The sequence below is a fragment of the Halorubrum gandharaense genome (genome assembly GCF_054654575.1).
Map to the genome: position 1 here is coordinate 1687654 of NZ_BAAIET010000001.1, position 112530 is coordinate 1800183.

At 64.3% G+C, this 112530-nt stretch carries 102 protein-coding genes and 5 tRNA genes (2 of these 107 cut by a window edge); 57 read left to right on the forward strand and 50 right to left on the reverse strand.

Going from position 1 to position 112530, the window contains the following annotated elements:
• Positions 1 to 789, forward strand: partial view of a DNA primase gene (locus ACYQ07_RS08065; RefSeq protein ID WP_459879647.1) — the 3' portion only. It extends 405 nt beyond the left edge of the window; the window shows 789 of its 1194 coding nt (coding positions 406–1194); its start codon lies off the left edge, out of view; it ends in the stop codon at positions 787 to 789.
• A 28-nt stretch (positions 790 to 817) separates the two neighbouring features.
• Here the strand turns inward: ACYQ07_RS08065 and ACYQ07_RS08070 are convergent, their stop codons facing one another.
• Entirely contained in the window at positions 818 to 1033 is a 216-nt protein-coding gene (locus ACYQ07_RS08070) for a DUF7472 family protein (RefSeq protein WP_459879650.1), read from the reverse strand.
• A gap of 368 nt (positions 1034 to 1401) precedes the next feature.
• Here ACYQ07_RS08070 and ACYQ07_RS08075 point away from each other — a divergent pair, with 368 nt between their 5' ends.
• Entirely contained in the window at positions 1402 to 1971 is a 570-nt protein-coding gene (locus tag ACYQ07_RS08075; protein ID WP_459879653.1) for a hypothetical protein, read from the forward strand.
• 423 nt (positions 1972 to 2394) lie between these two features.
• Here ACYQ07_RS08075 and hjc read toward each other — a convergent pair whose 3' ends face one another.
• Together hjc and ACYQ07_RS08085 are read right to left on the reverse strand one after the other, a co-directional pair.
• Positions 2395 to 2979: a Holliday junction resolvase Hjc gene (hjc, locus tag ACYQ07_RS08080; protein ID WP_459879656.1), complete on the reverse strand. Its 585-nt coding sequence runs from the start codon at positions 2977 to 2979 to the stop codon at positions 2395 to 2397.
• Positions 2980 to 3074: 95 nt separating this feature from the next.
• Positions 3075 to 3653: a phosphoribosyltransferase family protein gene (locus ACYQ07_RS08085; RefSeq protein WP_459879659.1), complete on the reverse strand. Its 579-nt coding sequence runs from the start codon at positions 3651 to 3653 to the stop codon at positions 3075 to 3077.
• Positions 3654 to 3733: 80 nt separating this feature from the next.
• Between ACYQ07_RS08085 and nucS the strand changes: the two genes are divergently transcribed.
• The 4 genes from nucS to ACYQ07_RS08105 all read left to right on the forward strand — a co-directional run bounded on the left by nucS (position 3734) and on the right by ACYQ07_RS08105 (position 6956).
• Complete coding sequence (gene nucS / locus ACYQ07_RS08090; protein WP_459879662.1) at positions 3734 to 4588, forward strand: endonuclease NucS; 855 nt, start codon at positions 3734 to 3736, stop codon at positions 4586 to 4588.
• A 140-nt stretch (positions 4589 to 4728) separates the two neighbouring features.
• A complete protein-coding gene (locus ACYQ07_RS08095) occupies positions 4729 to 5259 on the forward strand; it encodes a 50S ribosomal protein L16 (RefSeq protein ID WP_459879665.1) in 531 nt (176 codons plus the stop codon).
• Positions 5260 to 5408: 149 nt separating this feature from the next.
• The gene (locus ACYQ07_RS08100; RefSeq protein WP_459879668.1) at positions 5409 to 6635 is read left to right on the forward strand and encodes a mechanosensitive ion channel family protein; all 1227 of its coding nucleotides are present in this window, start codon (positions 5409 to 5411) and stop codon (positions 6633 to 6635) included.
• Positions 6636 to 6641: 6 nt separating this feature from the next.
• The gene (locus ACYQ07_RS08105; protein ID WP_459879671.1) at positions 6642 to 6956 is read left to right on the forward strand and encodes a DUF5658 family protein; all 315 of its coding nucleotides are present in this window, start codon (positions 6642 to 6644) and stop codon (positions 6954 to 6956) included.
• Positions 6957 to 7118: 162 nt separating this feature from the next.
• Here ACYQ07_RS08105 and ACYQ07_RS08110 read toward each other — a convergent pair.
• Positions 7119 to 7192 (reverse strand) — tRNA-Val (locus ACYQ07_RS08110).
• 62 nt (positions 7193 to 7254) lie between these two features.
• Here ACYQ07_RS08110 and ACYQ07_RS08115 point away from each other — a divergent pair.
• Entirely contained in the window at positions 7255 to 7731 is a 477-nt protein-coding gene (locus ACYQ07_RS08115) for a DUF192 domain-containing protein (protein WP_459879674.1), read from the forward strand.
• Between the two features lie 590 nt (positions 7732 to 8321).
• On the opposite strand, the gene ACYQ07_RS08120 is transcribed toward ACYQ07_RS08115, so the two are convergent.
• The 4 genes from ACYQ07_RS08120 to ACYQ07_RS08135 form a co-directional block, all read right to left on the reverse strand.
• A complete protein-coding gene (locus ACYQ07_RS08120) occupies positions 8322 to 10520 on the reverse strand; it encodes a (Fe-S)-binding protein (RefSeq protein ID WP_459879677.1) in 2199 nt (732 codons plus the stop codon).
• A gap of 105 nt (positions 10521 to 10625) precedes the next feature.
• Positions 10626 to 11348 carry an energy-coupling factor transporter transmembrane component T family protein gene (locus ACYQ07_RS08125; RefSeq protein ID WP_459879680.1) on the reverse strand — a complete coding sequence of 241 codons (723 nt, stop codon included), beginning with the start codon at positions 11346 to 11348 and terminating at the stop codon, positions 10626 to 10628.
• Complete coding sequence (locus tag ACYQ07_RS08130; RefSeq protein WP_459879683.1) at positions 11345 to 12073, reverse strand: energy-coupling factor ABC transporter ATP-binding protein; 729 nt, start codon at positions 12071 to 12073, stop codon at positions 11345 to 11347. The genes ACYQ07_RS08125 and ACYQ07_RS08130 overlap by 4 nt, the downstream gene beginning before the upstream one ends.
• Positions 12074 to 12088: 15 nt before the next feature.
• Complete coding sequence (locus ACYQ07_RS08135) at positions 12089 to 12673, reverse strand: biotin transporter BioY (protein WP_459879686.1); 585 nt, start codon at positions 12671 to 12673, stop codon at positions 12089 to 12091.
• 163 nt (positions 12674 to 12836) lie between these two features.
• Here ACYQ07_RS08135 and ACYQ07_RS08140 point away from each other — a divergent pair, with 163 nt between their 5' ends.
• The gene (locus ACYQ07_RS08140; protein ID WP_459879689.1) at positions 12837 to 13457 is read left to right on the forward strand and encodes a hypothetical protein; all 621 of its coding nucleotides are present in this window, start codon (positions 12837 to 12839) and stop codon (positions 13455 to 13457) included.
• Between the two features lie 54 nt (positions 13458 to 13511).
• The gene (locus ACYQ07_RS08145; RefSeq protein WP_459879692.1) at positions 13512 to 14222 is read left to right on the forward strand and encodes a hypothetical protein; all 711 of its coding nucleotides are present in this window, start codon (positions 13512 to 13514) and stop codon (positions 14220 to 14222) included.
• A gap of 26 nt (positions 14223 to 14248) precedes the next feature.
• Here ACYQ07_RS08145 and ahbB read toward each other — a convergent pair whose 3' ends face one another.
• Positions 14249 to 15340: a siroheme decarboxylase subunit beta gene (ahbB, locus tag ACYQ07_RS08150; protein ID WP_459879695.1), complete on the reverse strand. Its 1092-nt coding sequence runs from the start codon at positions 15338 to 15340 to the stop codon at positions 14249 to 14251.
• Positions 15341 to 15392: 52 nt separating this feature from the next.
• Entirely contained in the window at positions 15393 to 15602 is a 210-nt protein-coding gene (locus ACYQ07_RS08155; RefSeq protein WP_459879699.1) for a DUF7317 family protein, read from the reverse strand.
• Between the two features lie 256 nt (positions 15603 to 15858).
• On the opposite strand from ACYQ07_RS08155, the gene ACYQ07_RS08160 reads away from it, so the two are divergent.
• Positions 15859 to 16947 (forward strand): anthranilate phosphoribosyltransferase, encoded by a 1089-nt coding sequence (locus tag ACYQ07_RS08160; protein ID WP_459879702.1) that lies wholly within the window; start codon positions 15859 to 15861, stop codon positions 16945 to 16947.
• Between the two features lie 42 nt (positions 16948 to 16989).
• Here ACYQ07_RS08160 and ACYQ07_RS08165 read toward each other — a convergent pair whose 3' ends face one another.
• From ACYQ07_RS08165 to ACYQ07_RS08195, 7 genes are all read right to left on the reverse strand, one after another.
• On the reverse strand, positions 16990 to 17820 hold the full coding sequence (locus ACYQ07_RS08165) for an NAD+ synthase (RefSeq protein WP_459879705.1): 831 nt from the start codon (positions 17818 to 17820) through the stop codon (positions 16990 to 16992).
• A 120-nt stretch (positions 17821 to 17940) separates the two neighbouring features.
• Positions 17941 to 19497: an ABC1 kinase family protein gene (locus ACYQ07_RS08170; RefSeq protein ID WP_459879708.1), complete on the reverse strand. Its 1557-nt coding sequence runs from the start codon at positions 19495 to 19497 to the stop codon at positions 17941 to 17943.
• Between the two features lie 91 nt (positions 19498 to 19588).
• Complete coding sequence (locus tag ACYQ07_RS08175) at positions 19589 to 20224, reverse strand: NUDIX hydrolase (RefSeq protein WP_459879711.1); 636 nt, start codon at positions 20222 to 20224, stop codon at positions 19589 to 19591.
• Positions 20221 to 20610 (reverse strand): hypothetical protein, encoded by a 390-nt coding sequence (locus ACYQ07_RS08180; protein WP_459879714.1) that lies wholly within the window; start codon positions 20608 to 20610, stop codon positions 20221 to 20223. Before ACYQ07_RS08180 ends, ACYQ07_RS08175 begins: the two co-directional genes overlap by 4 nt.
• Before the next feature lie 152 nt (positions 20611 to 20762).
• On the reverse strand, positions 20763 to 21986 hold the full coding sequence (locus tag ACYQ07_RS08185) for an ABC transporter substrate-binding protein (protein ID WP_459879717.1): 1224 nt from the start codon (positions 21984 to 21986) through the stop codon (positions 20763 to 20765).
• 145 nt (positions 21987 to 22131) lie between these two features.
• Entirely contained in the window at positions 22132 to 22857 is a 726-nt protein-coding gene (locus tag ACYQ07_RS08190; protein ID WP_459879720.1) for a type 1 glutamine amidotransferase, read from the reverse strand.
• Between the two features lie 118 nt (positions 22858 to 22975).
• On the reverse strand, positions 22976 to 23776 hold the full coding sequence (locus ACYQ07_RS08195) for an alpha/beta fold hydrolase (protein WP_459879722.1): 801 nt from the start codon (positions 23774 to 23776) through the stop codon (positions 22976 to 22978).
• 91 nt (positions 23777 to 23867) lie between these two features.
• On the opposite strand from ACYQ07_RS08195, the gene ACYQ07_RS08200 reads away from it, so the two are divergent.
• Together ACYQ07_RS08200 and ubaA are read left to right on the forward strand one after the other, a co-directional pair.
• The gene (locus ACYQ07_RS08200; RefSeq protein WP_459879725.1) at positions 23868 to 24098 is read left to right on the forward strand and encodes a hypothetical protein; all 231 of its coding nucleotides are present in this window, start codon (positions 23868 to 23870) and stop codon (positions 24096 to 24098) included.
• Between the two features lie 60 nt (positions 24099 to 24158).
• Positions 24159 to 24974 (forward strand): SAMP-activating enzyme E1, encoded by an 816-nt coding sequence (gene ubaA / locus ACYQ07_RS08205; RefSeq protein WP_459879728.1) that lies wholly within the window; start codon positions 24159 to 24161, stop codon positions 24972 to 24974.
• Between the two features lie 45 nt (positions 24975 to 25019).
• Here the strand turns inward: ubaA and ACYQ07_RS08210 are convergent, their stop codons facing one another.
• The gene (locus tag ACYQ07_RS08210) at positions 25020 to 26276 is read right to left on the reverse strand and encodes an acyl-CoA dehydrogenase family protein (RefSeq protein ID WP_459879731.1); all 1257 of its coding nucleotides are present in this window, start codon (positions 26274 to 26276) and stop codon (positions 25020 to 25022) included.
• 155 nt (positions 26277 to 26431) lie between these two features.
• On the opposite strand from ACYQ07_RS08210, the gene ACYQ07_RS08215 reads away from it, so the two are divergent.
• The 11 genes from ACYQ07_RS08215 (at position 26432) to ACYQ07_RS08265 (ending at position 41041) form a co-directional block, all read left to right on the forward strand.
• The gene (locus ACYQ07_RS08215) at positions 26432 to 27631 is read left to right on the forward strand and encodes an MFS transporter (protein ID WP_459879734.1); all 1200 of its coding nucleotides are present in this window, start codon (positions 26432 to 26434) and stop codon (positions 27629 to 27631) included.
• 576 nt (positions 27632 to 28207) lie between these two features.
• Positions 28208 to 28876, forward strand: a complete 669-nt coding sequence (npdG, locus tag ACYQ07_RS08220; protein WP_459879737.1) for an NADPH-dependent F420 reductase — start codon at positions 28208 to 28210, stop codon at positions 28874 to 28876.
• Between the two features lie 271 nt (positions 28877 to 29147).
• On the forward strand, positions 29148 to 30305 hold the full coding sequence (gene ygfZ, locus ACYQ07_RS08225; RefSeq protein ID WP_459879739.1) for a CAF17-like 4Fe-4S cluster assembly/insertion protein YgfZ: 1158 nt from the start codon (positions 29148 to 29150) through the stop codon (positions 30303 to 30305).
• Between the two features lie 123 nt (positions 30306 to 30428).
• Positions 30429 to 31880, forward strand: coding sequence for an ATPase domain-containing protein (locus ACYQ07_RS08230; RefSeq protein WP_459879742.1), 1452 nt, complete (start codon positions 30429 to 30431; stop codon positions 31878 to 31880).
• Between the two features lie 3 nt (positions 31881 to 31883).
• Positions 31884 to 33773, forward strand: a complete 1890-nt coding sequence (locus ACYQ07_RS08235) for a PAS domain-containing protein (RefSeq protein WP_459879745.1) — start codon at positions 31884 to 31886, stop codon at positions 33771 to 33773.
• A gap of 130 nt (positions 33774 to 33903) precedes the next feature.
• A complete protein-coding gene (locus ACYQ07_RS08240) occupies positions 33904 to 34542 on the forward strand; it encodes a protein-L-isoaspartate(D-aspartate) O-methyltransferase (protein WP_459879748.1) in 639 nt (212 codons plus the stop codon).
• Positions 34543 to 34645: 103 nt separating this feature from the next.
• On the forward strand, positions 34646 to 35647 hold the full coding sequence (locus ACYQ07_RS08245; RefSeq protein WP_459879750.1) for a class I SAM-dependent methyltransferase: 1002 nt from the start codon (positions 34646 to 34648) through the stop codon (positions 35645 to 35647).
• A gap of 15 nt (positions 35648 to 35662) precedes the next feature.
• Entirely contained in the window at positions 35663 to 36451 is a 789-nt protein-coding gene (locus ACYQ07_RS08250; protein WP_459879753.1) for a protein-L-isoaspartate O-methyltransferase family protein, read from the forward strand.
• Positions 36452 to 36697: 246 nt separating this feature from the next.
• Positions 36698 to 36770, forward strand: a tRNA-Arg gene (locus tag ACYQ07_RS08255).
• An 895-nt stretch (positions 36771 to 37665) separates the two neighbouring features.
• Entirely contained in the window at positions 37666 to 38757 is a 1092-nt protein-coding gene (locus ACYQ07_RS08260; RefSeq protein ID WP_459879756.1) for a type I restriction enzyme HsdR N-terminal domain-containing protein, read from the forward strand.
• A 259-nt stretch (positions 38758 to 39016) separates the two neighbouring features.
• A complete protein-coding gene (locus ACYQ07_RS08265; RefSeq protein WP_459879759.1) occupies positions 39017 to 41041 on the forward strand; it encodes a restriction endonuclease in 2025 nt (674 codons plus the stop codon).
• A 112-nt stretch (positions 41042 to 41153) separates the two neighbouring features.
• Here ACYQ07_RS08265 and ACYQ07_RS08270 read toward each other — a convergent pair whose 3' ends face one another.
• Positions 41154 to 41645 carry an HNH endonuclease gene (locus ACYQ07_RS08270; RefSeq protein WP_459879762.1) on the reverse strand — a complete coding sequence of 164 codons (492 nt, stop codon included), beginning with the start codon at positions 41643 to 41645 and terminating at the stop codon, positions 41154 to 41156.
• An 819-nt stretch (positions 41646 to 42464) separates the two neighbouring features.
• On the opposite strand from ACYQ07_RS08270, the gene ACYQ07_RS08275 reads away from it, so the two are divergent.
• Complete coding sequence (locus ACYQ07_RS08275) at positions 42465 to 43661, forward strand: HNH endonuclease (protein ID WP_459879765.1); 1197 nt, start codon at positions 42465 to 42467, stop codon at positions 43659 to 43661.
• Positions 43662 to 43729: 68 nt separating this feature from the next.
• On the opposite strand, the gene ACYQ07_RS08280 is transcribed toward ACYQ07_RS08275, so the two are convergent.
• Positions 43730 to 43978 (reverse strand): hypothetical protein, encoded by a 249-nt coding sequence (locus ACYQ07_RS08280; protein ID WP_459879768.1) that lies wholly within the window; start codon positions 43976 to 43978, stop codon positions 43730 to 43732.
• An 85-nt stretch (positions 43979 to 44063) separates the two neighbouring features.
• On the opposite strand from ACYQ07_RS08280, the gene ACYQ07_RS08285 reads away from it, so the two are divergent.
• The 3 genes from ACYQ07_RS08285 (at position 44064) to ACYQ07_RS08295 (ending at position 46894) form a co-directional block, all read left to right on the forward strand.
• Positions 44064 to 45203 carry a CRISPR-associated protein Cas4 gene (locus ACYQ07_RS08285; protein WP_487247239.1) on the forward strand — a complete coding sequence of 380 codons (1140 nt, stop codon included), beginning with the start codon at positions 44064 to 44066 and terminating at the stop codon, positions 45201 to 45203.
• Positions 45200 to 46141 carry a recombinase family protein gene (locus ACYQ07_RS08290; protein WP_459879774.1) on the forward strand — a complete coding sequence of 314 codons (942 nt, stop codon included), beginning with the start codon at positions 45200 to 45202 and terminating at the stop codon, positions 46139 to 46141. The genes ACYQ07_RS08285 and ACYQ07_RS08290 overlap by 4 nt, the downstream gene beginning before the upstream one ends.
• 105 nt (positions 46142 to 46246) lie before the next feature.
• Positions 46247 to 46894 carry a hypothetical protein gene (locus tag ACYQ07_RS08295; RefSeq protein ID WP_459879777.1) on the forward strand — a complete coding sequence of 216 codons (648 nt, stop codon included), beginning with the start codon at positions 46247 to 46249 and terminating at the stop codon, positions 46892 to 46894.
• On the opposite strand, the gene ACYQ07_RS08300 is transcribed toward ACYQ07_RS08295, so the two are convergent.
• From ACYQ07_RS08300 to ACYQ07_RS08310, 3 genes are all read right to left on the reverse strand, one after another.
• A complete protein-coding gene (locus ACYQ07_RS08300; protein ID WP_459879780.1) occupies positions 46881 to 48428 on the reverse strand; it encodes a recombinase family protein in 1548 nt (515 codons plus the stop codon). The two genes, ACYQ07_RS08295 and ACYQ07_RS08300, sit on opposite strands and share 14 nt — an antisense overlap.
• Before the next feature lie 34 nt (positions 48429 to 48462).
• Positions 48463 to 49623 carry a tyrosine-type recombinase/integrase gene (locus ACYQ07_RS08305; RefSeq protein ID WP_459879783.1) on the reverse strand — a complete coding sequence of 387 codons (1161 nt, stop codon included), beginning with the start codon at positions 49621 to 49623 and terminating at the stop codon, positions 48463 to 48465.
• 538 nt (positions 49624 to 50161) lie between these two features.
• Positions 50162 to 50809, reverse strand: coding sequence for an RNA polymerase subunit sigma-70 (locus tag ACYQ07_RS08310; protein ID WP_459879786.1), 648 nt, complete (start codon positions 50807 to 50809; stop codon positions 50162 to 50164).
• A 384-nt stretch (positions 50810 to 51193) separates the two neighbouring features.
• On the opposite strand from ACYQ07_RS08310, the gene ACYQ07_RS08315 reads away from it, so the two are divergent.
• On the forward strand, positions 51194 to 51934 hold the full coding sequence (locus tag ACYQ07_RS08315; protein WP_459879789.1) for a homing endonuclease associated repeat-containing protein: 741 nt from the start codon (positions 51194 to 51196) through the stop codon (positions 51932 to 51934).
• A 171-nt stretch (positions 51935 to 52105) separates the two neighbouring features.
• On the opposite strand, the gene ACYQ07_RS08320 is transcribed toward ACYQ07_RS08315, so the two are convergent.
• The 5 genes from ACYQ07_RS08320 to ACYQ07_RS08340 form a co-directional block, all read right to left on the reverse strand.
• Positions 52106 to 54142, reverse strand: coding sequence for an ATP-dependent DNA helicase (locus ACYQ07_RS08320; RefSeq protein ID WP_459879792.1), 2037 nt, complete (start codon positions 54140 to 54142; stop codon positions 52106 to 52108).
• 247 nt (positions 54143 to 54389) lie between these two features.
• Entirely contained in the window at positions 54390 to 54578 is a 189-nt protein-coding gene (locus tag ACYQ07_RS08325) for a hypothetical protein (protein ID WP_459879795.1), read from the reverse strand.
• Positions 54579 to 54703: 125 nt separating this feature from the next.
• A complete protein-coding gene (locus ACYQ07_RS08330) occupies positions 54704 to 57700 on the reverse strand; it encodes an AAA family ATPase (RefSeq protein WP_459879798.1) in 2997 nt (998 codons plus the stop codon).
• Positions 57697 to 59478: a hypothetical protein gene (locus tag ACYQ07_RS08335; RefSeq protein ID WP_459879801.1), complete on the reverse strand. Its 1782-nt coding sequence runs from the start codon at positions 59476 to 59478 to the stop codon at positions 57697 to 57699. Before ACYQ07_RS08335 ends, ACYQ07_RS08330 begins: the two co-directional genes overlap by 4 nt.
• A 447-nt stretch (positions 59479 to 59925) precedes the next feature.
• The gene (locus ACYQ07_RS08340) at positions 59926 to 60936 is read right to left on the reverse strand and encodes a tyrosine-type recombinase/integrase (RefSeq protein WP_459879803.1); all 1011 of its coding nucleotides are present in this window, start codon (positions 60934 to 60936) and stop codon (positions 59926 to 59928) included.
• A gap of 259 nt (positions 60937 to 61195) precedes the next feature.
• On the opposite strand from ACYQ07_RS08340, the gene ACYQ07_RS08345 reads away from it, so the two are divergent.
• Positions 61196 to 62017 carry an SWIM zinc finger family protein gene (locus tag ACYQ07_RS08345; RefSeq protein WP_459880289.1) on the forward strand — a complete coding sequence of 274 codons (822 nt, stop codon included), beginning with the start codon at positions 61196 to 61198 and terminating at the stop codon, positions 62015 to 62017.
• 173 nt (positions 62018 to 62190) lie between these two features.
• Here ACYQ07_RS08345 and ACYQ07_RS08350 read toward each other — a convergent pair whose 3' ends face one another.
• The 5 genes from ACYQ07_RS08350 to ACYQ07_RS08370 all read right to left on the reverse strand — a co-directional run bounded on the left by ACYQ07_RS08350 (position 62191) and on the right by ACYQ07_RS08370 (position 64638).
• Positions 62191 to 62547 carry a winged helix-turn-helix transcriptional regulator gene (locus ACYQ07_RS08350; RefSeq protein ID WP_459879806.1) on the reverse strand — a complete coding sequence of 119 codons (357 nt, stop codon included), beginning with the start codon at positions 62545 to 62547 and terminating at the stop codon, positions 62191 to 62193.
• 61 nt (positions 62548 to 62608) lie between these two features.
• Positions 62609 to 62812, reverse strand: coding sequence for a hypothetical protein (locus ACYQ07_RS08355; protein ID WP_459879809.1), 204 nt, complete (start codon positions 62810 to 62812; stop codon positions 62609 to 62611).
• Entirely contained in the window at positions 62812 to 63222 is a 411-nt protein-coding gene (locus ACYQ07_RS08360; RefSeq protein WP_459879812.1) for a hypothetical protein, read from the reverse strand. Before ACYQ07_RS08360 ends, ACYQ07_RS08355 begins: the two co-directional genes overlap by 1 nt.
• A 281-nt stretch (positions 63223 to 63503) precedes the next feature.
• Positions 63504 to 63998 carry a hypothetical protein gene (locus tag ACYQ07_RS08365; protein WP_459879815.1) on the reverse strand — a complete coding sequence of 165 codons (495 nt, stop codon included), beginning with the start codon at positions 63996 to 63998 and terminating at the stop codon, positions 63504 to 63506.
• Positions 63999 to 64149: 151 nt separating this feature from the next.
• Positions 64150 to 64638, reverse strand: a complete 489-nt coding sequence (locus ACYQ07_RS08370; RefSeq protein WP_459879818.1) for a redoxin domain-containing protein — start codon at positions 64636 to 64638, stop codon at positions 64150 to 64152.
• Positions 64639 to 64772: 134 nt separating this feature from the next.
• Here ACYQ07_RS08370 and ACYQ07_RS08375 point away from each other — a divergent pair, with 134 nt between their 5' ends.
• Positions 64773 to 65396 (forward strand): cysteine hydrolase family protein, encoded by a 624-nt coding sequence (locus ACYQ07_RS08375; protein ID WP_459879821.1) that lies wholly within the window; start codon positions 64773 to 64775, stop codon positions 65394 to 65396.
• 43 nt (positions 65397 to 65439) lie between these two features.
• Here ACYQ07_RS08375 and ACYQ07_RS08380 read toward each other — a convergent pair whose 3' ends face one another.
• The 3 genes from ACYQ07_RS08380 to ACYQ07_RS08390 all read right to left on the reverse strand — a co-directional run bounded on the left by ACYQ07_RS08380 (position 65440) and on the right by ACYQ07_RS08390 (position 68348).
• A complete protein-coding gene (locus tag ACYQ07_RS08380) occupies positions 65440 to 66225 on the reverse strand; it encodes a TSUP family transporter (RefSeq protein WP_459879824.1) in 786 nt (261 codons plus the stop codon).
• Between the two features lie 207 nt (positions 66226 to 66432).
• A complete protein-coding gene (locus ACYQ07_RS08385; protein WP_459879827.1) occupies positions 66433 to 67428 on the reverse strand; it encodes a Brp/Blh family beta-carotene 15,15'-dioxygenase in 996 nt (331 codons plus the stop codon).
• Between the two features lie 71 nt (positions 67429 to 67499).
• On the reverse strand, positions 67500 to 68348 hold the full coding sequence (locus ACYQ07_RS08390; protein ID WP_459879830.1) for a lycopene cyclase domain-containing protein: 849 nt from the start codon (positions 68346 to 68348) through the stop codon (positions 67500 to 67502).
• A gap of 432 nt (positions 68349 to 68780) precedes the next feature.
• Here ACYQ07_RS08390 and ACYQ07_RS08395 point away from each other — a divergent pair, with 432 nt between their 5' ends.
• The 8 genes from ACYQ07_RS08395 to uvrA all read left to right on the forward strand — a co-directional run bounded on the left by ACYQ07_RS08395 (position 68781) and on the right by uvrA (position 81470).
• On the forward strand, positions 68781 to 71516 hold the full coding sequence (locus ACYQ07_RS08395; protein WP_459879832.1) for a hypothetical protein: 2736 nt from the start codon (positions 68781 to 68783) through the stop codon (positions 71514 to 71516).
• 142 nt (positions 71517 to 71658) lie between these two features.
• Complete coding sequence (locus ACYQ07_RS08400; protein WP_459879835.1) at positions 71659 to 72315, forward strand: DUF4013 domain-containing protein; 657 nt, start codon at positions 71659 to 71661, stop codon at positions 72313 to 72315.
• A 49-nt stretch (positions 72316 to 72364) separates the two neighbouring features.
• A complete protein-coding gene (locus ACYQ07_RS08405; protein ID WP_459879837.1) occupies positions 72365 to 73714 on the forward strand; it encodes an AGE family epimerase/isomerase in 1350 nt (449 codons plus the stop codon).
• A gap of 185 nt (positions 73715 to 73899) precedes the next feature.
• Positions 73900 to 75264 carry an ABC transporter substrate-binding protein gene (locus ACYQ07_RS08410; RefSeq protein ID WP_459879840.1) on the forward strand — a complete coding sequence of 455 codons (1365 nt, stop codon included), beginning with the start codon at positions 73900 to 73902 and terminating at the stop codon, positions 75262 to 75264.
• A 6-nt stretch (positions 75265 to 75270) separates the two neighbouring features.
• Positions 75271 to 76356 (forward strand): carbohydrate ABC transporter permease, encoded by a 1086-nt coding sequence (locus ACYQ07_RS08415; RefSeq protein ID WP_459879842.1) that lies wholly within the window; start codon positions 75271 to 75273, stop codon positions 76354 to 76356.
• Entirely contained in the window at positions 76353 to 77237 is an 885-nt protein-coding gene (locus ACYQ07_RS08420) for a carbohydrate ABC transporter permease (protein ID WP_459879845.1), read from the forward strand. The genes ACYQ07_RS08415 and ACYQ07_RS08420 overlap by 4 nt, the downstream gene beginning before the upstream one ends.
• Positions 77237 to 78382, forward strand: a complete 1146-nt coding sequence (locus ACYQ07_RS08425; protein ID WP_459879848.1) for an ABC transporter ATP-binding protein — start codon at positions 77237 to 77239, stop codon at positions 78380 to 78382. The genes ACYQ07_RS08420 and ACYQ07_RS08425 overlap by 1 nt, the downstream gene beginning before the upstream one ends.
• A gap of 133 nt (positions 78383 to 78515) precedes the next feature.
• Entirely contained in the window at positions 78516 to 81470 is a 2955-nt protein-coding gene (gene uvrA / locus ACYQ07_RS08430; RefSeq protein WP_459879850.1) for an excinuclease ABC subunit UvrA, read from the forward strand.
• 637 nt (positions 81471 to 82107) lie between these two features.
• Here the strand turns inward: uvrA and ACYQ07_RS08435 are convergent.
• Complete coding sequence (locus ACYQ07_RS08435) at positions 82108 to 84165, reverse strand: DEAD/DEAH box helicase (RefSeq protein ID WP_459879852.1); 2058 nt, start codon at positions 84163 to 84165, stop codon at positions 82108 to 82110.
• Between the two features lie 247 nt (positions 84166 to 84412).
• On the opposite strand from ACYQ07_RS08435, the gene ACYQ07_RS08440 reads away from it, so the two are divergent.
• The 5 genes from ACYQ07_RS08440 to ACYQ07_RS08460 all read left to right on the forward strand — a co-directional run bounded on the left by ACYQ07_RS08440 (position 84413) and on the right by ACYQ07_RS08460 (position 92332).
• The gene (locus tag ACYQ07_RS08440; protein WP_459879854.1) at positions 84413 to 90073 is read left to right on the forward strand and encodes an LAGLIDADG family homing endonuclease; all 5661 of its coding nucleotides are present in this window, start codon (positions 84413 to 84415) and stop codon (positions 90071 to 90073) included.
• Complete coding sequence (locus tag ACYQ07_RS08445; protein ID WP_459879858.1) at positions 90074 to 90403, forward strand: DUF7854 family protein; 330 nt, start codon at positions 90074 to 90076, stop codon at positions 90401 to 90403.
• 98 nt (positions 90404 to 90501) lie between these two features.
• The gene (locus ACYQ07_RS08450; RefSeq protein WP_459879861.1) at positions 90502 to 90840 is read left to right on the forward strand and encodes a DUF7855 family protein; all 339 of its coding nucleotides are present in this window, start codon (positions 90502 to 90504) and stop codon (positions 90838 to 90840) included.
• Positions 90837 to 91643 carry a DUF7856 family protein gene (locus ACYQ07_RS08455; protein ID WP_459879864.1) on the forward strand — a complete coding sequence of 269 codons (807 nt, stop codon included), beginning with the start codon at positions 90837 to 90839 and terminating at the stop codon, positions 91641 to 91643. The genes ACYQ07_RS08450 and ACYQ07_RS08455 overlap by 4 nt, the downstream gene beginning before the upstream one ends.
• Before the next feature lie 20 nt (positions 91644 to 91663).
• Positions 91664 to 92332 (forward strand): DUF8080 domain-containing protein, encoded by a 669-nt coding sequence (locus tag ACYQ07_RS08460; protein WP_459879866.1) that lies wholly within the window; start codon positions 91664 to 91666, stop codon positions 92330 to 92332.
• A gap of 483 nt (positions 92333 to 92815) precedes the next feature.
• Here the strand turns inward: ACYQ07_RS08460 and ACYQ07_RS08465 are convergent, their stop codons facing one another.
• A complete protein-coding gene (locus ACYQ07_RS08465) occupies positions 92816 to 93808 on the reverse strand; it encodes a transcription initiation factor IIB (RefSeq protein ID WP_459879868.1) in 993 nt (330 codons plus the stop codon).
• A 162-nt stretch (positions 93809 to 93970) separates the two neighbouring features.
• On the opposite strand from ACYQ07_RS08465, the gene ACYQ07_RS08470 reads away from it, so the two are divergent.
• Complete coding sequence (locus ACYQ07_RS08470; RefSeq protein ID WP_459879871.1) at positions 93971 to 94546, forward strand: DUF7858 family protein; 576 nt, start codon at positions 93971 to 93973, stop codon at positions 94544 to 94546.
• Between the two features lie 390 nt (positions 94547 to 94936).
• Here the strand turns inward: ACYQ07_RS08470 and ACYQ07_RS08475 are convergent, their stop codons facing one another.
• Both ACYQ07_RS08475 and rnz read right to left on the reverse strand, forming a co-directional pair.
• Complete coding sequence (locus tag ACYQ07_RS08475; protein ID WP_459879874.1) at positions 94937 to 95356, reverse strand: HIT family protein; 420 nt, start codon at positions 95354 to 95356, stop codon at positions 94937 to 94939.
• 472 nt (positions 95357 to 95828) lie between these two features.
• Entirely contained in the window at positions 95829 to 96755 is a 927-nt protein-coding gene (gene rnz, locus ACYQ07_RS08480; protein ID WP_459879877.1) for a ribonuclease Z, read from the reverse strand.
• A gap of 136 nt (positions 96756 to 96891) precedes the next feature.
• Between rnz and ACYQ07_RS08485 the strand changes: the two genes are divergently transcribed.
• Positions 96892 to 97314 (forward strand): SHOCT domain-containing protein, encoded by a 423-nt coding sequence (locus ACYQ07_RS08485; protein ID WP_459879880.1) that lies wholly within the window; start codon positions 96892 to 96894, stop codon positions 97312 to 97314.
• A 32-nt stretch (positions 97315 to 97346) separates the two neighbouring features.
• Entirely contained in the window at positions 97347 to 97751 is a 405-nt protein-coding gene (locus ACYQ07_RS08490; RefSeq protein WP_459879882.1) for an SHOCT domain-containing protein, read from the forward strand.
• Between the two features lie 51 nt (positions 97752 to 97802).
• Here the strand turns inward: ACYQ07_RS08490 and ACYQ07_RS08495 are convergent, their stop codons facing one another.
• A complete protein-coding gene (locus ACYQ07_RS08495) occupies positions 97803 to 98516 on the reverse strand; it encodes a DUF1028 domain-containing protein (protein ID WP_459879885.1) in 714 nt (237 codons plus the stop codon).
• A 134-nt stretch (positions 98517 to 98650) separates the two neighbouring features.
• On the opposite strand from ACYQ07_RS08495, the gene ACYQ07_RS08500 reads away from it, so the two are divergent.
• Positions 98651 to 99004, forward strand: coding sequence for a cell division protein SepF (locus tag ACYQ07_RS08500; RefSeq protein ID WP_459879889.1), 354 nt, complete (start codon positions 98651 to 98653; stop codon positions 99002 to 99004).
• A 120-nt stretch (positions 99005 to 99124) separates the two neighbouring features.
• A complete protein-coding gene (azf, locus tag ACYQ07_RS08505; RefSeq protein ID WP_459879892.1) occupies positions 99125 to 99925 on the forward strand; it encodes an NAD-dependent glucose-6-phosphate dehydrogenase Azf in 801 nt (266 codons plus the stop codon).
• Between the two features lie 13 nt (positions 99926 to 99938).
• On the opposite strand, the gene ACYQ07_RS08510 is transcribed toward azf, so the two are convergent.
• Both ACYQ07_RS08510 and ACYQ07_RS08515 read right to left on the reverse strand, forming a co-directional pair.
• Positions 99939 to 100607 carry a DUF309 domain-containing protein gene (locus ACYQ07_RS08510; protein WP_459879895.1) on the reverse strand — a complete coding sequence of 223 codons (669 nt, stop codon included), beginning with the start codon at positions 100605 to 100607 and terminating at the stop codon, positions 99939 to 99941.
• 70 nt (positions 100608 to 100677) lie between these two features.
• Positions 100678 to 100750, reverse strand: a tRNA-Arg gene (locus ACYQ07_RS08515).
• A 288-nt stretch (positions 100751 to 101038) separates the two neighbouring features.
• Here ACYQ07_RS08515 and ACYQ07_RS08520 point away from each other — a divergent pair.
• From ACYQ07_RS08520 to ACYQ07_RS08535, 4 genes are all read left to right on the forward strand, one after another.
• Positions 101039 to 101608, forward strand: a complete 570-nt coding sequence (locus ACYQ07_RS08520; protein ID WP_459879897.1) for a hypothetical protein — start codon at positions 101039 to 101041, stop codon at positions 101606 to 101608.
• 244 nt (positions 101609 to 101852) lie between these two features.
• On the forward strand, positions 101853 to 103337 hold the full coding sequence (locus ACYQ07_RS08525) for a single-stranded DNA binding protein (protein ID WP_459879900.1): 1485 nt from the start codon (positions 101853 to 101855) through the stop codon (positions 103335 to 103337).
• Positions 103338 to 103511: 174 nt separating this feature from the next.
• Positions 103512 to 103943 carry a histone gene (locus ACYQ07_RS08530; protein WP_459879903.1) on the forward strand — a complete coding sequence of 144 codons (432 nt, stop codon included), beginning with the start codon at positions 103512 to 103514 and terminating at the stop codon, positions 103941 to 103943.
• Complete coding sequence (locus ACYQ07_RS08535; RefSeq protein WP_459879906.1) at positions 103944 to 104948, forward strand: histone deacetylase family protein; 1005 nt, start codon at positions 103944 to 103946, stop codon at positions 104946 to 104948.
• A gap of 46 nt (positions 104949 to 104994) precedes the next feature.
• On the opposite strand, the gene cca is transcribed toward ACYQ07_RS08535, so the two are convergent.
• Complete coding sequence (cca, locus tag ACYQ07_RS08540; RefSeq protein ID WP_459879909.1) at positions 104995 to 106440, reverse strand: CCA tRNA nucleotidyltransferase; 1446 nt, start codon at positions 106438 to 106440, stop codon at positions 104995 to 104997.
• A gap of 110 nt (positions 106441 to 106550) precedes the next feature.
• Here cca and ACYQ07_RS08545 point away from each other — a divergent pair.
• From ACYQ07_RS08545 to ACYQ07_RS08555, 3 genes are all read left to right on the forward strand, one after another.
• Positions 106551 to 106623: transfer RNA gene (locus ACYQ07_RS08545), tRNA-Asn, on the forward strand.
• A gap of 48 nt (positions 106624 to 106671) precedes the next feature.
• Positions 106672 to 107445: a homing endonuclease associated repeat-containing protein gene (locus ACYQ07_RS08550; protein ID WP_459879912.1), complete on the forward strand. Its 774-nt coding sequence runs from the start codon at positions 106672 to 106674 to the stop codon at positions 107443 to 107445.
• Between the two features lie 28 nt (positions 107446 to 107473).
• A tRNA-Ile gene (locus ACYQ07_RS08555) sits at positions 107474 to 107548 on the forward strand.
• A 35-nt stretch (positions 107549 to 107583) separates the two neighbouring features.
• Here the strand turns inward: ACYQ07_RS08555 and ACYQ07_RS08560 are convergent.
• Together ACYQ07_RS08560 and ACYQ07_RS08565 are read right to left on the reverse strand one after the other, a co-directional pair.
• A complete protein-coding gene (locus tag ACYQ07_RS08560) occupies positions 107584 to 107982 on the reverse strand; it encodes a VOC family protein (RefSeq protein ID WP_459879915.1) in 399 nt (132 codons plus the stop codon).
• 83 nt (positions 107983 to 108065) lie between these two features.
• Complete coding sequence (locus ACYQ07_RS08565) at positions 108066 to 109313, reverse strand: MFS transporter (protein ID WP_459879917.1); 1248 nt, start codon at positions 109311 to 109313, stop codon at positions 108066 to 108068.
• Positions 109314 to 109495: 182 nt separating this feature from the next.
• Between ACYQ07_RS08565 and ACYQ07_RS08570 the strand changes: the two genes are divergently transcribed.
• A complete protein-coding gene (locus ACYQ07_RS08570) occupies positions 109496 to 109723 on the forward strand; it encodes a hypothetical protein (protein WP_459879920.1) in 228 nt (75 codons plus the stop codon).
• Between the two features lie 28 nt (positions 109724 to 109751).
• Here ACYQ07_RS08570 and ACYQ07_RS08575 read toward each other — a convergent pair whose 3' ends face one another.
• Both ACYQ07_RS08575 and ACYQ07_RS08580 read right to left on the reverse strand, forming a co-directional pair.
• Positions 109752 to 110927 (reverse strand): sensor histidine kinase, encoded by a 1176-nt coding sequence (locus tag ACYQ07_RS08575; RefSeq protein WP_459879923.1) that lies wholly within the window; start codon positions 110925 to 110927, stop codon positions 109752 to 109754.
• A gap of 58 nt (positions 110928 to 110985) precedes the next feature.
• The gene (locus ACYQ07_RS08580; RefSeq protein WP_459879926.1) at positions 110986 to 111546 is read right to left on the reverse strand and encodes a dihydrofolate reductase; all 561 of its coding nucleotides are present in this window, start codon (positions 111544 to 111546) and stop codon (positions 110986 to 110988) included.
• Between the two features lie 158 nt (positions 111547 to 111704).
• On the opposite strand from ACYQ07_RS08580, the gene ACYQ07_RS08585 reads away from it, so the two are divergent.
• The gene (locus ACYQ07_RS08585) at positions 111705 to 111929 is read left to right on the forward strand and encodes a glycine zipper 2TM domain-containing protein (protein WP_459879929.1); all 225 of its coding nucleotides are present in this window, start codon (positions 111705 to 111707) and stop codon (positions 111927 to 111929) included.
• Positions 111930 to 112093: 164 nt separating this feature from the next.
• Here ACYQ07_RS08585 and hisE read toward each other — a convergent pair whose 3' ends face one another.
• A complete protein-coding gene (gene hisE / locus ACYQ07_RS08590) occupies positions 112094 to 112423 on the reverse strand; it encodes a phosphoribosyl-ATP diphosphatase (protein WP_459879932.1) in 330 nt (109 codons plus the stop codon).
• On the reverse strand, positions 112420 to 112530 hold the final stretch of the coding sequence (pdxT, locus tag ACYQ07_RS08595) for a pyridoxal 5'-phosphate synthase glutaminase subunit PdxT (protein ID WP_459879935.1). Its footprint extends 483 nt past the window's final position; only the last 111 of its 594 coding nucleotides appear in the window; its start codon lies off the right edge, out of view — the gene reads right to left on this strand; the stop codon is at positions 112420 to 112422. The genes hisE and pdxT overlap by 4 nt, the downstream gene beginning before the upstream one ends.

A 112530-nucleotide genomic window follows, 5' to 3' on the forward strand; every position in this document is an offset into this window, starting at 1 on the left:
GCGGGCGCCGTCCGCCCGGAGCCGATTTCGGGCTCGCGTGAGCCCACCCACTACCGGATGACCGTCGGCCCGTATCTCCGGCTCACCTCCCCGTCGTGGGGCGAATCGTGGCGACTGGTGAACCGCGAGCTGGACGCCGGCGAGGTGCGGGTCGAACGCGAGGAGCTGCTGCACGCGCTGGAGGCCGCCGTCGAGGAGCGCGTGCTGGAGGGGCTCCCCTTCGAGCTGGAGGCCGGCACGGGGATCGCCGCCGAGCTGGAGTCGCAGGTGGCCGACCTCAAGCGCCTGCTCTCCGAGCGGGCCCACGTCGGCCCCATCGACGTGGTGGCGCCAGAGCTGTTCCCGCCGTGCATGACGAACCTGCTCGACCGCGCCGAGCGTGGCGTCGAGCTCGACGCCCACGAGACGTTCGCGCTGATGGCGTTTCTCACCGGCATCGGAATGGACGACGACGAGATCGTCGCCTTCTGTGCGGACTCCAGTCTCGACGCCGAGGCGATCCGCTATCAGACCCGGTATCTCCGCGACGACCGCGGGACGCAGTACCCGCCGCCGACGTGTGAGACGCTGTCGAACTACGGCATCTGTCACAACGAGGACGAGCACATGCGCGTCGCGGCCGACCCGCTGGCGTACTACGAGACCAAGTTGGAGGAGGCCGACGACGTCACCGACTGGCGGGAGGAGCACGACATCGACTCGTCGGGTGAGGAGAACGGAGCGAAGGAAGACGCAGCCGAAAGCGGGAGCGAAAGCGAAGAACGGGCGGAGAAAACGGCCGAGGAGTAGTCCGGAGCGGCCGCAAGCCGGCCCGTCGTCACTCGTCGTCGTTCGTGCGGATCAGGTACGCGCCGACGAGCGCCTTCAGGAGGATGAAGCCGACGAGTAGTCCGACGAGCGCCAGCGCGCCGTCCTCGCTCAGTCCGGTGGGCTCGCCGAACGTGGTGCCGATAGCGACGAGTCCGGCGACGAAAACGGCGGCCGCCAGCATGGAGACGGTGATCTGCCGACGGAGCTCCGCGTCGATTTCCATGCACGAGGGTACCCAACGCCGCTAAAAAAGGTCTTCGAAGGGTCGCTCGGCTTTTCCGCCGGTGAGGAGGACGGAATTCTGCCCTCCACACGCCGCTCGCGCCCGAAAACCCCAGTTTCGGCCGTGTGCTTAACCGTCCCCATCCCCTCTCTCCACACGAAGCGAGGGGCATCCTCGACCCACCCATCATGTCGAACACCGACGACCCACGCCCGACGCCAGGCGACGACCACCCGACACCGCCCGTTTCACCTGCAGCGGCGCGACCGGGTGTGGGTGAGGGGGATTCCTACGATGGTAATGCCCCAGACGGCCACTCGGACCCCGAACCACCCGAGGACCGGAGCGGACGAGCGCGCGCGGAGCCGATGACGGTGCGACCCCTCCGCGACCGGCGGTACGTGGTGGAGACCGACGGCGGCACCTACGTCGTCGCGCTCGACGCGGGCACCTGTACCTGTCCCGACCATGCGATCAGGGACTCGCGGTGCAAACACCTCCGGCGGGTCGCCATCGAGGTGACCGAGGGCACCGTGCCGGCGCCAGACGAGCGCGTCGGCGTCTGTGCCGTCTGTGGCGTCCGGACGTTCGTCCCGTTCGACGCCGCCGGCCCCCAGCTGTGTCCCCGGCACGGATTCGCGCGCGGCGAGGCCGTCCGCGACCGCGAGACGGACAAGCTCCTCATCGTCACCCGGGTCACCGCCGAGCGCGCCGACGCCTACACCACCGACGAGGGGCGCCCCATCGCGGACTACCCGACCAACGCCCGCTACGGCGCCCACGAGCCGGTCGTCGAGGCCGTCTACGTCGACTCGCTGCGCCCGACGCGGGGCGTCGACGACGCCCGGCGCTACGGCTTTCCGGCCTCGCGGCTGCTCGCCGCCGAGACCGGGTCCGGCGAGAACGAAGGCGAGCCCGCAGACGTGAACGACGACTGAGCGAAGGGACGACGAAATCGCGGGACCGCCCCCGGGAATTCGCAGTTTTCACTTTTCAAGTGGCGCGCCCGCGAGCGCCCTATTAAGGGCGCGAGCCGGAGCGCGAGGGAGGCGGGCGCCCGCCGGCGCTGCGTTGCGGTCCGCCGGCGGGCGCTCCGCCGAGGCTGGGGAGGCGTGAGGTGCGGTTGCGGTGCTGTGCGGGGGCGGGACTCAAAGGGGCAGCCTGCTCCGGGAAGACGGCCGACCGTAGCACCGCAGCGAACGAAGTGAGCGAGGAGCGCACGGAGGCCCTCAACCGGAGCAGGCTGGGGCTTTGCAGGTGTACACCGTCGTTCTCACCACTCAAACCGCTTATAAGGAGCCGACTGGGGCTTTGGCGGTCCCCTTTACCGTGATAGTCGTCGTTCCAACTGCATCAACCACTTATAAGACGTCCAGTGCGTCCTCGACGGGCATGTGGCCGTCGCGGACGTTCTCCAGGATGGCGCGGCGCTCGGCGTCGGCGTCGTCGCCGTCCTCCCCCCCGTCGCCACCCTCACCACCGCCTCCACCAGCACCACCCCCACCGTCGCCGCCCACCTCGTCGAGCGTCACCTTCCGAGTGTCGCCGACGAACTCCGCGAAGTCGGTGCCGTCCGCGAGCGCCGTCTCCTTTTTGACGCGGTAGGAGCCGGCGTCCGTGGTGTAGAGGTCGCCCGGGTGGAAGAAGTACCAGTCCTCGCGGTCGAAGCGCACGGCGATCCGCGCTTTCGCGCCGAAGTTGCGGGCGAAAAACAGCAGCGCCTCGACCTCCTCGCCGGTGAGGTAGATCGGGTCACCACTGCTCGACTTCGCCTCGATCGCGTAGAAGCGCTCGCCGTCGCCCGCGAGCACGTCCGGCAGTTCGCGTTCGGTCGCGGCGCCGCTGGCCGGCGCGCGCATCACGGCGAAACCCGCCTCGTCGAGCGCGTTGACGAGCTCGCGCTCCCGGCGATCCCCCTTGCGGTTAGCGGACATCCGCGTCCTCACCCGATTCGGTCATTGTCACTCCGTAGTCGGGTGGTCCTCAAAAGGACCGCGGACGGCGATTCCGCCGGACGGTCATTCTCGGCTCGCGCTCTCCGTCATCCTCCGCCAGCATCCTCACCGTCATCCTCCGCCAACGCGGGTGGCTCCGGCTCGGTCGGCTCGCCGGTCCACGGGTTGACCGAGTAAACGCCGTACTCGGCGTCGAGCGCGCGAGTCGCCTCCGTCTCGACCGCACAGATGAACGTGAGTCCGCAGACGTCGGCGCCGGCGGCCTCCAGCAGGTCGATCACGACGCCGACCTGCGAGGCGGTCTCGACGTAGTCGTCGACCAGCAGAACTTCGGCGCCCTCGGGCACCGCGCGGGCGTCGAGTTCGAGCGTCTTCTCCTCGCCAGACCAGTCCACGCAGTCGTCGGCAAGCCGGTGCTCGTCCGCGATGGGGAGCTTGCCGCCCTTCCGTACGGCGAGGAAGCCGGCGTCCAGATCGCGGGCGAGCGCGGCGCCGGGGATGAACCCCATCGCGTCGATGCCGGCGACGTACGTCGGGTCGGGCTCGGTGACCGACAGCAGGTCCTCGACCACCGCGGCGTAGCGCTCCGGCGCGGCGAAGAGGTTGGGGACGTTCGAGCGGTAATCCGCGCTCTCCAGCAGGTCGCGGTACTCGTCCCACTCCATATCCGGGCCTGCGCCCGCCGGCGAGTTGTAGCTGGTGGTCCCCGCGCCCCTTTTGAGCCCCGCGGGCCTACCTCCATCCAGTGACCGTCACGAGCGTCCACGAACCGAGCCACCGCGAGGCGCTGTGGGAACTGGAATCCGCCTTCGAGCGCGGCGACCTGATCACCGTCTTCGGCCGCTGTACGGTCGACTACGAGGGTCGCGCCGCCACCGAGCTCGGCGCCGGCGACCGGCTGGTCGTCCTGAAACCGGACGGCGCCGCGCTGGTCCACACCGACGAGGGGCGCACTCCAGTCAACTGGCAGCCGCCGGGGTCGACACACCACGCCGCCGTGCGCGACGGCCGGCTCCGGATCCGGTCGGAGCGCACCTCACCCGCCGAAACGCTCACCGTGCGCTTTTCCGCCATTCACCAGCTCTCCGCGATGGCCGTCACCGGCGGCCGCGACCTGGAGGTCCACGGTAGCGAGGAGGACCTCCGCACTCGGGTGCTCGAACGCCCCGATCTCGTTGTCGAAGGGTTCGAGCCGACGGCAACCGAGCGGGAGACGAGCGCCGGGCCCGTGGACGTGTTCGGCGTCGACGCCGCGGGAACGCCGGTCGTCGTCGAGCTGAAGCGCCGGCGCGTGGGGCCTGACGCGGTCGGCCAGCTCGCCCGGTACGTGGAGGCACTGCGGGAGGAGCTCGGTGTTGAGGAGGATGCCGATCCCGCAGAGACCGACGACACATCCGCCGTTCGCGGCGTGCTCGTCTCGCCCTCGATCACCGACCGGGCCGCGGACCGGCTCGCCGAGCGGGGGTTCGAGCACGTGGCGCTGTCGCCGACCGCGGACGACGAGGGTACCGGTGCGGACGACGAAGCCGAGGACGGTGAAGCCGGGGGCGACACCGACACGGACGGCGCAAACGACGCCGAAACCCCCACAGGCGACTGATTACGGGTCCGCCGGCGACCACATCGGGGCTTCGACGGCGCCGACAACCGTGCGACCGCCGTGCGCCCGTCTCACACGCCGAAGTCGGCGGGTATCGAAGGCTTTATCGCCGCCGCGGGGGCTACATCGGACAAGTAGCCATGTCTGACAAACCCGCCTCTATGTACCGGACGATCGACAAGCCGTCGTACACCCGCCGCGAATACATCACGGGAATTCCCGGCTCAAAGATCGCCCAGCACAACATGGGCGACCTCTCGACGGAACCCGACGACTACCCGGTGGAGATCAGCCTCCGCGTCGAGGAGGAGCTCCAGATCCGGCACGGCTCGCTCGAGAGCGCGCGCCTGTCGGCGAACCGTCACCTGCTGAAGGAGCTCGGCGAGGGGAACTACAAGATGATCCTTCGCAAGTTCCCCCACCAGGTCCTCCGCGAGAACAAACAGGCGACCGGCGCGGGTGCGGACCGTGTCTCCGACGGGATGCGCCAGGCGTTCGGCAAGGTCGTCGGCACGGCCGCCCGCCTCGACAAGGGCGACGTCGTCTTCACCGCGTACTGCACGGCCGAGCAGGCGCCCGTCGTGAAGGAGGCGTTCCGCCGCGCATACAACAAGATGTCGCCGCCGTGCCGTATCACGGTCGAGCGCGGCAACGAGCTGCTCGTTTCGTAACGCTCCCGGTCTCCCCGTCTCTCCGTTTCTCTCCACGCGTTTTCGACGGCGAGCCGCGCGCTCGCGCAACCGTGCGGTGAACGCACCATCCGACGACGAGCACCTACAGAACCGCAACCGATAGGACGCCGGCCCGTCTGTGCCGGAGTATGCACCCGGCCGCCGCGCTCGCGGAGTTCGCCACGTCCGCCCTCGCGTTGCAGACCACGGAGGCGCCGGCGACCCCGGCGCCCCGGGAGATCGCCGGCGTCACCCTCCCGCTGTGGGGGGAGATCGCCCTACTGCTCGTCGGGTCGCTAGTCGCGGCGACGCTGATCGAGGCCGTCGTCACGGTGCTCGCCCGCCGGCTCGACCCCTCCGAGGGGACGATCCGCGGCGTCGTCTTCGAGGAGATCCACGTCCCGCTGTACGTCTCGGTGTTCCTGTGGGGCGTGTATCAGAGCCTCGTTCTCATCGGGTCGCCGGCGCTGACGGTGATCATGAACCTGACCCTGACGGTCGTGCTCGTGTTGTGGATGCGGGCCGCCATCCGGGTGGGGAACCGCGGCCTCGAACGGATCAAGGAGCGCGACCGGAGCTACGAGTTCGCGCCGATGCTGAAGAACCTCTGGTCGGTGTCGGTCGTCGTGACGGCGCTCGTCGGCCTGCTCGTGATCTGGGAGATCGACGTGACGCCGCTGCTGGCGTCCGCCGGCATCATCGGCATCATCATCGGCTTCGCCGCCCAGGACGCCGTCTCCAACTTCATCGGCGGCGTCGCGCTCTACTTCGACGACACGTACAAGCTGGGCGACTTCATCGTCCTCGAAACCGGCGAGAAGGGAACGGTCGTCGACATCGGGCTCCGCTCAACCACGCTCCTGACGCGCGAGCGCGTGATGGTGACGGTGCCGAACTCGCTGCTCAACAGCGCCCACGTGATCAACGAGTCCGCCCCGCAGCGCTACAAGCGGATCGGCCTCTCCATCCGCGTCGCCTACGGGACGGACGCCGATCTCGTCGAGGAGATCCTCCTGGAGGAGGCCGAGGACGCCAACTACGTCCGGGAGACCCCACGACCCGAGGTCCGGTTCATGGAGTTCGGCGACAGCGGGATCGAGTACGAGCTCCGGGTGTTCGTCCCCCACCCCACGCGGGCGTCGCGCGCCCGCCACGCGGTCAACACCGCCGTCTACAAGCGCTTCGCGGAGGAGGGGATCGAGGTGCCGTACCCCCGCCGGGATGTTCGGATGCGGGGAGACGAACCCGCGGACGTGCCCACGGGTGTTCCGCCGGAGCCGCCCGCAGACGATCCGGAGCCAGTGGCGGACGACGCGGGCGACGCCGGCCGAGCGGACGAAGCGAGCGACGACCCCGCCGCGAACGACGGGCGCTGACCACGCATGCTCGACCTTCTCGCGTGGACCGCCGCCGTCCTCCTCTACGGCGTCGGCGACCTGGTCACCACGGTCGCCGGCACCCGCCACGACGGGATCGAGGAGCGCACCCCGCTCACCCGGTGGCTGTTCGGCCCCAAGCCGTCGCTGCTCGGATTCGGGCTGTTCAAGCTCGTCCTGCTCGCCGGGTTTTACGTTGCGCATCTCCCGTTTCGTGAGGCCGCCTACGCGCCGGCGCTCCCTGCGGGCATCGCGCTCGTCGGCGCCGTCGCCGTCGCCAACAACCTGCTGGCGATCCGGCGTGTTCGGAGGCGAGCGTAGTGATCGGGAGATACGGAGTGAGTGCGAAGGCGGGCTCGGGCGGAGTTGAACCTCACTCACTCCCGTTCGCTCGCTCCGCTCGCTCACCTTCCGTTCCCTGGTTCAGCCCCGCCCTCAAACACGCACAGACCTGCGGCTCACGGAGTTGTTCGCCGCAGGAAGTGGGCTCGGGCGGAGTTGAACCACCGATCTCAGCCTTGTAAAGGCCGCGTCATAACCAGCTAGACCACGAGCCCTCATCAGGAAAAGCCCGCCGGCGCTGAAAACGGTTTTCTTTCCGCCCCGCCAACCCCCTGTCGTGAACCGCCGACACCTCCCCGCACTCCTCGCGCTCGTCGCGCTCCTCGTCGCGGTTGCCGTCTACACCAACCCCGGACTCCTCATTGTCGGCTACGACACGACGGAGGTGACCGCCGTCGACGGCGAGACCGACGCCGAGCTCGCGACGGTGGAGGCGCGGGTCGCGGATGATGCCCGCAAGCGCTACGTCGGCCTTTCGGAGACGGAGTCACTCGGTGCGGACGAGGGGATGCTGTTCGTCCACGACGAGCCCGGCGAGTACGGCTACGTGATGCGGGACATGGCGTTCCCCATCGACATCATCTTCGCGGACGAGGACGGCGTCGTGACGGCCATTTACGAGGCGGAACCCGAGTCACGGCCCCTCACCACCTACGAGGGGGAGGGCCAGTACGTCCTCGAAGTGCGAATGGGGTGGAGCGAGGAGAACGAGCTTGAGGAGGGCGACCGACTGGTGTTCGAGCTCGACGACTGACCGAATCAACCGGTGGCGCCGGCCACACGAAAGAGCCGGTCGCTGGAGTGGGCGTTTTGCAAGAGTGCGGGAGTGGGTATTGCAACCGGCGCCATCGGTGATCGCTTATAAATAACCCTGAGTGGTTCCGATTCTTCCTTATAAATCCAAACTGCGGTCGGCGCGCGCGAGAAACGCGCGCGAGGGAGGTCGACGGCGGCCGCGGAGCGGTCCCGCGGCCGCCGTCGACCGAGGCTGGGGAGGGCTGAGGTGCGGTTGCGGTGCTGTGCGGGGTGGGGCTCAAAGGGGCAGGCGTCTCCGGGAAGACGGACGACGCAAGCACCGCAGCGGGCGGTGCTGAGAGCGAGGAGCGCAGCGAGCCCCTCGACCGGAGCCGGCTGGGGCTTTTGAAGGCGGTCCTCACCAGTGTCGCATCAGCAACTCACCAAACAACCACTCCTTATAAACGAGAAACTGAACCACCTACATCCCACTTATAAACTTCTCATCCGCTCACCTGACACACCTACTCCCGCACTCGATCGTCACTCAACCTCCCAGAAATCGTGAGGGACGCTGGAAATCCGACAGTTGACAGTGGACGCCGTGTATCAGGCGTCGAGCGCCTCGATCAGAAGCTCCGCCACGTCGACGATCTCCACCTCCTCTTCGAAGCCGCCGGTTTTGCGACCGTCCTCGAACATCGTCGTGCACATCGGGCACGCGACGACGAACTTCTCGATTTCGGCGCCGGCGTCGGTGTCCTCGACGGCCTCACGCAGGCGCTCCTCGCTCGGCTTCACCTCCTCGTCGTGCTCCGTCCAGAGGCCGCCGCCGCCCCCGCCACAGCAGAACGAGTCCTCGCGGGAGCGCGGCATCTCGTAGAGGTCGGCGCCGGTCGCGCGGATCAGCTCCCGAGGCGCCTCGTACTCGTCGTTGTACCGCCCGAGGTGACAGGGGTCGTGGTAGGTGACGGTGTAGTCGAGCTCGTTGCCCGAGAGGCCGAGCCGGCCCTCGCTGACAAGCTCCTCGACAACCTGCGTCCAGTGGCGCACGGCGACCTCCCCATTCGGGTTCCACGGCTCCTCGCGGTCGAACGGCATCATCGGGTCGTCGGCAAACTCCGCGAAGTCGACCTCGGGGTACTCGTTTTTGATCGTGTTGTACGAGTGCGGGTCCGTACAGACGATCTGCTCGAACTCGCAGTCGGCGAACGTCTCGACGTGGTGACCCGCCAGTTCGAGGTAGAGGAACTCCTCGCCGATCCGACGGATGTCGTTGCCGTCGTTCTTCTCGTCGTCGAAGAGGATGCCGAACGACACGTCGGCCTCGTCGAACAGCCGGGCGAGCGCGCGGGCGACCTTCTTGTTGCGGTCGTCGTAGCTCGGGTAGTCGCCGACGTACCAGAGGTACTCGACCTCGGTCTCGCGGGCGTCGGCCACCTCGACGCCGTCGTCGAGGTCGTCGGTCCACTCGCCGCGTGCTCCCGGCGACTCGCCAAACGTGTTCCCCTTCCCCATCACGTCCTGGAACACGTCCTGGAGGTGGGAGTCGACGGCGCCCTCGTCGACGAGCTGCCGGTTCATCCGCGTGAAGGAGGTGAGGTGCTCGATGTCGACCGGGCAGGCGTCCATGCACGCCATACACGACATACACGACTCCATCGACTCCGCGGCGATCACGCCGCCCTCCTCGGCGACGATTGGGACGGTGTCGCCCGAGCCGCCGGCCGCCGCAACGCCGCCGTCGGTCGCCACGCCGCCGCTTCCGCCCGACCCGCCACCCGATCCCCCGACCACGGGGTCGTCGCTGACGGACTCGCGGTACGCCTTCAGGTCGAGGATCACGTCACGCGGGTCGAGGTTGCGCCCGACGGTCTCGGCCGGGCAGGCCGAGGAACACCGGCCACAATTGGTGCAGGCGTCGCCGTCGAGCAGCTCCTTCCAGGTGAAGTCCTCAAGCGACTCGGCGTTGGTGTGGTCGAGGTCTGCCGGGACGTTCGGCAGGCGCGCGCCGGCCTGCTCATCGCGCGCGACGACGTTCGCGAACGAGGAGATCATGTGGAACGGCTTGGCGTACGGGATCCACGCGATGAACGCGAACGCAAGCAGCGAGTGGTGCCACCAGATGACGCCATAGGCGGCCTCGGCACCGGCCTGCGTCAGGCCGGCCCCCTGGAGCCCGGCGGCCATCGCCATCCCGACGAACGAGACGGTCTCGCCGGCGCGCTCCGGCTGGCCGACGATGCCGACCGCCTGCACGAGGAAGCCGCCGACGCCGAGCAGGAACAGCGTCCAGACGAAGGCGTCGTCCTCCAGCGAGGTGTGTTTGCCCCATAGTCGGCCGTCGCGCTCGCGGTAGCGCCGCCGGATCGCCATGCCGACGCCGACGACGAACAGCAGGCCGAACGCGTCGACCATGAACTGGTAGGCCAGATAGAAGTCGCCGACCCAGAACGACTCACCCATCAACGGCCGGTACACGTCGATGTCGAACCCGAGGATCGCCGTCGCCACGACGAGCACGAGGAAGCCCCAGAGGACGAACGTGTGCATGATACCCGCATAGAGGTCCCGGTCGAACTGGTTCTCGTTCGAGAGCACGGTGCGCGTCGCTGCGAGCGTCCGCGCCGGCAAGTTCGAGAGCCGGTCGACAGGGTCCTCGCTCCCCCTCGAGTACGACGCGAATCGGGCGTAGACGCCGTACAGGAACACGAGGATCGCCACGGCGGCGAGCCAGTAGAAGGCGGCCTTCCCGACCGGACCGATGGTCCAGAACGTCTCCCGGGTCGCCGCCTGCAGCACAGTCATGGTCGTGTACGCGGTTACGGTCGGGTTAAAGCTTGCCACAGCGGTCGCCCGCTGGCGGTTCCGGCCGCGCCGACTACCACCTCACGCACCGCCTCACGCCCCGCCTTACGCCCCACCGCGCGCGGCGAGCGCGGCGAGCACGAGGAGCCCCACACCAACTCCGAGAACCGGCAGGTCACTCCGCGAGAACGCCAACCGCGGTAGTGTCGGGTTCCACGCGAAACACCGGGCGTTCAGCGCGGTGCCGAGCCGGTCCGCACGCCCGAACGCGCGGTTGATCCCGCCGATGGCGACCGTCCGCATCCGCTCGCGAACCGGGCGCTCGTCGCCGACTCGCGCCCGCGAAGCGTCCCGCGCAGCAATCAGGTCCCGTTTGAGCAGCGGGAGAAACCGGAAGACGAGCGCGACGCCCGCGCCGAGGAACTGCCCAGGTTTCCCGGGAATCGTGTGCTGGATCGCCGCCCGGGAGTCGCGAACGGGCGTCGAGCGCACGTAGGCAGCCGAGACGACCAGAATCAGCAGGACGCGGTAGCTCGCCAACGTCGTCTCGACGGCGTCGTCCACCCGAAACCAGGGGTCGCCAAGCGTGAGTCCGGCAACCGCTGGCGCAACGAGGAGGAAGGGAAACGCGAACCGGTACCCCCACAGGTCACCGGCGCCGCCGCCGGCGATCCACAGGCTCCCAACCGCAAGCAGCGTGAGCGCCGCCAGTTCGCGAGGGGTGGTGTACGCGTAAGCGGCCGCCGCGAACCCTACTTGGACAAGCAGCTTCGACCGCGGGTCGAGTCGGTGGGCTAGGGAGGAGCCGGGAACGTAGGCGAGAGTCATGCCGAGTCGAACTCCGCCGGCACCCGCACGTCGAGGGCAGAGAGGTCGGCGACTGGGGACGCGGGCGGCGCATCCACGACGATCCGTCCGTCGGCCATCCCGACCACCCGATCCGCGAGGTCGAGCACGTCGCGCAGGTCGTGGGTGACGACGACCACGGAGGTTCCCTCCTCGCGGAGCGCCCGCAGCCGGTCGAGCACGGAGCGGCGCGCGGGCTCGTCGAGGCCCGTGAACGGCTCATCGAGCACGAGGTGGTCCGGCTCCATCGCCAGTGCGCCGGCGATCGCCACGCGTTCGCGCTCACCGCCCGACAGGGTCTCCACGCGATCGTCCTCGCGACCCGTCAGGTTCACCGCCGAAAGCGCGTCCGCGACCCGGCGGTCGATTTCTTTGCGGGACAGCCCGAGATTCTCCGGGCCGAACGCCACGTCGGCGCCGACGGTCGCCGCCACCAGCTGATCACGAGGGTCCTGAAACACCATGCCGACGGCTGACCGCGCCGCCACGAGGTTCTCCTCGACCGGCGTCCCGTTGACGGCGACCTGACCCTCGTCGGGGGTCGTCAGCCCGTTGAAGGTGCGGACGAGCGTCGTCTTGCCGGAGCCGTTGGCGCCAGCGACGATGAGGAACTCGCCGTCCGCAATCGTCAGGTCGGCGTCATCGACGGCGACGGTCGCGTCACCACCGCGACCGTAGCGGCAGGTGACGCCCTCGATTCGGATCACGATTACCTCTCCCCCTCAGGCCGCACTGACGGCGTCCGAGCGCACGATGCCGACCGCGGTGGCGACCTTCGCGGCCTCCGCGGGGAGGAAGGCGACGGCACCGACGAGGAACGCCTCGATCGGACCGAGCGACAGCACGAGCATCATCCCGACGATACCGAACGCGTAGATGACGACCGTCCCGGCGGCCATCGCTCCGACCAGCCGCGGCACGCCGATCGTCTTCGGATCGCGAAGCGTCGTCCCGCCGTGAACGAGTACGCCGACGAGCGCGGCGGCGACCGGGTACGACCAGAGGTAGCCGAGCGTCTCACTGCCGAGAAGGACGCCGATGCCGCCGGTACCGGCGGAGAACACCGGCGCGCCGAGCGCACCGGCCATGAGGTAGAGGACGAGCGCGGCGCCGCCCCAAACGGGGCCGAGGAAGACCCCGGCGAGGAAGACGCCGAGCACCTGCAGCGTCACCGGTGCGGGCGACACCGGGAATGGGAACGAGACGTACGCGAACGCGCCGACGAGCGCGGCGAACAGCGCCGCGCGGGCGAGGTTGGTCGCCGCCTCGTCACCGACGAGGTCGACGGACTCCGTGCTGGTTGCCATGCCCCGCCCTCTCTCGTAAACCCTCCTAAAGACACTGGTTCACGAGCGCGTTGGCGCACGGCGACAGCTGCGGATCCGAAGCCGACGATCGGCCGTTCGAGCGCCTGAGTCGGTTGTACGCCGACAGTAGGCTTTTGTGTCCGGCGCCCGTCGACACGATTCCATGGACGAGCAAACCGAGAACCTCCGCGATCTGTTCATCGACGCCACGGGCGCCGAGACGGCGACCTCCAAACAGGAGGAGTCGCCGGGGTCGCTGACCGACCGCGACGAGTCGTCGGTCGACGAGCGTCTCGGGGAGCTCCTCGCCGCCCTCCGCGAGCGCAACGGTGCCGACACCGATCTCGACGATGCCGCCTACAAGCGCGTCGTCCGCGGCTTCTACGCCGAGGAGGACGACGCGACGATCGCCGACGCGCTGGGCGCCGAGGAGACGACGGTCCGTCGTGCACGCCTCGACTGCCACCTCGTGCGCGAGAGCGACCGCGAGGGCCCCGTCGACTACACCGCACTGAAGCGCCGCATCGCCGAAACGGACGGCGAGCTCGACGAGGAGACGACCGAGACGCTCGCCACGGAGTTCGACGCCGACCCGGAAACCGTGGAACGACTCGCTGCGGTCGCCGCCGCAGAGCTCGCCTCGGCGCGCGCCAACGGCCGGTTCCGCGACGAGTTCCGTGAGCTCCTCACCGACGCCGCGATCACCGACTCCTACGCGGGCGACGCCCGCGAAGACGGCCTCCGCGAGGCCACCGAAGACATCGAGACCGACGTGTCGCTATAGCCGGGCGCCCGTCCGTAGTTTTAAATCGGATAACGGGGCCACTTCGCCCCGTCCGTGATCCCCTTCAGCGACCTCGCACGCGCCGCCTACTGCCCCCGTCAGTGCTACTACGCCCGCCGCGAGGACGACCGCGACCTCCCCGAGTCGGTTCGGAAGCGCCGGGCGCTCGCCTTCCGGTACCCCGAGCTCGTCGACGCGCCCGACCGCGAACTCCGCCGGCTCCCCATCGAGCGGTCGCCGGCCGCCTACCGCCGGAATCTCGCCCGCCTCAGCGAACGCGACGACTTCGACCGGCTGGCCGACCCCGCCCGCAAGGACGCCTTCGTCGCGGGTCGGGACTGTCACGGCGTCGTCCACAAGGTGCTGTCGCCGGCTAGCGACGCGGAGACCGGCGCGGAACCACCCGCGGAATCCGAACCCGAACAGCCGCCTCCACCCATCCCCGTCGTCGTCTCACCCGGAGAGCCGCCGAAAGACGGTGTTTGGGAGCCGCAGTCGGTGCGCGCCGTCGCCGCAGCGAAGGCGCTCGCGTGGGAGCACGAGCGGGAGGTCCTCCGCGCGCTCGTCGAGTATCCGACCGTCGGCACGGTGCGGGAGGTGCGGCTCACGACCCGCAAGAAGGCGGCCTACCGCAAGGCGGTTCGGACGGTGCGGAGCATCGACGGGCCGCCGAGTCGGGTGGCCGACTCCCGGTGTGAGCCCTGCGAGTACCGCGACCGCTGTGGCACTCGCCGGCGGTCGCTGAAGTCGCTGCTCACGGGTTGAAATGCCATCGGAGAACCGGGACCGCGCTACTCGTCGCTCGCCACCAGCGACTCGTACTGCGCGCCGGTCTGTTTCAGCGTCTCCGTCGAGTAGAGGCGCTCGTGGTCGAACGGGAGGTGTTCGGCGGCGAGCTCGTCGATCTTCGCGTCGACGGCGTCGGCCTCGCGGCCGTGGATCATCGTGAACAGGTTGTACTCCCAGTCCTGCTCCAGGCGGCGCGGGCGGTGGTAACAGAGGGTGACGTACGGGAGGCTGCCGACCTCCTCGCCGCGCGCGTCGAGCTCGTCGTCCGGCACGTCCCAGACGACCATGCAGTTGTTGTGGAAGCCGGTGACGACGTGGTTGACGACGCAGCCGACGCGCTTGATGCAGCCGTCCGCGAGCAGGCGGTCGACGGCGGCGACCACGTCCTCCGCGGTCGGTGAGAGGCCGGCGGCCTCGCCCTCCGTGTCCGCGGCGATGGCGGCCGCCACGTCCGCGTAGGGTGTCGCGGAGAGCGGGAAGCCATCCTGAATCGCGAGAAGCACGGCGGCGTCGAGCGGCGTGAGGTCGCCGCGCGCCTCCTCGGAGATGCGGGTGGCGGAGACGGTCGTCTCCGCGACCGACTCCCGCGCAAACCGGTCGTCATTGACCACGGGAAACTCCAGGTCGATGTAGTAGTCCGTGAGCATCGGGAGGTTGAGGACTTCACAGCCGGTCTCCGCCTCGATCTCCGCGAGGATCGCGTCGCGCATCTCGCGGGAGCCCGCGGTGACGACGAACCACTGGTTCCACTCGTGGTCGCGCCGGTAGTTGTGGTTCACCTGCCGGAAGCCGTTGATCGTCTCGGCGACCGCCTCGAAGCGCTCCTCCGGCGCCTGCACGGCGGCGAGCGTCGAGGACCCGATGACTGGGGGGTTGAGGACGGCGCCGAACCGGCGGAAGATCCCGCGCTCGCGGAGCTCGCGCACGCGGTCGAGCACGTCCTCGGCCGACAGCTCGTGGCCAGTCCGCTCGCCGAGCTCGCGGGCGACCGCCTCGAAGGGGGCGGGTGCCACCGGGAACCCGCTCTGGTACTCGTCGATCAGGAAGGCGTCGACGGCGTCGAGGTCGGATCGCCAGTCCGCGTCGAGGCTCATTGACGAAGCTTGGGGATGGGGGAGAATACGGGTTTCGGAGGCGGCGGCCTGCTCATTCCGCGGAGCGCGTCTCGGAGCCGCCGGCGGATGTGGCTGCGGCCGTGGGGGGAGCGACGGCAGTGTCGACCGCCACCGGCGTGAACGTCCGCGCGCTCCGCTGGAGCTCCGCGACGGTGCAGCCGCCCGCGGTCGCCGCCTCCTCCAGCGTCAGGGTGCGGGAACGATACAGCGTCAGCGCGGTCGCCACGGAGTTCGCGGTCATTGGACATTCACCAAGAGATTGGACGTGTACATAACAGTATCGGATTTTACACAGTGTCTAAACCCATGGTCTGCCTATATAGTGGACGTTCGGACACTATTTTAACCACATTCAGGTGTTTGTGCGTTTCTTATTTGTCATACCGTGGCATGCTCCCCGGTACTCGGTCGTCGAGCGCGCTTCGGGAGGATCAGGGGTTCTCACGCGCCGGGAGTCGAACGGGAGGCTTTTGCTCCAAGCATCCGAAACCTCACTCATGTCCCAGGCGACCCGCGAGTTCGGCGAGTGGCCCATTAAACGGCTGATGACCGAGGTCTGTGGCTCCGGCCACAAGTCGGCCGACGATCTGACGCGCGCGCAGGCGACGGAGGCGTTCGAGCGCATCCTCGCCGGCGAGCCCGACCCGACCACGCTCGGCGCGTTCTGGCTCGCCAACCGCTGGAAGCGCAACACGCCCGTTGAGTTGGGCGCGTACGTCGACGTGATGTGCGAACGCGTCGAGTACGCCGAGCCCGACTGTGACCCCGTCGACTGCGGCGCCAACTACGACGGGAAGGGCCGGTCGGCGATCCTCGGCGTCGCGGCGGGTGCGGTGGCGGCCGCCGCGAGCACGCCCGTGGTTGTCCACTCCGGCGACCGCGTCCCGACGCAGAAGCAGGACGCCTACAAGCACGTTCTCGACGAGCTCGGCGTCCGCACGGAGCTGTCGCCCGCCGAGTCCGCCGACATGGTCGACGACACCGGCTTCGGCTTCTACTACCAGCCGGCGTTCAACCCCGCGATCGACGAGCTGTACGGGCGCCGCGACGAGATGGGCGTCCGCACGTTCGTCAACACGATCGAGACGCTGGCGAACCCCGCCGGTGCCTCCACGCACCTCGGCTCCTTCTACCACCTCGCGTTCGCGAAGAAGGTGGTCGACACGTTCGTCGAAAGCGAGTTCCACGACCTCGACCGCGTCCTGATGTTCCAGGGGATGGAGGGGTACGACGACGTGCGCCCCGGCTACACGAAGGTCGCGGAGTGGGACGCGAGCGGCGAGGGGGCGGGCTCCGACGGCGCCACGTTCGACGACTTCGAGATCGAGACCGCGGACCTCGGCATGGAGATGGAAAGCGAGGATCTCCACGTCGACGATGTCGCCGGCGAGTCCGCGCGGATCACGGAGGAGGTGCTCGCCGGCGAGCGCGACGGTGCCTTCGCGGACGCGATCGCCGTCAACGCCGCGCTCCGGATCTACGCCCGTGACGACGCGGACTCCATCGAGGGCGGCCTCGAACTCGCCCGCGAGGCGATCGACGACGGCTCCGCGGCCGCTGTGCTCGACGACCTACGCGCGTTCTGAGGTCGGCAGGTCGCGACACGCCCGTCCGAGCCGGTCGGGCTACTACTCGGGCGCCGGCGGCATCGAGCGCTTGTGCTTGCTCGTCTCGTACAGCTCCACCACGCGGTCGACGGCCTCGACGGGCACGTCGAGCTCCCGGGCGGTCGCCGCCCGCGAGAGCCCGCCGTCGACGTGGACCGCGAGGATCGCGTCGAGGGTGTCGTAGTCGAGGCCCATCTCCTCCTCGTCGGTCTGTCCGGTCCACATCCCCGCCGTCGGCTTCTGCATCACGAGGTCGTGGGGGACGCCGACGTGTTTGGCGAGCTGGCGCACCTGCATCTTGTAGAGGTTGCCGATGGGGTTGCAGTCGACCGCCTGGTCGCCGTACTTGGTGAAGTAGCCGGTCGCGGCCTCCGCACGATTCCCCGTCCCGAGCACGATCCGGTTCTCGGCGTTGGCGACGAAGTAGTTGAGCACGGCGCGGGTCCGGACGAACACGTTCCCCTTTGCCATGCGGTCCTCGGCGGCGTCCGGGTACTGCTCGAAGAACGTCTCCGCGATCGGCTGGATCTCCACCACGTCGTACTCGATCCCCAGTGACTCGGCGACGCGCTCGGCGTCGCTCATGATCTCGGGGTCGTTCACCTCGGCGGGCATCGTGATCCCGTGGAGCCCGTCGACGCCGAGCGCCTCGACGGCGAGATGTGCCGTAAGGGTGGAGTCGATGCCGCCGGAGAGCCCGAGCACGGCGCCGTCCGCGCCGGCGTCGTCGACGACGCTCTGGATGAAGGACACGATCCGGTCGCGCGCGTCGTCGAGCTCCTCGTCCGACAGCCGGAGGTCGAGCGGCGGGTCGTCCGACAGCAACACCGACGCCTCGGAAGTCTGCGTCATTGGCGTCCGGTTGGGCCGCAGGCACCTAATAGGGGATGGCCGCGGGCAAAAAGTGGACGAGCGTCAGGTTCGCGCCGGCTGACGCGTCAGCGACTCGCGACGGCGGGACCGTCCCGGGCCTCAGGACCGGACGTACGCGACTCCCGCGAGGGCTCCGGCCCCCATGGCGGCGACCCCCGCCGCGGTCGAGGTGTCGATCAGGAGCGCGCCGGCGAGGATCAGGCTCGCCGCGAGGACGGCGTAGCCGGTCTCCTTTCCCCGGTCGACGCCGTCGGTGCGGACGGCGATCTCGCCGCGTTCGAGGCGGTCGACCGCGGTGCTGAGCTGCCGGGGGAGCCGCGCGAGCGCGGGAACGGAGGCGCGGAGGTCCTCGCTCACGTCCCCCGCGAACGACAGCGCGCCCTCCTCCATGTGGCCTGCCTCGACGAGGTATCGCCGGGCGGCGTCGAGGAAGTTGAATTCGGGGTCGAGGTCGCGGCAGACGCCCTCGCCGACGGTGCCGACCCGGATGAGCAGCATCACGTCCGGCGGGATGCGGAACGGGAAGTCGCGGAGGTCGCCGGTTATCTCCTCGAACACGGCGTGCCAGCCCACGTCCTCGCGCCCGCGCAGGGTTTCGAGGGTGATGTCCAGCGTGTCGGCGACCGCCCGCCGGTTCACGTCGCGGTCGAGGACGTCCAGGGCGATCAGCGCGTCGACGAGGCCGTCGACGTCCCGGGTCGCCATCGCCCGATAAAGGTCGACGATCCGGGACTGGGTGGCCGGCGTCAGCTCCTCGCACATCCCGTAGTCGTAGATGGCGAGTTTTCCCTCGTCGGTCACGGAGAGGTTGCCCGGGTGCGGGTCCGCGTGGAAGACGCCGTGGTCGAGCCCCATCCGGAGGTACGTCTCGGCGATGAGGTCGGCCAGCTCCTCGGGGTCGACGCCGCGCTCGCGGACCGCCTCGTGGTCGGTAACCTTCGCGCCCTCGACGTACTCCATGACCACCACGCGCTCCGTCGAGAGCTCCTCGTCGACCCACGGAATGTGGACGCGGTCGTCGTCGGCGAAGTTGTCGCCGATGGCGCGCATCATCCGGGCCTCCCGTTCGAAGTCGAGCTCCTCGACGATGATCTCCTCGAAGTCGTCGGCGAGGTTCCGCAGCGAGTAGCGGTGTTGCGGCGGCGCGAACGCCAGCGCGAGGGGGATCAGCCGCCGGATGACTCGCAGGTCGCGCTCGACGAGGCGGGCGATGTCGGGCCGCCGGACCTTCAGCGCGACCCGCGTTCCGTCGGCCGTCCTGTCGGCGGTGTACACGAACGCGAGCGACCCGCCGGCGACCGGGTCGAGGGAGTCGAGATCGATGCCGTCCCCGTCGCCATACGCGTCGCGGAGGACGGTTTCGGGGTCGCCACCGACGTCCTCCGGCACCTCGTCCTGGAGCGTTCGGAGGGTCTCGGCGTACACCGGCGGAACCAGGTCCGGGCGAGTGGAGAGCACCTGTCCCGCCTTGATGAACGCGGGGCCGAGGTCCAGCAGGGTCGACGCCAGCTTCTCCGCCCGGCGCTCGTGTTCCCGCCGCGAGGGCTCGCGAGGATTGCCGAGGACGACGAACCGTCGTCGGTCGCGGAGGGCGGCGACGACGAACGGGACGAGCGCGAGGAGGACGGCCGCGTACCGCCGGTAGAATCCACCCATCGATCGGAGCCCTCGCGTGGAGGCCGTAAAATACCGCCGGCCTCCCGTAATCGCGCCGGCCTCGGTCGGTGACCCGACGGCGCCGACGGGCCTACAGCAGCCCCTCCCGTTCGGCGAGCTGCAGCCCCTGCAGCGTGGCGTCGTTAGTCGGCGGATCGCGCGCGACGGCGAGCGCCTCCTCGATCGGGACCGCCCGCGGGGTGAGAAACTCGTTGGAGTCAGCGTCCACGTCGACCGGCTCCAGCCCCTCCGCGAACACGTAGCCGCGCTTGTGGCGCAACACGCCGGTCGAGCACCACACTTCCTGGAGCAGGCTGGTCGAGTCGGGCGCGAAGCCGGCCTCCTCGGCGAGTTCTCGCGCGCCGGCCTCGGTGTACGACTCGCCGCGTTCGACGATCCCCGCGGGGAGCTCCAGTTGGGTGTTGCGGACGGTCGGCCGGTACTGCTCGACGAACAGCACGTTTCCGTCGGCGACCGCCACCACGACGGTCGCGGGCGACAGCTCCGCCCAGTAGTAGTTCTTCAGGCTCCCGTCTGGCTGCTCGACGCGGTCGTAGCCGCCGACGAACCACCCCTCGTCGTACTCGACGACGACCTCGTGGACCGGCCACTCCGGCTCGCCCGGCAGTGAGTGGTTGCGGCCGTCCGAAAAGGCGGGGAGGTCGCGGAGGTCGGCTGCGGGGGCGTCGGAATTAGCAGCGTCACCGTCGGCGTCGTCGTCAGTCATGCCTCCGGTTGCACGACCTCGACGTAATACGTTTCCCCTTCGGTTTCGACGTACACTCCGTCGCCGTCGGTCGCTTCCGGCACCCGCTGTGTGAGCTCGTCGAGCTCGTCGAACGGCGTGTGAGTGAACCACTCTTTGATGCCGTACGGCCCCATCAGGTAGGGGTCGGATCGACCGTCGTCGGCCGCGAGCGCATCGGTGAGGAACGGGAAACGGCGCTCGGAGACCTCGCTCACGTCGACGGCGGCGCCGTCGTGCTCGACGGACTCGGCGGTGAGGTAGTAGGGGTCGCCGCTCCCGAGGTACTGCGGGAGCGCGCCCAGCGCGAGCAGGGCGACGACGACCAACGCGATGGCGATCAACAGGTTCCGGGTGACCCGGCGCATATGGTCGGAGGTAGGGGGTCGGCGGGAATACGGGTTTCGACGCCGGCGTCGTGGCGACTGCGGGCGACGGTCTCGCCGGCGTCGTCGTAATCACGGGCGACCGCGCCGTCGCCGGCCCGGCGCAGTCGATGACCCGATGCCGCAGTCGGACGCTACTGCTGGACGAAGTCGTACTCGTCGGGGTCGAAGCCGTCGAGCGGCGAGGAGCGATACTCCTCGACGAGCCGCCAGTCACCGTCGGGATAGTAGTCGGGAGCGTCGGCCTCGAAGGCGCTAAGCGTGTGTCGGAAGCCGTCGATCTCCCCCCACTCGGTGTAGCGGATCGGGTCGGGAAACAGCGTGTCGAACTCCACGTCGCGGATCGCGTCCGCGACGGCAACGGGATCGGCCTCGCCGGCGGTCTCGGCCGCCTCGGCGATCAGCATCCCCGTGACGTAGCCGTACGCCTCGTGGGTGTCGAACCGGTCACCCTCGGCGTCCGCGAAGCGCTCGGCGACCTCGCGGAACGCCTCGCCGTACGGGTCCGACGAGTGAAGGTGGAGGAAGCCGTCGGTGGCGTCATCGAGCCCGCTTTCGAGGACTCCCGGCGGGAGCCCGGCACCAGTGGTGATCTCCGGGTCGAGCCCGACGTCTCTCGCCTGATTGTCGATCGCGATGGAGCCCGGCGGGTGGCCGGTGGCGACCAGCATGTCGAGATCGTCGGGAAGGTCACGGAGGAACGGCGTGAAGTCGTCCTCGTTGACGGGGGCGGTCGCCGTCTCCAGCTCGACGCCGTCCGGGATCAGCGCTTCGAGGCTCGCCTCCAGCGTGTTCCCCCACTCGTAGTCGCCGATGATGGCGCCGACCGTGTCGTAGCCGCGCTCCTCGATCAGCTCGATCTGGGGCAACACGTCCGTCACTGCTGGCTGGGACCCCATCCGGAACGTGTACCGGGTGTCCTTCGGGAGGATGGTGTGGGATCCCGCCATGTGGAGCACCAGCGGCACCTCCAGCTCCTCGGCCGTGCGACGCGTGCGCAGCCCCACGTCGCTGGAGACGGGACCCGTGATCGCGAGCGCGCCGTCGCGCTCGACGAACTGGCGGAACACGGTGTCGGCCTCGCCGGCGTCGCTGCCGGTGTCCGTCGTCTCGACTTCGACGTCCCGGCCGAGCACGCCGCCGTTGTCGTTGAGCTCCTCGACCGCGAACTCCAGACCAGCCTCGTGCGCCTGGCCCCACGCCGCGAAGCCGCCCGAAAGCGGCTGGAGCGCGCCGATCGTCAGCGTGTCGTCGTCACCGCCGCCCAGACAGCCGGCGAGGCCCGTCGCCGCCAGCCCCGCGCCGCCCGCCCGGAGGACCGACCGCCGGTCGAGCGTCCGGCCGTGCTCGTGTGTCATGCCCCCGACTCCGGGCTGCGCCGATTAGTAACTGTCGGATGAGTACATTACTGTACAGATGTGTGCATTAGAAGCGTCCCGCCAGCACGGGCTGGTCCGTCGTTGCCCCCGCGACCCGTCGGTAGTTGCGGCAGCGCCCGCGTCCTCAGTCGTCTGCGGCCGCCGAGCCGGCGTCGGTGCCGGCGCGCTCCGCCTGCAGGTCGCGGGCGTACGCCGCGAAGTTGTCGAAGATCGCCTTCGCCTCGCAGGCGGCCTCGAACTGCTCGGGGGAGATGTCCGCGAGCACGTCGTCGACGCGGGCGTCGCCGAGCCGCTCGCGTTTTCCGTCGGTCACCTCGCGGGCGGTGTCGAGGTCGTACTCCGGGTGGAACTGGACGCCCCAGCAGTGGCCGTCGCGGAACGCGTGGACGCCGTGCTCGTTCTCGGCCAGCAGCTCCGCGCCCGGCGGGAGGTCGACGACCGCGTCGCCGTGGGTGGTGAAGACGGTGAACTCCGAGTCCACGTCCGTGAACAGCTCATCGCCGTGGTGAGTGACCGTATTGTAGCCGATCTCGAAGTCGTCCATGCCGGAGACGCGCCCGCCGAGCGCCTCCGCGAGCACCTGATGGCCGTAACAGACGCCGAGCACCGGGAGGCCGGCGTCGGCCGCCTCAGCGACGTAGTCGACGAGCGGGGGGATCCACGCCTCGTCCCAGTAGACGGACGAGCGCGATCCGGTGATAACGACGCCGTCGAAGTCGGTGTGGTCCGGAAGGTGTCCCTCGGTTGCGTCGAACTCGGCGAGGTCGGCGTCGAGCTCCCGCCGGAAGTTCCGTCGGGTGTTCGCGCCGTCGTGCGCTGCGTTGAGCAGGGCGAAGCGAAGCCGCGTCATACCCCGAGCTACGCGAGCAAGCCCTTAAACCGTTGTGACGGTGTCGCTCACTGCCGGCGTCGCGGAGGCGGCCTGCGGAGAAATCGGGGGCGGCCTGCGGAGAAAGCGGCGCGTCCACTCAGGCGAACGGGTCGCTCGCGTGCTCGGCGAGCCACCCGACGAGCAGGTCGTTGACCGCAGCGGACGCCTCCACCCCAACCAGGTGGCCCGCGTCGGGAAGCTCCTCGAACTCGCCGCGCGGGAGCCCCTCAGCCAACGTCTCGCCGGCGCTCGGGGGACACACCGCGTCCTCGCCGCCGTGGATCACCAGCGCGGGCGTCGTCAGCTCGTAGAGCCGGCCGGCGTAGTCGAACCCCTCGACGGCGGCACGATGTGCCGCGAAGACCTCCGAGCCGGCGTCCTCCGCGATCCGCCAGTCGGCGATCCGGTCGAGCTCCTCGGGGCGACGCTCGCGGAAGTCGGCTGACAACAGCGCGGAGAGTGTAGCCTTCATCGCCGCGGGGTCGTTCGGATCCGCCCACACGCCCTCGACGTTGTAGGCGTCGCCCGAGGCCGCCGTCCCGAGAAGCACCAGACTCTCGGCGCGCGTCGACCGGTCGGAATGGGCGAGCGCCACCATGCCGCCGAGCCCGTAGCCGACGAGGTGGGCAGTCCGGACCCCGGCGTCGCGCAACACTGCCTCAAGGTCGCTTGCCAGCTCCTCGACTGAGTACGGGCCGGGCGGGGCGTCCGAATCGCCGATCCCGCGAGTCTCCGGCGTTATCACCCGATGGGGACCGGCGAGCGCGCCGTGTTGCCAGCCGAACTGCCACGCGCCGAACCCGGCATCGCCACAGAAGACGACCGCCTCGTCGGCGGCCGCCGACTCGCCGTCCACCTCGTATCGGAGTCGTACGTCGCCGTTGTTCGCGTAGGGCACGCGATCCAGTTCGGCCCCGGAACCCGTTAGTGTTCGGGTCGGGCGCACCCGCGAGATCGACCGTTGTGTACCACCACACTCAAATCGAGTGATGCCCTTGGTACACAAGTCCATGCCGCGGTGTACCAGATGTGGCGACGAGATGGCGGCGCGGGGGACCGGCCTCCTCGCAAAGCTCGGGCTCGGGAGCCTCGACGGCTACGAGTGCCCCGACTGCGGGACGCTCCTCTGTTCTGACTGCTTCAAGGAGCGCACGATGGAGCTCGCCGGCACCTCCCACGACCGCTGTCCGGCCTGCGACGGGACGCTCGTCAAGCGGTGAGCGTGCGGTGAGGCTGGAACGCAGGCAAGACGTTATACTCGCCGACCGGCAAGCGGGAGTATGACACTCTCGCTCGACGCGACCCAACTCGACCGGTACTCCAGACACATCATCCTCGAGGAGGTCGGTCCCGAGGGCCAAAAGCGCCTGCTCGACGGAAGCGCACTCGTGCTCGGCGCCGGCGGGCTCGGCTCGCCCGTCATCCAGTACCTCGCGGCCGCCGGCGTCGGGACGATCGGGATCGTCGACGACGACGTGGTCGAGCGCTCGAACCTCCAGCGACAGATCGTCCACGGCGACGCCGACGTGGGCGAGCCCAAAGTCGAGTCGGCCGAACGCTACGTCGAGAACCTCAATCCCGACGTGGACGTGGAGGCCCACGAAACGCGCCTCGACGTGTCGAACGCCCGGGAGCTGATCGGCCGATACGACATCGTCGTTGACTGCGCGGACAACTTCGAGACGCGCTACGTCGTCAACGACGCCGCCCGGATCGAGGCAACCCCCGTCGTCCACGGCGCCATCTACAAGTTCGAGGGGCAGGCGACGACGCTGCTGCCCGACGGCCCCTGCTACCGCTGTCTGTTCCCAGAGCCGCCCGAACCCGGCACCGTCCCCGACTGTGCAGCGACCGGCGTGCTCGGCGTGCTCCCCGGCACGCTCGGCTGCATCCAGGCGACCGAGGCGGTGAAACTCCTGCTCGACGCCGGCGAGCCACTCGGCGGTCGGCTGCTGTTTTACGACGCGATGGAGCTGTCGTTCGACACCGTCTCGTACGCCCGCAAGCCGGACTGTCCGGCATGTGGCGAGGACGCCATCGAGTCGCTGGAGGGGATCGACTACGCGGGCGGCGGCTGTCGGATCGACGCGGACTGAGCGCCGCAAGCACCGGGACGCGCGGCAGACGCCGGCGCGCGCCGGTCAGAACGACCGCGGGAGGTCGAGGACGTTTTCGCCGACGTAGTTCAACGCGAGCTGCTGGGTGATCGGCACCAGCCGCGTGAGCCGCGCCTCGCGGAAGTAGCGCTCCACATCGTACTCGCGGGCAACCCCGCGCCCGCCGTGGGTCTGGACGGCGGCGTCGGCCGCCTCGAACGCCGCCTCGCTGGCGAGGTACTTCGCCATGTTCGCCCACGCGCCCACCGTCTTGGGATCGGCGTCGGGGCCGGTTTGGGCCGCCGCGGTGTAGACGAGCTGTCGGGCGGCCTGAACGCGGGCGTAGGCGGCCGCAAGCGGATGCTGGACGGCCTGATTCTTCCCGATCGGATTGCCGAACACCTCGCGGTCGGCCGCGTAGGCGGCGCCGCGCTCGATGGCGGCCTCGCCGAGACCGGCGCACTCGGCGGCGATGACGAGCCGCTCCTCGTTGAGCCCGTCGAGGACGTGGTAGAAGCCGCGGTCGAGCTCGCCGATCAGGTTTTCCTCCGGGATCCGGAGGTCGTCGTACTCGACCTCGAAGGAGTTGACGACGCCGCTAACCGTCTTGTCGATCGCCGAGAGCTGGATCTCGCCGGCGTCGATGGCGGGCTCCAACTCGACCAGGAACAGCGAGACGCCCTGCGTCTTCTTCTCGACCTCCTCGTAGGGCGTCGTTCGGGCGGCGACGACCGCGTAATCGGAGACGTCGATCCGGGAGGTCCAGATCTTCTCGCCGTTGATCACCCACTCGTCGCCGTCCTGCTCCGCGGCGATGCCGCTCCGCTCCGAGGCGCGGTGCGCCTCGCGTTTCTCGGCGGTGGTCTCGATCGCCGTCGACTCCGAGCCCGCCTTCTCCTCGGTGAGCGAGAAACACTGGATCCAGGCGTCGCCGGCGGCGACCCGCGGAAGGAGGTCCTCCTTCATCGCCTCGCTGCCGTAGTTCACCAGCGGTGAGGAGTTGTAGACGGCGGCGTGGACCGTCTGGGCGCCCGAGAAGCCGGCGCCGCTGGCGGCGATCGTCTCCATCATCGCCACCGCCTCCTGGGTGCCGAGCCCCTTGCCGCCGTACTCCTCGGGGATGAGGATCCCGAGCCAGCCGTCGCGCGCGAGGCGGTCGACGAAGTCGTGGGGGTACTCCCCCTCGCGGTCCTTCTCGCGCCAGTAGTCGCGGTCGAACTCCGCACAGATGTCGGCGATCTCCTCCCGGACGGCCTCCGCTTCCGGGGTGTGGTCGACCGCGGTCTCCGAGAACCCGATCATGGTACGAAGTCGCGGACGAACAGTAAAAACCGGGAGGGATCCGGCAGAGTACGCCGGACGAGCGGCGGACGATCGACGGCGGGCGCCCACTTCGTGCCGGCGTTTGCCGGGACCGGTAACGTAAGCCGTCCCCCGCGGGAAACGGCGAGCGTTCGATGGACACGCAGTACTGGCGGACGGTCTCGCTCGTGACGCTGTGGCAGGTTTCCGCCAGCATCTGCTACTACACGGTGTTCGCCGCCACCCCCTTCTTCAGGGACGCGTTCGGGCTGACGCGGTTCGAGGTCGGCATCGTCGTCACCACCCTCACGTTGGGGTACGCGGTGTTTCTGCTTCCGCTCGGCGCGATCACCGACCGGTTCGGCGAGCGCCGCATGCTCTCGCTCGGGCTCGTCGGGCTCTCGGCGGGGGTCGTGCTCGTCGCCGGCGCGCCCTCCTACGCCGTCCTCCTCGCGTCCGTCTTCCTGCTCGGCTCCGTCTACGGCGTGGCGATGCCGGGGACGAACAAGGCGATCTACGACAACATCGCCGCCGGCAAACAGAACTTCGCGATGGGGATCAAGCAGGTCGGCGTCACCGGCGGCAGCGGCATCAGCGCCCTGCTGGTGACGTGGATCGCCGGCGTCCTCTTCTGGCAGGCGGGCTTTCTGCTCGCCGGCGGGCTCGGCGTCGTCGTCGCCGTCGCCTTTTACGTGCTGTACACCGGGAGCAAGGGAGGGAGCGCCGGCTCGCTGCCCGACTTCCGCGGGCTGCTCGACAACGTCCCGTACGTGGCCCTCGTATCGGCCGGCTTCTTCCTCGGCGCGGCGCTGTTCACGACGACCGGCTACACCGTGCTGTTCGTCGAGGAGGAGATCGGCGCCAGCGTCGAGTACGCCGGCGTCGTGCTCGCGGTCGTCCAGCTGTTCGGCTCCGGCGGCCGGGTGCTCGGCGGGTGGCTCGCGGACGCGATTCCGGGCGAGCCCCGGCGCACCATCGGCGCGCTCCTGCTCGTGCAGACGGTCGGGAGCATCGCGCTGCTGGTCGTCGTCGCCAACACCACCACCGTGGTCGGCTCCACGGTCGCGTTCGCCGCGCTCGGCTTCTTCGTGCTCGGCTTCACGGGCGTCTACTACTCCTGTATGGCGACGCTGGTCGGCGCCGACGAGATGGGCAGCGCGACCGCCGGCGGCCAGCTCGCACTGACGAGCGGCGCACTGTTTGCCCCGCCCGCGTTCGGCTACCTCGCCGACACCCTCGGCTACCGCTCCTCGTGGCTCCTGCTCGCCGCCGGCTGCTGTGTCGCCGCCGTGCTCCTCGTGAAGGTGATCCGCTCGCCGCCGCCCGCCGATACCGTCCCCGCAGCCGCGCAGTAGCGCTTATAAAGCGAGAGCGCGCGGCGACGAATCGGGAAGCACTCTCACCCCCACAAGCCACACGGCGCGCCCGCGAGCGCCCTCTTAAGGGCGCGAGCGGAGCGCGAGGGAGGCAGCGGGCGCCGGCGGAGCGGTTTCCCGCCGGCGGCCGTCTGCCGAGGCTGGGGAGGCGTGAGGTGCGGTGCTGTGCGGTGCTGGGTGGGACTCAAAGGGGCAGCCGGCTCCGGGAAGACGGGCGACGCAAGCACCGCAGCGGGCGGTGCCGAGAGCGAGGAGCGCAGCGAGCCCCTCGACCGGAGCCGGCTGGGGCTTTGGAGGTGTCGGTCGTCGTGCTCACTCCAGCAACCGCTTATAAGGAGCCAACTGGGGCTTTGCAGGTAGTCGCCGTCGAACGACCCGCACAACCCGCTTAAAAGGTGCCGTCAACCACCCATCCAATCTCACCAACCGCTTATAAGCGCACGACGCCGGCGACCACCGACTCACCACAACCAACCCCAAAGACAACAACCACGTACAGTGGCGAAGTCGGCCGGTCGCGCAAGCCCTATGGGTGGTCCGGCCGCAGTAGACGGTATGCGAATCGCGCTACTCGGCGGAACCGGCGACATCGGCGAGGGGCTCGCGCTGCGGCTGGCGTACGACACGCCTCACGAGATCCTGATCGGCTCCCGCGACCCTGAAAAGGCCCGCACGAAGGCCGGGGAGTATGAGACGGAGCTCGACAGCCGCGGCGTCGAGACGACGATCAAGGGGTTCGAAAACGAGATGGCCGCGGACCGCGCGGACGTCGTCGTGCTCGCCGTGCCGCCGTATCACGTGGGCGACACGGTGGAGGCGATCGCGGACAAACTCGACGAGGACGACATCCTTGTCTCGCCGGCGACGGGGATGAAACGCGACGAGGACGGCTTCCACTACCACAAGCCCGGCGCGGGATCCGTCACCCGGATCGCGGCGGCTGCCGCGCCCGAGGGCGTCGCGGTGGTCGGCGCGTTCCACAACCTGTCGGCCGACCGGCTCGCGAACCTCGACGCCGAGCTCGGCGTCGACACGCTGCTCGTCGCGGACGACGAGGACGCAAAGGAGATCGTCGAGCTGATCGCCGACGGGATCGAGGGGCTCCGCCCGCTCGACGCCGGCGGGATCGCCAACGCTCCCGAGATCGAGGCGCTCACGCCGCTTCTGGTGAACGTCGCGATGAACAACGAGGGGATGCACGACCTCGGCGTCCGGTTCGAGTAGGGCGCTCGACCTCGACACCCGCTTTTAAGCACCAAGTAGCAGCGTCTCTGCGGGGGTGCCACGCCGGCGACTGTGCCGGTGCCGCGCCGGCGACCGCAGCCGCCCAGCCACCCCGCCACTCCACCGCCCTACCACCCCGCCACACCACCGCCCAGCCACCCCACCGCCCTACCACCCCACCGCACCCCCGCCCAACCGCCCCGCCACACCACCACCCAGCCGCCCCGCCGGTTCCAGCGGCCTTTTGGTCCCGCCGCGACTCCCTTCACACATGAGTCTGGTCTCCGACGCCCACGCCGGCCACGGCGCGACGTTCCGCGACCGCGGCGGGCGCGAGGTCGTCGACCACTACGGCAAGCCGGAGCGTGTCGGACAGGCCGTCCGCAAGGTCGTCGGCACGATCGAGATGGGGTACGGGATCCTCGCCGTCACGGGCGACGATCGCGTCGAGTTCGTCGACAACGCGGTGACGAACCGCGTGCCCGAGGAGAACGGCCAGGGCGTGTACGCCCTCCTGCTCGACCCGCAGGGCGGCATCGAGACGGACATGTACGTGTACAACGCCGGCGAGCGCCTGCTGGTCTTCCTCCCGCCCGAGCGCACCGAGGCGGTGCTCGACGACTGGTCTGGCAAGGTGTTCATCCAGGACGTGGAGCTGCGCGACGCCAGCGACGAGTTCGGCGTCTTCGGCGTCCACGGCCCGAAGTCGACCGAGAAGGTCGCCTCCGTGCTCAACGGCGCGGGCGCCCCCGAGAAGCCGCTCTCGTTCGTCCGCGGGTCGATGGTCGACGCCGGCGTCACCGTCATCGCGTCGGACGCACCGCTGGGCGAGGAGGGGTACGAGATCGTCTGTGCAGCCGAGGACGCCCCCGAGCTGTTCGACACGCTGATCAACCGCGGGCTCAACGCCGCGCCGTTCGGCTACCGGACGTGGGAGGCGCTCTCGCTGGAGGCGGGCACGCCCCTCTTCGAGCACGAACTGGAGGGCACGGTGCCGAACGTGCTCGGCATCCGCAACGCGCTCGACTTCGAGAAGGGCTGTTACGTGGGCCAGGAGGTCGTCTCCCGCGTCGAGAATCAGGGTCGGCCCAGCCGCCGGCTCGTGGGCCTCGAACTCGACGGGCTCGCGGACGCCGTCGCCGACCTCGACGGCGACGAGAATCCCGAGGCGGTCGCGGACGCGCTCCCCTCCCCCACCGCGGCCGTGTTCGACGGCGACGCCGCGGTCGGCGAGGTGACCCGTGCGGCGGTCGGCCCCGCGACCGGCGACCCGATCGCGTTCGCGCTTGTCGGCCACGGGGACCTGCCCGAGGCAGGCGACGCCGCGACCGTCCGGATTGACGGCGACGAGGTCGCGGCGACTCGCATCGACCTCCCGTTCGTCGACGGGAGCGCGCAGTCCGCGCGGCTCCCGACGTATCCGGAGTGATCGGGGCCGCGACCGCCGCAACCGCCGCAACCGCCGTAACCGCCGCAACCGCCGCGAAAAGTCGGAAGCACGTTGGATATCCAAGGTACATACTTATCCGTCTTGGTTGGTGACTCTCAGACGATGAGTTCAGACGAACGTGCGAGCACCGGCATCGAGGGATTCGACGACGTGCTCCGCGGCGGGCTGGTGCCGGAGCGCTCGTACATGCTCCGGGGCGGTCCCGGGACCGGCAAGACGATCGTCGGCTGTCACTTTCTCACCGCGGGCGTGGCCGCCGGCGAGTCGACGCTGTTCGTCAACTTCGAGGAGCCGACCGAGCGGGTCCGCGAGAACGCCCGCTCGCTCGGCTTCGACCTCTCTAACGTCACCTTCCTCGACCTCACGACGAACGCCGAGACGTTCACCGAGGACCGCGGCTACGGCATCTTCGAGGCCGACGAGGTGGAGGCCGGCGACGTGAGCCACCGGATCGTCGACGCCGTCGACCGCGTCGAGCCCGACCGCGCGTTCGTGGACCCGATGACCCAGCTCCGGAACGTCCTCCGTGACGACGCGCAGTTCCGCCGGGAGGCGGCCTCCTTCATGCGGTACCTCACCGACCAAGGGGTGACGACGCTGTTCACCACGCAGCCAAGCTACGAGGGTGTCGTCGACGACCTGGAGTTCCTCTGTGACGGCAGCTTCGCGCTCAACCACGAGCAGAAGGGCCGGACGCTGACGGTGAACAAGTATCGCGGATCCGGGTTCCAGTCCGGCTCCCACACCGTCCGCATCGACGACGGCGGGCTCTCGGTGTTCCCGAAGCTCGTGCCCACCTCCCACCAGCGGACGCTCTCCGAGGAGACGGTCTCCTCGGGCGTCCCGGCGCTCGACGACCTGCTCCACGGCGGCATCGAGCGCGGGAGCATCACCGTCATCTCCGGACCGAGCGGCGTCGGGAAGACGACGACGGGCACCCACTTCGTGCAGGAGACCGCCGAGCGCGGCGAGCGCTCCGTCGTCTACTCCTTCGAGGAGGATCTCGCGACGTTCACCCACCGCTCCGAGTCGATCGGCCTGCCGGTGAACGAGATGCGCGACCGCGGCACGCTATCGGTCGCGGAGGTGGAGCCGCTCGACATCTCCGCCGACGAGTTCGCCGCGATGGTGCGCGAGGAGGTCGAGGAGCGCGACGCCCGCACCGTGATGATCGACGGCATCTCCGGCTACCGGATGTCGATCCGCGGCGCCGAGGACGATCTGCTCCGCGAGCTCCACGCGCTCTGCCGCTACCTCCGGAACATGGGCGTCACGGCCATCCTCGTCGACGACGTGGGAACGGTTACCGGCGACTTCGAGCCGACGAGCGACCGGATCAGCTACCTCGCCGACAACATCCTCTTCCTCCGCTACCTGGAGATGAACGGCGAGCTCCGGGAGGCGACCGGCGTGCTCAAAAAGCGCGCCAGCGACTTCGAGCGCATGCTCCGGGAGTTCTCCATCACCGAGGACGGCATCGTGCTCGGCGAACCCCTCCGGAACCTCCGTGGCATCCTCACGGGGACGCCGGAGCTGCGTGACGACACCGAGTAGCCGATGACCGACGACTCCGGACCCCCCTCGGCGAACGGGTTCGACCGACGGCCCGGAGCGCCGACCGGCACCGAGGGCGCCGGCGCGCGCATCGGCTGCTGTCTGCGGCCCGGTCGCGACCGGGAGCTGCTTGTCGAGTGGCTCGCCGAGAACGGCTACCGGCCCACGGTCGTGACGCCCGGGACCCTCGACGACGAGCCGTTCGACTGCTGTATCGTCGATGTCGCAACGCTGCGGGACGCCGAAGCCGCACTCCGCCGTCGACGGCAGGAGGAGCCCGGACTGGTGCCGTGTCTGCTGCTCACGCCCGAAGACGCCAGCGAGACGCTCGGCGGGCTCCCCCGCTCCGTGGCGAGCATCGTCACCGACGTGTTGAGCACGCCGCTCCGGACGGTGGTACTGCGCCGCCGGCTGGAGAACGCCCTCTCGGCGCGGCGGCTCTCGACGGCGCTCGCCGGAAGCCGGGAGCGCTATCGGCGGGTAGTCGAGCAGGCGCCCGCGGCGGTGTTCCTCCTCGACGACGGCGCGGTCACCTACCTCAACGAGGCCGCCGAGCAGCTCCTCGGCCGCCCGGACACGGCGATCGTCGGACGGTCGCTCGTCGAGTTCCTCACGGAGCCGGACCGCGACCGGATCGCGTCGCTGTTCGACGAGCTCGGCGTCGGCGAGTCGACGGAGTTCGTCGAGGCCGTGTTCGCGGGGGCGGCCCGCTCGGTTCCAGTCGAGCTCGCGGCGACGCAGATCGCCACCGAAGTCGACGCCGAGCTCGCGTCATCGAGCTGGTTCGAGGAGCACAACGACGAGCTCGACGGCAATCTGCAGGTCGTCGCACACGACGTCTCGCGGCGGAAGGCCCGCGAGGACCAGCTCCGGCTCTATCGGCGGGCGATGGACGCCGCCACGGTGGGGATCTCCATCACGAACCCGTCGCTCCCCGACAACCCGCTCGTCTACGTCAACGAGGAGTTCGAGCGACTCGCCGGGCGGTCCCGCGAGGAGCTGATCGGCCGAAACGCCCGGATCCTCCAGTCGCCGAACACCGACCCCGACGCCGTCGCCGAACTGCGGCGGGCGATAGACGCCGGCGAGTCGGCCTCGGTGGAGCTGTTGAACCGACGGCCCGACGGCACCGAGTGGTACAACGCGCTCGACGTGACGCCGATCCACGGTCCCGACGGCGAGGTCGAGTACTTCCTCGGCTTCCAGCGCGACGTGACCGAGCGGCGGGAGCGCGAGCTCCGGATGGTCGTCCTCGACCGAGTGCTCAGACACAACATCCGCAACCGGCTCAACGTCGTGCTCGGCCACGTGGCCGAGCTGGAGGCGGGCAGCGAGGACGTCGACGCCCACGCCGCCCGGATCCGGTCGGCCTCCGAGGACCTGCTGTCGCTGTCGAACGCCGCCCGCCGGTTCCGGTCCGTGCTCCGCACCGAAACGGGCGGAGAACCAGCCCGTCTCGACCACGTGATCGCCCGCGTCCTCTCGTCGCTCCGCGAGGAGTTCCCCGACGTCGAGCTGGAGACGTCACTCACCCCCGTTCGGGTGCCGTCGGCGGTGGGTGTCGACCTGGCCGTCGCGGAGCTCGTCGCGAACGCCGCGCGGTACGCCGGCGACCGCCCGACGGTCCGCGTGACGCTCCGACGGGAGGGCACCGAGGCCGTGGTAACCGTCACCGACGACGGGCCGGGACTTCCCGCAGACGAGCGGATGGCGCTGTTGGGGCGCGCGGAGTCGCCGGTCGAACACGCCTCCGGGCTCGGCCTCTGGCTCGTCCGGTGGGTCGTCGATGACCTCGGCGGCGACGCGGTCTACGAGGAGGACGACTCGGCCGGCGCGGTCGTCACGCTCCGGATCCCCGCGTCCGACGAGGACGGGCAGGCGGCGGACGGATAGGCGGCGGACGGGTGCCCGCGGAGCGCGACCACGCTCCCGTCGTCGACCTCGACGACGTGGCGGCCGCCGCGATGGGCTGCGTCCCCAGTTGGCCGGTGGTTTCACCCATCCTCGCGTGGTATCCGGGCACATGACCGAGACGGACGAGGACCTCGCTGCGTCCCGTGAGCGGCTGGTCGAACAGCTCCGCCGGCGACACGACCTCTCCGAGCGGACGCTGGCGGCGATCGGGTCGGTGCCGCGCCACGAGTTCGTGCCCGCGGACCGGCAGTCGGCGGCGTACGCCGACCGCCCGCTGCCGATCGGCCACGACCAGACGATCAGCGCGCCGCACATGGTCGCCATAATGGTCGACCTGATCGAGGTGGCGGAGGGCGACCGCGTGCTGGAGGTGGGCACCGGCTGCGGCTACCACGCCGCGGTCGTCGCCGAGATCGTCGGCCCGGGCAACGTGTACACCGTGGAGTACGTCCCCGACCTGGCCGACGACGCCCGCGACCGGCTCGACCGGCTCGGCTACGACGTCAACGTCCGCGCCGGGGACGGTCGCGAGGGCTATCCCGACGGCGCCCCGTTCGACGCCGCCTACCTCACCTGTGCGGCGCCGGAGGGCGTCCCCGACCCGATCATCGAGCAGGTCCGCGAGGGCGGGCAGATCGTCGCGCCCGTCGGCGGCGGCATCTCCCAGCGGCTCGTGCGCCTGACCGTGGAGGCGGACGGCGTCGACCGCGAGGAGCACGGCGGAGTGCGGTTCGTGCCGATGCAGTGACCGGCGGGACCGTGGAGAGTCGCGACCATCGCACCACCTCGCGTCGCTCCACCACACGCCGTCCCCCGCGTCCTTTTTAGGGGCGGCGCGCGCTCCGTCGGACATGACCATACGGGACGACGGACTCCCCGTCGAGGCGCTGTTGCTGCTCCGGGCGGCCCGCGAGACGGGCGCGCTGGACGCGCTCGCCGAGCGCGCCGGAACGCCCGCGGCGCTGGCGGCGGAGACGGCGCTGACGCCGGCGGCCGCCGAGACGGTCGTCCGGACCCTTGCCGACCTCGGCTTTCTCGAACGGGTCGGCGACGAGTACGAGTTCACCAACCGGGCGCTGGGCTTCCTCGCCAAGCGGGACCTCCGGTCGGTCGGAACGCTCCCGGCGGAGCTTGACGCGATCAACGCGCTCGTCGCGCTCCCCGCGACGATGACGGGACCGGTAGCGGGAGAGGGAGCAGATGGCGAGACTGTCGCCGGCGACGTCGACGCCGAATCCGACGGCGACGCCGAAACCGACGGCGACAACCACCTCCGCAACCGCCTCGGCGCCGCGGCGGCCGAGGACGAGGCCACCGTGCGGGCGCGGGTGACCGCCGCGACGCGCGCCCAGCCGGACGCGGAGACGGTGCTCGTGGTCGGAGACGGCGCCGGCACCCACGCCCGGGAGTTCGCCGCCCGCGGGCTCGACGCGACCCTGCTCGACGGAGAGGCAGTCGTGGCCGCCGTCGACCCCCTGCTCGCCCCGACCGACGTGACGACGACCGCCGGGTCGCTGGCGGCAGCGGAGCTCGCGGACCTCGTGTTCGCGGCCGCGCTGCTGACCGAACTCGGCCGCGAGGAGGCCGCGTTCACGGTCGAGGCGGCCGCCGAGCGCCTGCGCGAGGACGGGGCACTCGTGTTCGTGGAGCCGGTGCGCGAGCGGCTAGAGTCGGAGACGGTCGTCGCGCGGGATGTCCGCCGGCTGGCTGAAGGGAGCGGTCGGGTACACGCGCTCGACGACTACCGCGAGTGGTTCACGGCGGCGGGACTCGACCTGACCGTCGAGCCCGTTCCCGGCATGGACGCGGTCGCGCTGGTGGGGCAGCCCGAGCGTGCAGTTTTAGGCGACTGACCGCCGAGGGAGGGTATGGACGAAGCGGCCCTCCGCACCGACATGATCGAGGGGCTCGAACATCAGCTCGGCGAGCCGCTCGGCGCGTCGGTCCGCTCCGCGCTCCAGCGCGTCCCCCGCGGGACGTTCGTGGACGACGACCCGCACGCCAACCGGGCCAGCGACGAAGGCGGGACGCGCGCGCTCGCCCCGGCCACCGTCGCCCGGATGCTGACCGCGCTCGACGCCGACGAGGACGACGACGTGCTCATCGTGGGCGCCGGCGTCGGCTACACCGCCGCGACCCTCGCGGAGATCGCCGGCCCGCGCCACGTCCACGCCATTGACATCGACCGCCGGGCGGTCCAGCTCGCGCGGTCGAACCTCGCCGACGCCGGCTACGAGGCCGTGCTCGTCGACCGCCGCGACGGCGCAAACGGGCTCCCCGAGTACGCTCCCTTCGACCGGATCCTGCTTGAGGCGGGCGTCGTCGAGCCGCCGCGCGCGCTCCGCGAGCAGCTCGCACCCGACGGCCGGCTGGTGTACCCCCGGGGGACGGTGGCCCAGTCGATCGTCGCCGTGGAGCCGGCACAGAGCAACGAGCAATCGCCGGCGGCGGACGAGGACGGCGAGGAGATCCCCAACGGCTTCCACCTCGTCGAGGAGGCCGGCCCCGCTCAGGTCCCCCCGATGCTCGCCGACGGCGAGCAGGGCCGCATCGAGCGCAACCGAACCCGCCGCGAGGACGCGGCGTTCGCCGAGCAGGGCCACTTCGCGAAACACGGCTGGGAACAGGAGTGGATCGACTGGGACTCGCGGCTGTAGCGGACGCTCGTATCGCCATCACGGCCCCAGTCAACAGCCTCGGGGTCCAAGCCCCGAGGCTTGTCGGTGAACTTCCGTTCTACCCCTACCCCTCTAATTGAGGGAGGAGGCGTTGAAATCGCCATGCGCAAGCCGAACGACGACCTCGGCTGGCTGGACACCGACGCGGCACGAACCGACGCCGGCGGGCGCGAAGACACACCCGAACAGAAGCGTTAAACGCTCGCCGGCGGTACAACGCATCGAGGGCGCGTAGCTCAGTGGACAGAGCACTTGGTTCCGGACCAAGATGCCGCGAGTTCAAATCTCGTCGCGCCCGTCACGTTTCGTAACGATCCACATCCGACAGACGGCGGTACGTTCCTTATAAAGGAGTACGCCCATCCGTGAGTGATTTCGTTACGTCGCGTAACTGGGGTCGAAGCCCTCCCGCGATTCGCGTACATCCAAACGGGGCTGAGAGGTATTGAATTGGGCGATTTGATTCCTACAAAGGAATGTACTTAGAGTCCGATCTATCGACTTGCCCTGCGAAGGATCTCATCAAAATCGTTTCGAAGACGATCCGTCTTAGTTTCGTAATCACCCGCGTGCTCGTACACTGCTAATACACAGTTGCGGATATTCCCCTCCGAAACATCCATACGCTCAGCAGTTCGAGTCCAAGCACGGTCAAGTCGAGCCTTTTGAGGAGATCGGAAACGTCCGTTTGCATAGCACTTTTGCGGGCTGTTTTCAAGCTCAATGTAGTCCTGCAAGACGTGCTCTCTGTAGACAATCCCAGCATCTCGTTCACCCGTAATGAAAAAGTCAGGAATGACCTCTTCAGCAGCTTGTGCTACCTCGTTTGACAGGCTTGAACGCTCCCACGTATTCAGGAGTTGCTTTAGTCCCATGGCGCGTTATGCCTCTATATCCGGCTACAGTATATAAATACATTCTCAGTTAATGCAGAAATGACCTAGATCATTCGAGTTTGGCGATCTAAGTCAGATCGGCATTAACCGACCACACACAATTATATATGAGCTGCAAGTCAGGTGGTATTGTTTGACAATCTCATTACTACCCTATATTCAGAACAATGGTGCCGCTGTGGGCTTTTTATCGGGAGGTTTGATATGCCGTCGAGGTAACATGCATTCCAAATGAATCGCGAATCTATCGAAAGCTACGTAGAACGGGCTGATACCGTTCTCAAATCCTCCCCCCAGATGGACGAAGCCAATACCAAGGCTGCAGTCTTACGTGACTTTCTAGACCTCCTCAATTGGGAGATCCCGACGAATACCCAGCTCGAATACTCAGTCGAAGCGTTCGGCCAGACGTACAAAGTCGACTACGCGCTGATTCTTGAAGGAACACCAGTCGCGTTTCTGGAAGCCAAGGGTGCGGACACTACGCTGACAGAGAAACACGACGAGCAATTGTCGTCCTATATGACGAACAAAAACGTTACTTATGGGATCCTCACTAATGGGAAGCAATATCGATTCTTCCAGCGGCGGGTAGATGCCTCCAACGTAGACGTACAGCGGATTGCCGACGTAGAACTCACAGGTCTCCCCAATCGTCGTGCTGTATTACGGGCCTTCACTAAGGCTGCTATCGAGTCGGGAGAGTCCGGGAAGATACTCGGCCGTATCAACGAGCTTCGTGAGGCAAGACGAACACTCGAATCCAAAAAAGAACAGCTAGCATCGGGGGTTGCACAAAATCTTGCAGACGGAGTGTCGGAGACGATCCTTCCACTTGCAGAGTCTCAGTCGAAGGAGATGATAGATCGGCTCGTAGCAGACATCGACTCCGAGATCGACGCCGACGGCGAGCCGGAGAGAGTTCCGAGTGACACTGGTGATGAAGACATCAAGCCGATGAAAGACAACGTCTCGGGAACCATACAGCGCTCCGATATCGAAGGCAAGTCTGATGCCAAGGTCGCGGTATTCCCGACGCAAGTCTCCGGACTACCCTTCCTCAAGGAAAACAACGCGTGGGGATTCGTTCGGGTTGGGAGCGAGTTTGAATACGTTGCGATGTACGTGACTGGCGAAGCCAAGGAGGTGAAATACTTCGCAACGGTGGATGAGATTGCCTCTCCAGAAGAAGCAGATCTCGCACGCCCAGCAATGGACTACTTGGATCGTGACGAAATTGGAGATGGAAAGAAAGTCATCCAATTCAAAACTGGGAGTCTTTACGAGCTGGGGGACCCCATTCCGTTCGAGACGAAGTATCCGCAGTCTCTCCGATACACTACCCTTGAGAAACTTCGAACCGCTCAGACGACAGATGACTTGTTCTAAATCGCCGCAGATCACACGAGAGGTTCTTCACTTCAGTACGCCATCTGCATAGGCAATCCACCCAAATCACACCCCACATTCTTTAGAATGATATTGCTCTGTTGAACTCCTTTGCGGGTGATGAGTTCTGAACCGTATCCGGCCGATACAAACGCTGTACTGATCGACCAAAGCAGAACATTATCAATTTTTGACCACTCTAACAAAGCCGTAGAGCAATAACTAATAAGGTAGAATGTCAATTCATTTTGAAGAGAATATGGGAACTAAATCAAAAGAGGACACATCAGACATTTCGTTAACTTGGAGTGAGAAGCGTGAAGAAATAAGTAAGTCAAACCCGGCAGAGATCATCGGTGTGCCATCGGTTCTTCTATACATATCTGGTGCTCTTGTCTACTTTTCTATATTCATCGCCATCGCATATCTGTCGTATGGTACAGTACAAGAATTCAGATTGGCAATGGAACCTAGTGGCCCGTCAAATGACATTTCAGGCGCTATTGTTGGCTATTCTATCTTGGCAGGGTGTCTATCAGTTGCTACTTTCCGCACATTATTACTTTCTAAGCATTCAAAGGAGTCAACCCTCGTGCTTGCCATCGTTCATCCCATAATCCATCTTTTCACGGTAGCTTTTTGGGGATTTCTTTTCATCATTCCATCAATTGTGGTTTTTATCCTTTTGCCCGTTCCAGACCAATTAACTACTGGCGTTAGTGTGATAGCTGGTTTCGCATTTGCATCCATTTGGTTAATCGGTCGTACACACCATGCACTTCCGGATGAGTTCTATCATACTCTAATCCAGTTGCGAGAAGGTTTCAATTCAATAAATAAATATATAGAAACTTCACGAGATTATATAAGTAAAGGGGAATTCGAACAGGCGATTGATCCTATTATTACTGCATACGAGGATCTTGAATCAATAAAAGGTAAAATAGCCAGTGACTCAGAAGGTCAGCAATCACTAATTGACATTCATTATCTAGAAGATCAAATTCACCAGTGCAACAAAGAATTGGTGTCTAGTAGTATAGATTCTGGAGCTAACCTGCTCGAAGAGGAGGCGTATGAAGAAGCATATGACACATTATCTGTGGCACGTGAGGCTTTGAAAATTTATAAAAATAGTACAACGAGAATACAGGCACCCAACAACTCAGAGCTATCCGATCTAGAAGACCAACTTGAGTCCCATATTGAAAAAGCGCAGGACGAACTTAGGGCCACTGCAAATACCTCTAAAACGGAGGTTGAAGAACTCATAACTGAAGCCAGTGATTTGCAAGAAAAAAACCAATATGCCATGGCATCAATAAAATTGGAATCTGCCACTGAAATTGTTGATAAACATCAGAGATTGGCCACCAAAGATATTCTTCAGAATGATCTCCAATCACAGTCTACACAAATCCAATCACTAAGAGATCAAATGAAACAAGATCAACAGGAGTCAGAGCTACGTTCTGATATTGATAAGTATAGAGAGATGATCGCGAACATTGCTGATGAGAGTGTTGATAAAATCGAATTGAATATAGAATCTAAATCAGAGATACAAGTAACGAAGAATGAGTACGAACGCTTGTTCCAAACTATGAACATCATTCAGCGTCTTCGAGATGATTCACCACACTTTCCGTGGGATGTTTTCCAATCCAAACTAAATCAAACCGCTACTGGTACAGAGGTCACCCGTGAAACTCTCATCAAATATCACACGATTGCTACTGATATCGATAAAATAGTTACATACCTAAAAACTGCACCAGAAGATCATCCTTCAATCGATTCCAAGCAATGGCGGGAGGCTATTTCTATCTCTCTCGAAGAAGAATATCAGGAAATACTAACTCCTATTGTCAAACAAATAGAAAGACTTGGAAATGAACCATGGCAGCGCGAGCATCTATATGAAATCACGTGGGAAGAATTTGAATCACTCATTGGAGAATTGTACGGTGGCCTTGGGTTCAATACTGAAGTGACAAAAGAAACTGCCGATCTAGGCGTCGATGTTTGGGCCGAACGTGATGGAGACCGCACTGCCATCCAAGTGAAACAGTATAGTGAGACCAATACAGTAGGCCGTGAGACATTACAGAAGTTGTTGAGCACGATTGCTCGAGGTGAAGCTAATAGAGCTGTCGTTGTAACCAGCGGTGATTTTGCATATACCGCAAAACAATACGCAGCAGACACGCCGGATATGGAATTGATAGACGGTGATGAGTTACTTGAAATGCTAAGCGAATCTGAGATTCCTCCCCCAGTCTGATCAATCTGCACTCACCATCTGAATGCACCTGAATGGTTCAGATACAAAGAAGAGGCTTTGTTGAAATCCTTTACAAGTGATAAGTCCTGACCTGGAACTGGTCTATACAGCCTCACTCTTGACCGTCGTCACATACGAACTCTCGGAGACCATCAAGGAGCTCTGGACGTTCATCGACGATCCGCTTCATGCGTGAATGTGCCGCCGTGTGGCAATCACTGCAGAGAACGATGAGATTGTCAACATGGTCAGGACCACCAGCTGAAAACGGAATTATGTGGTGTACCTCGAAAGAAGGGCCGTCCTCATCTGCAGGGGTAACCTCGCTACCACACCGTTGACATTTCTGTTCATCTCGCTCGATAACCTGTTCGCGTAATGATTGAGGCAGACGTCGGGTTTCAGCGATACTCTCGGCATGCGCTATTTTGTGATGTGCGCGCATGCCCCCCTCGTTGGCAAACACTTCTCCACACGTCGGGCATTCTCTTGGATTGGTGTAGTCAACGAGTTTCTCTCCATGAGAGATCGTATGATGCGCCTTCATATCCCGCTCATGGACAAAATCATCACGCCCACAGGACGGACAAACGTGTTTACCCATTTTAGGATTTTTTGTAGTCAGAACATCATAACCCTTCAGGTGGATTCTCGCCGGTCAATACGCAGCTCTCATCAACCGGCTGTTTTAGACGTAAATATGCCTGAATAATAGGTTTTCAGCAGAGCCAATAGTCCGTAACTGTTCCCGACATTTTCAAGCTACTACGGCAAGGCCAATTGCATCTACCACTTTCGGCGGAGTGTGAGATTCCCGTGAAATTAATTGCCGCGTACTGATAATACAAATTCGGTGACTTATTTAATCTCGGACCCTCACTAGTCCTTTGGGCACATATGTATTCTTACCCGGTGAGGTCTTCCGTGTACTAGTACTTCTTGGGCCTCCAGACATACTTTGGTCCCAGTTCCCTTGCGCATGATACATTACATTCTCACACTTGGGGCACTCAACTTCAACGTAATTTGGTGGTGAGAATTTATCTTTTAGATCTCCGGCCTCAGCATCACCAACAACTACCTTTGACATCTTATTGGGACAGAATTGGCATTGTACACTACTTGTTATTGTCACAGGCATGGTTCTCGGAATGTACTATGATAGCAAATACTTTCCGTGTGATAGCTGATTGACAGCCACTTTCCAAGAATATCTGAATATCACAGTAACTAAACTGGCGTGACCGCGTTATCTGACGAACAGGAATTCGATTAATGAACACTGTAGTATGATTGGGTTCGAAGTGTTTCTAATCTCATATTCACGTATTATACTGCTGCAGTCTTCGAGAAGCTTGGTTAGTAAGCACATCAACATAGTTCGCCGTTGGGTTATTGTCATATGAGGATATACAATGGGAATATGACTAACCTTAGACCTGCAGATGTCATACACGGTGAAATAACTCGAATATCGAATAGAGGTAATGGTATTTTAGATTATGGAGCGGGAGAGATTTCAATCGGTGCTATTCGTCCTGAAGCGGTCGGTCAAGCGGTTGACGCAGTTGTCTATGATGAAGATCATGCCTTCTGTTTGGATATGTCTGCACAAGTAGAGTACTATGATAATACGAGAAAGGCCCAAACAGGTCAGCTCTTGGATAATCCACCGAAGGACTGTCCCGGACTCGGCGAGGTCATCGAAGTAGAAATCAAGGGCATCAACTCTTCTGGTCACGGTCCTGCTACATACCGAGGTATTCCCGTGCGTGTCCGGAATATTCCTGAAAATATAACGAACGGAGAAACTCACTCTGTGAAAGTATATCGTATTGAGCCTCGACGTCTTATCGCAACCGGACTCACAGAGTTTACTGTTAGAAGTTCGTTATCCGACCTTGGCAGTCGGTTTAGCGCAAAGATTACTAGTAGAACTAATTCTGGGAATGGACTCATCGAGGAGTTTGTCGGACAAAAGATTAACATCGGTCCAATAAAACCAGAGACGGTCGGGGAAACTGTCGATGCGATACTTCTGAATGAGGACTGGGCATATTGTTTGACTCCTTCTGTGGTAGCAGGTGATTACGACGAGGCGATGTCGCCACACATGACCGAGGTTGATTTCACATTAGATGAGCTAAGCCAGAAACGGAATGTGCGGGGACAACCACCAGACACCTCGAATGCGAGGATTGTTCGAGGTGAACAGCGACGTCGGTCACGGTTTCGAGATGAAGTGATCGACGCCTATGATGGGGCATGTGCTGTCTGTGGACAGCGAATCAAGGACGCTAAATCTGGAGAGTACTTTGAGGTAGAGGCAGCACACATCTATCCCGTAAGTGGCGTAGAAGCCGAAGATTCTCTCGAAGGAGGTCCCGATACAGTGAAAAATGGGATCTCATTATGCAGAACTCATCACTGGACCTTCGATAATGGCTGGTTTACGATCACAGATGACTACCGAATCAAAATCAAGAACGATCCTTCAGTTCCAGGATATGAAATGCTCGAACAGTATGAGGGGAAAGAATTGCTGCTTCCGGACGATCGATCTTTCTGGCCCGCACAACATTACCTAGAGGCGCATCGAGAAAAGGTCTGGACAGGATGATCTAACTCTGCCGAAATTATAATCACTCGATGAAATAGAACCACGTTAATTGATTTATTAGTCTCGTTCTATTCTTTCACCTTCGTGCTCGTCTCACCGGGATACCACCATACAGTACTCCTCGCCCCCGTTTTCTTCGACTGGAGAACTCCCTGATCCTCTAACGAGCGAAGACGATTGTACACCGCCCTGCGCCCGATAGGAAGCGATTCTGCAACCTCATCAGCCATCAGTACTGGATCCTCCGCATTCACGAACACCGCCAGTATCTCCTCATCAGATACCGTTGGCTTGCGACCGGGGCCATCGCTACCCATTCACCTTGAAACGCGAGACGTGAGGGGCTAAATCTATTTATTCCACCAACGGAATTGTTATATTGCTTCCCACCTAGGAAGTAGAGTGAAACACCGATCACACTCTCGTAACGGTAATCGCCCACCAACTCCACCCACGGGGTCAGGAAGACCTGCCACGGCACTCACCGCGATCACCACCACGGACTTTCAGGAATGGCGACGGGCGTCGAACGCCCGTGAGAACGTCGAGAAGGGGCGTGCGTACTACAACGATCCGAGCCCCGTACCTCCGCCCGAGAAGCACACACCGAGCAGTCTGTTGCAGTGTCACCGGAAGCTCGTCTACCGGAAGGAGAACGCGCCAGCGGAGACCGAGATGGCCCACGGCATTCTGTGGGTCGGCACGCGCTTCGAGGAAGACGTCGTGCTCCCGTTCCTGCGTGACGCCGTCGACGACAAAGGCCTGCTCGTCACGAACTCCCTGTACGTCGACTTCGAGGTCGAGACGGACGCCGGCGAGCTCGTGGTGAAGGGGTCGACCGACCCAGTCGTCGTCGACGGCGACGGGGCGCCGGTTCTCCCGACCGAGGTGAAGACGAAGGGCTCGCTGGAGTACCTCAACGAGCCCAACGAGCACCACAAGGCGCAGCTGCACGCCTACATGGTCGGCCTCTCCGAGAAGTACGATGTCGACGTGAAACGAGGGTGTCTGATCTACGGCGAGCGAGACTCCTTCGATCTCGAAGTGTTCGACATCGAGTTCGACGACGCGTTCTGGCGAGAGACCGTCCTTGAATGGGCCACCGAACACACCGAGTACCGGCTCGCCGGCGAGCTCCCGCCGGCGAACTCGCGATTCAGCTGGGAGTGCGACTTCTGCGCGTACCGGGAACGATGCGGTAAGGGCGACAAGCCGGTGGCAGATCGCAGCTTCGAGGGCTTCCTCCCTAACATGACGTACCCACGTCCGCTCGTCACCGAACACCTTGCGGCACATCCGGACGCCGTGCTCACGCCAACACTGGCAGCGGCGTACCCGGACCTTGCAAAAGATCACGCCATCGCCCAGTGGCGCTGCACGGCCTGCAGTGAGCAGTTCAACCACCACGAAGTCGACTGGGGCAAGGACAGTGACGGGACACCGCTGTGCCCCTCGTGCGTCCATGAGGACACTCTCTCGGAGCTGACCGTTTCTTGGCCCCCCGAGCACGAGTCTGTGAGCAATGGAGTTGGGTCAGCGTGACTCCCGAAGGCCGGTTCCCACCAGGAATCGAGCGCTCGTCGAGCGCGGCGTCGACCGAGGATGAAGACGCGATCGAGCACGCAGCGATCTACGCTCGAACCTCATCCTCGAGCCAGCGGTTCGGCTACTCGATCGGAGAACAGGTCGACAGGTGCGTCAAGCAATGCGAGCAGATGGGGTGGACTGTAACCTACGTCTTCACCGACGAGGCCGAATCTGGTCGCAATACGGACCGTCCCAAGTTCCAGGAGATGTTGGATCGGGCCCGACTGGGGTGTTTCGATGTCGTCGTCTTCTGGAAACTCGACCGATTCTGCAGGTCACTCGTGGACCTAGTCAAGACCGAAGAGAAACTGAACGAATGGGAAGTGAGTCTCCAGAGCGTAACGGAGTACATTGACACGACATCACCCGTTGGTCGATTCAACTTCAGGAATCTCGCGTCGGCAGCAGAGCTAGAAAGCGATCTGACAAGCCAGCGCGTACGGATGGGAATGCATGGTCTCGCGAAAGAACACAAGTGGCCAAACGCGATGCCTCCGCTGGGATATGAAAAAACACCAGATGGGAAACTACGAGTTCTCGACGACGAAGCATCGGTCGTAAAGACGGTTTTTCATCTATACCTTCGGGAGAAATCCATGCCTCGTGTAGCACTCCTTCTCAATGAGAGTGGGTTGAAAACCAAAGATGACGAGAAGTGGTGCAGGCAGACAGTTCGTAAGGTACTGATAAACGAGATTTATGTCGGTACATACCGGGTGGCAGACTTCGAGGACTACGTCGAAGAGTACCGGATACTGGATGACACATTGTTCGCAAGGGTTATTGAGACACGCTACCGCTACCGACATCAGAAAGGCCGGATGAATAAATCTCGGAAGAAAGCAAAGGCGAAACGCGTTCTCTCTGAGTACCGAGAATGGAGGGGCCTGTAGATGTCAACAATAGATACGTCTTGTCCGAATTGCGGTGAGTCCGAATCCGGGCTTGACACACGATTCGACATGTCTGGCGGGTTCTGTGGAGAGTGCGGTTTCGTAATGAACGATGCTGGTGTCCCAGTTGTATCACCTCGCGAGGAAGGGAATGAGCAAAACAATGAGATATCGAAAGAATGGGACCTAAAAGCGCGTGATTCGTCCGAAGAAGTTCTGATCGAGTTGCTCTTGGATCTCGATAATCTTACTCCAAATCTACTCTTGTCGAAGACGGAGCTGGATCGGTGCTCGGAACTTCTTGTTCAAGTATGGGAAAAGAATCTCCTGCATGGACGAAAAAGAGAACACGTTATTGGGGCGGTGCTAGTCATCGCACTTCGCGATCTCGGGAAGCCACGTCCCCTCGGAGTAGTCGCTAACGAGTTGGATGTAGAGCGTGTCTCGATCCAGCGCGTAATTAAGAAAATACTCAGGGAACTTCCTTTGTCACTTTCTCCTCCTCAAGCAGTGGATTATTTACCCTTTGTCGGTGCCCTTCTGACTCTTGACAAAGAAGTACAATCCGCTGCTGCAGCGGTGTTGGACCAGTGTGAGACGGGATTAGGAGACCCTGCAGTAACCGCAGTGGCTGCTCTTTACCTCGTAGCGAAGCCGCGAGGGATAGCGATTACTTACAGTTCAGCAGGGGCTGCAGCGGGATCTGCTAAGGAAACCGTCTGGAAGCGTGCGAAGTTACTCAGAGATCGCTGAAGTCATCGATAGCCGACTGGGGTTCATCGTCATCACTTTCATCGCCATCATCGTCGTCACCGATCTCGAAGCCGAGGTTGGGGTGATCGAACCGCCTAGCGAGCCGATTCGGGCCGAGATTACACCCGAACGAAAGTCCGCAGTTCGAGCAGGCGTAGGTGTGATCGAACTTCGTACCTAGCTGTCTGAGAGGAGAGATATCGAAGTCCTCAGTAGCTGAACAGAAAGGGCAACGGAGCGGCAACGTCTGGTGAAGCTTTTTGAGTTCCTCTGCAGTGACGAGAGGGCCCTGGTATTCACAGCAACCACATTGGTATCTCGGGAACTTCACTCCCCAGATCTCTTTCGTCCCATGGCGCTCCAGATCGCCGTCACACTCACGGCAGCGGAACGGCTTGAACGATTCGAACAGACCCATCACGAAGTCGAGACCGTAAATCTCTGTAGCATCGCCCAGAAACTCTGGAATTTCACTCGAGGACTTGGCACTCTCCTGACTAGAGAGGATCGACTGCACTTCGTGGAAGCGATCTTTCTGGACCATTTTGAGCTCTGGACACTCAGCCACCACATCTCCGTCATAGCCGAGTTTCCCAATACAGAGCTTGCTCTGGAGAACCGTCTTCACCTGCGAGTAGCTGATGGTCTCAAGTCCGTTCTCCTCGAAGATCGAATTAAGTTGCCGGTGAGTTTCTTTTCGATTTCCCGTCTCAGCGTAGATGTCGAAGAACTTCGGAATATACTCACCGTAGTCACTATCGAGGTGGATCTTGGAATTGTCGTCTGTTTCGTAGCCTACGGGCGGGTTTGAGCCGAATGGCCATTCTCCATTCTTTAGGCTCTGCTCGTAGCCCTTTCGCGAACCATCATGGAGCCGATCGAGCCATCGACGAGCGAATGCCGCTTCTCGTGAAAGGATCTCGAAATCATAGTGCTCATCCCAGTCAAAGTACCCGTAAGAATCACAGTACAGCGTGACGCCAGCATTGCAAAGCTTGCCTAGATAGTTCATGGTGTCCCAAGGTTCGGCTCGGCTGAGGCGATCGACTTCATAGACCATGAGAATGTCATATTCGCTGTTTTGGGCACGTTCAAGTGCCTCATTCAGCTGATCCCGCTCGATTTTGGCACCAGATTCTGCTGCTTCCAGTACATCAACTACCTCGAGGTCGTTCTCTTCTGCGGCGTTTTCCAATGACTCACGTTGGGAAGCTGTACTCCAATTATCGCCTTGGGCCTTCGTACTGACGCGAGTCATCAGCAGTGCCCTATCTCCATCGACATCTCTCTTATTAAGCAGCCCTCCGAGGAGTGGAAGAGCAGACCCCTCCTTAAGAAGGGGATAGATCAGGGAGGTCATATCGCTGACCACGGTCACACTACCTTCGGCGTAGATTGCATATATAACGAGGATGAGAAACAGAGCTATACCTGCATTTCTCATCCTCTTTTTATATCTCGCATATATACTATATATGCTAGGACGGGCTGTCGTGGACTGTGCGTTCGTCGTTTGGTCGTAGCTGTAGCTCATAGTTTGAGACTAGGTTAGTTGAGAACGGTTCTGACTAGGCGTCCGCTTGGCTAAACGATCCGCCATTCGCACCGACTTCTTCAAGCACCTGGCGGCGAAGGTCCCGTTTTTCTTCGGGAGTTCGTTCGTCGTAATGCTTTTTGAGGACTTCCCTCGTCACATCACAACGCTCACTCAAGGCCTCTGCGGGAACGCCATCTCGGAGACATTCGGTGAGGTACGTGTGACGGATGTCGTGAGGTGAATGCGAACCTGGACATTTTGAGTATTTTGCAGGCGGTGCTTCTGCGCCACAGCCATCGGTATCGTGCTCATCAGGACAACCTTGGCCGAGGAAGCACGGACGGCTCCACTTGTACACGTATTTCCGCATCGTGCTTTTTCCCAATCGGCCGTACGGTGTAGAGAGAAGCGGAGAACGACCGTTCTCAGTTGTACACTCTTTTCGATTGTACGTAAGGTACGTGTCTAGAACAGTACATAACGACGTTGGGATGTTGATCTTCATTTCACCTTGTGTGCCGTTTTTGAGGCTGGTCTCAGGCGGGTCGTGACGGAACTGCAAAAACGGATGTTCTGCGTCAAGATGGACGTCATCACAGTCGAGCGAGTGAATACAGCCGAGTCGACGTCCGGTCTCAGCGAGAAGCAGCCAAACAACGTGCTCTCGGCTCGCATAGGCTCGCTTTTCGAGTTGGTCAAGGATCAAATTCAAGCGTTCTGCGTCGATTTCTACGTCACGAACACCCTCTCCATCGGCCAGTTTCGGAATCGAGATCTTATCAGGAACATCGCAATCAACTGCGTCGATCGTCGCGGCGTACCTAATAAAGTCGCGAACGACGTACCGTACGTCGCGCATCGTATTTGTGCTCAGCCGTGTGTCGTATGAATCTTCCCTGCGCCATGTGAAATAGTTGTCTAGGTCGCGATTTCGCACGTCGTTTAGATCTCGAATTCCGTTCTCTTCGAGATGTACTTGAAAACGGAGAAGTTCATTTTCGTACTCATTGATAGTCGTTGGGCGAAGACTCCCAGACCGGGTTTTCAGATATCGCTGGATTCCTTCGTCAACCATCATGGGGTCAAGTGTCGCTCGCTGATCAGCCAAGATGTACTTTTCTACTAACTCTTCTAGGTCTTTGTCGTTGATTTCCATTTTAAATGTATCACTGTGTGTTTCACCATCGTACATGGCGTTCTGTCCAAGGGATGACTCTCCGGGTTTCACTCTATTTTTTATTCCTTCCACCTCATTCGAGGTTTACAAACTCATTTTTGATGCTCTTCATCACCTTAACCAGGCTTCAATAACGTCCTACAATTGGTCTCGCAACCCGCAATTTAGGGTTTTTATTTATATGGTAGGTACGTCGCTTACTCTATGTATGGTCTTGTGCTATTTCTAACTCTAGCCACCATCTCAACCGGGTTTTAAAAATAGTCATCGCCAATACCCATTTTTAATGCTACTATGAGCAATAAAAACACCACTACTGCTCTGAGGTTTTTGTGTATATTGTGGCAGCTACGGTTAATTAAGGCTGAATTTGGGTAATCCAGAAATGATAACAGTTACCATGAAACACAGAATTTGCAATATTCTGAGTATTAATATATTTATTTATACTAAGAATAAATCAGAATGTATTCTCCTTAGTTGGTGGGTCCCTTTGTAAGTATTTATTAAAGTTTAAATTATTATCTATTGCCATAATTTAGTACCATTTCTATTATGAATCTCCGAGGTTAAGATCATCGTACAATCTGTCAAGCATTGCAAACGCGGACTGGAATTGGGCGTAGTTTTCACGCATATAATCAATAGTCTCAGCTCTTGGGATCACCGGGTAACCATCGACATAATTGATATCAAGCGATGGGCGTGGCTCAAGCACAAACTGCAGTGGCGTTTTGAAATTTTCTTGAGGCTTACGCTCGAATGTGGTTGGAAGATTGAACGAGTCAAAAAACTCTTCCCATGCGCTACGATCCTGCTCACGGATCGCAAGAAATAGTGGATAATCGTCCGGATTGCGTCCGACTTGATAGCCACCCTGTGTCCAAACGTAGACAGCGTCAACTCGTGTGAATGCAAATGGCCTGTCACCAAATTGTGGGAGAACGTAGGACTCAGAAATAGACGGTGGACTAACGTTGGCACTAGCAGCGACAAGCTCGTAGGCAGCATCTTTAACGCGGTCGTCGACGACTGAGAGGCCGTCGTCATAGCGCACGAATCCAGCATCCGCAAGCTGGTTGACAGCTTGGTTCACCGTTTCGTACGGCGTGTGAAGAGTCTGGGCGACACGACGAATAGAGTCCCCCCTCTCAATGACGAGGATGACTCGTGCCGCTGTGTCGTCCAGAACCTCATACATCTGCTAATACCGATAGTACGGATAAGCATATAATATCACAACACGGCTAATCTGTGGAAATCGCTCCAAGACATAAGTTGTCTAGATACATGTGCAGTCCGAGTAGCCACAGTGATTCAACAAACCCGAAACGGAGAATATGAACACCATGCCAAATGGGACCCCTATTTTGTAATTTGATTTTGATAACAGCGGCTCTGTTGAAATCCTATAGTTCAGACATAAGACCGCATGAAACAGCCGGTCGATGAGAACTGCATATTGACCACTGAATGGTCTGGAAGTTCAAAGAGACGTTCCGATAGCCGTGCGAGATACAAAACCGAATTTGATTGTTTGATTTTCCCGAACTAATAATACGGTCGAACATAAACTTGCAAGCTAATGAGTGAAGAGGTAAGCAAAGAGCAACTACTTGACGACTTAAGCCAGTTTGCCTCCGACCTTGGAAAAGTCCCGACAATCAGGGAGATGCGGGAATACGGGCCACACTCTGGAAATATCTATCAAAATAAATTTGGGACATGGAATAAGGCTCTCGACGCTGCCGGTTTCGATCCTAACGTCTCTCACAACATTACTCGTGAAGAGATTTTAGCAGATATCGAACGGGTTGCCGGTGTTCTCGGGAAAACACCGACACTTGTTGACATGGATGATTACGGTGAGTTCAGCAAGGCTACCTATCAGAATAAGCTGAGTTCGTATGTTGCCAGCTTAGAAGACTTGGGGCTTGAACCGACGACAGTTCAATACAACTTTTCGGATCATGATCCCCCTGAGCATCGAGCAGCAACGAAAAATGTTCGTAAACTTAGAAATGATGGGCCGACAGCTGCTTCCGACCTGCCTTTGAATTCTACTGGTGTGTCCGACAAACAGCATGGTCTGACCAAGTTTTCTATCAATACTGGGCAAACTGGTGAAATGCAGGCTGAAGCTGTCTATTATCTCTTCGGTGAACACGATCCCGAAGGCGTGATTAGGAAGTTTATTAATGTGAATCCCCAACTCCTTGAAATCCGATCACGGAAACCGATCGTTGAAGAGGTCGGTGAAAACGGAAAGCAATGGTCCAAGGCCATAAGACGCGTTCTTGATGAGTTCGATATAGAGTCCAGATGAAGGGGATGAGGTCGCTGGAAAAGTGACTAGATCTTCAAGAATGTCTATTCGATTAAATTTCAGTCTGTACTGCATACGCGCTCTGCATCTTGCATGCCGTACCTCTCAAGACCCGGAGAGATCGTGGTCCTTCCGTTACGTCATTCCTGCCAAATTCAGTCTCATATACATCTAACGTTGGACACAGCTAGCATTTGTCTGCGGATTCTCCAAGTTAATTATCTCTGGCACATAAACCAAATAGACTTCAGAGCCTGCTCTGATCATATGATTCGCTCGAGAATCGTGATCGTGATATGGTAATAAAGAGCTCTCATTAGACCATTTATACAGGTTTGCGCCTCCCTTACCGGCATCTTCCCGAACCTCGATTATCTCTGAAAAAGCCTCATCTGAAATTACTTTTCGAACAGTTTCTAGACTAACGCTCGCCCCCTCTAGGCGCTCGTTTATTCTCTCCTGTAGCGTCCTCTGAGTTTGCCAGCTGATCCCCCCATCATGTTTCGCTCGAAGCAATTCTTCTAGAATATGAATAGATTTTCCGTTGCTATTTAGATCACAAACAGATATCTTTGAACTTGAGATCCAGTCCGGAATTGCTTGTGTGTTCACATAGACCGACGTAGGTCGTCCTCGTGCCTCCTTGGTCCGTCCAAAACGAAGGATTGCTTGGAACACCTGGCCATGTGTGAGGTGGCGATAAATCTCTTCACCAAATCCAGTAAAACCCTCCAGAGAATCAGAATTTCCATCACCGGTGCGTTCCGGTTCAGTAGCCTCACCACACAGTGCAGCCCACTGCTTGACAACGTCATCCCCCGGAAATGGTGACCCAGATACGAATCCAACGGATTCATTCTTAAATAAATTCGAACTCAATACTTTTGCGTAGTTCCGAGCAAAATAGCCATCTAGATCTGTCTCGGTATCCTCATCATCGACTTCTATTACACATTGGTTGAACCAAGACTCAGAGGCATAGCTGTCTAGAGCTCTTTTCCGCGATATAATCGGGAACCGTTGCTCCTCCAAAGACCGAATCGTAAACATTCGCTGCCGGTCTCTTGAAGAGGTCTTCCCCGAAGAGTAATGGTTCATTCCCTCAGTCATCTGTGTAATATTGAACCCCAACCCATCGGTGAGGTATCGATCAAGTTCTTTGCGCTCAATAACCCGTGATAGCTTAAAATCACACCCCAGAACCGCTTCCCAGAGTCGCTGGACCGGAAGTGCATCAAGCGCAATAACCTGCTCTGCGTGACTTAGATCCGGCGGGGTGAGAACGAGTATCTCGCCCGAGTTACGGTCTCTCACGCAGCGGACGTTGGGGTCTACACCACAGGCATCCCAAAGGTCCGGATCGTGAGCCAATTCGATACCAGGTCCGACTTTTTCCATAATCAAGAGAGCACAAGTGAGTAGTGCGGCAAATTGGTGAGAGTTATTGTAGGGGTGGGGCGTGATCGCAATTTGCTCTATTGACGTGCTCTTCGTCGCACCGTTCTGTTTGAACCAGTCAATCGTCGATTTCCATGAATCACTCCTCTCAACTCGTACTTCAATGAGATCCGTGAGGTCGGTCAGCGGGATATCGTCAACAGCTTCGAGAAAGGAACCAATAATATCGTGTGGGATATTTCGTCTTTCCCCAGATTTTGTCCTGTGTGGAAACCGAGTTAGGAAGGGATCAATATTGAACTCATCAAAGACCACCGTTCGCTCCTGTAGATATCGAGGAACGTGGGCATGCTGATGATTTCCAATGAGAAGATCGATCTGATCTGCCTTCTCTTTGAGCTTGTCGCGTTTCGTGAGGTACGGGCAGGTAGACCACGGACTTTGACAAGGTGTGTTGACCGTGCTCCAAGGTTTGTAGTGGATTTCTTCTCCACTGAGACCCTTCTGGTACAATTTCCGTGCTTTCTCTGCTTCACCGTCATTCTCATCAGCAAATGTAGGACAGTCTCGATACGGACTCGGTATTACCATCGCTTCGATCCCACCAACCTTCTCCGCTTCTTCGATCGCCTGAGAGTAGAGGTCCCGACGGGCGGTTAGGTAGAGTATCTTCTGTCCAGGTTCCGCAGCTAGCCGAACTGAATTGTATGTTTTTCCGCTCGCTGGAGGGGCTTCTACCAGTACAGGAGAATTTCGATCACATGCATTAACGATCGTCTCTGTTGTCCTACTTCGGACTGCGTCCTGCATTTCTTGTCTTACTTATTACGACATAGGGATCAGAATATAATTGTTCGGGGGAAAATATCACGGGTAATAATTTTCAAGAGAACAGACTCTAATATAGAATACCCAATAATACCTGTTCGTCGATGATACTATGGATTCCTCTGCAAAACGATCTCCAAGATCTATTGATTAATGATCTGTCGCTGTGGCTCTGTTGAAATCCTCAGTAGGTGATATATTCTGACCCAGTTGCGGTCAATACAGGGCCCTATGGGTCGATATGATGGACTGCTTCAGGAGACAAAAGCCGATCAGTAGGTAGCGCAACCCACCCATTCGGGAGGATGCGAATCTTACCTTGGTGAAGCACCTGTTCCTGTTCAAAGTCGCCGTAGACAGTCGCATTCTCGTAATCAATGAAGTGTTTGTCCGAGAGTTCGTCCGGTGCAAGGACCATATCCACTAAATCGTTCCATTGGATATAGTTCTTTTTCAGACTGGGACGCGGCCGTCTCGCAGTTCTCATCGACCAGCTCTTTCAGGAATGGATATGTCTGAAGAATGGGATTTCAACAGAGCCCATTAGGTGTGTTTTAATTCTATATGTCTAAACTGACTTGTCTCACCAATTTTCCGTTTAAGGAGTTGAGAAATGTCATCGCTTGCAGTAGCGAAGATAACCTGGCGCTCTACTTGGGACTCTAATGGTGTAGCCAACTCAATTAGGAGATTGAAGAACGATAGCGAGTTGATATCGTCAAGGTGTGCAAACGGTTCATCCAACATCATTACTTTCGGGGCAGCATTATGAGCAAGGTTATTCGCAACGAAAATTGCTAACCCGAGTGCGGCACGTTGTCCCGAGCTCATCTTTCCTATCCCTTCCCAGTCTTCGTGACCTTCCCGGTGGACTTCTAGGTGATCATTACTCATTCGCACCTGATCGAATTCAAACGGCCGCTGGAACGCTTTGAACAGCGTTGCAACGACTTGGGTGTGTTGTTCAATGTACTCTTCAAGCTGATCATCAGAAAAACCATCCTCAAACGCGGACCGAATCCTTCCAAGCGTGTCGTGATATTTATGCAGCTCAGAATTTAATTGTTCGATTTCTTTGTCTGCTACTTCAATGTCAGCTGTCAGTTCATCTGTTGTTCTGGCAGTAGGTATATCTTCACGTAATAAGTCAACAACTCGATTTGTGATCCGTAAGTCTGCATTAAGCGACAAGTGGAGGTCAGTAGCGCTTTCCGGCCAATGAGTCTCAAGGACTTCAATTCCATCTTGAAGTATGTTCTTGTCATTTTCCAACTCCGTTTGTTCTGCTTGAATGTGGTCACGGCTGAAGCGTTGCATGTCGAAGTCGCCCTTGGAGAGCTCTGCCTGAGCCTCTTCATACAATTTAGTTTCGGCTTCCGAAAGCAAATTCATAATGTCAGAACCAACAGAGGCTGATAATTTGTCGGATCGCAACACCCACGCCAGCACCGACACTTCTCTATGCGAAACTCTCAAAAGAGCGTCATTACTTTCCTCGGCTGTGAGATACTCAACCCAGAGTGTATGCAACTGATCAATGTCACAAATGTCATTATATTTTGAGCTTATCAATTCTTCAAGCAAATTCCATTCATCCCCCTGCAGCAATGTGAGCGCGCCTTCTAGTGTCTCAATATCTTCACGTAGCTGTTCAGGGATCTCTGTTGAGGTGTTGCCGTGAAAGTCAGCCGGCTTTTCCCTAGTTAAGATCTCCTCAGTAGATTGCTTTTTATAACAGGCAGGACAGTATTCTGAATCCTTTGTTTGGACATATTCTTCTGTCAGTGTTCGGATTCTCTCTTGTTTTTGTCGGAGTTCCTGCTGTAAATCATCAATCTCTTCAAGTTCCTCTCTATAGCTTGTACGTTTTTCAAGAGTGGATCTGACCGCTCCTTCGAATTCCTCGCGCCACCGATTAATACTGACACTGTTGCGTGGCTCTGGCGGCTCACTCAGTGACATCCATGCCTCCGTAAGCGCAGTTATGTTGCTGATTTCAAACCCTGCTTCTTGGAATACCAGAGACATGAATGCCATCGACGGCGGAAGGTGAATCTGCTGTTCACCGAAATGATTTTTAAGCGATTGGATGTGACTCCGTTTACTCAATAGTTCCTCAGCATTGTCCAACGCATCATGATTGCTCGCGATGTAACGCTTCTCATTCTTTAATTTTTTACCCAGATCGCGCGAAGTATTTATTGAGTCCATTGATACATTTGGAGCGACTTCTACCGCCTCAGTGACCCGTTCCAATCGTGACTTCCACGTCGTCCACTGTTCGACTTGATCAGGTGTTGGCTCAGCGATGGACTTCGTCTCATTCCCAACGCCCTGCTCAATGAGTTGCCGTCCAGCGGGGGACAGATCTCGCGCAACCACTGCTACATCAGATAGGACCGAGTTGAGGCGTTCCCGCTTGTCTTTCAACTCCTCTCGCTCAACAACGGTCTCCTCAATATTCGCTCGGATACGTTTAATTTTCAAATTGAAATCGTCAGATATATTATCAGATTCCTTACGCGCCATTGACAATTCGTCACCATATAGAAGCCGACTGATGGTTGTCTGGAGCTCGATGTCCTCTTCAGAATGTAGAAGTCTGGTTGTCTGGCCTGCCGGATGGTAATTCACCCGATAAAATTCCATGTGACGGGGTTGCTTCGTTCGTGGTCGATATCCATACCAACCAGCAATTCGACTGCTCAGGACATCGGTGTCTGTGGATAGGGGCTTATTCTCACCTTTGAGGGTAATTTCCAACCCTTGGTAATCATCTACTCTGTTTTCATCATTTCGGGTTTGGCCAACCATCCCCATAGTTATCCCATCGAGGAATGTTGTTTTTCCAGTACCGTTACGGCCTTCTAAGAGTGTAAAGGAGGCGGCGTCGAACTCTCGTTTTGAAATTTGATTCTTGTCGTTTTTTCTATATTGATTTCCTAATGATACGTGGTCTATGAACTCGCGAGATGCTTCCCATTCTTTAATACTATTTATTTTATTATTTATATTAGTCTGTTCTTCTTCGAGCAGATGGTCCTTTTTTTCTTCAAGAGTCTTCGAGTCATCGAAGAGTGCACCCAGTCCGTTCTCAAACAACTGCTCAATCAACTCACTCCGTATCGACGCAGACTCCAAATCCACAATCTGTTGATGGCTGGCTTGAAGCGGTGACAGAATCTCGGATGATGATTCCTCAGGAATGCAACGCCGCATTGCAAACTTGGTATTTTTTTCGAACAATCGCTGCCAACTTCTGCTTGGTGCATTTTTATCAGAATAGACCCAAAACAGTTGGAGATTCCATTGGTTAGGTGTAGCATTGTCATAGAACAGTTGCTTGAGATACTCATTGTCTTCATCGCGGAGAGCTTCGTAATCCGGTTCATCACTCAGATAGCGGATAATGAGTACCTCGTCGTCGAAGTCTCCACGGTTCTTGATTACTTTGAATACATCACCTGATCTGCTCTCAACCCGCTGGATTTCGGTCACCTCGCCTGAAAAGATGCGTTCCAGTTTCTCTCTGTTACTCATTCGTCAACACCCACTAGGGCGTTAACCCCGTCAACTTCTCGGGGGTCTTGTAGTGTTTTCGCCGTGTCACCGATATTGTTCAATGTCTTGACCTCCGTCTTTTCTGAGATACTAGTGGTGGCAACTAACGGTAAAAAGTCAACTTTTCCTCGAGTCTGTATCCAGTCGTATATCCACCCAGCTCGTTTCGTTTCACGATTTTCAGAGCTATATTCTAGTATCGATAGAGAAACCGGTACTGTGGGTTCCCGAAATTCATCGTCTTCAGCATCCTTAGCAATCTCTTTGCGGTGATCGTCACTAAGATGCCCGTCTGCAACCCCTGACGTTTCAACTGCATTAATCGGGGTTTTTGTGGGTTTTGCTGACTGCAATGGCTCAACGCCATACTCATCTTGCATATAAGAAAATAACATATCCAACATTAGCCCGAGCTCCGCTTGCTCAGCCCCCTTAGTTGTGCGATGTTGGTGATCTGGTATGAGCTGTCCAAGTTGCTCATGTTCGTCACCACGGAAGCTCTCAAGAGCCGCCATTGACAGCCCCGAGTCTAATGAACTCTTTGGGGAGACGTTACCTACACTAATTGACGAAATCAGCTCTTGTGCAAGGGGCGAATCCGGGAGTTTTTGTTGCCAATTTTCACACCCACTGTGCGTGGGTACCTCGTAGTCTTGATTTTTGTATTTGAGCTTCTCCTGGTCCCAGGTCCAGGCAGAACTGATGTGAGGATTTGCGTGATTCACTGTACCAGAGGCGGCTACCCCTAGTACATCTCGCTTTACTTCCATGATACTAACAGAATCCTCGGCCAGTGACCACACGTACTCTGTGCAATACTCGGGTTTCGTCCCCACAACCCCGCCGTTTCGATGTGTCACATCGTACTTGGCGACAGACGATGGTTTTGGCGTATTGGCATACAACCCTGAATAGCCCCACGGAGGGGAGTCATCATCGTAATTGATTCCGATATCGCTCCAATTGGCAGTAACGTATACTGCATCGCCTCTCCCGTCGAACAGCCCACTCCGGAACCGGGTCCACGAGTGGTTGAACGGTTTGGGATTGCACTGAACGTGGACGACATAATTCCCTTCCATGGCTATCTTTTTCACCGCGTCTGCCAGCTCATAGTCCATCACCTCCGAACATGTGATAGCAAGCAAACTGTCGCCATTTCTTGGACGTAGCTGCCAGACTTGCTCTCCGCGACAAAGATTATCATACTCGGTTGGATTCGCACCCTCTCCCATCGGCTGGTTTTTATATTGTATTAATATTGCGTCACGGTCGGAGTCAACTCGGGCACTCTTCCTAATCGGGATTATTGTCGGCGTGACAAACGACTCAGCTCTTGGTGTCTCGTCTCGACACAATTCTGTGGCGCATTCACCATAAACGTCAATTTTGTGGTTCTCAAGTTTTGAGAGTTCGTCTTCTATGTCGTTTGCTTTGACTGGTGCACAACCAAGAACAAACAGTGGGCCATCAGAAGCGAACAATTGCTCGCGATCGCATAGAATCCACTTGAGATTATATCCCCACTCGGGTGCAACAGCGAGGTCTGCTTTACTATCTATGCTCGTCTGAAGAAAAGAAGACGCCTTGGGGCGAATATCATCTGGCTTTGGAAAGGAAGTGATATTGTCAACCTTCCCAGATGGTTGCCAGATAGAAATCCGCTTTCTTGCATCACTACCTCCAAATATAGAATAGTCTGATGGAGCTATTGATCTCGACCTGTTCCCGGCAACCTCAATGCGGTCAATAGTCATCGTGATTACTAATTTGGACTAACGACTCTTACTTTAGTCTATCTGTCTTTATACTCTCCCATTATCAGGATAGAACTAGGGGCTATCTATCTTTTTGATAAATTGGAGTTTAACGAAAGTGTGTCGTAGGGAAATTTTAAAATGGCCTGAGAAGCGGATTCTGCCCAGTTGCACCCCCGTAACACACACATAGACCTTTGTCGTCTACCCGACAAAATCCAAGAATGGCTCATCGGTTGTTGACGAACGATCACGCTACAACGTTATAGGCCGAAGAAATTGCACTTAGTACTTGAAACTGGCAGGATACTCAGTAGTCAATTTGTAGTCCAAACTACGGAATGTTTCATTTGTCGCCTTTTTGTAGAGTAGAGTTGGAACAACATTGCAAAATTAGTCATTGCTAACCATTCAGCACCTACTCAAATAGAAGATGATCGATTGGGATTAGATGTTGTCGAGGAACCTCCGCCGCTGTTCCATTTTCTCTTTCTGGCTCCGGCGGTCGTAGTGCTCGTCGAGCACTTCCCGGGTGACGTTGGCGCGGTCGCCAACGACATCTTTCGGCACTTCGTTGTTGAGGTGGTGGGTGATACCGCCCCGGCGTAGGGCGTGCGGGCTCACACTCGACGGACAGTCAAACGCGGCGGTATACGCCGTCGCTTCACAGCCCTCGGGGTCGCGGTCATGCGGACACTCGCCCGTCACGATGCAAGGACGAGTGGCCCGGTAGCAGTCCCCGCGTAACGTCGTCCTGTGGGCTCTTCCCTTCGACGTGGACAGTAGCGGTCGACGACCGAACTCGTCCTCGCTCTCAGGACGCTTGTCGGTGATCCAGTCGTCGAGCAGCTGGCACACCCCGTTCGAAAGAGCGACGAGACGCTCGCCGTTCTCCCCGTTCTTGATCGTCGTCCCCATCTCTGGTCGATGGACGACGGCGATCGATTGAGACTTCGGGTCGTAGTCGTCCACATCTAGCGAGTGGATGGCGCCGACTCGCATCATGGTGTGCCACATCAGCGAGATCGCGACGTGCTGTCGAGAAGCGTACTCGTACTTAGCGAGGTAATCAAGGACCTCCTCAGCACGGTCCGAGTCAAGCATCACGTCACGGACGTTCTGTCCGTCCCGAAGGACTGGCGACCGGACCTTCGTGTGGAGGTCGCGCTCGACGGCGTCGACCGACTCCGCCCACTTCACAAACACCCGAAGCGTGTCCATCTGCGTCTTCATCGTGGCGGGTGCGAGGTCACCCTCGTTGCGACGCCACAGGCGGTACTCGTGAAGCGACCGCCCGGTGAGCTCGTTCAGATTATCTACGTCTTCCTCATCGCACCAACGGATGAAGTGGCCGAGACGAGAGCTGTGCGAGTACAGCGTCGCTTTCGACACTTCGGTTTCGCGATCGGCAAGGTACAATTCTACTCCGGTTTCCGGGTCGAGTGGTTCGAGGCTCATGCTCTTGGTGGCGCGAACCACGTTCAGACCCCGATCTGAGACGGCCGAAATCAGGCCTCACAGGCCTGAAAGGTTGATTCGTTACGAGCGTGAACGCGCGCTCGTCGCGCCCGTTCCGTTTCGTAACGGTTCGCGTCCGACGGACTGCAACGCGGTTTATAGGGAATACGGCCATCTGTGGGTAGTCTCCCGACGTTGACAACCGGTGGGTTCGCATGAGTTTTCTTTTGAGGATCGCGACGGAACGGCTTCCATGCCGATGGACGTGGCCGAGGACGACGTTCGCGAACTCTGCACGGACGCGGTCTACGAGCGCGGCGAGAACTACCTCGCCGAGGGCCGGATCGGGGAGCTTCACCGTGTCGATACCGTCGTGACAGCCGTCGTGAGCGGCAGTCGCCAGTACGACGTTCGCGTCGACCTCGCGGCCGACGGGTTCGACCCGTGGTGTGACTGTCCGTACGACGGACCGGGAACGTGCAAGCACGTCGTCGCCGTGCTGCTTCGCTGTGCCGACGGACTCCCCGAGGACGAGGGCGACGACCTCGACGCCGCGCTCGACGGTGCCGACGCCGACGAGCTCCGCGCGTTCTTGCGGGAGGTGCTCGCGACCGACGCCGACCTCCGTGACCGGTTTCTCGCCCGATTCGGCGCATCGACGACGCGGTCGATCGACGAGCTCCGCGCCGCGATCGACCGGGAGTTCGAGGAGACGAACCCCGAGTACTACGTCGTCTTCGAGCCGATCGACTTCACGCAGTGGTTCGACCTCGCGACCGAGTATCGCGAGCAGGGACAGTACGCGTCGGCGGCGACCGTCTACCGGGCACTCGTCGAGTCGCTCGACGAGAACATGGAGCGCGTCGACGGCGCGTACGACCACTTCTCGGGGGCGTTCAGTCGGGCGCTCGACGGGTACGTTAACTGTGTCACGGCCGCGGAACGCAACGCCGACACGGTCGCGAACGCTGTTGGGTTCCTCGCCGAACGGGCAATCTCGGGTACCCCGTTCCTTGCAGAACACTTCGAGCGGGCGGCCGCCGAGCTCCAGGGCGAACAGAGCAAGCAGTCCCAAGAGTAGCTCACGCGGCGTCGGCGACCCCTGGAGCGCGTCGACGACATCTTCGAGTGCGAAAGACGGAGAGCGTCGCACTCGGCGGCAAACTCACGCAGGGTCTCGATGAAGCCGACTCGCGAGAACGGGCGAGCCTGGCGCGTCGGACCCGACCCCGACCACACTAGACGCCGACCACACTACTCCTCGGGTTCAACCAGATGCTCCTGGCCCCAGTCACGCATGGCCAGGATCACCGGCTCCAGTGACTCGCCCTGCTCGGTCAGCGAGTACTTAACGCGGAACGGCTTCTCGCTCACGACCGTGCGGTCGACGAACCCGTGCTCTTCGAGATCCTCGAGAACCTCCGACTGAACTTTGCCTGAGATGCCGTCAACCTCCTCCTTGAGAGCGTTAAACCCCAGCGGCCCGTTCTGAAGCAGCCGGTGAATCACGACCGGGTGCCACTTCTTGCCGATTAGCGTTGCTGTCGTCGTGATCGGACACCAGTCGGAGCCTGCACACCACACCTCGAGTGGTTCGTCTTCCGTGCTCATGGCGGTCGTACGCCCGCGAGCCGTATAAGGTTACGTTACGTAACTTGGCTGTCGGAGCGGGTCACACCCGTTCCACCTGCTTGCGGATCCGGATCCCGTCGTCGTGGACCGCCTCGACGGCAACGCGGAGCGCGGCATCGCAGTCGGGACACGCAACGTCGAGCTGCATGCGCCCGTCGACGAACGCCGGCGGACCGGGGTCGGAAACCTCGTTGAGAGCTGTCTCACAGTCCGGACACCGAAGCACGCCGGCGACCTCCGCCATCACCCCACCACTGTTCGCGCGTGTCGTCGGTAGACGATGCCAGCGAGGAGCGCGACCGCGAGGAGGCCAAAGAGCGGACGGATCGGGTCGACGTACGTCGCCAGCCACGACCCCGAAAAGAGCGCAACGAGGAGGACGTTACAGTGTGGACACGCAACCGCGAGGAAGCCGGCGCCGCCGCCGGCGTACGCGCAGGCGTCACCCGGCTGGTCGGCGAGAACTGCCCGCTGGGCGGCGTACGCCCCCGCGAGTACCGAAGTGAGCGCGAGGAAGACGAAGTCGAGTCCCGACCGCGGCACCATCCGGTCGAAGATAGGCGTTGGGAGGAAACCGGTTACGACGCCGACGATGACGAAGAAGGCGCCGGCGACGGCCCCACCTTTGAGGAGTGCCGAGCGAGGATACTGCACAGTTGACGATGCGGGTGGACCCTCAAAAACGCCGCGCGGAAATGCGCTCGTCGTACACGAGTCAGGAGCGTCATTCGACGAGTGGGGAAGTGGGAGACGGGGGCAGTGGGGAACGAGGGACAGTGGGGGATGAGGGGAACGAGGGGCGGTGGGGAACGAGGGACAGTGGGGGATGAGGGGAAGAGAGGAGTAGGAGAAGAGAGGGAGTGGGGCAAGAGGGGAATATTCGTGTGCCGCTGAGGGGACCGTGCTCGGCGGCGACCACACAGTGTTAGGCCGTGTTACTCGGAGGCGACGGCGTACGCGACCGCAAGCGGAATCGCGTACACGATGTGGCCGATCGCCGAGATGATCGTCGCCGGAATCGCGAAGTTCGGGAACGGCGGCGCACCGGGGAAGCCGAGCGTGCTCAACCAGATCGGCATCACGAGCACCGCAAGCACGACCGTCGTCAGGACACCGTACGCGACGGCGAACCCGAGCGCACCGGGGAGCTCGCGGGCGGTATCACGAAGGCCGCCGAACTCGACGATTCCGACGTAGGTCAGTCCCAGCACCACGCCATGGAACTGGTGGATCGCCCAGCCCGCCGCGAGCGCCGGTCCCTCGATGCCGTACATCGCAGGAATCGCCATCTCCAGTAGCGGCGGCGGCATGACGTACATCATCATCAGCCCGAAGGGAATGCTGCCGACGAAGCCGCCGATCGCGCCGGCGGCCCACTGTTTCGACGTGACGCCCGCGGTCGCGGACGCCGTTGAGGTTTCAGTTGCCATAGTAGGTTACCACAGGTAACCCAATGGGAGACGGCACATTAAGCCTAATCTGAGGCGGAGGTAACCGGGTTACCGGCTCGTAACCTTGTACTGCTACGGGTCGGTATCCGAAAGAAATTCGGGAGATGCATTGCCGGGGGCATCGGGATCTTCACCCGTTGTCGAGTTCAGCAAGCGCGTCGTACAGGGGTGTCAGCGTCGGCGTCTCTTCCGGGTCCTCGCCGACCCACCGATACCGCACCGTGCCGTCAGCGTCGAGTAGGAACAGCGCGCGTTTCGAGATCCGCTTGTGCCCGAGTAGTTCCTCCCGGAGCACGCCGTACGCCTCGCTCACGCTGCCGTCACTATCCGATAGCAACGAGAACTCGATGTCGTGCCGGTCCGCGAACGCGCGGTGGGCGAACACCCGATCCGTCGAGATCCCGAAGACCGTGACATCGGGGTCGATGTCGAACCACGAGAGGTCCCGCACTGAGCAGAGTTGTTCGGTACAGCCGGGGTGGAAGTCGAACGCGTAGAACGCGAGCACGACCGGTCCCTCGCCGAGCGCGTCCCCGAGTCGATGTGTCGGGATGGCCGACCCCCTCCCGCCAGTCCCGGGCAGTTCGAAGTCGGGGGCAGTGTCGCCAACGTGTACCATACAGGGGCGAAAGGCACGTCCACGATTAACTGTTGGGTCGCTGCCACGGGTTCCTTACCGGACCGTAACCGGATTACGCGAGGGTTGGCGCGGAGTTATGACGGAGTCTCCCATTTAGGTTACTAGAGGTAACCATGAGCGAACTTGAACTCGACGCCGACAGCACGGCAGTACTGATCACCGACCCACAGATCGACTTCCTGAAGCCCGAAAGCGTCGTCTGGGACAAGGTGGGCGAGACGGTCGAGGAGAACGCGGTCGTCGACAAGCTACGACGTCTGCGCGACGCCGCCCGCGACGGAGACATTCCGGTCGTTTACTCGCCTCACGAGTACGAGGACGCGGAGTACGAGAGCTGGGAACATCTGAACACGATCGACCGGATCATGTTCGACACGCGGATGTTCGACATCGCCGGCGACGGTGCGGATTTCGTCCCGGAGCTCGAGCCCGACGACAACACGTTCGTCCTCTCGCCACACAAGCAGCTCTCCGGATTCTGGAGTAACGACGTGCAAATACAGCTCCGTCAGCGCGGGATCGACACGATCGTGCTCGCGGGGATGAGCGCGAACCTCTGTGTCGAGTCGCACCTGCGTGACGCCGTCGAGAACGGCTTCGAGGTGCTCACCGTCACCGACGCGACCGCGGCCGCCGGCGAGGAGGCGCTCCAGGCCGCCCTCACCAACTACGGCTTTATCGCCCACGAAACCGCGACCACCGACGAGGTCGTCGAGCGGCTCGCCGCCGCGGAGTAGCGGGACGGCGCGTACGCTCCGGGTCGCTTTTTTAATCCGCCGGTCAGACCACACCCGCGCCGGCGAGCACCAGCCGCATCCCGATGACCGTCAGCAGTCCGAGGACGACCGTCCGGCGGAGTCGCTCGCTCACCCGGTCACGCAGCCGCTTGCCAACGGCCACGCCAGCAATCGCGGGCACCGCGGCCGCCAGCGAGGCGGCGACGACGCCGAGATTCGGGTAGAGTCCGAGCACGCCGGCGACAGCGACCCTGACGGCGTTGATCCCGACGAACACGAGCGCGACGACGCCGACGAACAGCCCGTGTGAGAGGTCACAGCTTCGCACGAACGCGACGAGCTGCACTCCGACGTTGGTCGCGCCGAAGAGGAGTCCGGAGATGCCGCCGACCGCTCCCATCGCGACAGGCGTCTCGACGAAACACCGGTCGGCTGCACGCGATAGCGTCGGGAGCGGCACGGCCTGCTGGCTGGTCGCCACGAACCCCAGCGCAACCAGCCCGAGCAACACGCGGAGCGGCGCCTCCGGGAGCCGGTCGAGCACCGCCATCCCGACGACTGTGCCAACGAGCGCGGCGACGAGCAACGGCGCGAACCGGCTCCCGCAGCTCCGCAGCTCGTCTTTGGAAAGCTCGCCCGCCAGCGAGAGGTTCACCGCGAGGATCGGAACGATCATAAACACGACGGCGACGGTGGGGTCGACCCGCGTCGCCAGCACCATCGTCCCGACCACGGCAAAACCGAACCCGGCGACACCGTTGACGGCGCCCGCGACCGCGACCACGACGGCGATCAGCAGGACCGTCTCGGGGGTAAACGCGAGCGGCATGACCGAACGACGCCGCCCCGATACATAAACCGAAAGTGGGCGTGTGCTGAACGCACATCATCGTCGACCCGACGTTGCCGGCACTTGCCGGCGTCGTCCATGTAGTCGAGTAGCGGGATACCGCCGGCGCCACCGACGCCGATCCCGCCGTGGGTGAGTGGCGAGGGGGCCTGCCAGCGATCCCGACAGTCGTGATACCGCGGTGAATTAGCCGGGCCCCCAGACGCCCTGAACACCGTCCATCCACGCCACGATGAGGGTGTGCGGCAGCGTCAACGCCGCGATCAACACCAGATAGGCGCCGACGAGCTCCAGCGGCGTCTCGACGCCGCCCGGAACAACGAGCGCCAGCGCGACCAGCGAGAGGAGTGCGACGACGGTGAGTGGGGCGGCATCCCGAGCGAACGACCACAATGCGTCACGATACGCCCCCGCTTCCAGAGCCGGCCTGCCGACCGGATCGACGGCCACCAGCCGCCCAACGTGCCGGAGGGAGTGCCAGACGCAGAAATAGAGTCCGACGGCGAAGATGGGTGGCACCGACAGGAAGAACGCGACCAAAATCAGCAGCTCGACGGCGTCGACGAGCCAAGGTCGACTCGGTCCGGCATGCAGGTAGCCGACCACAAGCGAGGCGACGACGAGCACTCCCACGACGGCCGCAGCCGCTACACGCGCCTCAACGGTGAACGCTGCTGACAACGCCGCCGCGGCGTCGGGGTCGAACAGCCCGACCAGCGTCCGGGCCACTAGCTCGTACTGGCCGGGGAACGCCACCAGGGGAATCACCATTGGCAGGGAACCCCGCGTGGCAGCGACGAGGAACCGGTGGGCTCGTCCGCCCGGATAGCCCTCCTTCCGGCCGACGACGGCCACGAGCGAGTAGAGGTCACCCTGCCCCCAATGGGCCCACGTGAGCAGGATGAAGAACGCGAAGGCGACCGCCGGCACGATAGCCCAGACGGCGGCGTAGGCGCCCCCGACGACCAGATAGAGGAGTCCGACGACGGCGAACCACCGTAATGTGGCCGGCTCGCCGCGCGCTCGTGCCACCGCGAGATGGTCGACGGCGCCGTGTGGAAGCCCGAGCAGCACGACGCTCGCAGCCAGCGGTACCAGCTGGTACGCGAGCGGTAGCTCCCCGAGGATCAGAAACACGACGGCGGTGAGCGCAAGCAGGAGCCACCCGGGAACGATCGTCAATCGTGTGAGATGTTCGCCGGCATCGACATCCTCCTCGCACCGAGAGACACGATCCCGGCAGGGGTTCCGACTCATCGGTGGCGAACGTGGCCATCACGCCGCCGAGCGTGGTCGGAGTCGACTGCGAACACCCACGCCGGAATCAGCTGGACGATCCGGTCGGGGAGCCGCCGGTGCACGTCGTCAGCGACGGTGGGCCACTGGTCGACGAGCCAGAGCCACAACACCAGCCCCTGGACGACGAAGACGTTGGTGACGAGGAAAAACAGCATCTCCTCCACCGGCAGGCCGAACGGGGCGATGCCAACCGTGTACGTTTCGGAGATCGTCCAGAGACCGGCCACGGTGATGGCGTACCAGTCGAGGATCCAGAGGTAGAGCGTGGGAACGGCGACGGCAAGCAGGACCGGTCGGCGAGCGCGTACGAGATGCGGCCAGCCGAACCCCCACTGAATGGCAAGAATCGGCCCCGCCCACGCCAGAATGGCCCCGAGATACAGCGTCGACGGGGCAGCGATCAGGAGAACGACGCCGGCGCCCGCCACGGCCAGTCCGGCCACGACGCCGGCGAGCCGGCGGCCTCCTGATAGCCGGAGGTCACCGTGTGTCGGGATCGACAGCTGATAGAGGAACAGCGCCGTCAACACCGGCTGAAGCACGAAAAACAGGTATTCGCCGAGCGGCGCCGCCCAAACATGCACGGCAGTGACGCCGTCGCCATACCACCACACGCCCCGTTCGATCAGCAGGTTGTCCCACGGCGTCGTGTACGTCATGGCGAGCACGAGGATGATCCCAAGCCCGGCGGCGGGAACACGTCCCCATCGTGCAGCCGGTCGGAGCCGGACGAGCAGTGCGAGCGCCACGATGGGCGGCAACAGAAACGCGGCAAGAAAGCCAAGGTAGGTTTCGGAGTGCATGTGGTATCACTCAGTCATCGTTCGCTCGGTACTGCCGCGGAGCCTGGCGATCAGGGCCGCGCCGGCGAGGGTCACCAACACGACACCTCGCGGGTTCGACGTACGGTCCGCGATCCGACCCCAGAGAATAGCGCCGGGCGCGCCGATGAACGTGGCAACCGCACCCAACAGACCGAGCTCGAAGGGGTTGCCACCGAGCGCGACGACGTACAGCGGAACGAGGAGAGAGGCGGCCCCCCGGCGACGGAGCCAAGCCCCCACGCAAGCAGCCAGCGATGCTTGGTCACGAAGGGAAGGCGGGCGACCTCGTCTTAGCAGTACCGATTGCCACAGGTGGGAGCGATCCGCGGGCCGACCACGGGGTCGGATCACCCGGCCAACGCGGTTGGCCACCGATTTTTTTGGCGTTGCTTCCGGATCCACACCCAGACCATGACTGGCGCGCACAACGTACCGAAGGGCGTGAGCCTCGACACGCTCCACGAGATCATCGCGGGGTGGTCCGAAGTCGGCGCCGCGGCCGAGCCGAAGTACACGTCGTCCGTCGAGGATGTGACGGGGGTGTCCGACGCCGTCGGACGACAGACGCGCTTCCTCGAGGAGATCGGGGTGCTCGAGGCGCACGGACAGAAGCACGAGCTTACCCCGAAAGGCGAGAAGCTCGCCGGCGCGCTCGCCATCGACGACGATGAGTTCGCCCGCGAACACGCACGAGAGTTTCTGGAGGAGTGGCCCGTTACGGAGGAGATCCGGGGGATCCTCCGCGGCAACCCGTCGAGCGAGGACGAACTCGTTCCCCTGATCGCGACGATTACGGAGGAGGATCCCACGTCGCGACGGATCGAGACGGGACTGTCGACGCTCTTGGAGTTTTACGAGTGGGCCGACCTTTTCGAACGCGACGAGGAGGGACGATATCACCTCCCTGCGGAAGCGGAATCCGCTGAGACGCCCGTCGCCGAAACGTCCGAGGAAGCGGGCGCCGAGGGCGCCGAGCTCCCCGCGGAAGGCGAGACCGAGGCGGCCGAGACCGCCGGCGAGGCCGTGGAGAAGGAAGCGGCCGAGGAAGTAGCGGAGGAAGCAGTCGAGGAAGTAGCGGAGGAAGCGGTCGAGGAAGTAGAGGAGGAAGCGGTCGAGGAAGTAGCGGAGGAAGCAGTCGAGAAAGTAGAGGAGGAAGCGGTCGAGGCGGTCGAACAAACGGGTGAGGAAGTCATCGAGGCGGTTGCGGAAGCCGGCTCGGAAGCAGTCGAGGCGGTCGAGGAAGCCGGTACCGAAGCCGTCGAAGAAGATGAAGAAGGCGGTGCTGAAGTGGTCCAGGAAGCAGCAACCGAAGCAACGGAGACCGAACCTATGGAATCTGAATCCGAGGATACGGAAGCCGTTATCGAGGATGCACAGGAAGTCGTCGAGGAGACCGAAGACCTCGTCGACGAGGTACAGACCGAGGCCGAGGAGGTCCTCACACAAGTCGAACCTGAGGATGAGCTGCCGTCGGAATCCGAATCCGAATCGGCCGGCACCGAACCCGAACCGGAGACCGAATCGACCGAGGACGTGATCGAGGACGCACAGGAGGTCGTCGAGGAGACGGAGGAGCTCGTCGAGGAGGTCTCGGAGACGATTCCCCACGAAGTCGCCGCCGAGGAGACCAAAGAAGCGGGCGCCGAAGAAGCAGGCACCGAAGAAGCAGGCCCCGAAGAAGCAGGCCCCGAAGAAGCGGGCGAAGCGGTAGCAGATGTCGCCGAGGAAGCCGAAGCGGTGGCCACGGATGTCGAGGAGACCGCCGAGGATGTCGAGGAGGCCGCGAAGGGTGCCGTGGAAGCCGCCGAGGGCGCCGCGGCGGCCGCCGAGAAAGCCGGCGCTGGCGATGGCGAACGAGAGGGCGAATCGGAGGTCGAAGCGGTCGCCGAGGACCTCTCCGACGCCGTCGCAGAGGTTGAACAGACGCTCGCCACGGAGATCGCGGAGCTGGTCGAGGAGCACGAGGCCGAGGAACTGGAGGACGCAGTCGCCGAGGCGACCCGCAACGTCGTCGAGGATGTCGCCGCCGAGGCCGATGTCGATGTCGAGGAGCTGATCGAAGCGATCGAAGCATCGATCGAGAGTCTCCTCGGCGGCCCGGACCCGAGCGAGCCGATGGCTGCGGTCCAGGCACGCACGACCGAGGCGCTGTCCGAGAGCGAGAAAGCGACCTCGTCCTCCGGCGAGAGATCGACGGCCGCGTCAACGCCATCGGCAGCCGAATCGACTGGAGATTCCGGTGAGGCACAGCCGACCGTCGAAGCCGGAGGCGGAGATGGTGCCGAGGACTCCGAGGTTGTCATTTCGATCGGCGACGACTCGGGCGTCGAGATCGAGGTCGGCGGCGGCGTCGACGCCGAAACGCTCGAGGAGGTGATCGACATCGACTCGGACGACCTCGTCACCGACGGCGGCCAGCCGGAGGCCGAGACGACGGACGGCTCCGGCGGCGAGGGCGCCCTCGCGCTGGAGGACGTCGACTCCGAGGTGACCATCCAGGTCGGTGACGACGACGGCGTGACGATCTCGCTCGGCGGCGACGGTGAGGAAGATGAGGAGGAAGTCGAGGAAACCGCCAAGGACGTTGCGGAAGAAGCCGAAGAAACCGCTGGAGAAGCAGCGGGCGCCGTCGAGGAAGCGGCCGGAGAGGCCGAAGGCGCCGTCGGGGAAGCGGCCGGAGAGGCCGAAGGCGCCGTCGAGGAAGCGGCCGAGGAGGCCGAAGGTGCCGTCAAGGAGGTCAAAGAGACGGCCGAGGAAGCAGTGGAGGAGGCGACCGAGGAAGGCGAGGATGCCGTCGGCGTCGCAACTGCGGCGACGGAAGAGACGCCGGCGGAGCTCTCCTCGGCGATCGAGGAAGTGGCCGACGCGGCCGAGGAGGTCGCCGAGGCCGAGGAGACGCTGGAGGAGGCCGCTGACGCGGCGAAAAAGGCGGCCGAGGCGGCTCAGGACGCAGCAGAGGCGATCGGCGACGTTGAGACCAGCGTCGAGGCGGAAGCCGACGTGGGTGCGTCCGCCGCTGCGCCGGCGACACAGGACCACGCGCTGTCGCTGGGGATCGACCTCGACGCGGACTCCGACGACCTGGAGGCGATCGTCCGCGGAATCCGGAAGGGACTCTTACAGGACGAACAGGAAGACGAGGAGTAGGGGCGTACCCCCTGCCAATCGTCCGCCGATGCGGCCACCGAAAACCACGCCGGCGCCAACGAGGACGCCACGGATCGCGACCGCAGGTGACGAGCGCTCACGAACGACACCCTGAAGCGGCGGCCACGGCAACGCCCGGGCAATGCGCCAAGTCCTCGCGTATCCCGTCCGTGGCGCGGGGCGTCTTGACGCCGTGCTCGTCGTCGGCGGGCTTCACCTGCTCGCCGTCTGGGTCCCGCTGCTCCCGTTCGTCGCGGTCGCCGGGTACCTGCTTCGGGTGTTTCGGGGGACCGCCGAAGCAGGGCGAGTCCGCGACACCGAGCGCCCCGAATGGCGACCGGTGAAACCCCTCCTGATGGACGGACTCCGCGTCATCGTCGTCTGTGCAGGTTATCTCGTGGTGCCGCTCGTGCTACTCGTCGTCACCCTCGGAGGCCCGTTAGAGCAGGTCGACCCGACGGGCACGACCGACGGTCTCCTCTTTCTCGTTGGCTCGACCGTCGTCATGCTGCTGACGCTCGGGGCCATCTACCCCCTGCCCGCCGCACTCGTCGCAGTCGCCCGCGAAGGGACGCTGCGGGCGGCCGTCGACCGTCGGCTGATCGGGAGCGCCTGCCGGGACGGCGGCTACCTGTTCGCGGTCATCGTGGCGTGGACGCTGGTCGCGCTCGTCGCCGCCGTCTACACCCCGCTCAACGCCGTCGCACTCGGGTTCTTCCTCGCCGCGTACGTGGAGGTCGCCGCGGCCGCACAGGTGGGGGCCGCGACGGGCCGGGCGTGGGAGCGCCGCGGGCTCTAACCGCAGTAAGCCGGCGCTTTTTAAGTGACTCCCGGGCGGAGCCACGCGCATGGAACACGACGACCCGGCCGTCGGGCGCGCACGGCTGCTCGCGACGGTCCGCGTCCAATACCCCGACACGCTGGACCGGCGGGGATCGGGTGGGGACCACGGAGACCACGGGGACCACGAATCCCCCACATGCGGCGGGTTCGAGCTGCTTCATCCGACGACGGGCGAGCCGTACTCCGGCGACCGCCGTCACCTCGTCGCGACCTGCCGGGCGACCGCCAACTTCGCGCTCGGCGCGGTCGCCGGCGGCCCGGACTGGTGCCGTGAGGCGGCGAGCCACGGGCTCGACTTTCTCGCTGACGGCCACCGCGGCGCGGAGGGGTTCCACCTCGTCGTCGACGCCGACGGCGACACGGTCGACCGCACCCGGTCGGCGTACGCCCACGCGTTCGTCCTGCTGGCGTACGCCCGGGCGACGGAAGCCGGACTCGACGGCGCCCGTGACGGGCTGGACCGCGCCGCCGACCTCCTCGACGACCGGTTCGTCGAGTCGAGCGGGCTGCTCCGCTCGGACTGCGATCCGGACTGGGACGAGTTGGAGCCGTACCGCGGCCAGAACGCCAACATGCACGCATGTGAGGCGTATCTCGCCGCGTACGAGGCGACGGGCGACGACCGGTTTCTCGCCCGTGCGCGGACGATCGCCCACGGGCTCACGGTCCGACTGGCGGCGGAGACCGACGGCCTGCTGTGGGAGCACTACACCGCCGACTGGGACCACGACTTCGCGTACAACGCCGACGAGCCGCGCCACCAGTTCCGACCGCCGGGCTATCAGCCGGGCCACCACCTCGAATGGGCGAAGCTGCTCGCGCTGCTCGACCGCTACGACGGTCCAGCCAATGGCGGCGGTCACGACGCCAGCGACGCCGGCGACGCCGCCGACGACCGCCCTGAAAACGGCTGGTACGCCCGCGCCGTCGAGCTGTTCGACGACGCCGTCGACCTCGGCTGGACCGGTGACGGCTTCGCGTACACCGTCGGTCGCGACGGCGCGGTCCGCGTGCCGGACCGCTATGGCTGGGCGGTCGCCGAAGGGATCGGCGCGGCCGCGGCGCTCGCGGAGCGGGCCGAGGCGCACGGTGTCGAGCGCGACGACGAGCGCTTCCGCGAGTGGCACGCCCGGCTCGTCGACTGCGCGGAGCGCTTCCGCGGGCCGGCCGGACTCTGGTACGAGAAACGGGTTGGCGCCGATAGCGGTGCTGGGGTGGCTGCGGACCCGGCGGGTGGGGACCGTGGGAACGACTCCCGCGTCCCGCCCGACCCGCCGGGCGTCGAACCCGACTACCACCCGCTCGGAGCGTGGTACGAGAGCTGGCGCTCGTTCGGCGCGACCACTGGTTGGTGACCGACCCGGGACGATCGGCGGTCGTCCGTTTGAGCATGCTCCCGTGACCGAATTCGCCCGACGGCGAGCGCCAAGCAGTGACAAACGAGTTCGCCTTCGACGAACTGCCGACGCATACTTTTTACTCAGTTCCGGATTGTCATCGTGAACAGTTAAGTAAGGCGAGAGCCCACGTACCAATGATGATGAATGACGATGAGACTCACGGAGCTGACGAATCTCACCCGATCTCCCGTCGCCGGTATGTCGCCGGCGCCGGCGCAGTCGCCACGGTCGGACTGGCCGGCTGTGCCGACGACGCCGACGAGGAGTTCGAGGAGGACGACGGGACGAACGGGGACGACACCGGCGATGAAGAGCCGCCGGAGGACGTCGACGAGGGTGACCTCGAAATCGTCCACTGGTGGACCGCAGGTGGGGAGGAGGACGCGTACAACGCGCTGCTCGACGGCTTCCGCGAGGAGCATCCCGACATCGAGGTCGTCGACAATCCCGCACCGGGCGGCGCCGGCTCCGCGATCGACACCGTGATCCAGAACCGCGTGCTCGACGGGAACCCGCCGAGCACGTTCCAGATCTGGCCCGGGCAGGCGATGACGCCGTACACGGACGCCGACCTGCTTGAGGACATCGGCGACTCCGTGTGGGACGACGAGATGCGCGAGGCGTACCTCGACGACGTGGTCGACCTGTCGCGTCCCGCCGGCGACCTGGTCGCGGTGCCGATCAACATCCACCGGCTCAACAACCTCTTTTTCAACGCCGAGGTGCTCGACTCGGCCGGCGTCGACGCGACGGACATCGACGACCCGCAGGGACTGCTCGACGCCTTAGAGACGATCGACGAGGAGACGGACGCCACGCCGCTCGCCCACCAGACACAGAGTCCGTGGTCGACGCTCCAACTGTTCGAGGCCGTCTTCCTCGGCCAGCAGGGCGCCGACGATTACGCGTCGTTCGTCGACGGCGACGTCGAATCGCTCGAAGATGAGGTTCGGGAGGCGCTCGAACTGCTCGTGGAGTACAGCGAGCATTACCCCGAGGACGCCGGCTCCATCTCGTGGGACCAGGGCAACAGCCAGCTCATCCAGGGCGACGCCGCGTTCCTCCACCAGGGTGACTGGGCGGCCGGCCAGTACCAGGGCACCGACGACTTCGAGTACGGCGAGGACTGGGACATGGTGGCGTTCCCGGGGACGACCGGCGTCTACCACTCCGTCATCGACTCGTTCGTCTTCCCGACGAACAACCCGTCGCCGGAGGCGACCGAGCAGTTCCTCAACTACGCCGGCACGGTCGACGCCCAGGAGCGGTTCAATCCGGTCAAGGGGTCGATTCCGCCGCGGACCGACGTGCCGATGGACGAGTTCGGGCCGTTCCTCACCAGCCAGTTCGAGGACTTCCAGAACTCCACCAGCCAGCCGCCGACGATCGCCCACGGTACTGCCGTGGCGCCGGCGATCCACTCCGAGCTGGAGGAGGCGTTCGCTAACTTCAACGAGAACCTCGGCGTCGACCAGGCGTACGAGGCGATCCGCGACGCGTTCTAACGCCCAATGCTCGGGCGGCTCTTTCGACAGTTAACGAGCGCGGTCAGCCGCGGGAGAAGCGGCGGCACCGACGAGACCGACCTCCGGACCGACGGCGGCACGCACGCGGATGCGGACGTCGGCGCGGACGCTGCCGACGCAAACGAGTCCGACGGGACGTCGCCTCTCACCCGGTTCCGTCGCAGCCAGTTCATCGAATCGCTCCCGTTCTGGGGCCCACCGGGGCTCCTCGTGTTGGTGTTCGTCTACGGCGCGGTGTCGTGGAACTTCCTCATCTCGCTGACGGGGTGGGAAGGACTCGGCCAGCCGGAGTACACCGACCTCACGCTGGAGGCGTACTGGACGCTGATCGGGGACGCCTCCTTCTACTTCGCGTTCCGCAACACGCTGGTGTTGTTGTTGGTTTTCACCGTGCTGTCGCTGGGGATGGGGCTGATACTGGCGATCCTCATCGACCGCGACATCCGGTTCGAGAACACGCTACGAACGATCTACCTGCTCCCGATGAGCCTGTCGTTCGTCGTGACGGCCATCTTCTGGTCGTGGATGTACAACCCCCGGGTCGGGATGATAAACGAGCTGATCCGCGCGGGGATCGGCGTCGTCGACTTCGTCGTCTTCTGGACGACGATCGAGGCGTCGTTCCTCACGCCGGCGTGGCTCGCGAATCCCACGACGAAGCTCGGCGCGATCATCTTCGCGCTGATGTGGCAGTTCTCGGGCTACTGTATGGTCGTCTACCTCGCCGGACTGCGCGCCATCCCGACCGCTCAGTACGAGGCAGCGCGGATCGACGGCGCCTCGTCGCTGCAGATGTACTGGCGCGTGATCATCCCGCAGCTCCGCGCGTCGACGATGTCGGCGGCGGTCGTGCTGATGGTGTTCGCGCTGAAGGCGTTCGACTTCCTGTTCGTCCTGTTCGGGGTCAACCCCGGGCAGTCGGCGGACATCCTCGCGGTGATGATGTACCGCGTCGCGTTCGACCGACTCCAGTGGGCGTACGGCTCCGCGGTCGCGATGGTGCTGTTCCTGATGGCGCTGTCGGTGATCGGCCCGTACCTCTACCTGCAGTACAAGCGGGGTGAACTATGAGCACACTCGACGACCTGCGAACGACGGCGACGGAGATGGAACGGTCTCGTATCGGCCTGTACGCCGTGCTGCTGGCGATGGTGGCGTTCTACCTCGCGCCGCTGGAGTCCGGCCTCATGACGGCGTTTAAAACGGAGGCCGGGTTCACGCAGACGACGCCGTTCGCGCCCCCGCCGGTCGGCGAGTTCACGTTCGCCGCCTGGCAGGTCGCGTTCGAGCGCCTCCAGCAAGGGCTCATCAACAGCGCGCTGATGGCGATCCCGGCGACCGTGCTGTCCGCGTTCTTCGGCTCGATCGCCGCATACGGGCTGACGAATCTGAAGTGGCGCGGCCAGCTCGGGATCCTCGTGCTGTTCGTCGCCGGCGTCTTCCTGCCGTACCAGTCCGTGCTGGTGCCGCTGACGCAGTTCTGGTCGGCCGTCGACCTCGGCGGGCGGATCCCGCTGGCGGTCGTCGCCGACTACGAGGGGCTGATCCAGCTGAGCATCACCCACGCCGCCTACGGCATCCCCATCTGTACGGTGCTGTTCCGTGCGTACTACGCCACGATCGACGAGGAGATGCTGGAGGCGGCCCGGCTCGACGGCGCGTCGGCGATGACGATCTACCGGCGCATCGTGCTGCCCCTGTCGATCCCCATCTTCGCGGTGACGCTCATCTACCAGTTCACCCAGGTGTGGAACGACCTCCTGTTCGCGATCGTGTTGGTCAGCGACCCGTCGAATCAGGTGGTCACCGTGGCACTGAATCAGATGCAGGGATCGTTCGTTCAGCAGTATAATCTCCAGATGGCCGGGGCGTTTATCGCGGCGTTGCCGACGCTCGTCGTGTACGTCCTCTTCGGTGAACAGTTCGCGAAAGGCGTCGCAGGTGAATCATAATGGCACGACTCGAACTCGACTCGGTGACGAAACGATTCGGCGAGGGTGACGATGCGGTCCTCGCCGTGGATGACGTGAACGTCGACATCGCGGACGGGGAGTTCCTCGTCTTGGTCGGTCCCTCCGGCTGCGGGAAGTCGACGACGCTCCGCATGGTCGCGGGGCTCGAAAGCATCACGGACGGCGAGGTCCGGCTCGACGACGAGCGGATCAACGAGCAGGGCCCCGCGGAGCGGGACATCGCGATGGTGTTCCAGAGCTACGCGCTGTATCCGCATATGACCGTCCACGAAAACATGCGCTTCGGGCTGGAGGAGTCCACCGAGCTCGACGGCATCGAGATGGACGAACGCGTCGCTCGGACCGCGAAGCTCCTCGATATCACGGAGTTGCTCCACCGCAAGCCCGGCGCGCTCTCGGGCGGCCAGCAGCAGCGGGTCGCCCTGGGTCGCGCCATCGTGCGCGAGCCGTCGGCGTTCCTGATGGACGAGCCGCTCAGCAACCTCGACGCCAAGCTTCGCTCGCAGATGCGGACGGAGCTCCAGCAGCTCCAGGAGGATCTCGACACGACGACCATCTACGTCACCCACGACCAGACGGAGGCGATGACGATGGGGGACCGCATCGCCATCCTCGACGCCGGCGAGCTCCAGCAGGTGGCGACGCCGCTGGAGGCGTACCACCGGCCTGCCAACCGCTTCGTCGCGGGGTTCATGGGCGAGCCGTCGATGAACTTCCTCGAAACCGACACCGACGGCGAGACCCTCGTTGCGGACGGGCTGACGTACCCGCTGGCGGATAACGCCGCGGCCGCCGTCGCTGACGCCGACGCCGTCACGCTCGGGATCCGGCCCGAGGACGTGGTCGTCGGCAACGCGCCACTCGATGACGTCGACGCCGCCCACACCTTCGAGGGGACCGTCGACGTGGTCGAACCGATGGGCAACGAGAACATCGTCCATCTCGACCTCGCGGCCGGTCCGTCGATCAAGGCAACCATCACGGGACTCCGGCAGGTGCAAGCCGGCGCCGAGGTTGCCGTCGGAATCCCGGCCGAGGCGATCCACCTGTTCGACCGTGGCACCGGGAAGGCGATCCACAACCGGTCGTTGGCGGACGCCGACCTCGACGCGCCCCAACCGTAGGGCGCGCGGACGAGATCGCCCATCTTCGTCGTCTCCTTCTCCGTTACTCCGTCCGTTGGGTCGCGTGGTACTCCGGCGTGAAGCGCCGAAACCGACGGGTATTCCCGCGCGCGAGCGCAAGATTGTCACCAAGATGAGCAAGGACTACATCGAGGTCCGCGGGGCCGAGGAGCACAACCTCAAGGACCTCGACGTCCGCATTCCGCGCGAGGCGTTCACCGTCGTTACCGGCCTCTCGGGGTCGGGGAAGTCGTCGCTCGCGTTCGACACCGTCTACGCGGAGGGCCAGCGCCGCTACATCGAGTCGCTGTCGGCGTACGCCCGGAACTTTCTCGGGCAGATGGACAAACCACAGGTCGAGGCCGTCGAGGGGCTCTCGCCGGCGATCTCCATCGACCAGAAGAACGCCGCCAACAACCCGCGCTCGACGGTCGGCACCGTCACGGAGCTGCACGACTACCTCCGGCTGCTGTACGCGCGGATCGGGACGCAGTACGACCCGATCACCGGCGAGGAGGTCGGTGAGCAGTCTGCACAGGACATGGTCGCACAGATCCTCGACCTCCCCGAGGGAACCCGTGCGAAGATCGCGGCACCCGTCGTTCGCGACCAGAAGGGGGCGTTCGAGGACCTGTTCGAGGAGCTGGTCGCCGACGGCTACAGTCGCGTGGAGGTCGACGGCGAGGAGCTCGACCTCACGCTCGACGACCCCGAGCTCGACCAGAACTACGACCACACGATCGACGTGGTCGTCGACCGCGTGAAGATCTCGCCCGACGCCCGCTCGCGGATCACGGACTCGGTGGAGACCGCACTGGAGGAGGCCGACGGCGCGCTCAAGCTGATCGTCCCCGACCCGCCCGCCGACGTGCCGTTCGCGTCCAACACGCGCTCGACGGGGTCGCTGTCGGCGGACGCCGAGGGCGACGACCGGCTCGTCGTGGAGTTCTCCGAGGAGCTCGGCAACCCCAACTCCGACTTCCAGTTTTCGGCGATCGAAACCCGCTCGTTCTCCTTCAACAGCCCGTACGGCGCCTGCCCGGAGTGTGAGGGGATCGGGTCGGCCAAGGAGGTCGACGAGGATCTCGTGATCGAGGACCCCGAAAAGCCCCTGAAGGACGTGTTCGAGGCGTGGTCGTACAACCGGTCGTACTACCGCACCCGGATCGACTCGGTCGCCGAGCACTTCGGCGTGAGCGTGGAGACGCCATGGAACGAGCTGGACGAGGACGTTCGCCAGCAGTTCCTCTACGGCACCGACGAGCAGGTCGTCTTCAAGCGACAGACGAAGAACGGCACCCGGCGGAAGGAGAAGCGGTTCGAGGGTGTCATCCCCAATCTGGAGCGCCGCCACGTCGAGACGGAGTCACAGTCCACCCGCGAGCACATCGAGGAGTACATGGCCGTCACCACGTGTCCGGACTGTTCGGGCACGCGGCTCAAGGAGCAGTCGCGACACGTGCTCGTTGACGGGACGGCGATCACGGAGGTGAACCAGCTGTCGATCGGCGACGCCCGCGAGCACTTCGAGGGGCTGGAGGAAGCGCTCGACGAGCGCGAGACGAAGATCGCCACGGAGATCCTCAAGGAGATCCGCGCTCGCCTCGGATTCATGGAGGAGGTCGGGCTGGAGTACCTCACGCTCGACCGCGAGGCGTCGACGCTTTCGGGCGGCGAGAGCCAGCGGATCCGGCTCGCCACGCAGGTCGGGTCGGGGCTGGTGGGCGTGCTGTACGTCCTCGACGAGCCCTCCATCGGGCTCCACCAGCGCGACAACGACCGTCTGCTCGACACGCTGGCGGGCCTGCGCGACCTCGGCAACACGCTCGTCGTCGTGGAGCACGACGAGGAGACGATGCGCCGGGCCGACCACGTGATCGACATGGGGCCGGGCCCCGGCAAGCGCGGCGGCGAGGTGGTCGCGGAGGGCGACTTCGACGACATCGTCGCGAGCGACGAGTCGATCACCGCGGACTATCTCTCGGGACGCAAGGAGATCCCGGTGCCCGAGGAGCGCCGCGAGCCCGACGGCGAGCTCGTCGTGCGCGGCGCCCGCCAGCACAACCTCCGGGACATCGACGTGTCGCTCCCGCTCGGGACGCTGACGACGGTAACGGGCGTCTCCGGCTCCGGCAAGTCGACGCTGGTCCACGACGTTCTTTATAAGGGACTGGTCCGCGAGATGAACGACAACACGAGCGTCGACCCCGGCGAGCATGACGGCATCGAGGGGTTAGACGAGATCGAGACGGTGCGGCTCATCGACCAGTCGCCCATCGGGCGGACGCCGCGCTCGAACCCCGCGACGTACACGGACGTGTTCGACTACATCCGCGAGCTGTTTGCCGAGACCAAACTCGCCAAGCGCCGCGGCTACGAGAAGGGGCGCTTCTCGTTCAACGTGAAGGGCGGTCGCTGTGAGGAGTGTGGCGGGCAGGGCACCGTGAAGATCGAGATGAACTTCCTCTCGGACGTGTACGTCCCCTGCGAGCAGTGTGGCGGGTCCCGCTACAACGACGAGACGCTCGACGTGGAGTACAAGGGGGCGACGATCGCCGACGTGCTCGACATGAGCGTCGAGGAGGCGTACGACTTCTTCGAGAGCCACCAGGGGCTCCAGCGCCGCCTGAAGCTCTTAAAGGACGTGGGGCTCGACTACATGGAGCTCGGCCAGCCCTCCACCACGCTCTCGGGCGGCGAGGCCCAGCGCGTCAAGCTCGCGGAGGAGCTCGGCAAGAAGGCGACCGGCGACACCCTCTACCTGCTCGACGAGCCGACGACGGGGCTCCACAAGGCAGACGAGCGCAAGCTGATCGACGTGCTCCACCGGCTGGTCGACGGCGGCAACACGGTCGTCGTGATCGAACACGAGCTCGACATCGTGAAGAACGCCGACCACGTCGTCGACCTCGGCCCCGAGGGCGGCGAAGGTGGCGGCGACCTCGTCGCGGAGGGAACGCCCGAGGAAGTGGCGAACGACGACGACTCACACACCGGTCGCTACCTGCGTGACCTGCTTCCGAAAGTGGACGCCGAGGGGCCGCGGAGTGACCGCCGGAAGCCCGCGAAGGCGGCCGACGACGACTGAAAAGGGGATCGGCGGCTCCGTTGAAATCCTCAGAAGGTGACAAACTCTGGGTTGGGTGCCGTTAGTACGGGCGGTTGAGAGAATCTGGTGTTGATCGACCTCGGGAGTAGGTGTTGTACGTGGGCGGGTGCGGAGTTTATAAGTAGATCGAGGTTAGGGTTGTCTCTCGTTTATAAGCAGAGTTTGTCCGATGAGTCGAAGGCTCTGCGCATGTGAGGACCGCCTTCAAAAGCCCCAGCCGGCTCCGGTCGAGGGGCTCGCTGCGCACTCAAAAGGGCTCGCGATGCTCGCCCTTTTGAGTGCTTACGTCGCCCGTCTTCCCGGAGCCGGCTGCCCCTTTGAGTCCCACCCCGCACCGCCCCGCAACCGCACCTCACGCCTCCCCAGCCTCGTCGTCGCCTGCGGCGACGACTCCCTCGCGCGCCGGCGAGCACCCGCTGGGCGCTCGCCGGGCGCGCCACCGCACCGCGTCTTCATTTATAAGTGGGGCGTCGCCGCCGCTCTCGTTTGTTTATATACTCCGTCGACGGCGACGAGTTGCAATACCCACCCCCGATCTCGATCACCAAGCAAGTCTCATCGACCAGCTGTCTCACGCTATTTTGAATTCCCGAATAGGCCAAAAACGTTCGGACGCCTACTCGTTCTCGTTCTCGTACAGTTCCAGGTCGGCGACGATGCCGTACGGGTCCTGGCCCTTCCGGATCGCGTCGACGATGCGGAACGCCTCGTCGGGCGCGAGGAAGTGGCGGGTGATGGCGTGGCCCAGCGGCGTGGGCTCGAAGCCGTCGATGAAGTTCCACTCCAGCAGCTTGCCGATCGCGTGTTTCGTGGGGATCTCGCCGATCATCCGGTCGTTGAGCCGCTTGGCCTTCTTGCCGGCGACCACGACGTTCGCCAGCGTCTCCTCGACGGCGGCGGTCTCGTCGTAGTGGGTCGACACGTCCTCCATCTCGCCTTTCAGGAGGGTGAACGCGACCTCGTCCTCCGTCCGGTCCATGGAGTTGTGGTAGATGCCGTCGGGCTCCACGAGGAGGTAGACGCGCCCGCGGTCGTGGTAGTCCGGCCGGCCGGCCCGCCCGAGCATCTGTGAGAACTCCTGGACGGAGAGCCACTCGATCCCCATCGCCAGCGAGTCGAAGATCACCTGCGAGGCGGGGAAGTCGACGCCGGCGGCGAGCGCGGCGGTCGTCACGACCGCCGACAGGTCCTGATCGCCGAACATCCGCTCGACCTGCTTGCGGCGGCCGTAGTCGAGGCCGGCGTGGTACGGCGCGGAGTCGTAGCCGATCTTCCGGCTGATCTCGTGACAGCGCCGGCGGGAGTTGGTGAAGATGATCGTCTGCCCGCGATACCCCTTCGAGGATTTGGTGTCGAACTCGCGTTTGACGAGCTTGTTGGCGATCTGCGCCTTCTCGCGCTCGTCAGCGAAGGTGACGTGTCGCTCGATGGGGACTGGGCGCTCCTCGTACTCGATCAGGGTCGCACGGAGGTTCCGCGCGAGCCACTCGGGATTGCCGACGGTCGCCGAGAGGTAGACGAACTGGGTGCCGCCGTACCCCGAGTGCGTCTCCATCCGGTTCTCGCTGTAGTACTTCAGCCGCGAGATGAGCCCGTCGAGCCGGTGGCCGCGCTCGCCCTCCTTGAGGGTGTGGACCTCGTCGATGACGACGGTTCCCACGTCGCCGAGGTCCTTGCCCGTCCGGAGCGCGTGGTCGATCCCCTCGTAGGTGCCGACGATCACGTCGGCGTTCGGGTCGAAGCGGTTGCCGTCGTCGCTCACCCGAGAGGAGCCGACGCGGATGGAGACGTTGAGGTGGTCGCCGTACCGGTCTTTGAAGTCCTCGTGTTTCTGGTTGGCGAGCGCGACGAGCGGCACCAAAAAGAGGAGCTTCCCGTCACCGCGGAGCGCGCGGTCGATGCCCGTAAGCTCGCCAACGAGCGTCTTCCCGGTCGCCGTCGCGCTCACCACGAGCTGGTCGTCGCCGTCGAGCAGGCCGTTCCGCACGGCAAGACTCTGGACGGGGAGCAACTCCTCGAAGCGCCCCTGCACCATCCGCGAGAGATCGGGGTGGAGATCGAGCTCCTCGGTGCGGACGGGGGACACGTCGTCGACGTTGGCAGACACCTCGTCGAACTTCGTGAGGTCGGGGTCGAGCCCACCCTGAAGCAGATTGACGATCCGGTCGAGGTCACCGGACTCGTACAGGAGGTCCTCCAGCCGGTCCTCGGCGGCACCGGTGAACTCGCCTTTATACGAGAGCTCCCGCTCCAGCTCGCGGCGGGCACAGTCGTGGCAGATGTGCTCGCCGTTGTGCTCGATGGCCGTCTCCTCGGTGATCGGGCCGTAGCGCCCGGCGTTCGCACACTGGCGGCAGGTCCGGACGGCGAGCGCGTCGAGCTGGTAGCCGTCCAGCATCTCCTGGAGGCGCTCGCGGCACTCCGGGGAGGTCTGCTGGGAGATGCGGATGCGGCCCGCGGCGCGCGCGAGATCGACGAACTCGTCCGGCTGGCGGGGGTCCTCGTCGTCGTCCCGGACGACGCGGAACTTCCCGGGGCGGGGACCGGCTGACGTTTCCTTCAACTCGAGACGCCCGCGGAGCACGCGGTTGCCGTCCCGGAGGGCGACGACCGTGTAGTCGCTCCGCCCCTCGTGGAGGAACAGCGTCTCGACGTCGGCCAACTGCTGTGACACTGTCCCCTTGTACGCTACTGGGGTATTTCAGCGATCCGTCTGCGAGATGGGGTGTGGAGACCGTTGGAGACCTGCGGAGCCGGCGACCGCCGAGCGCTTTCGCCCCGAACCCCCCTTGTTTGCGGCTCCGTGTTGGATGCTCGCCGCGCTCCCCGGTTGCGGTTTTCGGTCGTCGAACGCAGCGACCTGACCACTTCCACCCCGGGAGCATGAGGTTCATAGGTGATGACGACCAAGCCCAGTCGTAATGGCGCAGGCCGGGAACCAGGACCTCACCGAGCGGTTCATCCAGTTTTACCGAAACTACTATCGAGACGAGATCGGGACGCTCGCCCAGAAATATCCGAACGAACAGCGCTCGCTGTACATCGACTACGACGACCTCTTCCAGTTCGACCGGGACCTGGCGGAGGACTTCCGTAGCCAGCCGGACCAGATGCGCGAGTACGCCGAGGAGGCACTCCGCCTGTACGACCTGCCGGCCGACGTGAGCCTCGGGCGCGCGCACGTCCGGATCGAGAACCTCCCCGAGAGCATCGACATCCGTGGCATCCGCGTCCACGACGACCACATCGGCCAGCTGGTCTCCGTCCAGGGGATCATCCGCAAGGCGACCGACGTGCGCCCCAAGGTGACCGAGGCCGCCTTCGAGTGCCAGCGCTGCGGCACGATGACGTACATTCCCCAGAGCGACGGCGGCTTCCAGGAGCCCCACGAGTGTCAGGGCTGTGACCGGCAGGGTCCCTTCCGCGTGAACTTCGACCAGTCGGAGTTCATCGACTCCCAGAAGCTCCGCATCCAGGAGTCCCCCGAGGGGCTCCGCGGCGGCGAGACACCGCAGTCGCTCGACGTCGACATCGTCGACGACATCACCGGGAACGTCACGCCCGGCGACCACGTCACCGCGGTCGGCGTGCTCCACATCGAGCAGGTCGAGCAGGGCAACGAGAAGTCCGCCATCTTCGACCTCTACATGGACGGCGTCTCCATCCGCATCGAGGACGAGGAGTTCGAGGACATGGACATCACCGACGCGGACAAACAGGAGATCATCGAGCTCTCCAACCGGCCCGACATCTACGACGCGATGGTCGAGTCGCTGGCGCCGGCGATCTACGGCTACGAGGAGGAGAAGCTCGCGATGGTGCTCCAGCTCTTCTCGGGCGTCACCAAACACCTCCCCGACGGCTCCCGGATCCGCGGCGACCTTCACATGCTGCTGATTGGAGATCCAGGTACCGGAAAGTCTCAGATGATCAGTTATGTCGAGAATATTGCCCCAAGATCAGTTTATACCTCCGGTAAGGGATCATCCGCTGCAGGTCTCTGCGTTACAGGAGATACGAAAATCCACACCTCGGATGGGTTCGTTCCGATCCGCGACATCGCGAACGAGCACCACCCGAAACCGGTCGACACGGAGACGTCCGTGGAGACGGGACACGACCTATACACGTTCGACCGTGAGACCGGGACGGTTGATCTCGCCGAAAGTTCACACGTCTGGCGCATGCCGGAAAAACCGTGTCGGCGGATCGAAACCGCACACGGGAAGCACCTCGAAGCATCGGTTAACACTCCCGTACTCGTCTGCGGAGACAACGGGATCGAGTGGCGCGAGATCTCGGACGTCGACGCCGGCGACCACGTTGCCGTTCCAAGCTACGCCAACGTCGAACGTTCCTCGCCCTCGATCCGTGAGTACGTGGAGTTCACCGAGGAGAAGCTCAAGCCGAGCGACGAGTCGGTCACGTTCCTCCGGAACCGGCTTCGCGAGGAGTTCGGTACGCTGCGCGACGCCGCCACAGCACTCGATCTCACCGAGGACTTCGTCTACGACACCCTCGTGAACCGGCACATTCCGCTCGATAAACTCGACACCGTCCTTGACGCGATCGACGCGGACCGGAACGATGTCGACGTCGAGCGCGCGATGCTTCGCCACGGCGATGGAGTGCGAATTCCCGATGCGTTCGACGCGGATCTCATGTACCTGATCGGACTCGTTTTCGGTGACGGAGACGTGATGGTCTCTCGGCGTGGAGGGAACCGAGGCCACGTTCGGATTTCCAACTCGGACGAGGAACTCCTGACACATGCCATCGAGATAATCGAATCGAAGTTCGACAAATCAGTGGATATCGAATATCAGGACGACCGCGTCCCCTGCATTCGGCTCCACAGTGCAACCGTCGCTCGCTTCTTCAGCAACGTCGGCGTCGAGTCGCCAAAAACCGACATTTCCCTCGACCCGCGACTGACGACCGCGGAGCACGCTGACGCGTTCCTGCGGGGCCTGTTCGATGCAGATGGATCCGTGTGTCCCCGTGACGACGGTGGGTCAAGTGTTCAGTTCTCGACCGTCTGTGGCGATCTCGCTGAACAAGTGCAGTTGATGCTGGAAACGTACGGTGTTCGTCCACGAACGCGCGAACGCGACCGCCGTGGAACGTACGAGCGTGCCGACGGGCACGAGATCGAGTCGACATCGGTCCAGACGCACCTTGCCATTTACGGAAAGGAACTCGACGAGTTTGCTGACCGCGTCGGCTTCCGATCGACGACGAAGTCGGCTGCACTGGACGGGATCGTTCGCGATGCTCCTCGACGCGGCGAACGTCTCCCGGTAGGTGATGTCCTCGCCCGGACCGATGGAGGTGCAACCACGTACTGGCAGAACCTGAATCGAGGAGACGACCCGAGTCGCGAGCGCGCACTGTCGATGATCGACGAGATCGATCTTGGAAACGTCGAATCAGTCGTGGAGGAAGTCGCTGAGGCCGACCTCGTCTGGGACGAAGTCGTCGGCGCCGAGGATACGGGCGAGAAGGAAGTGTTCGACCTCACGGTCCCGGACACGCACAACTTCCTCGGAAACGGCCTCGTGACGCACAACACGGCCGCTGCGGTACGCGACGACTTCGGCGACGGCCAGCAGTGGTCGCTGGAGGCCGGCGCGCTCGTCCTCGCGGACAAGGGGATCGCGGCGGTCGACGAGCTGGACAAGATGGACTGCGTGACCGGCGACACGCTGGTCGCGTGCTCGGACGGTCGCGTCGAGCGCATCGACGAGCTGGCGAGGGAGGCCGCCGAAGACGGCGAGGTGGAGCAGCTCTCGAACGGGCAGCTCGTTCGCGACATCGACCTCGACGTCTGGACGATGGACGAGAACGGGCGGCTGGTCGAGCGTCCGGTCTCGGTCGTCCACGAGTACGACGCGCCGAGCGAGCTGACGCGGGTGCGGATGGAGACCGGGGAGACGCTGACCGCGACCGCGGATCACCCGTTCTTCCTCATCGAGGACGGCGAGCGCGTCGAGCGCGAGGCGGCCGAACTCGAAGCCGGCGACTGGGCGTACGTCCCTCGCGAGATCCCGACGCCGGCCGCCGACGGGGCGGGAGTTGCGGCGGAGATGCAGGCGAAGGGGGCGAAGCAGGCGGAGACGAACGCGCCGACTCCGGGCACGGGTTCGATTGCGAACGACGCCGAACGCGACGGAAGCGTCGACACCGCGATGGCGAGCGTGCTGGGGTACCTCTCCGGCGACGGCAACGTCTACTACGATCGCAAAGAGGGCTCGTACGGCGTTCGGTTCACGAACGCGGACGACGAGCTACTGGACGACTTCGAGCGGGCGGCCCGGGAGACGTTCAACGCGGATCCCACGCGCCCGCCGAGCGAACAGCGGGATGACGGCATCGAAACCGTGCGCGTCACCGGAAAGGAACACGCCGACGCCGTGCTCGACGCGGGGATGAACCTCGGCCGGTACGACGAGAAGTGCTTCCCGACGGCGGTGTCGACCGGCTCCCGCGCGGCGAAGGCCGCCTTCGTGGGCGCGCTGGCCGACAGCGAAGGGCACGTCGACGAGTCGGCGGGCCACATCCGGATCGCCTCCGCGAGCCAGGATCTGCTTCGTGGGACCCGTACCCTCCTCCTTCAGTTCGGCGTGTCGAGCCAGCTCCAGCATCGCGCTCGTGAGGAGGGCCGAGACGTGTACTCCCTCACGGTAACCGACGCCGACTCGCTTGCGGCGTTCCACCGGTACATCGGATTCGCGGCGAGCCGCAAGGCAGAGGCCCTCGAACGCGTCGTCGAATCCGCCGACGGCGACCGCACGATCCTCGACGTGGTTCCGGAGATCGACGAACTGCTCGCGACGACTCGCGACTCGCTCCGGCTGCATCAGGACGAGTGCGGGCTCAACGCGGGCACCTACCACGACTTCGAGAGCGGTGCGGCGAACGTCTCGCTCCACCGTGCCGAGCGCGTGCTCGACGCGTTCGAGCGGCGTGTGGAGACGGCAGCCGAGGAGCTCGCCGCGCTCGACGACGAACCGGCGTGGGAGACCCTCACCGAGCTGCGGAACCGCTACCACGTCTCCCAGTCCGAGCTCGCCGAGGGAACGGCGCTGTCACAACAGCAAATCTCCCTCGGCTGGGGCGAGAATGCGGCGGTCCACCAGACGGTTACCAGCCGACTCCGTGAGGTCGTCGACGCGGTCGCGGCGACCGACCTCGATCCGCTCCGCACGTTCGTTCGCGGCGACGTGAAGTGGCGACGAGTGGAGTCCGTCGAGACCGTGGACCCCGAATCGACCGAGCACCGCGGCCGCGTGCTCCGCGAACGACTCGCGGACGTGCTCGGCGGTCCCGCCGAAACCGCCGAGCGCCGTGCTCGAGAGCTACTCGACCGCGACCCGAGTGCGGCGACCACCGAGGCGGAGTTGACGGCGGCGCTCAACGCCCACGGGGTCAGCCAGGAAGCGGTCGCTTCCTCGCTCGGCGTGGACCAGGCGACGGTGTCGCGGTGGCTTGCCGGCGCCGTCGAGACCGACCGCTTCGCGGAGCTGCGTGAGGCGGTGCTGAGCGAAGTGGACGCTACCAGGGAGGAACTCGACTCGCTGCTGAGCCGGATCGAGGACGGCCGGACGCCGAAGGTGTACGACCTGACCGTCGAGGGGACGCACAACTTCCTCGCGAACGGGCTCGTCGTCCACAACTCCTCGGACCGCTCCGCGATGCACGAGGGGCTCGAACAACAGCAGATCTCCGTCTCGAAGGCAGGAATCAACGCGACGCTGAAGGCGCGGTGTTCGCTGCTCGGCGCCGCAAACCCCAAGTACGGCCGGTTCGACCAGTACGAGCCGATCGGCGAGCAGATCGACCTCGAACCCGCGCTCATCTCGCGGTTCGACCTGATCTTCACGGTCACCGACCAGCCGGACCCGGAACACGACTCCCGGCTGGCCGAGCACATCCTCAAGACGAACTACGCCGGCGAGCTCAACACCCAGATCGAGAACGTCCCGACCTCGGAGTTCACGAGCGCGGAGGTCGACGAGGTCACCGAGCAGGTGGCGCCGGAGATCGACGCCGAGCTGCTGCGCAAGTACATCGCGTACGCCAAACGGAACTGCTATCCGACGATGACCGACGAGGCGAAAGACCGGATCGAGCAGTTCTACGTCGACCTGCGCTCGAAGGGGATGGACGAGGACTCCCCGGTGCCGGTCACCGCCCGCCAGCTGGAGGCGCTGGTGCGGCTCGCGGAGGCGAGCGCCCGCGTGCGCCTCTCGGACACGGTCGACGAGGAGGACGCCGAGCGCTCGACGGAGCTCGTCGAGTCCTGTCTGCAGGACATCGGGGTCGACCCGGAGACCGGACAGTTCGACGCCGACGTGGTCGAAACGGGTACCTCGAAGAGCCAGCGCGACCGGATCAAGAACATCAAGGGGCTCATCGCGGACATCGAAGAGGAGTACGACGAGGGCGCGCCCGTCGACGAGGTGCTCGACCGGGCCGGCGAGATCGGCCTCGACCCCGGAAAGGCCGAAGGGGAGATCGAGAAGCTCCGCACCAAAGGCGAGGTGTACGAGCCCAAACAGGGTCACCTCCGGACGACGTAGATGGACCGGATCAGCGCCCTGCGGAACGTCGAGGACGCGCTCCGCGGGTTCGAGAAGGGAGACGCCGACCTCACGACGATGGAACGACGCGTGGCCGCCACGCTCCGCACCTACGCGACGGAGTTCGAGGGCGACGACGACGTGTTCCGCGCGGTTGGCGACGAGCCAGCCCACGGAACGGTCGTCGTCGCTCCCACGGAGCCGGCCGCCCGAGAACGGGTCCAGGCGGCGGTCGGGGTGACCGGGGCCGAGGCGGACGCTGGCGATAAGGACGCCGACGATGGGGATGCCGGCGACCACCACCCGAGGTTCAAGGTCGAGCGGATCTGAGGGATCGCCGCGCCGAATCGACCCGGCACCGGTCGTCCGAAGATAGTTCACTTATTTAGTCCGTAAGAATTATTCATAATTACACCTCATGGAACCCCATGCTGCTGGTCGTGACGTACTCGGCGCCCGCACGAGCCGGGCTGCGGAACGCGTGTGACGGGCATCCGGAACAGGTACGGCGGCGGTTCGGGCGAGCGGCACTGCTGGAGCCGACGGCGTACGGGGCGTTTCTCACGCTCCGACTTCGCGCGGCCCACGGCGACGACGTGCAGGTCGAGCGCACCCGGCCGTTCAACGAGTTCGCCGACGTGGCCGACGAGGTGCGCGAGGCGGCGGCCGCCTACGCCGCCCGGGAGACGCCGTCGACGCCGTACGCCGCGTTCGCGGCGGGCACCGACCACCCCGATCCGGAGACGCTGAAGGGGCGGGAACTGTGAGGGGTCACGACGGGACGATACCCGCAACGTCGGAGACGCGACCGGTTCCCCGCCCGCCCACCGTGCTCGGAGCCGTGCCGGCGACGGCGTCCGTGCTGGCGCTACTGGCGGCGGCGGCCCGCTCCCGTGGCCGGCGGTCGTCCGTCCACGGGGAGCTTACGGAGCTGGCAGCAGCGCTCGCCCACACGGATCCGGTACGGGTGGACCTCCGGAGCGCCCGCGAACGTGTCGCCGAGGCCACCGCGGACGAGGCGCGCCTTCGTGAGCGGGTCGCCGCCGCCCGCGGCGAGGTCCGCGCGCTCCGCGGCGTCGAGGGGGCCGATCGGGACGCGGATGCGGCCGCGGCCGGCGAGGAGCTGGAGGCGGCAGCCGCGGCGCTCGCCCGCGCGGAGACGGCCCGCGTGGCGGCCGAGCAGGCGCTGGACCGGTGCCGGGAGCGCGCCGCCGCCGCGAGGGACGCCCGCGAGCGCCGGCTGCAGCTTCGGGACCGGCTGGAGAACCGACGGCGGGATGCCCGCTGGGAGCTGTCCGCCGGGCTCCATGGGGAGTTCCACAGGGCACTCGCGGCCGTCCCCGGCAGAGATGGACGGGAACCGGGTGATCTGCGCAACGGGAACGACCATCCGGTCGCGTACGAGGGCGACCACGTTACGGCGGCGCTGGCCGCCGTTCGCCTCGCCGAACTGGACGGCCCGGTCCGGATCGCTGCGGCGGTCGCCGAGCGGTTCACGAGGCCACCCGAGCGGGTGCTCGGCGTGGCTGTCCGGCGACCGCTGCCGGAGCCCGCCCCGACCCTTAGGTAGGAAGCCGCGGCATCCGGCGTATGCAGCTCTCCTGGAGCACGGCTCACGCCGCGGCCGGCGTGGTCCTCGTTCGGTGTCGACTCCACAACGACGGCGAAACCCCTCGACGGGGTCGGCTTCGCTGCCGGCTCGCCGGTCCCGTTCTCCCGCCGCGGCGCCGCGAGGTGCCGCGTCCGGGATTCGACGCCGACGGCGTCGACGTGCGGCTGGCGCCCGGCGAGCGCCGCGGCGTGGGGTTCGCGGTCGTCCTCGACGCGCCACCGGATGGCGACGACGCCGGAGCCGCGAGGGGCGCGAAGAACGCGAAGAACGCAGAGAACGGCCCCGCGGACCCGCCAGTCGAACTCGTGGACGTGAAGCCGGCGGCGACGCGCGACGACGGTCGACCCGACGACGACCTCGCCCACGGCGACGGCGGCCGGTCGCCGGTCGGCCCCGCGCGGGTGGACGGCTGGCTCGACGCGGTGGAACGGCGGGTCGAGCGGGGCGAACGGCTCTCGGACGCCGACGCCGCCACCGCAGCCGAGGTGTTGGCGGCGGCCGGCGGCGCGGCGGCGCTCGACGACCTCGACGAGCGACTGGCCGGGGACGCCGAGCGGCTCCGACGGGTGGGCGAGCGGGCGACGGCGCTCGCGAAGCGTGCGGAGGCCGCCGACCCCCCGACGGACGCGCTGGAGCGGCTGCGATGATCCCCGCGGTTGCGGGCGGAGCAGGTGGCGGAAGAAGGTGATGGGGAAGCAGCGGGGGAGGGCGGCGTGGACGCGTCGACGCCGGCGGACGACGTTGCCGCGGCTCCCGAGCGCGACGCCGCCGACGCCGTCCGGATCCTCGCCGAGCGGGCCCTCCGAGCGGGCTCTCCGAGCGCACGCGGGCGACACGAAACGCGCCTCGGCGCAGCGCCGATGCTCAGCAGGCGGGGTCCCAAGTAGCAGCGTCTCCGATGGGCCGTGGCGCGCCAGTTCGCGCCCGTCGGGCGCGAACTGCACGCGAGGGAGGCGGCGGGCGCCCGCGGCGCGGTGCGGAGCCCGCGGGCGGCCGCCCGCCGAGGCTGGGGAGGCGTGAGGTGCGGAGCCGTGAGGTGCGTGGCCGTGAGGTGCGTGGAGGATTACGGAGCGACCCGATCGAAGCGAGCCACGAGAAGCCCGCAAGGCGGTTGATGACCCGAGCCGCACTCACTCCGTCAGGTCGACGTAGGTGCGTCGGACGGTAACGGCCGTCACGTCGGCGAGGTCGGCGGCCTCCTGCTGGGTGATCCCGGGCGCGTCGGCCTGCCGGCCGGCGGTGTAGAGGCAGGCGGCGGCGACGCCGACCGGATTGCGCCCGTTGGCGTACCCCTCCGCGACGGCGCGCTCGGCGAGCGCGCGGGCGCGGCGCTCGACGGCGGGGGCACACTCCAGCTCGGAGGCGAACCGGGGGAGGTACTCGGCCGGCGCGGTAGGGCCGATGGGGAGCCCGAGCTCGCGGTTCATCGCGTCGAACGCCGCGCGGTGTTCGGCCTCGTCCGCCTTCGCGGCCTCACACACCTCCTCGACGGTGCGAGCCACATCCGCCGTCCGGCAGGCGACGTAGACGCAGGCGGACGCAAACCCCTCCAGCGACCGGCCACGAAGCAGGTTCGTCTCCTGTGCCGAGTCGAACAGCGAACACGCCGTGTCACGGATGCTGTCGGGCAGCTCCAGCGCGCCCACCACGCGCCGGATCTCGGTGTAGGCGTACACCCGATTGCGCTCCCGTTTCGAGGAGATCCGCGCGCGGTTGTGATGGGTGCGCATCCGCGCCAGTCGACGGCGCTTGCGCCCCGTGACGCGCGTCGACCGGCCGATCTCCGTCGAGAGCCCGCGGTCGTGCCGCGAGCGGGTGAGGGGCGCCCCCGTCCGCTCGGGGTCGTGGTCGTCATCCGCAAAGGAGCGCCACTCCGGGCCATGGTCGATGCGGTCGGACTCCAACACGAGCCCGCAGTCCGCACAGACGCGCTCCGCGTCGGTGGTCTCCGCACGGCCGCCGCACTCCGGACACCGAAGCGGCGAACGAGACACGGCGGGCCGGTCGGCCTGGTCGGCCCGGTTGGCGCAGTCCGAACGGTCGGCGTGCTCCGAACGGTCGGCAGGGGTGGTGCAGTCGGCGCGGTCGGTGCGCGAATGGCAGGTCGAGCGTGTCGGGATCATCACACGTGAGCCTCGGGCCCGATCGCTTACTTAAACTCGGGAGAGATCGCCGGTTCGACGCCAGTCTCGGCGCGAACCACCAATCGATAACCGGTTGGTCAATCCTGATACATTCTGGTATTGTACAATAATTTTAAATGGGAAACTGAAAGAATATCGTGCATGACGCTGTCGGACATCGCTGCGGGACTGGAGGTGACCGCAAGCCAGCGCGAGCGCGGCACGCGGGGCGTTGCGGTCGCCGACGACACGGACGTGCCGCTCGTCGACCGCCTTGCGGACCACGCGGACGCGCTCCCGGACACTCCCGAAGCGGTCGCAACGCTCGTCGACGCCTACACCGCAGGGACGAGCGTGGACGAGGCCGCCGGCGAGGCTGGCGTCGCGCCGATGACGGCCGCGAAGGCGCTGCATCGCTGTGGGGTCGACGGCGTCTGCCCACTTCCGCCAGCCCGACGGAGCATCGTCCGCGACTGGCTCGACGGTCAGTGTTCGCGTAGCGAGGCGCTTGCGCTCGCCGGCGGCGATTCGGCGGAGTTCGCACTCGCGACGTACGTCGAGACTCACGATCCGATTCCGGAGGCTGTCGCCGCCGTCGACGCCGCGCTCGCAGGATCCGCCCCGATCGACGGCAACGCGAGCGGTCGGAGGGGTGGGGGTGGGGGTGGGGGCGGAGGTAGCGACGCGGATGTCGCACCGCTCGGCGACGCGCTCGGCACGCCGGACGACCTGCGGTAGCGCCGTTTTTGGCGAGCGAACGGACGGACGCCGACCCCCCGAGTCGACCGGATGCTTCCAGCTCCGCGAACGGCACACCCACCTCTGCCTCGAACAGCGTTCCGCCGGCGTGGAGCCGGCGTAGCGCCGGGATAGTGCCGGGATAGCGCCGTCGCCGTCCGGATCCGCTCCCGCAGTACCCGGACGGGCGCCGGCGCCCGTCCGGTCAACCGTTTCGGCCACGTCGCTGCCTCGGCCACGGAGCCGCCGAAGGCCGCGCGGGCGCGGACGAGCAAGGTGCTGTCGAGGGCGTTCGCGTCCGTCTCCATCCCGCTCAGCCGAGAGGTGGCCGCATCGAGCGCGGCGGCGAGCGCAGCGCCGAAAAGCGGGGACGCGGGAGGGAAACCGTCGTCAGCCCGCGATCCGCTCGGCGATATCGTCGAGTTCGCCGTCCGAGAGGTCCGGGGCGGCACCCGCCACGGCGTGGATCGGCGAGCCGCCGTCGCCCTCGAATCGGGGGATGATGTGGACGTGGACGTGCGGGACCTCCTGACCCGCCGCCTCGCCGTCGTTGATCCCGACGTTGGCGGCGTCCGCGTCGACCACGTCCTGCACGCGCGGCGTGAGGTCGCCGACCGCCTCGAACAGCGCCGCGGATGCCTCGGCGTCGAGATCCCCGACGTGCTGGGCGTGCCCCTTCGGGATCACGAGGGTGTGCCCCGCCGCGAGCGGGTTGGCGTCGAGAAACGCCAGTACGTCGTCGGTCTCGTGAACGGTCCGCGCCGGGATGTCGCCGGCGACGATCGCACAGAAGATGCAGTCCTCGGACATACGCGAGCAGTCGGCGGCGCGCCCTATCAAGGTTACCCGCTCGAAGCGCGACTCGATACGAAGAACGGGCGACTGCACCCTCCCAACTACCCCACGATGGCGCGCCCGGCGAGCGCCTTATAAGGCGCGAGCCGGAGCGCGAGGGAGGCGGGAGCGCGCCGGCGTGGCGGTGCGGTCCGCCGGCGCGCTCTCCGCCGAGGCTGGGGAGGCGTGAGGTGCGGTTGCGGTGCTGTGCGGGGTTGGTTGGGACTCAAAGGGGCAGCCAGCTCCGGGAAGACGGGTGACGCAAGCACCGCAGCGGGCGGTGCTGAGAGCGAGGAGCGCAGCGAACCCCTCGACCGGAGCTGGCTGGGGCTTTGGAGGTGTTCGCCGTCGTGCTCACCGTATTAACCGCTCAAACCGCCTATAAGACGCAACAAAAACCGACAACTCGCCCGTACACGCTGCCAACGCCCACTCCACCGGTCACGTATTACGAGTCCGGGAACGGCACGTCGAGGCGCTCGCCGTCGCCGGGGATGAAACACTCGCCGTCGAACTCCTCACGAGCATCACGCGCGATCGGAGAGGCGTCGCCGGCGTAGCGCGAGGAGATGTGGACGAGCGCCAGACGCTCCGCGCCGGCGCGCGCCGCGATGCTCCCGGCCTCTCGACCGGTGGAGTGCGCGGTGTCACGGGCGCGGTCCGCCATGTCGTCCGCAAAGGTGGCGTCGTGGACGAGGAGGTCGGCGCCCTCCGCAACGGCGACGGTGTGCTCGCGCGGCCGGGTGTCGGCGGTGTACACCAGCTTCCGACCGGGGCGGGCGGGGCCGACGACCTGGTCGGGGTCGATCACGGTGCCGTCCTCCAGTTCGACCGGCTCGCCGCGGTGAAGCTTGCCGAACTTGGGGCCGACGGGAATGCCGAGCTCCTCGGCTTTCGGGCGGTCGAACCGTCCGGGGCGGTCGTCCTCCTCAAGGACGTAGCCCTGCGAGCGGGTGCGGTGTTCCGTCTCGAACGCGCAAACCTCGTAGTCGTCGCCGTCGAGCGCGACCTCGCCGGGGGCGACCACGTCGAACTCGACGTGGAAGTCCGGGTCGTGACCCACCGCGTGGACCAGGTCGTGGAGGTCCTCACGGGTGTTGGGCGGACAGTGGATGGTCAGCGGCTCCTCGCGGCCGTTGAAGTCGAACGTCTGGATCAGCCCCGGAATGCCGAGGACGTGGTCGCCGTGAGTGTGCGAGACGAACAGGTGGTCGACGGCAAAGCCGGTGCCGAACCGCATCATCTGGCGTTGGGTGCCCTCCCCGCAGTCGAACAGCAGGGTGTCGCCCTCCCGGTTGACGAACAGGGCGCTCGGCGCGCGCTCGGTCGTCGGCACGGCGCCGCCCGTCCCGAGGAAGGTGACTCGAAGGGACATGGTCGGTGATGCGAGCGGCGCTTTTAAACCGGTGTCGGAACGGCGGGCGGCGGTGGCTGCCGCCGCCGACACGCCTCCAACCACTTCCATCCAGAGTCGGCCGCGGATTTAACACCCGTCACGAGTATCGTGCGCTATGGTCTCTCTCCCCAAAGGGGCCCGAGAATCCCCCGCAGAGGTGCTGGTCGTGGTGGGGCTCGCGGTCGCGTTCGTCGCCGGTGCGGCCGGCTGGTCGACGGCCGCCGGCGTGGCGTTCGCCGCCGGTCTCGGCGGTGCGCTCGTCGTCTCAGTGTTGTGGCCGGACGGGTTCGCGAAATCGGACGAGCCCGAAACGACCGAGGAGGCGCTGGAGACGGTTCGCTGGCGGTACGCCAGTGGCGAGATCGACGAGTCCGAGTTCGAGCGCCGGCTGGAGGCGCTTCTGGAGACGGAAGCCGTCGAGGACGCAAGCGAGTACGTCGCACGGGATGTACCACCCGGCGGCGAGGAGACGGGACTCACAAGCGAGCAGGAGACGACACGCGAAACGCAACGCGAGACGAGCCACGAGAGAGGGTAACGCTTTCGTCCGTCGGCAGTCTCCCTCCACACATGCCCGGTCCCCTCCGCACCGCCGCCTGGAACCTCCGTCACCGCTGGCGCCGGATCTTCGCGCTGGCGGTTATCGGCGCCGGCGTCGCCGCCCCGTTCGTGACGGATCTCTGGTGGACGCTGCCGCTGGTGTGGTTCCTCGGCCTGTTCGTCCTCCTTCCCATTTTCCACACCCTCGCAAAGCCGGTTCCCGAGCCGGAGCCCGACCAGGAGGTCGACCCCGCGCTCGACGCGCTCCGCGAGCGCTACGCCACCGGCGAGATCGACGAGGCGGAGTTCGAGCGGAAACTCGACCGACTGCTCGACACCGAGGACGCGGAGACCGGCGACCGAAGCGAGGAGGACGTGGCCGCCCGCATCCGCAATAACGTGCAACGAGAGGTCGAGCGCGTGCGGGAGCGGTGAGCCGACAAGCGCAACGGCTGCCCGCCGACAAGCGCAACGACTGCCCGCCACCTACTCCGCGGCGTCGATGTCGTCTTCCTCGTACGCCTCGGCGTACTTCGCCATCACGTCCGCATACCCCCGTTTTGCAGTCTCGAACGTCTCCCGCAGGTCGGCGATCGGCGTCTCCGTCGCGTCGACGCGCAGGTCGTTGTAGTAGGGGTCCGAGCGGTCTCCCTCCTCGGTGTTGACCACCTTCAGCGCCGCCGACTGGACGGACAGGTCCTCGCGTTTGTCGCCGCCGGCTTCGTGGCCCGCGGCGAGCGCGTCGATCAGGCGCTCGGCAAGCGGCGCGTCGCCGTGGGCGTCCGACTCGTAGGCCGCGGCGGTGTCCGCAACCACGTCCTCACCCGTGAGCAGATTGCCGGCGACGGTGTAGTTCTCGCCGACCTCGTGGCCGAACCAGTCTTTGCACTCCTCGCCCGAGAACGCGAAGGTGCCGTCGGCGTCGACGCCGTGAAGCTGGCGCTGCTCGCGCCCGTCGTCCGCGTTGAGCAGCGCCTCCAGCGCGTCCTCGACGGCGAGCCCGTCGGCGAGATACTCCAGCCCCTTCCGCCCGAGTTCGACGTTGACGAGCGACTGCGTCGCCACCGCCCCGTCTGCGGAGGCGAACGGACAGAGCGTTCCCACCCCCGGCAGTCGGGTGGTGACGGCGACGCCGTACCGCGTCTGTCGGTCGCCGCCCTCGTCGGTGTACCCCTCGCGAACGCAGATGCTGAACGTCATACGCGTCGATGGGCGCCGGCGCAAAAAGGCGGTTGTGGTCGCGGAAGGGTGGTCCACAAGCGGGTCCTCGGAAATCCTGCATGTCGGCTGCGTCTGACGTAAGAACTAATGTCCGAACGCCGGTCATGGTGTGTATGGGCATTATGAGCAAGATCCTCGGCGGGGGCGGTAACCGGTCGGTCGACGACTACGTCGAACTCGACCTCGACGACTTCGCAGAGGCTCGCGCGGACACGGGAATGCAAGTACACATCGCGGAGATCGGCGACAAAGGCGACATCATCCCGATCAAGGACGCCGTCTACGACGGCGACTTCGTCATCGCCGACATCACCCGCCATTCCACGTCGGACCGGACGGTTGAGCACATCATCGACGAGCTGCGGCAGGTCGCCCAGGAGGTCGACGGCGACATCGTCCAGAAGGGCGACGACCAGATCGTGCTCGCCCCCACGGGCGTCTCGATTTCGCGAAAGAAGCTCTCGTAGGCGACGGTCGCACCCGTCGCGGCATCGTGACGCCGGCGACCGGACTGCGGATCCGCCGGCGGCCACACCGCCGATCCGAACCGTGCGTTATATGCCGTTCTCACGCCCACGTTTCCACGAATGGACGAGCCGGTCCTGCTAACGGGCGCCGGCGGACGGGTGGGACAGGCCATCCTCCGCGGCATCGGCGACGATTACGACTGGCGGCTGCTCGACCGTGAGCCGCTGCCGGCGTCGAAACTCCCGCCGGAGACGACGGAAGCCGACTGCTACGTGGCGGACGTCTCCGACCCTGATGACGTTCGCGAGGCGATGACGGGCGTCGGCGCCGTCATCCACCTCGCCGGCGACCCCCGGAAGACGGCCCCGTGGGACTCCGTGCTCCGGAACAACATCGACGGCACGCAGGTCGTGATGCGCGCCGCCGTCGACGCCGGCGTCGAGAAGCTCGCGTTCGCCTCCTCGAACCACGCCGTCGGCCACTACGAGACCGACCGAAAGCCGGACCTCTACCGGGAGGACGACGACTTCCGGCTGGACGGCACCGAACTTCCCCGCCCCGGCAACCTCTACGGCGTCTCGAAGGCGACCGGCGAGTTCCTCGGTCGCTTCCACCACGACGAACACGACCTGAGCGTCGTCTGCGTCCGGATCGGCAACCTCACGAAGGACCACCCGCCCCGCGAGTACGAGCGCGGGCAGGCGATGTGGCTCTCCCATCGCGACTGCGCCCACCTGTTCGACCGGTGTCTCCAGGCCGACTACGGCTTCGAGATCGTCTACGGGATCTCCGACAACGACCGGAAGTACTACGACTTGGAGCGCGCCCGAGAGGTGCTGGGCTACGACCCGCAGGACAACTCCGCACACTTCACCTTCGACGGCGAGCTCAAACCGGAGTTCGCCGACGACGGCACGTAGCGCATACGACCCCTCAAAAGAGCCCGTCCACGTCCTCGCGCTTTCGCTGCTTTCGTTCCACCCGATCCGCCAGCCGTGCGGCCACCTGCGGGCGCGCGCCCGGCGCCTCACACAGCGCGAACAGGAGTTCCGTGAAGTCGGTGCGACCCGTCCCGCGCTCCTCGCGTGCGAACTCGGCCGCCAGCGTGACCGTCTCCGCGTCGACGTCGCCAAGCGTCTCCTCTCCCAGCGCCTCCGCAAGCGCCGGCGCCGCAAGCAACACGCCCTCGAAGTCGAGGTCCGCGAACTCCACCACGGATCCCGCTACGCGAAGCGTCGGCGGCGACGCGCGCTCGACGACCTCCGGATCGGCCGCGATCCGCCGGACCCACTCGCGAACCGGTCGAAGCGCCAGCCCTCGATGCTCCGAGCCGAGGTCCGCGAGGTAGTCCTCCGCGCCCGTCGCACAGCCAACCGCGCCGGACCAGTTGCGCTCGTGGGCGTGGTGTGTGGCGGCCGCAAACTGCACCAGCCCGTGGAGCAGCCGCTCGTCGGGACCCGATTCGAGGGGGAGCCACGCCGCCTCCCACGGCTCGTGGGCCGCGAGGACGAAGCCGGCGTTGTGCAGCGCCGCCCCCGCCCGGAGCCCGGCGTCGACCGGCGGCGCGTCGTGGTGGTCGAAGTCGTCACGGTCGTCGCTCATAGCCGAATGTGGGAGCGGTGGCGGCTTAAAAAGAGGGCTCGCGGCGCTCGCCGTTTTGTGTTTCCGAAAACGTCCTGACGGAGATTTGAACTCCGGTCCCTGGCTCCGCAAGCCAAGAGGATAGTCCACTACCCTACCAGGACTCAATTACACGTATCCGGGAGATACTTAAGACGGTTACGGTCCGACGCCACCGTGTCGGGTGGTCCCACAGCGCGGCGGAGGTGCGTGGCGAGCTCCCGCCGGCGAGCGCTTCCACGCGCACATCGCCGGCGGACGCCCCGGCGGTCGACGCCGCGGCCGCCGATCACGGGACTACCGAGATCGACGCGGGCTCCGCTCGCGTGCGCCGTTTCGAGATTCGAGACGTTGAACAAAGACCCACTTGTCCCTACGGAACGCCTATCCGGGCTCCCGGCGTATCGGAGACCATGAACCGCCGAACGCTGCTGGCCGCTGCAGGCACGATGGGCACCGTTGCGGTCGCCGGCTGCGTTGGTGACGGCGGGGACGCCGGGGATGGAGACGGTGACGACGCGAACGGAGGGGATCAAGAGAACGACGAAACCGGCGGCACCTTCGAGGACGGTCAGGACGGCGAGGATGCGGCCGCGTCCGCCGACTCGGAGGCCGCCGAGATCATCGAGGACCCCGAGCTCGTCGACACCGAACTGGTGACCGTCGACACCGACGACGACACGAGCGACGCCACGGTGTCGTTCGGCGAGGACGTCGTCTACGTTGAGGGGACGGTCGTCGGCGAGACGGGCTGTCACGCCGTCGAACTGGCCAAGACCGAGGTGAACGGCGACGGGAGTCTGGAGGTCGTGGTCGCCGCCGTCGACGACGCCGACCCCGAAGAGATGTGCACGCAGGCGCTCACGCCGCTCGGCTACGTCGTCGAGGCCACGTTCGACGACGGCATCCCCGGCGAGGTGACCGTCGTCCACGACGACACCGACGGTCGGGACACCGTCGCGCGCGAGAGCCTGGACGACTGACGCCAACCCTTTTGAGGGAAGCCGGGACCAAACCCACCATGCTCGGGTCATCCCGTTCAGATCTGCAACATCCCCCGCGCTCCCAACCGACGGGGCGCACGCCGGCACGGTACCCGCCGACGCCGGCCGACCGCTCGCGCCCGTCGGCCGTTTCATCCGAATTGCCAAAATCGACCGACAGAGGCCCGAGAGTCCGCCAAGGACAACGCTTAACCGCGGGCTCACTAACTCTAAAAGCATATCCATGGGAGTGATCGAGGACGTCTACGAGGACCTCGACACCGACGTCGAATTCGAGGAGTTCGAGGCGGCGGTGGAGGACAAAGTCGAGCAGATGGGCGGGCTTGCGGACGACGAGACCGCAGCGATGCTCATCGCCCACGAGCTCAAAGACGAGGAGGCCGACACCATCTCGGACATCGAGCCCGGCATGAACGAGGTGAAGTTCATGGGGAAGGTCACCTCCATCGGCGAGGTGCGCACCTTCGAGCGCGACGACGCCGACGGCGAGGACGAGGACGCCGAAGGCCGCGTCTGCAACGTCGACGTGACCGACGAGTCCGGCTCCGTCCGCGTCGCCCTCTGGGACGAGATGGCGGTCGGCGCCGAGGAGGAGCTGGAGGTCGGCGACGTGCTCCGCGTCATGGGCCGCCCCAAGGAGGGTTTTAGCGGCCTCGAAGTGAGCGCCAACAAGGTCGAGGTCGACGACGACGCCGAGATCGACGTGCAGATCCTCGACACCTACCGCGTCGAGGACCTCTCGATCGGCGCCTCCGACGTGGACCTCGTCGGGCAGGTGCTCGACACCGACACCATCCGCACCTTCTCGCGTGACGACGGCTCGGAGGGACGGGTTGCGAACCTCACGCTCGGCGACGAGACGGGTCGCGTCCGGGTGACCCTCTGGGACGGAAAGGCGGACCTCGCCGAGGAGTTCGAGCCCGGCGAGGTCGTCGAGGTGGGCGACGGCTACGTCCGGGAGCGCGACGGCGACCTCGAACTCCACGTCGGGGACCGCGGCACCGTCGAGCGCGTCGACGACGACGTGGAGTACGTCCCCGAGACGACCGACATCGCCGACCTGGAGATCGACGAGACGGTCGACATCGCCGGCGGCGTCATCGAGACCGACCCCAAACGCACCTTCGACCGCGACGACGGCTCGGAGGGGCAGGTTCGGAACGTCCGCATCAAAGACGACACCGGCGAGATCCGCGTCGCCCTCTGGGGCGATAAAGCCGACGCGGAGATCGAGCTCGCCGACCACGTCGTCTTCACCGACGTGGAGATACAGGACGGCTGGCAGGACGACCTCGAAGCCTCCGCCGGCTGGCGCTCGACCGTCTCCGTGCTCGACGGCGACGCGTCTTCGAGCGGTTCCGCGGGTGGTGCCGACGCCGGCTCCACCAGCGACTCCAGCACTACCGACGGCGAGAGTGCCGGTTTGGGGGCGTTCGGCGACGACGAAGCCGACGGAACCGACTCGGGAAGCGCTGCTGCTACAAGTGACGCCGGCACCGGCAGTGCCGGTGGCGCGGCGGCCGCCACAGCTGATCCCGAGACCGTGGAGTTCACAGGCACCGTCGTACAGGTCGGCGAGCCAGTCGTGCTCGACGACGGCCAGCAGACGAAAAGCGTCGAGACGGACGCCAAACTCCGCCTCGGCGAGGAAGTGACCGTCCGTGGCCCCGAGCGCGACGGCACCGTTCACGCCGAGGACGTGTTCTGAACGGGTGAGCGAGACCCTCACATTCGCACTCCCTGATCGCGGCCTCGACATCCGGTCTCACTCTCTCGTTTTGGCCAACATCCGAAAACGGCTGAGCGTCGGCGACGGGTGCGCTCGCCGGTGGAAACGACGCTAACGGAAAGCGTTATACGGCGGACGAACCCGTGTGTGTGTATGAGTGTCGAGTTGCCGTTCGCGCCGGTGGACCAGATCATCCGGCGGAACGCCGGCGAGCTCCGCGTGAGCGCCGACGCGGCCGAGGAGTTGGCGCGACGGATTCAGGACCACGGCGCCGAGCTGGCCATCGACGCGGCCGAACGAGCGACCGAGGACGGACGCAAGACGCTGATGGCGTCCGATTTCGGCGTCGAACAAGTCGTCGCGCGCGAGGACCTCACGCTCCCCGTCGCGCCCGTCGACCGCATCGCGCGGCTTCGGATCGACGACCGCTACCGGGTCGGGATGGACGCCCGCATCGCGCTCGCAGACGTGTTGGAGGACTACGCCGACAACGTGGCGAGCGCGGCGGCGAAGCTCGCCCGCCACGCCGACCGACGCACCGTACAGGCGGAGGACATCGAGACGTACTTCGCGCTGTTCGAGTAGATGCGGTTCGGCTACAGCGAGCGGTGTCTCGCACACGACACGGGAGAGCGCCATCCCGAAACGGCCGACCGCCTTCGGGCGATCCGCCGCGGGCTCGCGAAGCGCCACGGCGTCGAGTACGCCGACGCACCGCCGGCAAGCCGTGCCGCCGTCGAGGCGGTCCACGACGACGACTACGTCGCGGAGCTGGAGTCGTTCTGTGCGGACGGCGGCGGTAACTGGGACCCCGACACCGTCGCCTGCGAGGCAACGTGGGACGCCGCGCTCTCCGCCGCCGGCCTCGCACAGTGGGCCGCATCGGGGGCGCTCGACGGGGACAACGGTCGATCCACCCGGTTTGCGCTGGGACGACCGCCGGGCCACCACGCGGTCCCGGACGACGCCATGGGATTCTGCTTTTTCAACAACGCCGCGGTGGCGGCACAGACCGTTCTCGACGACGGGCTCGCCGACCGCGTGGCGATCTTCGACTGGGACGTCCACCACGGCAACGGCACACAGGACATCTTCTACGAGCGGAGCGACGTGTTCTACGCGTCGGTTCACGAAGACGGACTCTATCCCGGCACCGGCGAGCTCGCCGAGACGGGGGCGGGTGACGGCGACCTGTCCACGCTGAACGCGCCGCTGTCGGCGGGCGCCGGCGATGCGGACTTCTGTCACGTCATCGACGAGGCGCTCGGCCCCGCACTCGACCGGTTCGACCCCGACCTCGTGATCGTCTCGGCCGGCTTCGACGCCCACCGTCACGACCCAATCTCCCGAATGCGAGTCTCCTCGGAGGGGTACGCGCTGATGGCCGACCGCGTGCGGACCATCGCCGACCGTTCGGACGCCGGCGTCGCGTACGTGCTGGAAGGAGGATACGGCCTCGACACCCTCTCGGAGGGCGTCGGGATGGTCCACGAGACGTACGACGGCCGGTCCCCAATCGATCCCGACGACGAGCCCGACGAGGCCACCGTCGAGCTCGTCGCCGAGCTCCGCGAGCTGCTCGAATTATAAGAGCGGCGTCCCGGGTGGGAGACTCCCAAACCCCTCGCTCGGCGCTTCAGGGATGCGGTTCGTAGAACTCCCGAAGTCCGCTGCCAAACTCGTCCGCGAGCGTCGTCACCGCCTCGCCGACGAGCACTTCACGGTTCTCGAACGCGCGTTCGAGATGCGCGCCGAGCGCGACCCCACCGGCGGCATCGCTACGGAGAAACTGGGCCGCGGACGTGAATTCGCGCTCGCGCTCGACCACGTAACGGTCCTCGTCGATGAACGGCCCGTACGTGTCGGGGTCGACATCGTCGGCGTATGACTCGTAAAACCCCTCGGCATGGCTCCGCACCGCGACCGGCGGCCCGACGTGGCGCTCGACGCGGGGGCGCTCCGCGACCGACAGCTCGGCGAACAGAACGGCACGGTCAGGTGCGCGCGCCCGGTCGCTGAGCACGGCGGCAGGGTCGTTTGCCTCCGGAGTTTCCTCGCTCGCCATCGCCGCCGCGCGCAACACGTCGAATCCGCGGTCGTGCAGCCCGCCGACGACGCCATCCAGCGACCGGCGAAGCTGCGGCCAGAGCTGGTCTTCCACGAGATCCGGCGCGTCGAAGACGACCGCGACGGGAGTCGTCCCCCGGCGCTCGATGTGGTCACGAACCCCTGCGGCGTCGAGCGGCTCCGGCGCCGTCGGGAAGAAGAGCTCCTCGCGGGGGTCAGCGAGGAGATCGCGGGCGTAGTGCTGGAACCGCGCGAGGTTCTCCGCGGAGAGCACGGCGGCGACGTTGCGGTTCGGGTCCGTGGGGTCGACGACGACCAGCGGGTCCTCGAACGTCGTCGCCGCGTGGTTCTCGGGGTCGAACTCAACCGGCGGGTGCCAGCTCCGCACGGACTCCACGAGCGGGAGGAAGCCCCCGAGCTCGACAACGAGCAGCTCGGTGAGATACCCCGAGAACCCCTCCGTCCGGAGGTCGCTCCCGTACGCGCCGATCCCCTTCAGGAAACGCTTGGCGAGCACCACGTCGCTCGCGAGGTCGTCGTCCAGCCGCTCCGTGAGGTAGGCGTCGTGAAACGGCGTGCGGTCGACGGCCGACTGGATGTCGCCTGCGGTCTCGACCGCATAGCAGGGAACCAGATCCACGTCGAACCCGTCGTGAGTGCCTTTCACGTACGGGTGCTCGGCGTACTCCTCGTGACCCTCCGGGAGCACAGCGTGGCCCACCTCCAGCCCGTACGTCTCCAGCTGTTCGCGGTCCAGATCCGGCGGGAACCGCACGAACAGGTCGATGTCGCGGTCTCCCGCCACCCACGTCCCCCGGGCCGTCGAGCCGACTTGCACCACGTCGGCCTCGACCGGCAGGTCCGCGATCGCCGCCTGCGCGCGCTCGACGAGCGCCGCGGCGGTCTCGCGCAGCCGCTCGCGCTCGTCGGCGTCCGGCGTCACGCGCTCGCGGACGCGGTCCAGCACCGCCGCCAGCTCGGCGTCGTCGTCGGCGTCGCCGTCGCGTTCGGTCATGGCCGGCCTTCTCCCGGTTCGGCCGAAAGCGTGTCGGTCGTGTGAACCACCGCCACGCAGTCGGGTGGAAACGAAAGCCCTATCAAAACAACGCGAATACGGTAGAGTGAGCCGAAGTAGCTCAGTTGGTAGAGCGCCTCGCTGTTAACGAGGCGGTCCCAGGTTCGAGTCCTGGCTTCGGCGCCTCCTTTCCACATAATATTAAGTCCAATAGCAGTGTAATCGGATCGCATGGGTGAATTCTACGGGAACCAGCACGTCGAGCCCGACCGGGATTCGTACGAGGAGCTGGTCGAAAACATCCGCGCTCTGGCGGCCGAGCTCGGTGAAGCGCCAACTACCGAGGACGCAGCGAACGACGATCGGTTTCCCGCCCTATCAACGATATATCGGATTATTGAGGATAGCTGGTCACAGGCGCTTCTTGATGCGGGTATCGAACCGGCCTCGGATCAGGTGTCACCGTACGATGAGGACGATAGACGCGAAATCCTTGAAGATATTAGACGTGCTGCAGCGGAAACGGAAGGTGACACCCTGACCACCCGTGGATATGACGAGATCGGTGAATTCTGGAGTGGGTCGATCAAGAGTCACTTTGGTTCGTGGTCAACAGCTTGTGCACTTGCCGATGTGGTTCCCGGATCGAAATATGGTGAGCAGTGTACCGGTCCACGAGGGAATGCGCTAGATAGCTATCACGAACTCCGTGCAGCAAGGGTCCTCCACGATCAGAACGTGTCGTACGAGGCTCATCCACCCGTGGACGGGTCGGACTGGATTGCTGATTTTTATATTCCCTGCGAAGACTTATGGATCGAGATCGACGGATTTCGTGACGGACAGAGGCCAAATGAGCGATCGTTCGCCAACAAGCTCGCGTACTATGCTGAAAACGATATGCAGCATCTCGTCATTGGCAGCGACGAGTCGATTCCGGTGGTACTCGACGAACACATCGCCAACGTTGACTCCGCCTCCCTCGATGTCAACCCGACATGCTAAAGTCCGGCTGGTCTGTCAGTTCGGGTGTGGGCCTTTAGCTTAGTCTGGTCAGAGCGCCCTGCTCATAACGGGGTGATCGCCGGTTCGAATCCGGCAAGGCCCATTTCTCGCGGTGACGCTTCGTTTTCGTCCCCACGTTCACCGGTGCTCGATCAGCTCCACGCGCGTGCCGGCAGGGTCGAGCAGAAACGCGATCCGCAGGTCACCGAACGTCGTCGGCTCCATCACGAACGGCACGTCGTCGGCGACGAGCTCGGCGTGTGCGGCGTCGACGTCGTCGACGACGAAGCCGTAGTGCAGGAACCCCGTGGGGAGCTCGTCGACGAGCCCGGCGGCCTCGTAGGGGGCTTGATCGAAGAGGTAGACTCGTTTGTCGGCGACGGAGAGTGCGGCGTGTTCGACGGCGGTCGCCCCCTCCCCGTCCGAGGCGTGGCCCCGTTCGAGGAGTTCGGCGTCGAAGTGACGCCGGTAGAACGCGCAGGCGTCGTCAACGTCCGGGACCTTCACCGCGACGTGGAAGAACGACTCCGGTATCATGAGAGTCTGTCATACGCGACGGGGCAAAAAGCCGGGCGGTCGATCAGCCGCTCACCCGGAGCCTCGACGCATCCTCCACTCCTTCACTCGCTTCGCAGGATCAGCACGCCGGCGAGCACCGCCGCGACCAGTGGGAGGACGGCGAGCACGGAGAACAGCAGCGTGAGCCCGCCGTAGGTGACCGCCACGCCGGCGAGAGACGCGCCGGCGGCACCGATGCCGAACACGCCGAGGTAGGTGTAGCCGAACGAGAGGCCGTGTGCGTCGGCGTCGGCGTACTTGCCGATGAGCGCCTGGTGGACCGGCGCCTCCATGTAGACGAAGAAGCCGAGCGCGGCACAGACCGCGAGGGTCGCACCAAGCCCGTAGCCGACGGCGACCGGGAACAGCAGAGAGACGCCGACGAGGACGACGAGCACGCCGAGGATCGTGCGCTCGGGGTTCCAGTAGTCGCTCACGCGGCCGCCGACGTACTGGCCGACCCCGCCGATCATCAACAGGCCGGCGTAGGCGTACTGGCTCGGCTCGAACGTCTCGCCGGCGAAGACGACGGGCTCGAAGACGGGGAGGCCGGCGAGCACGTCCGGCAGGAAGGTGAACACGCCCCGGTAGTACGTCCCGGCGAGCATCGCGACGAGGAACACGAGGACGAACGGCCCGACGAACAGGGCGCGCGAACGGCTGAGGAAGGCCCGAAGCTCGCTCGGCGCGCTGGGGCCGACCGCCTCGTCTTTCTCGATCCCCTCTTCTTCACCTTCGTTCTCCGCCTCGACGGCCGCGTGCTCGTCGAAGTCGAGCCCGTACGCGGCGAGGACGGCGACCGCTGCGGGGAGCGCGAACGTGGCGGCCACCGTCCGCCAGTCGAGGAACGTGAGGAGCACGGCGGCGACGAACGGGCCGATCGCCGTCCCGACGTTGCCGGCGAGTCCGTGGTACGCGAGCACCGTTCCACGCTGCTCGGCGCCCCGGGTGATGAGCGAGAGACCGGCCGGATGGTAGATGCTCGCGGCGGCGCCCCAGAGCACGAGTGCGAGCGCGAGGAAGGGGAGCGTCGGCGCCACGCTCACGAGGAGGAAGCCGGCACCCATGCCGACCATCGAGGCGACGACGAGCCGGCGGGACCCGATCCGGTCGGCGACGACACCACTGGGGAGCGCGCCGATGCCGATGAGCCCGTAGCCGACTGCGAGCACCGCACCGAGCACGGTGGCGGACACGTCGAACTCGCCCAGCCAGACCACGACGAACAGCGGCAGCGTGAGCTCGTAGAGGTGGAAGGTCGCGTGCCCGATCATGGTGAACCGCGAGATCGAGCGGTCGTTCGCGTTCACGACCCTACGACGGCTCAGCGGCGGGATAGTCGTACCGGATGTTGCAATCCGGAACGCCGGCCGAGGTCGACGATATCCCGTCGCCCAGCCGCCTCGTCGCGTTGCCGGCGCTCGCGGACGATCGCGTGCCGTCCGCACACGACCGCGACAGCTATTGGACCCCTGCCCGTCTACACCCACCCGTGAACGACGAGGGACTCCTCGGGTCGCTGTCGCTGGTCGGCCTGGTGAGCCTCTGTTGTCTCGGGTTGGGCGGGCTGGCGGCGGGCGCCGCGCTCGCCGGCGGGGGCGCGGGAACGACCGTGCTGGCGACGGGAGCGACCGACGCGCGCGGGGCAGTCGTCTCCGCACTCGTCACGTTTCTGACGGTCGTTGTGGTCGCCCTGTTTGCGCGGTGGCGACTCGGGTAGGGCGCCGTCCAACGCCGCGTCGACCGACTCAGGCGTTCGAGGGGCCGCCGGGCGTCTCCTCGGGGGCGACGATAAGCCCGTGGATCTCGAAGCGGGCGCCGCCCTCGGTCCCTTCGGTCACGCTGATCGTCCAGTCGTGAGCGTCGGCGACGCCGTCGACGATGGCGAGTCCGAGCCCGAGACCACCTCCGCGACCGGTGGAGAAGCCGGTCTCGAAGATGGCGTCGCGGTGATCCTCGGGGATCCCCGGGCCGTCGTCCTCGACGTAGAAGCCGGAGCCGTCATCGAGGGGGCCAATGCGGACGGCCACGTCGTGGCCGCCGTGCTCCACGGCGTTGCGGAGCAGGTTCTCGAACAGGAGGCGGACGCGTTTCGGGTCCGCACGGAAGACGAGGTCGTCGGCGACCGACAGCGTCGCGTTCCGGGTGTTGACGTGGTCCCAGCAGTCACGGGCCAAAGAGGCCAGCGAGAGCGTCTGGAGCTCGCTTTCGATCACGTCGTGCCCCTGGCGGGCGATGGTGAGCGCGTCCTCGATCAGCTCCTGCATCCGGTCGAGCGACCGGGCGACGATGGCGAGGTCGGAGTCGCCATCGAGGCGGTCGCGGGCGAGATCGAGACGCCCCTGGGCGACGTTGAGCGGGTTACGAAGGTCGTGAGAGACGGCGTCCGCGAAGCCGTCGAGTCGTTCGAGCCGGATGTCGGCACGGTGCGACTGGAGCTCGCTTTCGATGGTCCGGGCGACGAGCTCGGCGAACACCGTCTCCGCCGATGAGAAAGGCTGGTCACGGGCGTCAGCAGAGACGAAACAGACCGTTCCGTACAGTTCGCCATCGACGTGAACCGTCGACCCGTGGTAGCAGTCGAGCCCATGCACCTCGTAGGCGGGGTCGTCGGCCCACCCCTGCGCTTTCGCGTCGTGGAGCGCGAGGGGGCCGTCGGACTCGATGGTGCGTCGGCAGTACGAGAGCCCGAGGCTCAACACGTCGCCCGGGGGATATCGGCCGCTTGGTGGGTCAGTGCTGGCGACGTTCTTCCAGAAGTCGCTGGCGGGGTCGATCCGGGTGAGGTGCCCGTTCTCGACGCCGAGGTGCTTTTTCCCGACCGCGAGCACCGCCGTCGCGGTCTCCTCGAACGTGTCGCCGGACTCCGCCGCCTCGTACACTTCCCGGCAGGCGGCTGCGGCGTCGAACTCGGCTGGGGACATCGGATGACCGCACCCACGAAACGAAGCCCCCTAACGTTATGGTGCGCTCGCCGTCAGTTCACGCTCCGTCAGTCGGAGCGTCGCGCTCGGCGCGCTCGTCGTCGGCGTCATCCCCAGCGCCCCCCTCCCGTCCGGCATCGCGGCGCACCCACTCGCGCAGGGTGAACCGGTCGTGGGCCGTCTCGGCGACGACGGTCCACTCGTCCTCGTCGAAGTCGGGGAAGGAGGAGTCCCCCTCGTAGCTGCCGTGAACGTGGCTGAGGACCAGTCGGTCGACCTCGGGCTGAAACAGCTCGTAGATGGTCCCGCCGCCGAGTACGTAGGCGGTCCCCTCCTCCCCGACGAGCTCGCGGGCGGCGTCGATCGCCTCCTCGACCGAGGAGACGACCGTGACCGTCGACTCGGAGTACGACGCGCGGCTCCGGCTCACGACGAGCTGGTGGGAGCCGGGAAGGTCGTCGCGCATCGACTCGAACGTGCGCCGACCGAGTATCACGGGATGGCCGGCGACCCGTTCGCGATACTGGCGTTTGTCGGCCGGGATGGAAGGCCACGGAAGCTCACCCTCGCGGCCGATGAGGCCGTTTTCGTCGACCGCCGCGACGCTGACCAGGTGCATCGTCCGGGTTTCGAGCCGGGAGCACAAAACGCTGTCCTCGTCCGGCGGATGTGCGCCGAGCTCGACGACCGACCGCGGCCGGGGCCGGGGAGCGGCCTTCCGAAGACCACCTACCCCCTCCCGTTGCCTTTATGTCGCTTGGCGACGGACATGATACCATGAAAGAGCGACTCACTCGCGCACTCGGTCGTGCTCGCTACGCAGCTATTGGCGGCGCAGTCGGCGGCTTCGCCGGCGGCCTGATCAACCGGAACTTCGCCAGCACGGGCGCGGGTGTCGGCGCGCTCGTCGGCGCCGTCGTGGGTGAAAAGCGCACCGACGTGGACTCGCTGCTCGACGAGCTGCTCGCGGACCGCGCGGTCGAGGACGCGGACGCCGAGTAGTTCCGCGTTCCCACCGATCAGGGAGCTCCCGCCGCGATAACCACGTTTTCTCGCCGCTCCATCCACCACAGCCCCGCCGCCGGCAGGACGGCGACGACGGCGACGTAGATCAGCCCACCCGCCCGGGGGTCGTCTCCTGCGGCTCGAAGTCGGCTCGTGCCCGGTTAAAAGCGGTCGCGAAGCTCGCCGCGAAGGTCGTCGAGGTCCATGTCCTTCATCGCGAGCAGCACGAGCAGGTGGTAGACGAGGTCCGCGCTCTCGTAGGCCAGCTCCTCGCGGTCGTCGTCTTTCGCCGCGAGGATCGTCTCCGTCGTCTCCTCGCCGAGCTTCTCCAGGACGGCGTTTTCGCCCTTCTCGTGAGTGAACAGCGAGGCGGTGTAGGAGTCCTCCGGGAGGTCGCGCTTGCGCGCCTCGATGGTGGCGAACAGCTCGTCGAGGACAGGGTCGTCGGTCGGCGTGTCAGTCTCGGAGCGCTCCTCTCGCTCGTCGCTCATACCTGCACCTCGCTGTCGGGGAAGAAGGCGAGGTCGTGGATCCGCGGATCGTCGGTGAGCTCGGGGTGGAACGCGGTGGCGACGATGGGGCCGTCACGCACCATCAC

Excerpts from the sequence above, each read along its gene's own strand:
- ygfZ (WP_459879739.1), top strand. The coding sequence starts at position 29,148 with ATGAGTCTGGTCTCCGACGCCCACGCCGGCCACGGCGCGACGTTCCGC.
- ACYQ07_RS08265 (WP_459879759.1), top strand. The coding sequence starts at position 39,017 with ATGGGAACTAAATCAAAAGAGGACACATCAGACATTTCGTTAACTTGG.
- ACYQ07_RS08375 (WP_459879821.1), top strand. The coding sequence starts at position 64,773 with ATGAGCGAACTTGAACTCGACGCCGACAGCACGGCAGTACTGATCACC.
- ACYQ07_RS08525 (WP_459879900.1), top strand. The coding sequence starts at position 101,853 with ATGGGAGTGATCGAGGACGTCTACGAGGACCTCGACACCGACGTCGAA.
- ACYQ07_RS08395 (WP_459879832.1), top strand. The coding sequence starts at position 68,781 with ATGACTGGCGCGCACAACGTACCGAAGGGCGTGAGCCTCGACACGCTC.
- ACYQ07_RS08190 (WP_459879720.1), bottom strand. The coding sequence starts at position 22,857 with ATGACGCGGCTTCGCTTCGCCCTGCTCAACGCAGCGCACGACGGCGCG.
- azf (WP_459879892.1), top strand. The coding sequence starts at position 99,125 with ATGGACGAGCCGGTCCTGCTAACGGGCGCCGGCGGACGGGTGGGACAG.
- ACYQ07_RS08350 (WP_459879806.1), bottom strand. The coding sequence starts at position 62,547 with ATGAGCACGGAAGACGAACCACTCGAGGTGTGGTGTGCAGGCTCCGAC.
- ACYQ07_RS08520 (WP_459879897.1), top strand. The coding sequence starts at position 101,039 with ATGAACCGCCGAACGCTGCTGGCCGCTGCAGGCACGATGGGCACCGTT.
- npdG (WP_459879737.1), top strand. The coding sequence starts at position 28,208 with ATGCGAATCGCGCTACTCGGCGGAACCGGCGACATCGGCGAGGGGCTC.
- ACYQ07_RS08235 (WP_459879745.1), top strand. The coding sequence starts at position 31,884 with ATGACCGACGACTCCGGACCCCCCTCGGCGAACGGGTTCGACCGACGG.
- ACYQ07_RS08275 (WP_459879765.1), top strand. The coding sequence starts at position 42,465 with ATGACTAACCTTAGACCTGCAGATGTCATACACGGTGAAATAACTCGA.
- ACYQ07_RS08340 (WP_459879803.1), bottom strand. The coding sequence starts at position 60,936 with ATGAGCCTCGAACCACTCGACCCGGAAACCGGAGTAGAATTGTACCTT.
- ACYQ07_RS08470 (WP_459879871.1), top strand. The coding sequence starts at position 93,971 with ATGACGCTGTCGGACATCGCTGCGGGACTGGAGGTGACCGCAAGCCAG.
- ACYQ07_RS08140 (WP_459879689.1), top strand. The coding sequence starts at position 12,837 with ATGGACGAGCAAACCGAGAACCTCCGCGATCTGTTCATCGACGCCACG.
- ACYQ07_RS08300 (WP_459879780.1), bottom strand. The coding sequence starts at position 48,428 with ATGAGCTACAGCTACGACCAAACGACGAACGCACAGTCCACGACAGCC.
- ACYQ07_RS08410 (WP_459879840.1), top strand. The coding sequence starts at position 73,900 with ATGAATGACGATGAGACTCACGGAGCTGACGAATCTCACCCGATCTCC.
- ACYQ07_RS08070 (WP_459879650.1), bottom strand. The coding sequence starts at position 1,033 with ATGGAAATCGACGCGGAGCTCCGTCGGCAGATCACCGTCTCCATGCTG.
- ACYQ07_RS08215 (WP_459879734.1), top strand. The coding sequence starts at position 26,432 with ATGGACACGCAGTACTGGCGGACGGTCTCGCTCGTGACGCTGTGGCAG.
- ACYQ07_RS08405 (WP_459879837.1), top strand. The coding sequence starts at position 72,365 with ATGGAACACGACGACCCGGCCGTCGGGCGCGCACGGCTGCTCGCGACG.
- ACYQ07_RS08320 (WP_459879792.1), bottom strand. The coding sequence starts at position 54,142 with ATGCAGGACGCAGTCCGAAGTAGGACAACAGAGACGATCGTTAATGCA.
- ACYQ07_RS08185 (WP_459879717.1), bottom strand. The coding sequence starts at position 21,986 with ATGACACACGAGCACGGCCGGACGCTCGACCGGCGGTCGGTCCTCCGG.
- ACYQ07_RS08200 (WP_459879725.1), top strand. The coding sequence starts at position 23,868 with ATGCCCTTGGTACACAAGTCCATGCCGCGGTGTACCAGATGTGGCGAC.
- ACYQ07_RS08535 (WP_459879906.1), top strand. The coding sequence starts at position 103,944 with ATGCGGTTCGGCTACAGCGAGCGGTGTCTCGCACACGACACGGGAGAG.
- ACYQ07_RS08135 (WP_459879686.1), bottom strand. The coding sequence starts at position 12,673 with ATGGCAACCAGCACGGAGTCCGTCGACCTCGTCGGTGACGAGGCGGCG.
- ACYQ07_RS08425 (WP_459879848.1), top strand. The coding sequence starts at position 77,237 with ATGGCACGACTCGAACTCGACTCGGTGACGAAACGATTCGGCGAGGGT.
- hisE (WP_459879932.1), bottom strand. The coding sequence starts at position 112,423 with ATGAGCGACGAGCGAGAGGAGCGCTCCGAGACTGACACGCCGACCGAC.
- ACYQ07_RS08345 (WP_459880289.1), top strand. The coding sequence starts at position 61,196 with ATGGACGTGGCCGAGGACGACGTTCGCGAACTCTGCACGGACGCGGTC.
- ACYQ07_RS08075 (WP_459879653.1), top strand. The coding sequence starts at position 1,402 with ATGACGGTGCGACCCCTCCGCGACCGGCGGTACGTGGTGGAGACCGAC.
- ACYQ07_RS08485 (WP_459879880.1), top strand. The coding sequence starts at position 96,892 with ATGGTCTCTCTCCCCAAAGGGGCCCGAGAATCCCCCGCAGAGGTGCTG.
- ACYQ07_RS08530 (WP_459879903.1), top strand. The coding sequence starts at position 103,512 with ATGAGTGTCGAGTTGCCGTTCGCGCCGGTGGACCAGATCATCCGGCGG.
- ACYQ07_RS08560 (WP_459879915.1), bottom strand. The coding sequence starts at position 107,982 with ATGATACCGGAGTCGTTCTTCCACGTCGCGGTGAAGGTCCCGGACGTT.
- ACYQ07_RS08120 (WP_459879677.1), bottom strand. The coding sequence starts at position 10,520 with ATGACTGTGCTGCAGGCGGCGACCCGGGAGACGTTCTGGACCATCGGT.
- ACYQ07_RS08230 (WP_459879742.1), top strand. The coding sequence starts at position 30,429 with ATGAGTTCAGACGAACGTGCGAGCACCGGCATCGAGGGATTCGACGAC.
- ACYQ07_RS08450 (WP_459879861.1), top strand. The coding sequence starts at position 90,502 with ATGCTGCTGGTCGTGACGTACTCGGCGCCCGCACGAGCCGGGCTGCGG.
- ACYQ07_RS08465 (WP_459879868.1), bottom strand. The coding sequence starts at position 93,808 with ATGATCCCGACACGCTCGACCTGCCATTCGCGCACCGACCGCGCCGAC.
- ACYQ07_RS08085 (WP_459879659.1), bottom strand. The coding sequence starts at position 3,653 with ATGGAGTGGGACGAGTACCGCGACCTGCTGGAGAGCGCGGATTACCGC.
- ACYQ07_RS08365 (WP_459879815.1), bottom strand. The coding sequence starts at position 63,998 with ATGGCAACTGAAACCTCAACGGCGTCCGCGACCGCGGGCGTCACGTCG.
- ACYQ07_RS08295 (WP_459879777.1), top strand. The coding sequence starts at position 46,247 with ATGAACGATGCTGGTGTCCCAGTTGTATCACCTCGCGAGGAAGGGAAT.
- ACYQ07_RS08390 (WP_459879830.1), bottom strand. The coding sequence starts at position 68,348 with ATGCACTCCGAAACCTACCTTGGCTTTCTTGCCGCGTTTCTGTTGCCG.
- ACYQ07_RS08250 (WP_459879753.1), top strand. The coding sequence starts at position 35,663 with ATGGACGAAGCGGCCCTCCGCACCGACATGATCGAGGGGCTCGAACAT.
- ACYQ07_RS08415 (WP_459879842.1), top strand. The coding sequence starts at position 75,271 with ATGCTCGGGCGGCTCTTTCGACAGTTAACGAGCGCGGTCAGCCGCGGG.
- ACYQ07_RS08495 (WP_459879885.1), bottom strand. The coding sequence starts at position 98,516 with ATGACGTTCAGCATCTGCGTTCGCGAGGGGTACACCGACGAGGGCGGC.
- ACYQ07_RS08095 (WP_459879665.1), top strand. The coding sequence starts at position 4,729 with ATGTCTGACAAACCCGCCTCTATGTACCGGACGATCGACAAGCCGTCG.
- ubaA (WP_459879728.1), top strand. The coding sequence starts at position 24,159 with ATGACACTCTCGCTCGACGCGACCCAACTCGACCGGTACTCCAGACAC.
- ACYQ07_RS08175 (WP_459879711.1), bottom strand. The coding sequence starts at position 20,224 with ATGACTGACGACGACGCCGACGGTGACGCTGCTAATTCCGACGCCCCC.
- ACYQ07_RS08500 (WP_459879889.1), top strand. The coding sequence starts at position 98,651 with ATGGGCATTATGAGCAAGATCCTCGGCGGGGGCGGTAACCGGTCGGTC.
- ACYQ07_RS08335 (WP_459879801.1), bottom strand. The coding sequence starts at position 59,478 with ATGACTATTGACCGCATTGAGGTTGCCGGGAACAGGTCGAGATCAATA.
- ACYQ07_RS08240 (WP_459879748.1), top strand. The coding sequence starts at position 33,904 with ATGACCGAGACGGACGAGGACCTCGCTGCGTCCCGTGAGCGGCTGGTC.
- ACYQ07_RS08585 (WP_459879929.1), top strand. The coding sequence starts at position 111,705 with ATGAAAGAGCGACTCACTCGCGCACTCGGTCGTGCTCGCTACGCAGCT.
- ACYQ07_RS08155 (WP_459879699.1), bottom strand. The coding sequence starts at position 15,602 with ATGACCGCGAACTCCGTGGCGACCGCGCTGACGCTGTATCGTTCCCGC.
- ACYQ07_RS08580 (WP_459879926.1), bottom strand. The coding sequence starts at position 111,546 with ATGCACCTGGTCAGCGTCGCGGCGGTCGACGAAAACGGCCTCATCGGC.
- ACYQ07_RS08575 (WP_459879923.1), bottom strand. The coding sequence starts at position 110,927 with ATGTCCCCAGCCGAGTTCGACGCCGCAGCCGCCTGCCGGGAAGTGTAC.
- ACYQ07_RS08400 (WP_459879835.1), top strand. The coding sequence starts at position 71,659 with ATGCGCCAAGTCCTCGCGTATCCCGTCCGTGGCGCGGGGCGTCTTGAC.
- ACYQ07_RS08440 (WP_459879854.1), top strand. The coding sequence starts at position 84,413 with ATGGCGCAGGCCGGGAACCAGGACCTCACCGAGCGGTTCATCCAGTTT.
- cca (WP_459879909.1), bottom strand. The coding sequence starts at position 106,440 with ATGACCGAACGCGACGGCGACGCCGACGACGACGCCGAGCTGGCGGCG.
- rnz (WP_459879877.1), bottom strand. The coding sequence starts at position 96,755 with ATGTCCCTTCGAGTCACCTTCCTCGGGACGGGCGGCGCCGTGCCGACG.
- ACYQ07_RS08105 (WP_459879671.1), top strand. The coding sequence starts at position 6,642 with ATGCTCGACCTTCTCGCGTGGACCGCCGCCGTCCTCCTCTACGGCGTC.
- ACYQ07_RS08125 (WP_459879680.1), bottom strand. The coding sequence starts at position 11,348 with ATGACTCTCGCCTACGTTCCCGGCTCCTCCCTAGCCCACCGACTCGAC.
- ACYQ07_RS08445 (WP_459879858.1), top strand. The coding sequence starts at position 90,074 with ATGGACCGGATCAGCGCCCTGCGGAACGTCGAGGACGCGCTCCGCGGG.
- ACYQ07_RS08475 (WP_459879874.1), bottom strand. The coding sequence starts at position 95,356 with ATGTCCGAGGACTGCATCTTCTGTGCGATCGTCGCCGGCGACATCCCG.
- ACYQ07_RS08380 (WP_459879824.1), bottom strand. The coding sequence starts at position 66,225 with ATGCCGCTCGCGTTTACCCCCGAGACGGTCCTGCTGATCGCCGTCGTG.
- ACYQ07_RS08210 (WP_459879731.1), bottom strand. The coding sequence starts at position 26,276 with ATGATCGGGTTCTCGGAGACCGCGGTCGACCACACCCCGGAAGCGGAG.
- ACYQ07_RS08170 (WP_459879708.1), bottom strand. The coding sequence starts at position 19,497 with ATGGGTGGATTCTACCGGCGGTACGCGGCCGTCCTCCTCGCGCTCGTC.
- ACYQ07_RS08330 (WP_459879798.1), bottom strand. The coding sequence starts at position 57,700 with ATGAGTAACAGAGAGAAACTGGAACGCATCTTTTCAGGCGAGGTGACC.
- ACYQ07_RS08550 (WP_459879912.1), top strand. The coding sequence starts at position 106,672 with ATGGGTGAATTCTACGGGAACCAGCACGTCGAGCCCGACCGGGATTCG.
- ACYQ07_RS08325 (WP_459879795.1), bottom strand. The coding sequence starts at position 54,578 with ATGGTCCTTGCACCGGACGAACTCTCGGACAAACACTTCATTGATTAC.
- ACYQ07_RS08280 (WP_459879768.1), bottom strand. The coding sequence starts at position 43,978 with ATGGGTAGCGATGGCCCCGGTCGCAAGCCAACGGTATCTGATGAGGAG.
- ACYQ07_RS08165 (WP_459879705.1), bottom strand. The coding sequence starts at position 17,820 with ATGACGCAGACTTCCGAGGCGTCGGTGTTGCTGTCGGACGACCCGCCG.
- ACYQ07_RS08245 (WP_459879750.1), top strand. The coding sequence starts at position 34,646 with ATGACCATACGGGACGACGGACTCCCCGTCGAGGCGCTGTTGCTGCTC.
- ACYQ07_RS08305 (WP_459879783.1), bottom strand. The coding sequence starts at position 49,623 with ATGTACGATGGTGAAACACACAGTGATACATTTAAAATGGAAATCAAC.
- uvrA (WP_459879850.1), top strand. The coding sequence starts at position 78,516 with ATGAGCAAGGACTACATCGAGGTCCGCGGGGCCGAGGAGCACAACCTC.
- ahbB (WP_459879695.1), bottom strand. The coding sequence starts at position 15,340 with ATGAGCCTCGACGCGGACTGGCGATCCGACCTCGACGCCGTCGACGCC.
- ACYQ07_RS08310 (WP_459879786.1), bottom strand. The coding sequence starts at position 50,809 with ATGTATGAGGTTCTGGACGACACAGCGGCACGAGTCATCCTCGTCATT.
- ACYQ07_RS08260 (WP_459879756.1), top strand. The coding sequence starts at position 37,666 with ATGGACGAAGCCAATACCAAGGCTGCAGTCTTACGTGACTTTCTAGAC.
- ACYQ07_RS08490 (WP_459879882.1), top strand. The coding sequence starts at position 97,347 with ATGCCCGGTCCCCTCCGCACCGCCGCCTGGAACCTCCGTCACCGCTGG.
- ACYQ07_RS08100 (WP_459879668.1), top strand. The coding sequence starts at position 5,409 with ATGCACCCGGCCGCCGCGCTCGCGGAGTTCGCCACGTCCGCCCTCGCG.
- ACYQ07_RS08355 (WP_459879809.1), bottom strand. The coding sequence starts at position 62,812 with ATGGCGGAGGTCGCCGGCGTGCTTCGGTGTCCGGACTGTGAGACAGCT.
- ACYQ07_RS08270 (WP_459879762.1), bottom strand. The coding sequence starts at position 41,645 with ATGGGTAAACACGTTTGTCCGTCCTGTGGGCGTGATGATTTTGTCCAT.
- ACYQ07_RS08420 (WP_459879845.1), top strand. The coding sequence starts at position 76,353 with ATGAGCACACTCGACGACCTGCGAACGACGGCGACGGAGATGGAACGG.
- ACYQ07_RS08160 (WP_459879702.1), top strand. The coding sequence starts at position 15,859 with ATGTCCCAGGCGACCCGCGAGTTCGGCGAGTGGCCCATTAAACGGCTG.
- ACYQ07_RS08510 (WP_459879895.1), bottom strand. The coding sequence starts at position 100,607 with ATGAGCGACGACCGTGACGACTTCGACCACCACGACGCGCCGCCGGTC.
- ACYQ07_RS08315 (WP_459879789.1), top strand. The coding sequence starts at position 51,194 with ATGAGTGAAGAGGTAAGCAAAGAGCAACTACTTGACGACTTAAGCCAG.
- ACYQ07_RS08370 (WP_459879818.1), bottom strand. The coding sequence starts at position 64,638 with ATGGTACACGTTGGCGACACTGCCCCCGACTTCGAACTGCCCGGGACT.
- ACYQ07_RS08180 (WP_459879714.1), bottom strand. The coding sequence starts at position 20,610 with ATGCGCCGGGTCACCCGGAACCTGTTGATCGCCATCGCGTTGGTCGTC.
- ACYQ07_RS08460 (WP_459879866.1), top strand. The coding sequence starts at position 91,664 with ATGCAGCTCTCCTGGAGCACGGCTCACGCCGCGGCCGGCGTGGTCCTC.